General features: G+C 69.5%; 100 protein-coding genes and 5 pseudogenes (2 of these 105 running past the window's edge). 42 read left to right on the forward strand and 63 right to left on the reverse strand.

Annotated features, from left to right (window positions below; all coding sequences use genetic code 11):
- Positions 1-824 carry the 3' portion of an RNA polymerase subunit sigma-70 gene (locus BUS84_RS12600; RefSeq protein ID WP_074311573.1) on the forward strand. Its footprint begins 175 nt before the window's first position, so 824 of the gene's 999 nt are visible here — the last part of the coding sequence; its start codon lies beyond the left edge, outside the window; it ends in the stop codon at positions 822-824.
- 285 nt (positions 825-1,109) lie between these two features.
- Positions 1,110-1,565, forward strand: a complete 456-nt coding sequence (locus tag BUS84_RS39860) for a DUF6069 family protein (protein WP_244298499.1) — start codon at positions 1,110-1,112, stop codon at positions 1,563-1,565.
- Positions 1,566-1,672: 107 nt separating this feature from the next.
- Here BUS84_RS39860 and BUS84_RS12610 read toward each other — a convergent pair whose 3' ends face one another.
- Positions 1,673-2,656: an NAD(P)-dependent alcohol dehydrogenase gene (locus BUS84_RS12610; protein ID WP_074311576.1), complete on the reverse strand. Its 984-nt coding sequence runs from the start codon at positions 2,654-2,656 to the stop codon at positions 1,673-1,675.
- A gap of 111 nt (positions 2,657-2,767) precedes the next feature.
- Between BUS84_RS12610 and BUS84_RS12615 the strand changes: the two genes are divergently transcribed.
- The 3 genes from BUS84_RS12615 to BUS84_RS12625 all read left to right on the forward strand — a co-directional run bounded on the left by BUS84_RS12615 (position 2,768) and on the right by BUS84_RS12625 (position 5,208).
- Entirely contained in the window at positions 2,768-3,484 is a 717-nt protein-coding gene (locus BUS84_RS12615) for a TetR/AcrR family transcriptional regulator (protein WP_074311578.1), read from the forward strand.
- Between the two features lie 166 nt (positions 3,485-3,650).
- Positions 3,651-4,058, forward strand: a complete 408-nt coding sequence (locus tag BUS84_RS12620) for a YciI family protein (RefSeq protein WP_074311580.1) — start codon at positions 3,651-3,653, stop codon at positions 4,056-4,058.
- A gap of 4 nt (positions 4,059-4,062) precedes the next feature.
- Positions 4,063-5,208, forward strand: a complete 1,146-nt coding sequence (locus tag BUS84_RS12625; RefSeq protein WP_074311582.1) for an RNA polymerase sigma factor — start codon at positions 4,063-4,065, stop codon at positions 5,206-5,208.
- On the opposite strand, the gene BUS84_RS12630 is transcribed toward BUS84_RS12625, so the two are convergent.
- A complete protein-coding gene (locus BUS84_RS12630; RefSeq protein WP_074311584.1) occupies positions 5,186-6,181 on the reverse strand; it encodes an NADP-dependent oxidoreductase in 996 nt (331 codons plus the stop codon). The genes BUS84_RS12625 and BUS84_RS12630 overlap by 23 nt on opposite strands.
- A gap of 101 nt (positions 6,182-6,282) precedes the next feature.
- On the opposite strand from BUS84_RS12630, the gene BUS84_RS12635 reads away from it, so the two are divergent.
- Together BUS84_RS12635 and BUS84_RS12640 are read left to right on the forward strand one after the other, a co-directional pair.
- On the forward strand, positions 6,283-6,846 hold the full coding sequence (locus BUS84_RS12635) for a TetR/AcrR family transcriptional regulator (RefSeq protein ID WP_074312569.1): 564 nt from the start codon (positions 6,283-6,285) through the stop codon (positions 6,844-6,846).
- A 129-nt stretch (positions 6,847-6,975) separates the two neighbouring features.
- On the forward strand, positions 6,976-7,689 hold the full coding sequence (locus BUS84_RS12640; protein WP_074311586.1) for a hypothetical protein: 714 nt from the start codon (positions 6,976-6,978) through the stop codon (positions 7,687-7,689).
- A gap of 63 nt (positions 7,690-7,752) precedes the next feature.
- Here the strand turns inward: BUS84_RS12640 and BUS84_RS12645 are convergent, their stop codons facing one another.
- Complete coding sequence (locus BUS84_RS12645) at positions 7,753-8,172, reverse strand: OsmC family protein (protein WP_244298500.1); 420 nt, start codon at positions 8,170-8,172, stop codon at positions 7,753-7,755.
- An 86-nt stretch (positions 8,173-8,258) separates the two neighbouring features.
- Positions 8,259-8,618, reverse strand: a complete 360-nt coding sequence (locus BUS84_RS12650) for a VOC family protein (protein ID WP_244298501.1) — start codon at positions 8,616-8,618, stop codon at positions 8,259-8,261.
- Between the two features lie 231 nt (positions 8,619-8,849).
- Here BUS84_RS12650 and BUS84_RS12655 point away from each other — a divergent pair, with 231 nt between their 5' ends.
- The 3 genes from BUS84_RS12655 to BUS84_RS12665 all read left to right on the forward strand — a co-directional run bounded on the left by BUS84_RS12655 (position 8,850) and on the right by BUS84_RS12665 (position 12,312).
- On the forward strand, positions 8,850-9,239 hold the full coding sequence (locus BUS84_RS12655) for a hypothetical protein (protein ID WP_208869595.1): 390 nt from the start codon (positions 8,850-8,852) through the stop codon (positions 9,237-9,239).
- 84 nt (positions 9,240-9,323) lie between these two features.
- The gene (locus BUS84_RS12660) at positions 9,324-10,835 is read left to right on the forward strand and encodes a pyridoxal phosphate-dependent decarboxylase family protein (RefSeq protein WP_084757371.1); all 1,512 of its coding nucleotides are present in this window, start codon (positions 9,324-9,326) and stop codon (positions 10,833-10,835) included.
- A 313-nt stretch (positions 10,836-11,148) separates the two neighbouring features.
- A complete protein-coding gene (locus BUS84_RS12665) occupies positions 11,149-12,312 on the forward strand; it encodes an FUSC family protein (protein ID WP_244298502.1) in 1,164 nt (387 codons plus the stop codon).
- Between the two features lie 26 nt (positions 12,313-12,338).
- Here BUS84_RS12665 and BUS84_RS12670 read toward each other — a convergent pair whose 3' ends face one another.
- Complete coding sequence (locus BUS84_RS12670) at positions 12,339-12,971, reverse strand: TetR/AcrR family transcriptional regulator (protein WP_074311592.1); 633 nt, start codon at positions 12,969-12,971, stop codon at positions 12,339-12,341.
- Between the two features lie 138 nt (positions 12,972-13,109).
- Between BUS84_RS12670 and BUS84_RS12675 the strand changes: the two genes are divergently transcribed.
- The 5 genes from BUS84_RS12675 to mhpA are packed head-to-tail and all read left to right on the forward strand — an operon-like array spanning position 13,110 to position 18,946.
- Positions 13,110-14,243, forward strand: coding sequence for a VOC family protein (locus BUS84_RS12675; protein WP_074311594.1), 1,134 nt, complete (start codon positions 13,110-13,112; stop codon positions 14,241-14,243).
- Positions 14,240-15,178 (forward strand): fumarylacetoacetate hydrolase family protein, encoded by a 939-nt coding sequence (locus tag BUS84_RS12680; protein WP_074311596.1) that lies wholly within the window; start codon positions 14,240-14,242, stop codon positions 15,176-15,178. Before BUS84_RS12675 ends, BUS84_RS12680 begins: the two co-directional genes overlap by 4 nt.
- Entirely contained in the window at positions 15,175-17,058 is a 1,884-nt protein-coding gene (locus BUS84_RS12685; protein WP_074311598.1) for an acyl-CoA synthetase, read from the forward strand. The genes BUS84_RS12680 and BUS84_RS12685 overlap by 4 nt, the downstream gene beginning before the upstream one ends.
- Complete coding sequence (locus BUS84_RS12690) at positions 17,055-17,411, forward strand: DoxX family protein (protein WP_074311600.1); 357 nt, start codon at positions 17,055-17,057, stop codon at positions 17,409-17,411. The genes BUS84_RS12685 and BUS84_RS12690 overlap by 4 nt, the downstream gene beginning before the upstream one ends.
- Positions 17,408-18,946, forward strand: a complete 1,539-nt coding sequence (mhpA, locus tag BUS84_RS12695; RefSeq protein WP_074311602.1) for a bifunctional 3-(3-hydroxy-phenyl)propionate/3-hydroxycinnamic acid hydroxylase MhpA — start codon at positions 17,408-17,410, stop codon at positions 18,944-18,946. Before BUS84_RS12690 ends, mhpA begins: the two co-directional genes overlap by 4 nt.
- A gap of 230 nt (positions 18,947-19,176) precedes the next feature.
- Here the strand turns inward: mhpA and BUS84_RS12700 are convergent, their stop codons facing one another.
- The 3 genes from BUS84_RS12700 to BUS84_RS12710 form a co-directional block, all read right to left on the reverse strand.
- Positions 19,177-20,346 carry a hypothetical protein gene (locus BUS84_RS12700; protein WP_074311604.1) on the reverse strand — a complete coding sequence of 390 codons (1,170 nt, stop codon included), beginning with the start codon at positions 20,344-20,346 and terminating at the stop codon, positions 19,177-19,179.
- Positions 20,343-20,858, reverse strand: a complete 516-nt coding sequence (locus BUS84_RS12705) for a SigE family RNA polymerase sigma factor (RefSeq protein ID WP_074311606.1) — start codon at positions 20,856-20,858, stop codon at positions 20,343-20,345. The genes BUS84_RS12700 and BUS84_RS12705 overlap by 4 nt, the downstream gene beginning before the upstream one ends.
- A 97-nt stretch (positions 20,859-20,955) precedes the next feature.
- Positions 20,956-21,930 (reverse strand): GlxA family transcriptional regulator, encoded by a 975-nt coding sequence (locus BUS84_RS12710; RefSeq protein WP_244298503.1) that lies wholly within the window; start codon positions 21,928-21,930, stop codon positions 20,956-20,958.
- A 246-nt stretch (positions 21,931-22,176) separates the two neighbouring features.
- Between BUS84_RS12710 and BUS84_RS12715 the strand changes: the two genes are divergently transcribed.
- From BUS84_RS12715 to BUS84_RS12725, 3 genes are all read left to right on the forward strand, one after another.
- A complete protein-coding gene (locus BUS84_RS12715) occupies positions 22,177-23,052 on the forward strand; it encodes an HD domain-containing protein (RefSeq protein ID WP_244298504.1) in 876 nt (291 codons plus the stop codon).
- A 128-nt stretch (positions 23,053-23,180) separates the two neighbouring features.
- On the forward strand, positions 23,181-24,059 hold the full coding sequence (locus BUS84_RS12720) for an NADP-dependent oxidoreductase (protein ID WP_280175131.1): 879 nt from the start codon (positions 23,181-23,183) through the stop codon (positions 24,057-24,059).
- 149 nt (positions 24,060-24,208) lie between these two features.
- Positions 24,209-25,555, forward strand: coding sequence for a nucleotide disphospho-sugar-binding domain-containing protein (locus BUS84_RS12725; RefSeq protein WP_159451016.1), 1,347 nt, complete (start codon positions 24,209-24,211; stop codon positions 25,553-25,555).
- Here the strand turns inward: BUS84_RS12725 and BUS84_RS12730 are convergent.
- The 9 genes from BUS84_RS12730 to BUS84_RS39870 all read right to left on the reverse strand — a co-directional run bounded on the left by BUS84_RS12730 (position 25,489) and on the right by BUS84_RS39870 (position 31,756).
- Positions 25,489-27,075: an FAD-dependent monooxygenase gene (locus tag BUS84_RS12730; RefSeq protein WP_074311612.1), complete on the reverse strand. Its 1,587-nt coding sequence runs from the start codon at positions 27,073-27,075 to the stop codon at positions 25,489-25,491. The two genes, BUS84_RS12725 and BUS84_RS12730, sit on opposite strands and share 67 nt — an antisense overlap.
- Before the next feature lie 133 nt (positions 27,076-27,208).
- A complete protein-coding gene (locus tag BUS84_RS12735; protein ID WP_074311614.1) occupies positions 27,209-27,748 on the reverse strand; it encodes an SUKH-4 family immunity protein in 540 nt (179 codons plus the stop codon).
- Positions 27,745-28,287, reverse strand: a complete 543-nt coding sequence (locus BUS84_RS12740) for an SUKH-4 family immunity protein (RefSeq protein ID WP_074311616.1) — start codon at positions 28,285-28,287, stop codon at positions 27,745-27,747. The genes BUS84_RS12735 and BUS84_RS12740 overlap by 4 nt, the downstream gene beginning before the upstream one ends.
- A complete protein-coding gene (locus tag BUS84_RS12745) occupies positions 28,284-28,814 on the reverse strand; it encodes an endonuclease (RefSeq protein WP_074311618.1) in 531 nt (176 codons plus the stop codon). The genes BUS84_RS12740 and BUS84_RS12745 overlap by 4 nt, the downstream gene beginning before the upstream one ends.
- Positions 28,807-29,301 (reverse strand): WXG100-like domain-containing protein, encoded by a 495-nt coding sequence (locus BUS84_RS12750; RefSeq protein WP_074311620.1) that lies wholly within the window; start codon positions 29,299-29,301, stop codon positions 28,807-28,809. The genes BUS84_RS12745 and BUS84_RS12750 overlap by 8 nt, the downstream gene beginning before the upstream one ends.
- A 3-nt stretch (positions 29,302-29,304) precedes the next feature.
- Positions 29,305-29,628, reverse strand: coding sequence for a hypothetical protein (locus BUS84_RS12755; protein ID WP_074311622.1), 324 nt, complete (start codon positions 29,626-29,628; stop codon positions 29,305-29,307).
- The gene (locus BUS84_RS12760; RefSeq protein WP_074311624.1) at positions 29,625-30,047 is read right to left on the reverse strand and encodes a YbaB/EbfC family nucleoid-associated protein; all 423 of its coding nucleotides are present in this window, start codon (positions 30,045-30,047) and stop codon (positions 29,625-29,627) included. The genes BUS84_RS12755 and BUS84_RS12760 overlap by 4 nt, the downstream gene beginning before the upstream one ends.
- Before the next feature lie 164 nt (positions 30,048-30,211).
- Entirely contained in the window at positions 30,212-30,835 is a 624-nt protein-coding gene (locus BUS84_RS12765) for an HIT family protein (RefSeq protein WP_074311626.1), read from the reverse strand.
- Between the two features lie 201 nt (positions 30,836-31,036).
- Positions 31,037-31,756, reverse strand: a complete 720-nt coding sequence (locus tag BUS84_RS39870) for a hypothetical protein (RefSeq protein WP_244298505.1) — start codon at positions 31,754-31,756, stop codon at positions 31,037-31,039.
- Between BUS84_RS39870 and BUS84_RS12780 the strand changes: the two genes are divergently transcribed.
- The 3 genes from BUS84_RS12780 (at position 31,708) to argS (ending at position 35,262) form a co-directional block, all read left to right on the forward strand.
- Positions 31,708-32,250, forward strand: a complete 543-nt coding sequence (locus BUS84_RS12780) for a DUF4386 domain-containing protein (RefSeq protein WP_084757373.1) — start codon at positions 31,708-31,710, stop codon at positions 32,248-32,250. The genes BUS84_RS39870 and BUS84_RS12780 overlap by 49 nt on opposite strands.
- A 275-nt stretch (positions 32,251-32,525) precedes the next feature.
- Complete coding sequence (locus tag BUS84_RS12785) at positions 32,526-33,269, forward strand: protein kinase family protein (RefSeq protein WP_074312581.1); 744 nt, start codon at positions 32,526-32,528, stop codon at positions 33,267-33,269.
- A gap of 274 nt (positions 33,270-33,543) precedes the next feature.
- Entirely contained in the window at positions 33,544-35,262 is a 1,719-nt protein-coding gene (gene argS / locus BUS84_RS12790; protein ID WP_074311630.1) for an arginine--tRNA ligase, read from the forward strand.
- A 153-nt stretch (positions 35,263-35,415) separates the two neighbouring features.
- Here argS and BUS84_RS12795 read toward each other — a convergent pair whose 3' ends face one another.
- The 5 genes from BUS84_RS12795 to BUS84_RS12815 form a co-directional block, all read right to left on the reverse strand.
- A complete protein-coding gene (locus BUS84_RS12795) occupies positions 35,416-37,107 on the reverse strand; it encodes a family 43 glycosylhydrolase (protein WP_074311632.1) in 1,692 nt (563 codons plus the stop codon).
- A 100-nt stretch (positions 37,108-37,207) separates the two neighbouring features.
- Positions 37,208-38,212, reverse strand: a complete 1,005-nt coding sequence (locus BUS84_RS12800) for a substrate-binding domain-containing protein (protein WP_074311634.1) — start codon at positions 38,210-38,212, stop codon at positions 37,208-37,210.
- Positions 38,213-38,235: 23 nt separating this feature from the next.
- A complete protein-coding gene (locus tag BUS84_RS12805) occupies positions 38,236-39,300 on the reverse strand; it encodes an ABC transporter permease (RefSeq protein WP_084757374.1) in 1,065 nt (354 codons plus the stop codon).
- Positions 39,297-40,835, reverse strand: coding sequence for a sugar ABC transporter ATP-binding protein (locus BUS84_RS12810; protein ID WP_074311636.1), 1,539 nt, complete (start codon positions 40,833-40,835; stop codon positions 39,297-39,299). The genes BUS84_RS12805 and BUS84_RS12810 overlap by 4 nt, the downstream gene beginning before the upstream one ends.
- Positions 40,836-40,918: 83 nt before the next feature.
- The gene (locus BUS84_RS12815) at positions 40,919-44,170 is read right to left on the reverse strand and encodes a DUF2961 domain-containing protein (RefSeq protein WP_074311638.1); all 3,252 of its coding nucleotides are present in this window, start codon (positions 44,168-44,170) and stop codon (positions 40,919-40,921) included.
- A gap of 575 nt (positions 44,171-44,745) precedes the next feature.
- On the opposite strand from BUS84_RS12815, the gene BUS84_RS12820 reads away from it, so the two are divergent.
- Positions 44,746-45,744 (forward strand): LacI family DNA-binding transcriptional regulator, encoded by a 999-nt coding sequence (locus BUS84_RS12820; protein WP_074311640.1) that lies wholly within the window; start codon positions 44,746-44,748, stop codon positions 45,742-45,744.
- Between the two features lie 181 nt (positions 45,745-45,925).
- Here the strand turns inward: BUS84_RS12820 and BUS84_RS12825 are convergent, their stop codons facing one another.
- The 3 genes from BUS84_RS12825 to BUS84_RS38630 form a co-directional block, all read right to left on the reverse strand.
- Complete coding sequence (locus BUS84_RS12825; protein WP_074311642.1) at positions 45,926-47,560, reverse strand: fucose isomerase; 1,635 nt, start codon at positions 47,558-47,560, stop codon at positions 45,926-45,928.
- Positions 47,557-49,095 (reverse strand): FGGY-family carbohydrate kinase, encoded by a 1,539-nt coding sequence (locus tag BUS84_RS12830; protein WP_074311644.1) that lies wholly within the window; start codon positions 49,093-49,095, stop codon positions 47,557-47,559. The genes BUS84_RS12825 and BUS84_RS12830 overlap by 4 nt, the downstream gene beginning before the upstream one ends.
- Before the next feature lie 1,193 nt (positions 49,096-50,288).
- Entirely contained in the window at positions 50,289-50,501 is a 213-nt protein-coding gene (locus BUS84_RS38630; RefSeq protein WP_167627019.1) for a hypothetical protein, read from the reverse strand.
- On the opposite strand from BUS84_RS38630, the pseudogene BUS84_RS12840 reads away from it, so the two are divergent.
- A pseudogene (locus tag BUS84_RS12840) lies at positions 50,479-50,676 on the forward strand (hypothetical protein); the annotation flags it as partial. The gene BUS84_RS38630 and the pseudogene BUS84_RS12840 overlap by 23 nt on opposite strands.
- A 142-nt stretch (positions 50,677-50,818) precedes the next feature.
- Positions 50,819-51,148, forward strand: coding sequence for an exonuclease/endonuclease/phosphatase family protein (locus tag BUS84_RS12845; protein WP_159451017.1), 330 nt, complete (start codon positions 50,819-50,821; stop codon positions 51,146-51,148).
- A gap of 558 nt (positions 51,149-51,706) precedes the next feature.
- Here the strand turns inward: BUS84_RS12845 and BUS84_RS12855 are convergent.
- Positions 51,707-52,384 (reverse strand): winged helix-turn-helix transcriptional regulator, encoded by a 678-nt coding sequence (locus BUS84_RS12855; RefSeq protein ID WP_074311652.1) that lies wholly within the window; start codon positions 52,382-52,384, stop codon positions 51,707-51,709.
- A gap of 113 nt (positions 52,385-52,497) precedes the next feature.
- Here BUS84_RS12855 and BUS84_RS12860 point away from each other — a divergent pair, with 113 nt between their 5' ends.
- A complete protein-coding gene (locus BUS84_RS12860) occupies positions 52,498-53,337 on the forward strand; it encodes a class I SAM-dependent methyltransferase (RefSeq protein WP_074311654.1) in 840 nt (279 codons plus the stop codon).
- A gap of 267 nt (positions 53,338-53,604) precedes the next feature.
- Here the strand turns inward: BUS84_RS12860 and BUS84_RS12865 are convergent.
- A pseudogene (locus BUS84_RS12865) lies at positions 53,605-54,441 on the reverse strand (IS5 family transposase).
- Between the two features lie 371 nt (positions 54,442-54,812).
- Between BUS84_RS12865 and BUS84_RS12870 the strand changes: the two are divergent.
- The gene (locus BUS84_RS12870) at positions 54,813-56,486 is read left to right on the forward strand and encodes a M14 family zinc carboxypeptidase (RefSeq protein WP_208869599.1); all 1,674 of its coding nucleotides are present in this window, start codon (positions 54,813-54,815) and stop codon (positions 56,484-56,486) included.
- Between the two features lie 163 nt (positions 56,487-56,649).
- Here the strand turns inward: BUS84_RS12870 and BUS84_RS12875 are convergent, their stop codons facing one another.
- The 4 genes and pseudogenes from BUS84_RS12875 to BUS84_RS12890 form a co-directional block, all read right to left on the reverse strand.
- The gene (locus BUS84_RS12875; protein ID WP_143728346.1) at positions 56,650-57,027 is read right to left on the reverse strand and encodes an integrase core domain-containing protein; all 378 of its coding nucleotides are present in this window, start codon (positions 57,025-57,027) and stop codon (positions 56,650-56,652) included.
- 39 nt (positions 57,028-57,066) lie between these two features.
- Positions 57,067-57,477: an alpha/beta fold hydrolase gene (locus tag BUS84_RS12880; RefSeq protein ID WP_244298506.1), complete on the reverse strand. Its 411-nt coding sequence runs from the start codon at positions 57,475-57,477 to the stop codon at positions 57,067-57,069.
- Between the two features lie 325 nt (positions 57,478-57,802).
- Positions 57,803-59,113 (reverse strand): IS110 family RNA-guided transposase, encoded by a 1,311-nt coding sequence (locus BUS84_RS12885; protein ID WP_074307791.1) that lies wholly within the window; start codon positions 59,111-59,113, stop codon positions 57,803-57,805.
- A 217-nt stretch (positions 59,114-59,330) separates the two neighbouring features.
- A pseudogene (locus tag BUS84_RS12890) lies at positions 59,331-59,604 on the reverse strand (transposase); the annotation flags it as partial.
- Positions 59,605-59,732: 128 nt separating this feature from the next.
- Here BUS84_RS12890 and BUS84_RS12895 point away from each other — a divergent pair.
- Positions 59,733-60,377, forward strand: a complete 645-nt coding sequence (locus BUS84_RS12895) for a helix-turn-helix transcriptional regulator (protein ID WP_074311660.1) — start codon at positions 59,733-59,735, stop codon at positions 60,375-60,377.
- A gap of 37 nt (positions 60,378-60,414) precedes the next feature.
- On the opposite strand, the gene BUS84_RS12900 is transcribed toward BUS84_RS12895, so the two are convergent.
- From BUS84_RS12900 to BUS84_RS12915, 4 genes are all read right to left on the reverse strand, one after another.
- On the reverse strand, positions 60,415-61,668 hold the full coding sequence (locus BUS84_RS12900) for an NAD(P)/FAD-dependent oxidoreductase (protein ID WP_074311662.1): 1,254 nt from the start codon (positions 61,666-61,668) through the stop codon (positions 60,415-60,417).
- Positions 61,669-61,687: 19 nt separating this feature from the next.
- Positions 61,688-62,281 (reverse strand): GTP cyclohydrolase I FolE, encoded by a 594-nt coding sequence (folE, locus tag BUS84_RS12905; RefSeq protein ID WP_143728347.1) that lies wholly within the window; start codon positions 62,279-62,281, stop codon positions 61,688-61,690.
- A gap of 142 nt (positions 62,282-62,423) precedes the next feature.
- The gene (locus BUS84_RS12910) at positions 62,424-64,847 is read right to left on the reverse strand and encodes a hypothetical protein (RefSeq protein ID WP_074311664.1); all 2,424 of its coding nucleotides are present in this window, start codon (positions 64,845-64,847) and stop codon (positions 62,424-62,426) included.
- A 240-nt stretch (positions 64,848-65,087) separates the two neighbouring features.
- Entirely contained in the window at positions 65,088-65,432 is a 345-nt protein-coding gene (locus BUS84_RS12915; protein WP_074311666.1) for an MFS transporter, read from the reverse strand.
- Positions 65,433-65,476: 44 nt separating this feature from the next.
- On the opposite strand from BUS84_RS12915, the gene BUS84_RS12920 reads away from it, so the two are divergent.
- Positions 65,477-66,142 (forward strand): hypothetical protein, encoded by a 666-nt coding sequence (locus BUS84_RS12920; protein WP_244298507.1) that lies wholly within the window; start codon positions 65,477-65,479, stop codon positions 66,140-66,142.
- A gap of 217 nt (positions 66,143-66,359) precedes the next feature.
- Here BUS84_RS12920 and BUS84_RS12925 read toward each other — a convergent pair whose 3' ends face one another.
- Together BUS84_RS12925 and BUS84_RS12930 are read right to left on the reverse strand one after the other, a co-directional pair.
- The gene (locus tag BUS84_RS12925; RefSeq protein WP_074311668.1) at positions 66,360-66,656 is read right to left on the reverse strand and encodes a MoaD/ThiS family protein; all 297 of its coding nucleotides are present in this window, start codon (positions 66,654-66,656) and stop codon (positions 66,360-66,362) included.
- Positions 66,653-67,768 (reverse strand): WD40/YVTN/BNR-like repeat-containing protein, encoded by a 1,116-nt coding sequence (locus BUS84_RS12930; protein ID WP_074311670.1) that lies wholly within the window; start codon positions 67,766-67,768, stop codon positions 66,653-66,655. Before BUS84_RS12930 ends, BUS84_RS12925 begins: the two co-directional genes overlap by 4 nt.
- 441 nt (positions 67,769-68,209) lie before the next feature.
- Here BUS84_RS12930 and BUS84_RS12935 point away from each other — a divergent pair, with 441 nt between their 5' ends.
- The 4 genes from BUS84_RS12935 (at position 68,210) to BUS84_RS12950 (ending at position 73,861) form a co-directional block, all read left to right on the forward strand.
- The gene (locus BUS84_RS12935; protein WP_208869600.1) at positions 68,210-71,452 is read left to right on the forward strand and encodes a M36 family metallopeptidase; all 3,243 of its coding nucleotides are present in this window, start codon (positions 68,210-68,212) and stop codon (positions 71,450-71,452) included.
- Positions 71,453-71,591: 139 nt separating this feature from the next.
- Positions 71,592-71,846, forward strand: coding sequence for a hypothetical protein (locus tag BUS84_RS37485; protein WP_143728349.1), 255 nt, complete (start codon positions 71,592-71,594; stop codon positions 71,844-71,846).
- Positions 71,847-71,964: 118 nt separating this feature from the next.
- Positions 71,965-72,465: a hypothetical protein gene (locus tag BUS84_RS12945; RefSeq protein WP_074311677.1), complete on the forward strand. Its 501-nt coding sequence runs from the start codon at positions 71,965-71,967 to the stop codon at positions 72,463-72,465.
- Between the two features lie 379 nt (positions 72,466-72,844).
- A complete protein-coding gene (locus BUS84_RS12950) occupies positions 72,845-73,861 on the forward strand; it encodes a LysR family transcriptional regulator (RefSeq protein ID WP_074311679.1) in 1,017 nt (338 codons plus the stop codon).
- 50 nt (positions 73,862-73,911) lie between these two features.
- Here the strand turns inward: BUS84_RS12950 and BUS84_RS39875 are convergent.
- From BUS84_RS39875 to BUS84_RS12995, 9 genes and pseudogenes are all read right to left on the reverse strand, one after another.
- Positions 73,912-74,499: pseudogene (locus BUS84_RS39875) on the reverse strand (serine hydrolase); the annotation flags it as partial.
- A gap of 38 nt (positions 74,500-74,537) precedes the next feature.
- The gene (locus BUS84_RS12960) at positions 74,538-76,157 is read right to left on the reverse strand and encodes an N-acyl-D-amino-acid deacylase family protein (RefSeq protein ID WP_074311683.1); all 1,620 of its coding nucleotides are present in this window, start codon (positions 76,155-76,157) and stop codon (positions 74,538-74,540) included.
- Positions 76,157-76,921, reverse strand: a complete 765-nt coding sequence (locus BUS84_RS12965; RefSeq protein WP_074311685.1) for an amino acid ABC transporter ATP-binding protein — start codon at positions 76,919-76,921, stop codon at positions 76,157-76,159. Before BUS84_RS12965 ends, BUS84_RS12960 begins: the two co-directional genes overlap by 1 nt.
- A complete protein-coding gene (locus BUS84_RS12970) occupies positions 76,918-77,874 on the reverse strand; it encodes an amino acid ABC transporter permease (protein ID WP_244298508.1) in 957 nt (318 codons plus the stop codon). The genes BUS84_RS12965 and BUS84_RS12970 overlap by 4 nt, the downstream gene beginning before the upstream one ends.
- A gap of 8 nt (positions 77,875-77,882) precedes the next feature.
- Positions 77,883-78,770 carry an ABC transporter substrate-binding protein gene (locus tag BUS84_RS12975; RefSeq protein ID WP_074311687.1) on the reverse strand — a complete coding sequence of 296 codons (888 nt, stop codon included), beginning with the start codon at positions 78,768-78,770 and terminating at the stop codon, positions 77,883-77,885.
- A gap of 215 nt (positions 78,771-78,985) precedes the next feature.
- Positions 78,986-80,506, reverse strand: a pseudogene (locus BUS84_RS12980) (non-reducing end alpha-L-arabinofuranosidase family hydrolase).
- A 274-nt stretch (positions 80,507-80,780) separates the two neighbouring features.
- A complete protein-coding gene (locus BUS84_RS12985; protein ID WP_074311689.1) occupies positions 80,781-81,704 on the reverse strand; it encodes an ROK family protein in 924 nt (307 codons plus the stop codon).
- Positions 81,705-81,823: 119 nt separating this feature from the next.
- Positions 81,824-83,323 carry a Gfo/Idh/MocA family protein gene (locus BUS84_RS12990; RefSeq protein WP_074311691.1) on the reverse strand — a complete coding sequence of 500 codons (1,500 nt, stop codon included), beginning with the start codon at positions 83,321-83,323 and terminating at the stop codon, positions 81,824-81,826.
- Positions 83,324-83,551: 228 nt separating this feature from the next.
- Entirely contained in the window at positions 83,552-84,445 is an 894-nt protein-coding gene (locus BUS84_RS12995) for an SIS domain-containing protein (protein ID WP_074312589.1), read from the reverse strand.
- Between the two features lie 309 nt (positions 84,446-84,754).
- Between BUS84_RS12995 and BUS84_RS13000 the strand changes: the two genes are divergently transcribed.
- From BUS84_RS13000 to BUS84_RS13015, 4 genes are read left to right on the forward strand one after another with little or no spacing between them, the layout of a single operon-like run.
- Positions 84,755-85,987, forward strand: a complete 1,233-nt coding sequence (locus BUS84_RS13000; RefSeq protein ID WP_074312591.1) for an extracellular solute-binding protein — start codon at positions 84,755-84,757, stop codon at positions 85,985-85,987.
- Between the two features lie 37 nt (positions 85,988-86,024).
- Entirely contained in the window at positions 86,025-86,936 is a 912-nt protein-coding gene (locus tag BUS84_RS13005) for a carbohydrate ABC transporter permease (RefSeq protein ID WP_143728353.1), read from the forward strand.
- Between the two features lie 3 nt (positions 86,937-86,939).
- Positions 86,940-87,866, forward strand: a complete 927-nt coding sequence (locus BUS84_RS13010; protein WP_208869601.1) for a carbohydrate ABC transporter permease — start codon at positions 86,940-86,942, stop codon at positions 87,864-87,866.
- Entirely contained in the window at positions 87,863-88,687 is an 825-nt protein-coding gene (locus BUS84_RS13015) for a DeoR/GlpR family DNA-binding transcription regulator (RefSeq protein WP_074311695.1), read from the forward strand. The genes BUS84_RS13010 and BUS84_RS13015 overlap by 4 nt, the downstream gene beginning before the upstream one ends.
- Before the next feature lie 15 nt (positions 88,688-88,702).
- Here BUS84_RS13015 and BUS84_RS13020 read toward each other — a convergent pair whose 3' ends face one another.
- A complete protein-coding gene (locus tag BUS84_RS13020; protein ID WP_074311697.1) occupies positions 88,703-89,536 on the reverse strand; it encodes a class II fructose-bisphosphate aldolase in 834 nt (277 codons plus the stop codon).
- Positions 89,533-90,486 (reverse strand): hexose kinase, encoded by a 954-nt coding sequence (locus tag BUS84_RS13025; RefSeq protein ID WP_074311700.1) that lies wholly within the window; start codon positions 90,484-90,486, stop codon positions 89,533-89,535. The genes BUS84_RS13020 and BUS84_RS13025 overlap by 4 nt, the downstream gene beginning before the upstream one ends.
- A 313-nt stretch (positions 90,487-90,799) precedes the next feature.
- On the opposite strand from BUS84_RS13025, the gene BUS84_RS13030 reads away from it, so the two are divergent.
- On the forward strand, positions 90,800-92,512 hold the full coding sequence (locus BUS84_RS13030) for a DUF4091 domain-containing protein (RefSeq protein WP_074311702.1): 1,713 nt from the start codon (positions 90,800-90,802) through the stop codon (positions 92,510-92,512).
- A 285-nt stretch (positions 92,513-92,797) separates the two neighbouring features.
- On the forward strand, positions 92,798-96,250 hold the full coding sequence (locus tag BUS84_RS13035; protein ID WP_084757376.1) for an RICIN domain-containing protein: 3,453 nt from the start codon (positions 92,798-92,800) through the stop codon (positions 96,248-96,250).
- A 178-nt stretch (positions 96,251-96,428) separates the two neighbouring features.
- Here BUS84_RS13035 and BUS84_RS13040 read toward each other — a convergent pair whose 3' ends face one another.
- The 6 genes from BUS84_RS13040 to BUS84_RS13065 form a co-directional block, all read right to left on the reverse strand.
- Positions 96,429-96,821: a YybH family protein gene (locus BUS84_RS13040; RefSeq protein ID WP_074312595.1), complete on the reverse strand. Its 393-nt coding sequence runs from the start codon at positions 96,819-96,821 to the stop codon at positions 96,429-96,431.
- A gap of 214 nt (positions 96,822-97,035) precedes the next feature.
- Entirely contained in the window at positions 97,036-97,638 is a 603-nt protein-coding gene (locus tag BUS84_RS13045) for a hypothetical protein (protein ID WP_143728354.1), read from the reverse strand.
- Between the two features lie 125 nt (positions 97,639-97,763).
- Positions 97,764-98,939, reverse strand: a complete 1,176-nt coding sequence (locus BUS84_RS13050; RefSeq protein ID WP_084757377.1) for a sensor histidine kinase — start codon at positions 98,937-98,939, stop codon at positions 97,764-97,766.
- Positions 98,940-99,040: 101 nt separating this feature from the next.
- Positions 99,041-101,305, reverse strand: a complete 2,265-nt coding sequence (locus BUS84_RS13055) for an MMPL family transporter (RefSeq protein ID WP_084757378.1) — start codon at positions 101,303-101,305, stop codon at positions 99,041-99,043.
- Positions 101,302-102,099 (reverse strand): DedA family protein, encoded by a 798-nt coding sequence (locus BUS84_RS13060; protein WP_074311706.1) that lies wholly within the window; start codon positions 102,097-102,099, stop codon positions 101,302-101,304. The genes BUS84_RS13055 and BUS84_RS13060 overlap by 4 nt, the downstream gene beginning before the upstream one ends.
- 137 nt (positions 102,100-102,236) lie before the next feature.
- Complete coding sequence (locus tag BUS84_RS13065; RefSeq protein ID WP_074311708.1) at positions 102,237-102,446, reverse strand: heavy-metal-associated domain-containing protein; 210 nt, start codon at positions 102,444-102,446, stop codon at positions 102,237-102,239.
- A 148-nt stretch (positions 102,447-102,594) separates the two neighbouring features.
- On the opposite strand from BUS84_RS13065, the gene BUS84_RS13070 reads away from it, so the two are divergent.
- Positions 102,595-102,891, forward strand: coding sequence for a metal-sensitive transcriptional regulator (locus BUS84_RS13070; protein ID WP_074311710.1), 297 nt, complete (start codon positions 102,595-102,597; stop codon positions 102,889-102,891).
- 354 nt (positions 102,892-103,245) lie between these two features.
- On the opposite strand, the gene BUS84_RS13075 is transcribed toward BUS84_RS13070, so the two are convergent.
- The gene (locus BUS84_RS13075; protein WP_074312601.1) at positions 103,246-104,673 is read right to left on the reverse strand and encodes an MFS transporter; all 1,428 of its coding nucleotides are present in this window, start codon (positions 104,671-104,673) and stop codon (positions 103,246-103,248) included.
- 155 nt (positions 104,674-104,828) lie between these two features.
- On the opposite strand from BUS84_RS13075, the gene BUS84_RS37495 reads away from it, so the two are divergent.
- Positions 104,829-105,065 (forward strand): heavy-metal-associated domain-containing protein, encoded by a 237-nt coding sequence (locus BUS84_RS37495; RefSeq protein WP_244298509.1) that lies wholly within the window; start codon positions 104,829-104,831, stop codon positions 105,063-105,065.
- Between the two features lie 145 nt (positions 105,066-105,210).
- Here the strand turns inward: BUS84_RS37495 and BUS84_RS13085 are convergent, their stop codons facing one another.
- Positions 105,211-107,127 carry a heavy metal translocating P-type ATPase gene (locus tag BUS84_RS13085; RefSeq protein WP_425293431.1) on the reverse strand — a complete coding sequence of 639 codons (1,917 nt, stop codon included), beginning with the start codon at positions 107,125-107,127 and terminating at the stop codon, positions 105,211-105,213.
- A gap of 542 nt (positions 107,128-107,669) precedes the next feature.
- Between BUS84_RS13085 and BUS84_RS13090 the strand changes: the two genes are divergently transcribed.
- Positions 107,670-107,870: a hypothetical protein gene (locus tag BUS84_RS13090; RefSeq protein ID WP_074311719.1), complete on the forward strand. Its 201-nt coding sequence runs from the start codon at positions 107,670-107,672 to the stop codon at positions 107,868-107,870.
- A 173-nt stretch (positions 107,871-108,043) separates the two neighbouring features.
- Positions 108,044-108,913: a DUF4352 domain-containing protein gene (locus BUS84_RS13095; protein WP_074311721.1), complete on the forward strand. Its 870-nt coding sequence runs from the start codon at positions 108,044-108,046 to the stop codon at positions 108,911-108,913.
- 390 nt (positions 108,914-109,303) lie between these two features.
- Here BUS84_RS13095 and BUS84_RS13100 read toward each other — a convergent pair whose 3' ends face one another.
- From BUS84_RS13100 to BUS84_RS41235, 7 genes are all read right to left on the reverse strand, one after another.
- Positions 109,304-109,939 carry a DUF1028 domain-containing protein gene (locus tag BUS84_RS13100; RefSeq protein ID WP_074311723.1) on the reverse strand — a complete coding sequence of 212 codons (636 nt, stop codon included), beginning with the start codon at positions 109,937-109,939 and terminating at the stop codon, positions 109,304-109,306.
- Between the two features lie 100 nt (positions 109,940-110,039).
- Positions 110,040-110,969 (reverse strand): SDR family NAD(P)-dependent oxidoreductase, encoded by a 930-nt coding sequence (locus tag BUS84_RS13105; RefSeq protein WP_244298510.1) that lies wholly within the window; start codon positions 110,967-110,969, stop codon positions 110,040-110,042.
- A 387-nt stretch (positions 110,970-111,356) separates the two neighbouring features.
- The gene (locus BUS84_RS13110) at positions 111,357-111,890 is read right to left on the reverse strand and encodes a GNAT family N-acetyltransferase (protein ID WP_084757380.1); all 534 of its coding nucleotides are present in this window, start codon (positions 111,888-111,890) and stop codon (positions 111,357-111,359) included.
- 72 nt (positions 111,891-111,962) lie between these two features.
- Positions 111,963-112,559 carry an orotate phosphoribosyltransferase gene (locus BUS84_RS13115; protein ID WP_074312607.1) on the reverse strand — a complete coding sequence of 199 codons (597 nt, stop codon included), beginning with the start codon at positions 112,557-112,559 and terminating at the stop codon, positions 111,963-111,965.
- Positions 112,560-112,602: 43 nt separating this feature from the next.
- Complete coding sequence (locus BUS84_RS13120; protein ID WP_208869603.1) at positions 112,603-112,977, reverse strand: hypothetical protein; 375 nt, start codon at positions 112,975-112,977, stop codon at positions 112,603-112,605.
- A gap of 513 nt (positions 112,978-113,490) precedes the next feature.
- Complete coding sequence (locus tag BUS84_RS13125; protein WP_074312609.1) at positions 113,491-114,879, reverse strand: alkaline phosphatase PhoX; 1,389 nt, start codon at positions 114,877-114,879, stop codon at positions 113,491-113,493.
- Between the two features lie 320 nt (positions 114,880-115,199).
- On the reverse strand, positions 115,200-115,343 hold the end of the coding sequence (locus BUS84_RS41235; protein WP_425293432.1) for a transposase. It continues 180 nt past the right edge of the window; 144 of the gene's 324 nt are visible here — the last part of the coding sequence; its start codon lies off the right edge, out of view; the stop codon is at positions 115,200-115,202.

Consider the following 115,343-nt stretch of genomic DNA (forward strand, 5'->3'; position numbering starts at 1 on the left):
CCTGGCGGCGGCGGGACACCTTCGAGGGGCGGTCGACGTTCCGGGCCTGGCTGTACCGGATCGCCACCAACGCCTGCCTGGACCTGCTCGCCAAGCGCCGCCCGGAGCCCGCGACCGGCGGCGAGGTGCTGTGGCTGCAGCCCTACCCGGACCGGCTGCTCGACGAGCTGCCCGCGGGCGACGCGGACGAGCCGGAGACCGTCGCCGTCGCGCGGGAGACGATCGAGCTGGCGTACCTGGTCGCAGTCCAGCACCTCGCGCCGCGCCCGCGGGCCGTGCTGATCCTGCGGGACGTGCTCGGCTGGCCGGCGAAGGACGTCGCGGAGCTCCTCGGGGACTCCGTCAACTCGGTGAACAGCGCGCTGCAGCGGGCCCGCGCCGGCATGCGGGAGCACCTGCCTGCCGAGCGGCAGGACTGGACCGGCGGCGAGGAGGACGCCGATACGCGCGAGCTGGTGCGCCGCTTCACCGACGCCAGCGTGGCCACGGACATCGACAGGCTCGCCGCACTGCTGCGGGACGACGTGCGCTGCTCGATGCCGCCCACGCCGGGCCTGCACGTCGGCCGCGACACGGTGGTGAACGACTGGGTCGCGGACGGCTTCGAGGGCATGCAGGGTCTGCGCGCCGTCGTCACCTCCGTGAACCGGCAGCCCGCCGTCGCCTTCTACCTCTGGCGGGATCGGGAGGGCGCATACCTGCCGCTGACGATCGACGTCCTGCGCGTCACCGGCGGGGCGATCACCGAGATCGTCATCTTCCACGCCGACCAGTTCCCGCGGCTCGGGCTGCCGGAGAGCCTGCCGGCGGACGGCACGGAGTAGTCCGGTGCGGACGCTCGCGCTGCGCGTGTCGCGGTGGTCGCGGCCGAGTGGAGCGACGCGTTCGGCGTCGTCACCCGCGGGCGGGTGCAGCTGGAGCTGCGCGACGGCGAGCCCGGGCCGGTCCTCGGACGCGACGCCGGGTTCTGGCTCCGCGGCACCGGCGTCCGCGCCCTGCGGGACCCCGGCCGCCACACGGCGAGGGTGCGCATCGTCACCCCCAGGGCCAGGACCGTCACACGCCCGTCAACACACCCCTACGCCGGTCACCGAATGATGGAGGATGACATGAGCAGCATGAATGACACCGGGGCCGTCGCAGCCCCGGCATCGGGCCAGACCAGCCACAGCCGCCGACTCCGCGGGCTCGCCGGCACCGGCTTCGTTGCCACGCTCGCAGCGATGGTGGCCACCACCCTCGCCGCTGCGCTTGCCCGGGCCGTCGGCGTCGACTTCGAGGTCCCCGATGGTGGCGGGACGATCCCGTTGTCCGGGTTCGCCGTGGTGACCGGCTTCTTCTCGGTCGTGGGCATCGTCGTTGCCGTCGCTCTTCTTCGTTGGAGCGCCCGCCCCGCCGAGCGATTCGTGTGGACGGCAGTGTCGCTGAGCGCGATCTCGTTGGTCCCGCCCCTCCTCTCCGGGGCGAGCACCGCCACCACCACCGCCCTCCTCGCGCTACACCTCGTCCCTGCGACGGTGATGATCCCCACCCTGGCGCGGAGCCTCCGCACCCGGACCGATTGACGATCCCCGAAGCGGGGCAGGGAGCGCTGTTTGTGACGTGGGAGGTTGGGAAAGGCACAGAGACGGACCGATCCACGATCACACTCTCGCGCCTGTCGCGGGGCACCTCAGACGGTGATGACGACCTTCGCCCGCGCGTGCTCACCTTCGAGGTATCGCATGGCCTGCGGCACCTCGTGCAGCGGATAGGTCCGGTCGATGACCGGGGTGAGGCGGCCGGTTTCGGCGTGGGCGCGGAGCGTGTCGAGGTGCTGCCGGCCGGGTGCCGTCGTGAGGATGACGATGCGGTGTCGGACGAACGGTGCCAGCAGGCGCCCGCGCGCGATGAGCCCGATCGGTCCGACGAGGCTGCCTCCGCGGTACACGCCGCCGCCGGAGAGCACCAGCGTCCCGGTCGGGGTCAGAACCCGCCGGAGCGCGGTGAGTGAGCGGTTGCCGACCAGGTCGAACACGATGTCGTAGCGGCGGGTCTCCCGGGCGAAGTCGTCGCGGGTGTAGTCGACGACGTGGTCGGCGCCGAGGGAACGGACCAGATCGACATTGCGGGTGCTACACACGCCGGTCACGGTCGCGCCGAGCACCTTGGCCAGTTGGACCGCCAGAGTGCCGACGCCGCCGGAGGCGCCGTTGATGAGAACGCGGTGGCCGGGCTCGACCTGCCCGACGCCGCACAGACCCATGAGCGCGGTGGTGCCGGCCAGCGGCAGCGCGGCCGCCTGTTGCGGCGTCAGGTTCGCCGGCTTCGCCGCGACCAGGGTCTCGGGCACGCATACGTACTCTGCGAACGCGCCGTTGGCGTCGCCGAGGTCGCCGAACACGGCATCGCCCGTGCGCACCTGTCGAACGTGGGTGCCGACGGCCTCAACCCGGCCGGCGAAATCCCGGCCACGGATGCGCGCCCGGGGCGCTGACCGGCCGAACGCCAACCGCGCCATCCGTGGATCGCCACGCATGGCATGCCAGTCGTACGCGTTGAGCGCGGCGGCCTCCACCCGCACGAGCACTTCGTCGGCGGCAGGCACCGGCGCGTCCACGTCCGCGAGCGTGAGCGTCTCCGGCGGGCCGTATCGGTCTTGGACGATCGCCTTCATCTTTCTCCCCTCCCTGGTGTACGGCGTACACCTATGAAAGACGATAGGTGTACGCCGTACACCTGTCAAGAGGATTATGGTTCAAACGCACGCCGACCGATGAGGAGCGAGATGGCTGAGCAGGCTGAGACGCTGCGCCGGACGCCGCTGAGCAGGGACCGGATCCTGCGCGCCGCCGTCGCGCTCGCCGACGGGGCCGGGATCGAGTCCCTCAGCATGCGCAATCTCGCTCAGGATCTGGGCGTCGTGCCGATGGCCCTCTACAAGCACGTGGCCAACAAGGACGAACTGCTCGACGGCATGATCGACGTGGTCGTCGGCGAGATCCATCCGCCCGTGCCCGACGCCGACTGGAAGCGTGCGGTCCGCCAGCGCATCCTCTCGGCGCGGCAGGCGCTGCAGCGCCACCCGTGGGCGCCGCTCGCGATCGAGTCGCGGAACATGGCGACGCCGGCCATCCTGGCCTACCTCGACTCGATGATCGGGACGTTCCGGGCCGGCGGGTTCTCCGTCGATCTCGCCCACCACGTGATGCACGCGATGGGCAGCCGAATCCTGGGCTTCAGCCAGGAGCTGTTCGACGCCTCCCGGCGCGCCGGCCGCTCCGGCACGACCAACCCGGACCCACCGGCGGCCCTACCACCGGAGATCGCGGCCAGATTCCCGCACGTCGCGGAGATCGCCATGGCGGCGTCCCACGACGACGCGTCCGTTCTGGGGCAGGGCTGTGACGACCAGTTCGAGTTCGAGTTCGCGCTGGACCTGCTTCTGGACGGCATCGAACGGCTGCAAGAGCAGGGCTGGGCATCGCCACGCCGGCTCCGCTGAGACGTCAGCACGAGCAGCGACTGGTCGCCGCAGGGAGCTGACGGTTCGCCCAGGTTTGGCTGTGCGAGCAAGAATTTTCGGACGGCCATGTCGAGAACTGCCGACTGGTTCCGTCCCTGAGGTGAAGTGACCAAGATGGGTCGCACCAGCACCGAGGAGAAACACGATGGCCAAGTACCTGCTGCTCAAGCACTACCGCGGCGCTCCGGCTGCGGTCAACGACGTGCCGATGGCCCAGTGGAGCCCGGAGGAGATCTCGGCGCATGTGCAGTACATGAACGACTTCGCGGCCCGGCTGGAGAAGGCGGGCGAGTTCGTCGACGGTCAGGCGCTCGCCCCCGAGGGAGCGTGGGTCCGTTACGACGGTGAGGGGCGCCCGCCGGTCACCGACGGACCGTTCGCGGAGACCAAGGACCTCATCGCCGGCTGGATGATCATCGACGTCGACAACTACGAACGCGCCGTCGAGCTGGCCGGGGAGCTGTCGGCTGCCCCCGGTGCGGGCGGCAAGCCGATCCACGAGTGGCTCGAGCTGCGCCCGTTCCTGACCGAGCCGCCCACCATCACGGAGTGACCTGATGGACGAGGCACTGCTCCGGAGCCTCACGCCGAGCGTGCTCACCGTCCTCGTCCGCCGCGGAGCCGACTTCGCGGCGGGCGAGGACGCCGTGCAGGACGCGCTGGTCGAGGCGGTCCGGGTCTGGCCGGCCGATCCGCCGCGGGACCCGAAGGGCTGGCTGGTCACCGTGGCCTGGCGCAAGTTCCTCGACGCGACGCGGGCGGACGCCGCCCGCCGCCGGCGTGAGGACCTCGTCGACGAGGAGCCGGCGCCCGGGCCGGCGCCCGCGGTGGACGACACGCTCCAGCTCTACTTCCTGTGCGCCCACCCGTCGCTGACGCCGTCGTCCGCGGTCGCGCTCACGCTGCGCGCCGTCGGCGGGCTGACCACCCGCCAGATCGCCCAGGCCTACCTGGTGCCCGAGGCGACCATGGCGCAGCGCATCAGCCGGGCCAAGCGCACAGTCTCCGGCGTACGGTTCGACCAGCCCGGCGACGTCGCCACCGTGCTGCGCGTCCTCTATTTGGTCTTCAACGAGGGCTACTCCGGCGACGTCGACCTCGCCGCCGAAGCCATCCGGCTCACCCGGCAACTCGCGGCCGCGATCGACCACCCCGAGGTGGCGGGGCTGCTCGCCCTCATGCTGCTCCACCACGCCCGCCGGGCCACCCGGACCGCGCCCGACGGCAGCCTGGTGCCGCTCGCCGAACAGGACCGCGGCCGATGGGACACCAGGTCGATCGCCGAGGGCGTCGAGATCCTGCAGGCGGCCCTCGCCCGCGACCGGCTGGGCGAGTTCCAGGCCCAGGCCGCCATCGCGGCCCTGCACGCTGACGCACCCACCGCCGAGGAGACCGACTGGGTGCAGATCGTCGAGTGGTACGACGAGCTCGCACGCCTGACCGACAACCCGGTCGTCCGGCTCAACCGCGCAGTGGCCGTCGGCGAGGCCGACGGACCGCGCGCCGGTCTGGCGGCGCTCGCGGCGCTGAACGACGCGTTCCCCCGTCACACGGCGGTGGCGGCGTACCTCCACGAACGCGACGGCGATCTGGACAGGGCGGCACGGCTGTACGTCGAGGCGGCCAAGAAGGCCCCGAACCTTGCCGAGCGCGACCACCTGACGCGCCAGGCCGCCCGGCTCAACGCCCGCCGGTGTCGCTGACGGGCGCCTGCCTCCTGGGTTCATCGTCATGTGCCTGCCTGTCGTCGCTGACGATGAGGGCGATCTTGCCTCGACGGGAGCCTTCACCTGCGGCGGTGTGCGCGGCGGCAGCTTGGTCGAGGGGAAACACTGTCTCGATCGGCATCCGGAAGCGGCCCTCAACGAACAGTGCCGCTGCCTCGGCAAGGCCGTGGCGTCCGTCGGGTTCGCCCCCGAGCTGTCCCGTCGAGATGCGGACGCTGTGCCGGGCCGCGGCGAAGTCGGCGAGGGTCACCACCTTCGCGGGGGCGCCGGTGATCTCGATCAGTTCCGGAAGCGAGCCCGCCCCGGCGATGTCGAGTGCGCGGTCGACCTTGGTCACGCCGAGTGCGGCGATGCGGTGTTGAAGGCCCGGGCCGTACGTGGTCGGGGTCGCGCCCAGCTCGGTCATGAAGGCGTGGTTGTCGGACCGTCCGGTCCCGATGACGTGTGCGCCGCGTGCGGCGGCGAGTTGAACGGCGGCACTGCCGACACCGCCGGCGGCGCCGTCGATGACGATGCTCATTCCTTCGCGGAGGTCGAGGAGGTTGAGGGCCCGGGTGGCGGTTTCGATGCTTGATCCTGCGGCTCCGGCTTGTGCCCACGGCATCGCGGCGGGCTTGTGGGTCCAGAGCCGCAATACCGCGAATTCGGCGTGGGCGCCGCCGAGCCGGGCGACGTTCACGGTGCCGAACACTTCGTCGCCCGGGGCGACGGCCGTGACACCTGGACCGACCACGTCGACAACTCCGGCCGCGTCGACGCCCGGAATGTGCGGTAGCGACAGTCGCGTGCTCATCGGGGTGGTCCCGGACCGGAGGCCGAGATCAACGGGCGAGACTCCGCCTGCTCGCACCCGCACGCGGATCTCGCCGGCCCTGGGGGTTGGCGTGTCGGCGCTACCGACCTGGAGAACCTCGGGGCCGCCGAACTGGTGGAACTGAAGGGCGAACACTGCTTCCTTTCCGGGCCGGAGGATCCGGCTCCGCAGTACCGTAACGACTAAGCGGAGCAGGTGTTCCACATGCGGGCGAAGTGAGAAAGCAGGGGTACCGGATGTCTCGGATCGAGCGCTCAGACGCTCGGGCGAACCGTGAACGCGTCGTGACCGCGGCGCGCGGCGCGTTCGCCGAGGGTGGGCTCGAGGTACCCGTCCGGGAGGTGGCTCGCCGTTCGGGTGTTGGTATCGCGACTGTCTACCGGCATTTCCCGACGCGGGCGGACCTCGTCACGGCGGTGCTCTCCGAGCGGGTCGCTGTGTGCAGTGCCGAGATGCGCCAGGCGATGGCAGATCCTGATCCGTGGGGGGCGCTCTCCGGCACCATTCTGCGGTTCGCGGACCGGCAGATACAGGACCGCGGGCTCAACGAGGCGCTGCTCGGATCGCACGAAGCCGGACTCGCGTTCAGACGGGAGCGGAAAGAGCATTCAGCCGCCCTCGAAACGCTCGTCGGACGGGCACACGCTGCGGGAGTCCTCCGCGAAGGTGTCGCGGTCGAAGACGTCCGAGTCGGCCTTGTGGCGATCGCTTCCTTTCGGGCGCTGCCGCCTGAAAGGAGAGCTGTACTGATTCGAAGGCTGGGCAAACTACTGCTAGCGGGTCTCCGCGCTTCGAACTGATGCCGTGTGGCCTCCGGTACCGGTGCAGGCGGCTGACAGAGGTCGCACAGCCACCCCATCGCCATACGAGGGGGGCCCGACGCACTAACATTGCCGCGGTCCGGGACGGCTCTGCTGAAACGAGGCAAAATGCGTTGGCTGCGGCGGTTGCTGGGCGGTGGGCGGGTCCAGCTCGATCCGGGGCGGCAGCAGGCGCTGCTACGGGAGGTCCAGCACCGGTACGGCGCCCACGCGCAGATCCGGTTTCCCGAGCAGGTCGAGGCGGTCACCGGGATGCTGAACGGCGACGACGGCCTGGTGGTGGCAGCCCGGATCGTGAGCCAGGTCGCCGACGAGGCCCACGTGGACCTACAGGCCCAGGCCCACGAGTTTCACCGACGTACGGGCAGGCGGCTCCTGGTGCACCGCCGGAACTACCGGCCGCTGTGGTCGGAGGCCGGCCCGGCCCTGCGGTGGCCACTGTTCGCGTTGCCGTGCGGCTTCCACCCATACGCGCAGGTGGCCGCCGCCGTCGCGGTGGTCGGCAGCCGGGCGCCCCGGCTCCACCGGGTGACCGACCCGAACCCGCTCCTGACCCGCGTGTTCGAGGTGCTCGACCTCACCACCGCCGGCTGGGAGTACGGCCGGGTGCGGGTGGACACCGACGCCGCCGCCCTGGCCGATCGACTGATCTCGACCGCCGGGCAGGTCCTCGCAGCCATGGACGACCCGCCCCGGCTGCCACCTGCGGTCCGTGAGCTGATGCGCCGCAACAACACCCTCGGCGTGCACGATCCGACCGGCCCTCGGGCGGTAGGCGGGATCAATCTTGGCGCGACGATGCGGGAGCGTCTCCTGGTCTGAAGACGCCACGCCCGGACCGGCTGCCCGAGGGTTGGTCGAACGCCTCGCCGCCGCCCGGAGACCTCAGTCCCCGGTGGGCCCGGCAGTCTCGACGATCGAGACGGGAGTGCCCAGTTCGACGGTACGGGAGACGGTGCAGAGCCGTTCGTGCGACTGCTGCAGCGACCGGGGCAGCGCCTCGCGCGCCCTGTCGCCGTCCGCGCCCGCCGGAAACGTCACGGTGAACTCGACCCTCAGGTTCTGCATCCGGTTTCCTCCGGCCTCGTCCCGGATCTTGTCGCCGGTGACTTCGACGGAGAACTGGGTCGGCTCCGCGCGGCGGCTGGTGATGTGGTCCACGTCTATCGCGGTGCAACCACCGATGGCAGCCAGAAGCAGTTCCACCGGCGTAAAGCTGGCGCCCTCGCCCGCGCCCATCGACATCTCTCCGCCGCGGACGTTCCGCGCGACGTAGTTCCCCATGCTGGTCCGCTCGATCTCCACCGAGCGGAAGGTGTCATCACTCATGACAGGAAACTACCCAGGCCACCTGGCCCTTGAGCCACCGACCCGGCCGGCCCATCCTGGAATCAGACGTCGGCTTCGAGGGCGAAGGTGTTGCCGTCCGGATCCTGGAACCACGCGATACGTCCACCACCGGCCCGAGCGGTGATCCCCTTGGCGTCGTGCTCGAACTGGTCGTAGCGGGTGAACTCGACGCCGGACGAGGTGAGCTCGTCGACGATCTGGTCGATGTCGTCGACGTACCACGTCGCCAGTGTCGCCGAGGTCTTCCCGGCAGTGGCCGACTGGTACACGTTCAGCGCCGGCCCGCCACCTGAACCATAGACGCGGCTGCCGTCGGCGATGGTGGCGCTGGGGCCGGACCGCAGCACCTGTAGGCCCAGTTTGCCTTCGTAGAACGCGACCGCCTCTCGGATGTCGGACACGGCGATCGAAGTTCTGAGGTGGTACCTGTTCAAGGGCATGAACCACCTTCCCACGCGAGCAGTGGGCCTGCGGCCTTGACCTTGACGCTGCGTCAACCCTCCATGCTGCTGTCATGAGCATTCCGCCAACAACTGATCAGGTCGAGCGGCCCGCGATACACGTGCAGGGCCTGGAGAAGTCGTTCAAGCATTTGAAGGTGTCGGCTCCGGGAGATCGGGACGTCATAGCGGATGGTGGAGGCTGAGCGGGACGGGTGGATCCTGGTTGCGGCGCGCTGGCCCGATCGCATCATCGAGTGGATGCCCGGGAAAATCGCCCAGCTCGATGACCCGCAGGTCGTCCGGCTCTATCGGGTGCTGTCGGAGATCTTCGAGAGTGACGCAGACGACGACCCGCGCCTGGCGGAAGCCGCCGACATCATGGCCTGCCTGGCAGAGCAGGCATACGCCTCCGGCGAGATCAACCTTGGCGAGGAGGCTTACGACGATCTCCCGCATGACCTGCTGGACGCGCTTGCCGTCGAGTCCGACCCGCGGGTGGAGCGGCTGCTGGAGCTGATGCGCGAGCGTGGCTGGTCCGGTTGGAACCGAATGGAGCGGCTGGCGGAGCCGCCCGACTAACCTCCGGGCGGCGTTCCACACCTGGATGTCGACTACCGAGGCGGGCGCGGCAAGCGCGAACACCGGGACACTATCCTCCCGGCCATGACTTCGATCTCACCAGATCGGCGCGGTTTCGACTCCGCCCTGGACCCCTCGGCGGAGCAGATCCGGGACATGGTTGCCCACGCTGTCGACTGGGTCGCCGCCTACCACGACTCCGTCCGTGACCTGCCCATAGCCCCGCGAACCTCCGCCGCCGGGCTGAAGGATCTGCTCGCCGAGCCACTGCCCGTCGAGGGCCGGGACTTCGCCGACCTGCTCAGGGTCTTTCGTGAGGTGGTCGTACCCGGCACCCGGCACAACGGGCACCCCCGCTTCTTCGGGTATGTCTCGGCCCCGGGTACCGCCGTCGCCGCGGTGGCCGACTTACTCGCGTCGACGCTGAACGCGAACCTCACCGCGTGGCGTTCGGCACCGGCTCCCGCCGAGCTGGAACACGTGGTCATCGACTGGATCAAGGAGGCCCTCGGCTGCGACCCGGGCGCCGGTGGCCTGCTCACGAGTGGCGGCTCGATGGCCAACTTCACCGCCCTCGCCGCCGCCCGACACCGCCACTGCGGCGACACGGTCGCCACCCACGGCATGGCCGCCCACCCGGCGCCGCTGCGCGTCTACGCGTCCACCGAGACCCACCACTCGATCCACAAGGCCGCCGCGCTGCTCGGCATAGGGCGGACCAACGTCCGCGAGATCCAGGTGGACGCTCACTTCCGGATGGACGTCGACGCCCTCGTCCGCACCATCGAGGAAGACCGGATCGCCGGGGCGGAACCATTCTGCGTCGTGGCGAACGCGGGCACCGTCGTCACCGGCGCGGTCGACCCGCTCGCCGACATAGCGGCGGTCGCCCGGGGGTACGGGCTGTGGATGCACGTCGACGCTTGCTATGGCGGCTTCGCGCGGCTCGCCCCCTCGACCCGTCCGCTCTTCGACGGCTTGTCGGAGGCCGACTCGATCGCCCTCGACCCACACAAATGGCTCTACCTGCCCGCAGACTGCGGATGCCTCATCTACCGCGACCCCGAGGCGGCACGGCCCGCCTTCAGCTTGGACGCCGACTACACCAGGGTCATGCAGACCGAACCGGCCGAGGCCTTCGCCTTCTGGGACTACGGCCCGGACCTTTCTCGGCGTTTCCGGGCGCTCAAGGTCTGGATGACGCTGGCGCACGCCGGGTCGCGAGCGGTCGGCGACGCGATCGAGAGCAACATCGACTGCGCCCGTCACCTGGCCGAGCTCATCGACGGCAGCGACGACTTCGAGTTGCTCGCGCCGGTCGAACTCTCCATCTTCTGCTTCCGCTACCTGCCGCCGAGCGCACAAGCCGGCTCGCGGTCGCAGACCGATGAGGAGCAACTCGACCGCCTCAACGAACGAATCATGGCGGTACTGCAGCAAGGCGGCAGCTCGTACCTGTCGAACGCGACCATCAACGGTCGCTTCGCGCTGCGCGGCTGCGTGCTCAATTACCGCACCACCCGACACGACATGCAGATCCTGCTCGACGACGTACGCCGCGCTGCCGAGCAGGTGGCCGAGGAGACACACCCTTGACCGTCGGCGGTCGGCGTATACGGGCCTGATGGTGGCGCATGTGCGAGTCCGGCACGTGGGTGAGCGAGGTTCACGTGCGGTGGTGCCGCCTTCCTGGGTTCCGGAGGGGCGGCAGACGCCACCAGGGCCACCACAACAGACCTCCATCGAGGTCGACCGGGCGCTCGACGAGGAAGTGTGTTCGCGGGCGACCTAGCGCGCTGGAGGGCCTGGACGCGGAACTGGACGAGTGGCACCCTCGCCAGTTCCGCGGCAGAGCCGACCATGACCATGAGCAGGCGGTTTATGCCGGCCCGGTGGGGTAATTCTCGCCATGGCTGCTGACCGGAGGGATGTCTCCCGTCCCGACGCCGCTGCCGGCTTTGCCAGAGGTACGGCGGCGAAGGCTCGGCGTCGCGCTGGCGAGGCGGGACGGCTGAGGCTGCGGCTGTTCTCCGTCATCCTGCTCGTCGCCGCTCAGTGCGGGCTCGCTGCGGCCTTGTCCTGGGGTTTGGCGCACCACATTCTCGACCGCCCTTCGCCGATCTTCGCGCCGAGCGCGGCCGTCGGGACGATCGTCGCAGCCCTTGGGCAGCGCGCCCGACGCACCGCGGAACTGATGCTCGGCGTGGGGGTCGGCCTGGTGGTCAGTGACCTCCTGGTGCGGATCCTCGGCTTCGGGCTCTGGCAGATCGGCCTGGTGGTTGCGCTGGCCATCGCCGTCGCCCTGCTGGCGAGCGGGCACAGCGGAGCGCTGGTTGCCCAGGCCGGCGGCACGGCCGTGCTGATCGCCACGTTCGCCCAGGTCGAGCGGGGCCTCCAGTGGGCGCGGATCGTCGACGCCGCCGTGGGGGGCGTCATCGCCCTGGCGGTGGTCGCGCTCCTGCTACCCATCAATCCGATGCGCATCCTCGAGCGCGCCACCGCACCGGTCGCCGAAACCCTGCGCACGCAACTGCGGGAGGTGGCCCACGCACTGACGGAGGGTGATCGGGACCGGGCGATGCGCGCACTGGATCAGCTGAGTGCCATGGATCCCGACCTGGAACGCATGCACGAGGCCCTGGGCGGCGCGGAGGAGGTCACGGTGATTGCCCCGGCGCGCTGGCAACGCCGTCTCGATGTCGAGCACTACCAGGCCGGTATCCCGCACATCGATCGGGTGAGCCTTGAGGCCCGCGAGCTGGCCCGGTGGGCGGTGACCACGCTGGAGTACGACGAACCGGTGCCGGAGGAACTCCCGGCAGCCGTGGAGAGACTCGCCGAGGCGGTGCTCCTGCTCAGGCGGGAGGCGGGGGCAGGTCGACCCTTCGACCAGACGTACGAGGCGGTGTTGGACGGCGCGCGACTGGCCGGCCAGGCTTACCGCAACGGGCGTAAGCCGTACTCCGACGCCATGGTGATCCAGCTACGCACGATGGCCAGCGACCTGCTCCGCGCGACCGGCTACGAGCCGGAGACTGCGAACCGGATCGTGCGCGAGGCCAGCACGGTCTAGATCGTCCGACGGGCGATGCGCCCCTCTCAGAACCGGGGCAGCGGGCGCTGACAGATCTCGCGGGCGTCCTCTGGCGGAAGTCCGAGCATCCGCAGCACGTCCTCGGTGACCTGATCGGTGGCCGTGGCGTCGTCACGCTCAGGGTGGTCATGCAGCAGTTGCCCGAGGCACAGCGCGGCGCCGGCCACGGTCACCATCGCCAACTCCGGGTCGCGTACGCCGAACCGCCCCGCACGCACGCCGTCTTCGATGTCGCGACGGGCTCGCGGCGCCAGGCCCTTGGCCGAGCCGGCCAGGGCCAGGCCGGTGTTGAGCAGGACCTTGCTCAGCTCGGGTTGTCGGCGGTGAAGGCGTCCGGTCAGCCGGAAGCTCTGCGCGAACACGTGGGCAGGGTCGTCCAGGCCGACTGTCAGCTCGTCGAGCAGGGCGCCGTAGCGATCGAGGGCGTCCTCGACCGCCGCCCCGATGAGCTGCTCCCGGCTGTCGAAGTGGTTGTAGAACGACCCCATCCCCACGTCGGCGGCCTGGGTGAGTTCGAGGATCGGAACGTTCGGCTTGCCGGCGGCGATGAAGGTCTGGGCGGCGCGTACGAGCGCCGATCGGGTGTGCGCCTTCCGCCGTTCCAGCCGGTTGGGGGCGTGCCTGGTCTGCTGCGCCATGCCTGCGTGCTCCTCTCTCCCGCCTCGGCCTGCACCACCTTAACCCAGTCGGAACTCAGTGATGACGAAATCGTCATACGCCCTTGACTGCCGCTACTCTCGTAAGTGACGATTTCGTCAACTTGGAGGGAGCGGGACATGATCGAGCAACACGACCCGCACACCGGTCTGCACAGCGAGCAGGGCGCTCTGCCGGGCGAGCACCCGGGCAGGGCCCGCAACCCGGTAGTGAAGGTGCACGACCTCGCCTGGCTGGAGTTCGAAAAGCCCGATCTCGAACGCGCTGAGTTGTTCGGCTGGGCCTTCGGCTTCACGACGTCGTTGCGTACCGCCGACGAGCTGCACCTGAGGGGCACGGACCCGGGTTCGCCCTGCGTGCTCATCCGCCGGGGCCACCGGTCACGGTTCATCGGCCCCGCCTTCCAAGCCGCCGAGCCGGAGGACGTGCTGCGGCTCGCGGATGCGACCGGCACGGCGATCGCCCCGCTGCCGGAGAGCCTGGGCGGGTTGACGGTGGATCTGGTCGACCCGAGCGGGGCGCGGGTGCGCGTGGTCGCGGACACGCACGAGCTTCCCGCGCTGCCCACGGAGGCGCCCCTGGCATTCAACGTCGGGCACGACGTGACGCGAGTGAACGCCGTCCAGCGGCCACCGCGGCAGCCCGCCAAGGTGCAGCGCCTCGGTCACGTCGTGCTGCAGACGACCCGGTACTTGCAGACCCTCAACTGGTATCTCGAGCACCTTGGCCTGATCGTCAGCGACTTTCTCTACCACCAGGGGCAGCGCGAGCGCGGCCCGACCATGAGCTTCATCCGCTGCGACCGCGGCAGCACGCCCACCGACCATCACACGCTCGCGATGACCCTCGGCCCGGCCGACCGGTACGTGCACTCGGCCTTCCAGGTCCCGGACCTCGACTCACTGGCCGCCGGCGGGGAGTACCTGCTCGACCGGGGCTACCAGCGGTCCTGGGGCATCGGCCGGCACATTCAGGGCAGCCAGATCTTCGACTACTGGCGCGACCCGGAGGACTTCCTGGTCGAGCATTTCACCGACGGCGACCTGTTCGACTGCACGCTCGAGTCCGGCTGGGCTCCGATGAGCGCCTCTGGCCTCGCCCAGTGGGGTCCGCCCGCCACCAAGGACTTTCTCGGCATGAGACCCGGCCGGGAATCGCTTCGCGAGCTGCGCGCGGTCATCGGCGCGCTGCGCGAGAACAACGAATTCGACCTCCACCGCCTGCGCGGCCTGATGAAAGCGTTCACCTCATGAGCACCTCCGTCCTGCGCACCGCCGACGCCTGGTGGGTGCTCACCCCCACCGGCGCCGCCAGGGTGCACACCAGCGCCACCACCACCAGCGAGCTGCTGGCCGACCGACCGGCGATCCTCACGGCCGCGACGAGCAGCGACACCGTTCCCGTGGACGACCTTGCGCTGGTCTCCCCCGTGACGGCGCCCTGCCGCGTCGTCGCCCAGATGACCAACTTCGCCTCGCACGTCAAGGACACCAACGGCAACCCGGCCGCCGTCCCTCTGACGTTCTTCCGCAAGACCTCCGGCTCGATCAGCGGCCCGTTCGCCGACGTGGTCCGCCCCGCCCACGTGCGTCTGCTCGACTACGAGGTGGAGATCGGCCTGATCTTCGGCCGCGAGATGCCGGTCGGCACGACCGTCACCGACGACAACCTCGCCGACTACGTCGCGGGCCTGGTGGTCACCAACGACATCTCGGCACGCGACGTGCAGCTGCCCAAGACCCAGTTCTACGAGGGCAAGTCCTACCCGACCTTCACCCCGGTCGGCCCCGCGCTGGTGCTGCTCGACGCCGAGGAGCTCAAGCGGTTCATCGACCTCCGGCTGCAGCTGTGGGTCAACGGCGAGCTCCGGCAGGACATGACGGTCGGCGACATGATCTACCGCCCGGCCCAGGCGCTGCGGGCGCTGACCCGCTTCCAGCGTGTTGACCCCGGCGATCTGCTGCTGACCGGCACGCCGGTCGGGACGGCCCTGAGCGCACCGCCGAAGCCCGTCGAGATCCTCGCCTCACTGCTGCCGCCCGCGCTGAAGTGGAAGATGTTCTTCCAGGGACAGGCCCGCAACCCCAGGTACCTCAAGGACGGCGATGTCGTCGAGGCGACCGTCGCCACCGACGACGGCGCGATCGATCTGGGTCGGCAGCGCACGGTCGTGAGGTACGCCCGATGACTGGACCCCTGCTGTGGCCGGACTACGCCACACCCACCGACCTGGCCGCGATCGAGGCCGTGCCGCTGGAGGCGCGAGGGCTGCCCGAATCGACGTACGCGCTGCTGTCGCGGGCGGCGACGCTCTGGCCGGACCGCGCGGCCAGCACCGTCCTGCCGGACGCCGCCCGCTGGCGGGAGCCACTGCGCCGTACCTTCGCCGAACTCCTGGCCGACGTCCACCGGGTTGCGAACCTGTTCCACGACCTCGGGGTGCGGCGGAATGACGCCGTCGCCCTGATGTCGCCCAACTGCCCCGAGCTCATCACCGCGACGCTGGCCGCACAGCTCGCCGGGATCGCGGCGCCCCTGGGCGCCGGACTGTCGCGGCAGCACCTCGGCGAGCTTCTCCGCCGCTCCGGCGCCCGGGTGCTGGTCACGGCCGGGCCCGAGCTCGCGCCGGACATGTGGGACAGCGTGCCGGCGCTCGCCCGCAACGGCCTGCTCGACGCGATCCTCGTGCTGCGGCCCACCGGGGCGTCCGGCACGCCCCACCGGCTGCCGGCCGTCAGCGGTGTACGCGTCGGCTACCTCGGCGAGCTTGCCGCAGCGAAGGACCCGTCCGCCTTCGGCGGTGAGCTGCCCCGATCCGCCGACCTGGCCGCGATGTTCCACACCGGTGGCACCACTGGCGCGCCGAAGCTGGCCGCGCACACGCACACCAACGAGGTCACCGACGCGTGGATGCTGGCCGCCAGCTCCCTGTTCGACGAGCGAACCGTGGTCTTCGCCGCTCTCCCGCTGTTTCACGTGAACGCCCTCGTCGTCACCCTGCTGGCGCCCCTGTTCGAGGGACAGACCGTGGTGTGGGCCGGCCCATCGGGCTACCGCGACCCCGCACTGTTCGGCGAGTTCTGGAAGATCGTCGAGCACTACCGGATCGGCGCCATGAGCGCGGTGCCCACCGTGTACGCCGTACTGGCGCAGGTCCCGATCGACGCCGATATCAGCAGTCTGCGATTTCCGCTGGTGGGGGCCTCGCCGCTGCCCACCGCGGTCCGGGACACCTTTCAGGCCCGCACCGGGATAAGCCTGGTCGAGGGCTACGGCCTTACCGAGGCGACGTGCGCGAGCGCACGTACCTCCCCCGAGTCGTCGCGGCCGGGCTCGGTCGGACAGCGCCTGCCCTACCAGCGGGTGCGGGTGGTCGCCGCTGACGGCACGTGGGAAGACCGACCCGTCGGCGCGACCGGCGTGCTGGCGATCAGCGGCCCGACAGTCTTCCCCGGCTACGTCACAAACCGTGACGAGAACGGCCCCGTCCTCGACGGACTCGGCAAGCTCGTCGACGGCTGGCTGGACACCGGGGACCTCGCGCGCGTTGACGAGGACGGCTTCGTCTATCTCGCCGGCCGGGCCAAGGACCTCATCATCCGCGGCGGACACAACATCGACCCCGCCATCATCGAGGACACGCTCCTGGCCCACCCGCAGGTCACCGCGGCCAGCGCGGTCGGACGCCCCGACGTCCACGCCGGCGAGGTGCCCGTCGCCTACGTCACCCTCATGCCCGACGCCACCGTGTCGGAGAACGACCTGCGCGACTGGGCAAGCGACCGGGTGCCCGACCGCACGGCCGCGCCCAAGACCGTGACGGTCCTCGACGAGCTGCCCGTCACCGCCGTGGGCAAGCTGTACAAGCTCGCGCTACGGAAGGACGCTGCCCGTGCGGAACTCCGTGCCGCGCTCGACACCATCGCCGGAGTACGGGACATCGAGGCCGCGATCGCGGGCGGCTCCATCGTCGCCACTGTGAAAATTCATCCCTCTGCCCAGGAGGAGACCGTCAAGGCGGTCCTTGGCCGGTATGCCATTGAATGGCGATTGGTGGTTGTGTCATGACGCTCGCTGCGGCGATCCTCGCGGTGCTGCTCGCGCTGATCTTCTCTGCCCTGGGCACGGCCAAGATCCTGGCCCTGCAACCGATGCGTGCGCTGGCCGTGGAGGCCGGATTTTCCGTCGCGGCCTATCGCCGCATCGGCCTGCTGGAGGTCACCGCGGTGATCGGGCTGCTCATCGGCCTGTTCCAGCCGCTGATTGGCATTCTCGCTGGCGCCGGGCTGCTCTTTCTGCTCGGTGGAGCCCTGGTCGTGCACCTGCGCAAGGGAGACGGCCTTCGCAAGTACGCCCTGGCCGTCGTCTGCGGAATCCTGGTCGCCACGTACCTCGTTCTTCGGGTCCTGGCGGCACAATGAGCGTCGTTCCGGTAGTGGTCGTCGGCGCAGGCCCCACCGGGCTCACCACCGCGACGCTGCTCGCGCAGCACGGCGTCGAGTGCCTGATCCTCGATCGCTGGGAGTCGGCCTATCCCCTGCCTCGCGCCGTCGCCCTCGACGACGAGGTCCACCGCATTCTGGCGCGCCTCGGGCTCCTGGACGAGTTCGCCGCCATCGCCAGGCCGCACCGGGGCCTTCGACTCATCGACCGCAGGATGCGGGTGCTGGCCGAGTTCCAGCGCGACGTGGCGCCGGGCCGGCACGGCTACCCCCAGGGGAGCATGTTTGACCAGCCGGAGCTGGAGGAGATCCTCCGACGGAATCTCACGAGGTACGGCAGCGCCACCCTGCGCGGCAGCACCGAGGTCACGGCGCTGACCCAGGACGCACACGGTGTACGGCTCGACGTCACCGACACGGTCACCGGCGAGCACCAAGTCGTCCGCGCGGCGTACGTCCTCGGTTGCGACGGCGCCAACAGCCTGACGAGGGCCACGATCGGCGCCAGCATGCAGGACCTGGGGTTCACGCAACGTTGGCTCGTCGTGGATGTGGTCACCAAGGCCGAACTCGGCCAGTGGGAAGGCGTGCACCAGCTCTCCGACCCGGCCCGCGCCGGCACCTACATGCGGGTCGGAAAGACCCGCTACCGCTGGGAGTTCCGGCTGACGCCCGGTGAAACCGCGGACGACTTTCGCGACATGACCCGGCTGCATCCGCTGATCTCGCGATGGACGGGGAACATCCCCATCGGGAAACTGGAGATGGTCCGTGCGGCCGAATACATCTTTCGCGCGCAGATCGCCGACCACTGGCGCGACCGCCGGGTGTTCCTGCTCGGCGACGCCGCCCACCTCACCCCGCCGTTCATCGGCCAGGGAATGGGTGCCGGGCTGCGCGACGCGATGAACCTCGCCTGGAAACTCGCCAGCGTGCTCGACGGGTCCCTGCCCGAGACCGTGCTCGACACCTACCAGATCGAACGCAAGCACCACACCCGCGCCATGATCAGGCTGGCGAAGGTGATCGGCGCCGCGATGACGGCCGGCGGCAGAGTGGGCGACATCATCCGCCGCGCGGTGGCGCCACGGCTGCATCTTGTGCCTGGCCTCACGGCCCTGGCCACCGACAGTGAGACACCCGCGCTTCGCCGGTCCGCTCTGGTGCTGCGGCCACGTCTGCGCCGCACCCTCGCGGGTCGACTCTGCCCGAACGCCATCCTCGACGGTGAGCGCCGCCTCGACGACGTGGCCGCAGGGCGCTTCGCGATCGTCACGTCCACCGAGCCGCCCGCCACCCTGCAAACAGACATCGAGCAATGCGGAGCAGTGTTCGTCACTGCGCAGCCCGGAAGCGACCTACACCGATGGCTGAGAAGCGGCGGCGCCCACGCAGCCGTCGTCCGCCCGGACGGCACCGTCCTCAGTGCCGGCCACGACCTTTCCGCGCTCGTTGCCATCCTGTCCGGCCTCAAAGAAGGCCTCTCCCGCCCCACGACCAACGCCGGTGGGTAGCCGTCAGACATCAGCTCCACCTCACAGACCGGCCGGACCGGCCCCGGACGACGACCAGCCACCAGCGCCGCTTCGCGGTGACGAGCCGACCGATCCTGACCGCTCGGAGCTGCGAATATTCGCCCACCCCAGGCGGGACCAGACGTACTCGATTCCCGGCCGCCGCAGCCGACACCAGTCGTTCTCTCGGGGTGCCGGCGTCAGCGGCAGATGGACCGGGCCCGCGACCTTTAGCGGCGGCAGCGCCACACCAGCGGCCGGTACACCTGGTTCTCGTAGACGGCACCGACCACGGTCAGACCGTCGTCGCTGATCCCGTTGGCCGTGTACGTGCCCGCCTCGGTCGCCCGGACCTCGGGCCGGCCCGGCAACCGGCGGGACGTGCCGTCCGGGGCGACGACCAGCGGCGCACCGTCGGCGACCAGCAGGTCGCCGTTTCCGGCGATCCCGGCCGCCCCCGGGAACGGCAGCAGGCTCACCGCTCCGGTCGTGAGATTCCAACGTACCGGCAGCATCTGCGTGGCACCGCCCTCCTGGCGGCCGGGAACCATGCCGATCGCCCATTCGCCGTGCGCCGAGTCGACCGAGGCGCGCGGGTAGCCGTCGGGCACCGCCAGCGCCGCCCCGGTGCCCTGCGGCGTCCACCGGTAGGGCAGTTGGCCCATCGCGCCGACGACCGTGCCGTCCTCGGTGATCCCGGTCGCGACGGATCCGGGCTGGCCGACCAGCCGGTGCTCCTGCGGACGGTCCGCCGACCACAGCACGGCGTGGTGCGAGTCGCCGGCTCCCCTGGCGGTGCCGGCGATGTCCCCCCGACCGTTGATCGCGTGCACGAGGACCGCGTCGTAGCCGCGCGGGGTGGCCAGGAACCGCAGCTTCCCATTCCGGTAGACCCAGCCGGTGCCGTCGCCGTTGGTGCCGACCACGATGCCGCCGGCGTTGACCGCGGCCGCGTGCCGCGCGGCGGCCGGCAGGACGCCTGCCTGGCCGTCGGTCCACAGCACGACCCGACCGTCCTCCTGCCCGGTGCCGATGTCGCCGACGATGTACCGCCCGGTGGGATCGACGCCGTTCGCCACCGCGACCGGACCGCCGATCGGCTGCGGCAGCCACGACGCCTCGCAGGTGACCGGCGGGCGTGGGGCGGTCGACACGGTTCCGTCCGGTGACGCCGCGATGGCCGGCGTGGTCGGAGCCGGCCGGCTGGCGGCCCCGCTGAGCTGGACGGCGCCCACGGCGCCGAGCCCGGCCATCACCGTCACCGCAGCGATCCCGCCGACTCGGCGGCGCTGGCGGCGACGCCGGCCGTCGCGGACCGCGCGGCCCACGTCGACCCGCGGCTCGGGAACCGGCGCCGATTGCAGCAGTGCGGCGATCCGCTGGTCGTCCAACGTGGTCATCTCGGACCCCTCCCGGACATCTCGGTGACGTCGAGCACCTGGCGAACCGCCGCCAGCGCCCGAGCCGTCTGCGACTTCACGTTGCCTTCGGAGCAGCCCATCGCGGCGGCCGTGTCGGCCAGCGACAGGTCGCACAGGAACCGCAGGACCAGTACGGTGCGCTGGCCGCGGGGAAGGTGGGCGAGCGCGGCGACCAGGCTGTCCCGCTCGGCCACCTCGTCGTGCGGCGTGACCGGCGAACGCTCCGGCTCCGGCATCGACCCCAGCAGCCGGACCTTCGCCCAGCTCAACCGCTTCTCGTCGACGAGCTTGTGGACCAGCATCCGGTGCACGTACGCGTCGACGTTGTCGGCCCGGCTGACCCGGCGCCAGTTCACGTACAGCGCCGTGATCGTCTGCTGCACCACGTCGTCGGCCAGATGGGCGTCGCCGCACATCAGAAACGCGGTCCGATGCAGGCTCCGCAGTCGCGCGGAGACGTACTCCACGAACTCACGCTCGGCATCCACCATCCAGGCTCCCCTCCTCCGCACACCCGACGGGTCCGGACGACCGTCAGGTTGCGTCAACGCCGAAGTTCGGCGAGATGCCTGAACCGCAACCTGGGCTTTAGCCCGCGTTGGCGCGGCGGGCCGTGCTGAACCGGCGTTGGTAGGCGGCGGGGCTGATCGACATCTTCCTGGCGAAAACCCGTCGCATGCTTTCGTAGCTGGGGAACCCGGCGAGGCTCGCGGCCTGCGTCGCGGTGTGTCCCTGGTCGAGCAGCGCCCTGGCCAGGTCGAATCGGATGTTCTCCACGTAGCGGGCCGGTGTCGTGGACAGCTCGTCGTGAAAAAGCCGGGTGAGGTGCCGAGTGCTCACGTTGAGGTGTTTCGCTAGTTCACCGAGGGAGTGGTCCCCGCGGGGGTTCGCCGTCACCAGGTCGGTGATTGTGCGGAGAGCCGGCGAGCGGGGAGGCGGTCCTTGCAGCGGTGCCGAGAACTGGGACTGGCCGCCCGCACGCTGCATGTACACCACCAGGGCGCGTGCAACGTCGCGCGCCAGGTCGGGCCCGTGGTCCTCTTCGACGAGAGCGAGCGCCAGGTCGATACCGGCCGTCACCCCTGCCGACGTGTACGTGGTGCCATCGCGAACGTAGATCGCGTCGGGCTCGACGCGGCACGTCGGATACCGGGCGGCAAGCTCGTGCGCGACCTGCCAGTGCGTGGTCGCGCGCTTGCCGTCGAGGACTCCAGCGGCAGCGAGGACGAACGCCCCAGTGCAGACCGACGCGACCCGGCCGGCCACAGCCGCCGGTATCCGTGCGGCGTCCGCCAGATCGGCGGGAACACGGGCGCGCGGATAGAGGTCGGACCCGGCCACCAATAGCGTGTCGAAAGCCGGCTCCGAGGAGACGGCGCCCTCCACCGCGATCCGGACCCCGAGGTTCGACGTGACGTCCGCACCGGTCGGCGACAGCAGCACGATCCGGTAGTCGGCACCGAACCGGTTCGCCTCCTTGAACACCTCCGCGGGACCGGCGATGTCCAGCAACGTCACGCTGTCGTAGACGAAGATCGCGACGCGATGGGGGCCAGCGTGCACCACTCCCGTCCCTTCGGAGCCGGAACCGCGCCGTGAGCGACCGGAACCCCGCGGCACTGACCGCCCTTGGGCTACCGAAACAGGGGGCATGGACACCGTTTATTGGTAGCACGCCATTACCGGAAATGACGGGGATCCTCTTGCGCGGTAGCTCACATCACGACTATTGCAGGTGAACGAACTCTCCGTGATCTCCGGCTGATTACGTGCAAGGGTCTGTTCAAGAAACGCTTGGGGCCGTTTCAAATGCTGGTGTACGAAATCCTCGTGCCGCAACCGATGCCCGGTGCGTTGACGGACGACGGCAAGTGGGAGGCCAGGCGCTGGCCCCGGCGGCGGGACGTGGTGGAGCACACGACTGCGATGCCGTCCGGTCCGGATATGAGTGATTCCTGGCCGGACGAAGGCGGCGCCGTACGACGATCGGTGGGCAGCATGAAGGTCGGACAGGATTCGCACCCACTTCCCAGAAGGTCAGAGATCATGCCAGAGGTCATCGCGGGGTTGGAGATTCCTGAGACAGCGGCGGTCGCCGAAGCGACCAGGCGCATCCAGGAGATGACCAGCCCCCTCATCTACCACCACTCCCGGCGGGTCTTCTTTTTCGGCCTGATTCACGCTCAGAAGCTTGGCGTGGAACCGGACCCGGAGCTGCTCTATCTGGCGGCCATGTTCCACGACACCGGCCTCCGGAATCCCTTTTCCGCCGTCGAGCAGCGCTTCGAAGTCGATGGCGCGGACCACGCGCGCAAGTTCCTCCTGGACCGGGGTTTCTCGACGGCCGCCGCCGAGACCGTTTGGACGGCGATCGCGCTGCACACCACGCCGGGCGTCGCCGACCGGATGGCCCCGGAAATCGCGACCACGTACCTCGGTGTCCTGACCGACGTGATCGGCCTCGGCCTGGACGGACTGGACCGCGATCAGCTGGACGAGATCCTCGCCGTTCATCCACGAGGGGACTTCAAGAACGAGTTTCTGCGAGCCCAGGTCGACGGGATGAAGAACCGCCCCGAAACCACGAACGGCACCGTGAACTCCGACCTGCTCGAGCACTTCATCCCCGGCTTCCGGCGCGTGACGACGGTCGAGCGCATCGTTGGTTCGCCGTGGCCGAGCTGACCGGTCACCGGCGCTGAGCCCCCAACAACCACCCCGTACCGATCAGCATTATTGGAAAGGATTCGAGTATGCGAGCGATCACCGTGCGAGACCGCGACGCGGGTGTCAGCGGGCTCAGCCTGACCGACATGCCGTACCCCCACGCTGCGGAGAACGACGTCATCGTGCGCGTGCACGCCGCAGGCTTCACCCCCGGAGAGCTCGACTGGCCGGGAACGTGGACCGATCGCGCCGGTCGAGACCGGACACCCACCATCCCCGGGCACGAGCTGTCCGGAGTTGTGGTCGAGCTCGGCTACGGAACCACCGGCCTCACCGTGGGCCAGCGGGTGTTCGGACTGACCGACTGGGCCCGCAACGGATCCCTGGCCGAATACACCGCGGTGGAGGCTCGCAACCTCGCCCCCCTCGCGGCCGACATCGACCACACCGTGGCCGCCGCGCTGCCCATCTCCGGGCTGACCGCATGGCAGGGACTGTTCGACCATGCCCACCTCACCACCGGCCAGACCGTCCTCATTCACGGCGCCGCGGGCGGCGTGGGCTCGATCGCCGTTCAACTCGCGCGGGAGGTGGGCGCCCGCGTGATCGGCACCGGCCGAGCCGACGACCGTGACGTCGCGCTCAGCCTCGGCGCGCAGACCTTCCTCGACCTGGACGCCGACGACCTGCAGCAGGTCGGCGAGGTGGACGTGGTGTTCGACGTCATCGGCCGCGACATCCTCGAGCGATCGACCGAACTGGTGCGCCCGGGCGGCACCCTCGTCACCATCGCCGCGCCACCTACCGTGCAGCCCAGGGACGGGCGAGCCATCTTCTTCGTCGTCGAACCTGATCGCGCCCGGCTGGCCGACCTCGCCCAGCGCCTCCGGACCAGACGGCTCAACCCCATCGTCGGCGCCGTGCGGCCGCTTTCCGAAACGGCCTCCGCGTTCGCCCGCCGCCGCCGCACGTCCGGCAAGACGATCATTCAGGTCGCGGACGAACAAGGAACGCAGCACTCGTGATCAGTGTGCGGATGCCAGCGGCGTGCTGATCGCCGGCACGGCTGCCGCGGTCGTCGAGTTCGCCTGAGTTACCAGGTCTGCTACAACGTCGAAATGAGAAGACTCGGATGGCCAAGGTAATAGTTGGAGCGACTCCCTTTCAGGGACACGTGAGCCCGGTTCTCACGGTCGCGGCGGACCTGGTCAGGCGTGGTCACGAGGTGGTCGTGTACACCGGATCCCGGTTCGAGGAGCGCGCTCTGGCGATCGGAGCGCGATTCCAGGCCCTGCCGCCGGAGGCCGACCTCGACGACCGGACGTTGGACAGCCTCTTTCCGGTGCGGGCCACACTGCCACCAGGACCGGCCCAGTTGTCGTTCGACTTTGAGAACTTCTTCCTCGGCCATCTGCCCGCGCAGGTGCGGGATCTACGGGCGCTCCTGGCGAAGTTCCCCGCAGATGTGGTGCTCGGTGAGCTTGGGTTCTGGTCGATACCGGTGCTCAGCCTCTCCATGGCGCCGGAGGAACGCCCGACGCTCGTGACGCTGGGCTCTGTCCCCCTGCTGATCCAGAGCGAGGACACTCCCGCGTTCGGCGCCGGCATCCTGCCAACACCGGGCGAGGAGGCACGCGCCCGCAACCGAGCGATGAATGCTGAGGTGCGCCAGGTCTTCGCCGAGCTGCAGGGATTCGGCGAGGCGACGCTCGAGTCGCTGGGCGTGACGATGCCCGACTACCTCTTCGACGCGCCCTTCCGCCGTACGGACCACTACCTGCAGCTGACCGTGCCCAGCTTCGAGTACCCGCGCAGCGACCTGCCGGAGCACCTACAGTTCGTCGGTACGCTTCCTCCAGCCTCCGGCGGCGACCATGTGGAGCCGGCCTGGTGGCCCGAGCTGTCGGCCGGCCGACCGGTGGTGGTCGTCACCCAGGGCACCGTCGCCAACACCGATCTGAACGAACTCGTCATCCCCACGGTGCGCGCCCTCGCCGACCTCGACGTCCTCGTGGTGGCCGCCACCGTACGCGAGGACGGGCCGGACCTGGTGCGCCAGGCCCTGGCCGAAGTGCCGAACAACGTGCGGCTGGCCAGCTTCGTGCCGTTCGACCGGCTGCTGCCACACGCCGACGCGTTGGTCACCAACGGCGGCTACGGCGGGGTGCAGACCGCCCTGTACCACGGAGTGCCGCTCGTGGTCGCCAGTGCCAGCGAAGACAAGCCGGAGGTGGCCGCCCGCGTCGAGTGGAGCGGCACCGGTGTCAACCTGCGCACCGGCACGCCGGAGGTGACCGAGTTGCGCGCCGCGGTGCAGACGGTGCTGCACGACCCGGGCTACCACTCCCGGGCCGGGATCATGGCCAAGGAGATCAGCCAGTACAACCCGTTCGAAACGATCGCCGAAATCGTCGATCTGTCCGCCCGCCCGCGAGGGCGGCAAAAAGGGCGGAGTTACGGCCCGAGCCAGTGGTTCAGGTACGACAGCAGCCCGCTCGTGTCTCCGCCCCCGGACCGGTAGCCGATGTGCCCGTCCGGGCGGACCAGGTACAGGGCGGCGGCGCCGCTGGCGATGCCGAGTCGGCGCAGAGCCGGAGCGGCCACCGATCTCCCGACCGCTTCTGCGTCAGGTGCGTTGAGCCGGTGCACGGTCAGCGGGTACCGATCCAGCACCGCGGTGAAGGCGGGCGGCCAGGCCTCGGGCGGCCCGCACAGGAGCAGATGCCAGCCGGGCTCGGCCGTGAGCTGGTGCAGCGCCAGCCAGCCGGCGGGCTGTGGCGCATCAGGGAGTCGGTCCCCCGCCCGAGGTCCCTTGCGTGGGGCGCCGTGGCCCTGCGCCGACAGCGGGCTGCGCCGGTAGCCGATGCTCAACTCCGCCACCGCGCGGAAGGCGGTGGCACGCACGAACCTGGGCGCCATCACGAGGGGAATCAGCGTCGGCGCGATCCGCGTCCGGGCGAACCGGACGAGCGGACTGGTGCTCGTGGCGACGGTGAACGCCCGGTTGGTGAAGCGCAGCACCATCCGGCCGACCGGTGCGCGCTCCACCTCGTAGCTGTCCAGCAGCGCCGGGTCGCTGTTGCCGCGCAGGCTGGACGCGAGTTTCCAGCCGAGGTTGACCGCGTCCTGGATACCGGTGTTCATGCCCTGGGCGCCGGCCGGGCTGTGAATGTGCGCGGCGTCGCCGGCGAGGAACACCGGCCCGGCTCGGTAGCGGGCCGCGGCGCGGTGGTGAAGCCGGAAGTTTGTCATCCACACCGGGTCGCGCAGGCGTACGCTCGCGCCGCTGAAGGAGTCGGCGAGGCGCTGCACCTCGGGGAGGGTGACCGGGGCGTCCGGCGGGGTCGGATCGGCGGGCGGCCGCATGGCGATCAGCCGCCAGCTGGCCGGGCGGCCGAGCGGGAAGAGGAACAGCATCCCGTGCTCGGAGAGGAACACGTGCGCCGCACCGCCGGAGAGACCGTCGGCCTCCAGGTCGGCCAGGACGAAGGTCTGGGGGTACGAGCCGCCCTCGAAACCGATCCCCGCCAGGTGCCGGACGGTGCTGTGCGCGCCGTCGCAGCCCACCACGAACCGGGCCGCCACCCGCTCCTCACGGTTGTCCGTGTGTCGCAGCGTCGCCACCGCGCCGTCGCCGGTGCGGTCCAGCCCCACCAACTCGACGCCGCGCTCCACGCCAACCCCCGCAGCCGTCAGATGCACGCCCAGGAGCCGCTCGGTCTCGGACTGGGAAAGGAACAACAGATACGGAAAAGCGGTGTCCTCCATGCCCAGGTCGAACAACGGCACCGACCGCTCCCGGCCCCGCGCGTGCAGGCACATCCGCACCGCTGGATTGCCAGCCGCTACCAGGTCATCTGTCACACCGAGACCCTTGAGGACTTCGAGCGTACGAGGCTGGATCGCCAGCGCCCGGGACTCGTGAATCCGGTCGCGGGCACGGTCAACGAGACGAACCTGCACGCCGAAGGCCGCCAACTGGCGGGCCAGAGCCAGACCCGTCGGCCCCGCTCCGACAACCAACACCTCGACCGATGTCATCGGCTGAGGTTACGCCGGAAGCCGCGCCGAGGTTATGAGGCCACGTACGCAAAGGCGCGGGCGGCCGGGACCATCGGCGCCATGTGCACACGCTGAGCAATCGAGCAGGCGACGCGGCTCGCGGGCGACGAGGCTACTGGCGGGTGGACTCCAGCTGATCGAAGGCCATGCTCCACCAGGACTCCGGGTCGGCGAACGCGGACGAGTCGACGTTCATCAGGTCGGCGCGGATCGCGGCGGCGCGGGCTGCGCGGGCCCGGCCGCCCGGGTCGGTGGCGATGAGCTGCCCGAGCCGGTAGAGGAACTCGACGAACGCCGCGAACGTCGCGTTGACCGTCTCGAAGTTGGGCGTCTCCAGGTCCAACAGCACGACGGCTCCGGTCAGCGCGTCGAGGCAGAACAGCATCTGCGGGTCCTCGGGCGAGCTGCCGAGGACGATGTAGATGCGGGGGCCGGCGTCGCCGATCTCAATCTTCAGCTTGGAGAACAGCTCCAGGCCGGAGACGTTGACGTCGACCGTGAACAGGATCGGCACGTCGACCGGGATGGCCCCGAACGGCGGGAAGACCTCCGGCGTCAGCGGGCCTAGGACGTCGTCGAACCGGTCGAGCGGGAAGTAGATCATCCCGTCGGCGCCCCAGAGCGCGGTCAGCTCCTCATGTGTCGCGGTCAATCGTCCGTCTCCTCGTCCTCGTCGCCGGGGGCGGTCAGATCGTGCTCGTCGAGGAAGCCCCACCACTCGTCGTCGTCGAAGCCGACCTCGCCGTACCCGGCGCCGAAGACGTAGTAGGCGAGGAACGAGTCGAGGTCCGGCGTGACGTCGAGGAACAGCTCACGCATGAACCACTCGTCGGTGGTCTCCGCCGGGAAGTACCAGACCGCGCCGGTGTCGCGCCGAATCAGCAGCGGCTCGTCGTTCAGCGTGCCGAAGACAAGCCACTCGGCGGGTTCGTCGGCGACGCCGGTGAACTCGGGCATCTGCTCGATGTAGTACTGGATGTCGTCCAGGTCCGCGACCGCGGGCAGGTCGAACGCGCCGGCCAGGATGCCGTTGGCGGTTTCCAGCAGCTCCCGGACCGGCTGCGGCAGATCGGTCGGGATCGTGTCGGCCGGAGCGCCCTCGTTGATCTGGGCCCAGGCCAGCGTCGCGGGCTGGTCCGCCTCCAAGTCGGTACGCAGCTCCGCGATGAGCTCCCGCAGCTCCGGATTCAATCCACCACCTCTATTCGGATCGGTGTGCCATCGGGCAGTTTCTTGATTTGACGCCAGATCTGCCCGCCGACATCCCAGTTCGTTCTTCCGTGCAGGAGCTTCAGATTACTGACGTCGTCGGCGCCGCCGAGCTGCAGCTCCCACACATGGTCGGGCTGCTGATTACGGAGCCGGGCGGCGAGCTTGTTCGCCATCGCCTTGTCGTGAGGCCAGTACTTGTCGAAGATCTTCTGCCGGATGCGCTTCTTGTAGTCGGCCGTGATCTTCTTGTCCCGGGCGACAGGGTTCGCCTGCTTGAACAGCTTGCCCTCGTCGCTGAGCTTCTTCAGCGCGTTCATCTTCCGGTCGAACTGGCCGCGCGCGTGGAACGGCCTGCGCTGCACCTTGATGGTGACCTCGGGCAGGGCGTTGTTGCGCACCACCGGCTTGGCGGCGGCCTTCTTCACCGCCGCGCGGACGCCCTTACCAACCTTCGGCTTGGCCGCGTTGCCGCGTTGCTTCGAGCTCTTCGGCGCCCTACTAGGCATCGAGGAGTTCCTGGATCACCTGGTCGATCAGCAGGCCGACGATCTCCCGCGTGATCATCTGGAAGATCGGAATCTCGGCCAGCGACGCGCCGAACGTGACGACCGCGGTCGCGATCGCCTGCGCCACCTGGAACGCGAGGATCGCCAGTTGCACGATCACCTGGATCTTCAGCGCGAGCACGATCGCGGCGGCGATGATCAGTCCGGTGCCGATCAGCATCGCGGCCTGGGAGTAGTCCGGCAGCATGCCGGGACCGGTCTCCGGGTTGGACCACCACTTCTGGAACGCCTGCATCGACTCGCCATGGTGGTGCGACCAGACCGCCGCCGCGGCCGAGCCGGCCTCGCCGGAGGCCTCGGCGACCGTGCCGGAGAAGTCGAGCCAGGCCTGGGCCATCTCGAACAGCTTCTCCTCGTCGGCCTCGGGCCAGGTGTAGCCGATCCAGCCGAGTGCCGTGATCAGCTCACCCGGCAGCTGAAGTCCCATTCCTCACCCCAGCAGTCCCTGGATGCCCCGCAGCGCGTTCACGGAGGCTTCCTCGACCAGCTCGTAGTTGTCGGCCATCTGTGTCAGGTCGCTGCCGGCCGATCCGATCTCCTCGGCGGCCACGCCGATGCAGTCCAGGACCCAGGTGGAGGCCTCCGTGTACGCGATACCGATCAGCGAGCCGATGTCGTCGGCGCCCCACGGCTCGCCGTGCCCCTCCATCTGCGCCTCGAAGCTCTCCAGCCGCCCGATGAAGCGCTCGGCGGCGCCGATGACCTCGTCGCCGCCGGAACGCAGCAGCGCGGGTTCGACCTCGAAGCCGCTCATCGGGTGCCTCCCCGGGCTATCCGCTCCTGCGCGTCCGTGAGCGCCTGCAGGAACGCGCCGAGCCGCGGCACGGCCGTGTCACGAACCTGCTCCAGCTGCTCGGTGAGCTGCGAAAGGTCGCCGGACGCCGGTGCGGGGCCGGCGCCGCGCATGGAGTCGATCGCCGCGTTCACGGCCGCGATCACGTGGTCGCAGACCTCGGCCGAGCCGAGCCGCATCATCCGCGGGTCCAGCGTCAGCGACTCCAGCCGGCCATCAGCGCCAAACTCCGCACGGACCTGCCCCTCCGCGGACTCACCGATCCGGCGCAGGCGCGCGGCCTCCTCGTCCTCAGGAGCACTGTTGGTGGCGCGCAACGCGCCAACCGTCGCGTCCAGCATGCGAGCGAACTCCCCGCCCGCCGGTTCATTCATCGACATGCGCACTCCTCCGACGGCGTCCGGAACACCGGAGAGCGTAGTCAGACCGGGCAAATGGTCCCGCGAGGGGGACGCCACTGCGTACGGCGGGATCGGTGATGGAGGGGCACGGCCAGGCGGTGGCGACGGCCGTCACGGTGACATCCGGTCGTGGATCGGGCCGGTCAGGCGGCCGGTGCGCTGATGGGCGACCGGTGGCCTCCGTGGCACGCGACCAACGCGTCGGCCACGATTTGAGCGTCAGCTTCTGCGACGTCCGCTGGGTACTCCGGCAGCAGGTCGTCCCAGACGACCAGCCATGACCCATACAACTGGGCCTGCCCCTCGGGCCGAGCGAAGAACCAGACATGCAGATGGGCGCCACCATCTCCGATGCGGTAGACGTGGGCCCGCGAGATGTGCGGCAGTGCCTGCATGTGGCGGACGATGCGAGTGCTCAACAGCCCCAGTTCGGCGGCCAGTTCGTCAGGTAGATCCGCCATGTCGTAGTGGTCGCGCGGATACAGCATGAGCACCAGCGGAACGCCCACTCCTGAAATCCGGGCCAGCCGCCAGTGGTCGTTGAACCAGATCCCTTCGTCCCGGTCGCGGCAGGCGTTGCAGTCCGACGGATCCTCGCCGTGCCGCGCGGGCTCCGGGAGCACCGGCGGGCGCAACGGCGCTACGCGCAGTCCGTCCGGCTCGAACGGACTGATCTCCCATCCGGTCATGCGTGCCAACGGAAGCCGGCGCTCACCGTCCGCGACGGCGACGGCGTGGTCATAGAACTCGTCCGGTCGCAAGGCCATGTGGCGAAGCCTAGTACGACAGGATTACAAGATGATCAATAGCCCCGTGTGGCGGGCCGTGAGGCTGGCGCGTGTCCTGCCGTCATTGGCGGTAGGTCGTTGGCGAGGCCATGAACGGCACCGTCCACAGTCGGCACTGCACGCCTGTCCGCGCTGGTGCACGCGCAACACCCGCCACTCCGACGCCTGCTGCGGCGTGACCTATCGCGCGGCGCGCAACGCCGCCGCGATCTGGACGACATCCAGGTCGACGACGACCTCCTCGCCGTCCCAGACACCGCGCGAGGTGATCGCCAGGCCGATCAGAGCCAGCTCAGCGGCGTCGTCACGCAGGTCGTACTCTTCGCGACTCTCCTCGCCGACTCCGCCTGGTTCCTCGCGATCCCAGGCAGCGACCGCCGACTCAGCCACAGACCGAGGCAACCGCACGCCGACCCGACCGATCTGAGGATCAAGATGAGCCCCGATCGCCGCCAGCACGGCCCGGTCCTGCCGATATCTCACGAACTGTTCACGATCTACCACCCGCCGAGGGTACTCAGACCCAACCGAGTCACCGATGCGGTCACAGCACCAGTTGCCGCGAACCTCGCCTGTGTCAGGCAGGTCGAGGTACGCCAGCAGCCGCAGGAGCCCGCTCACGTGCGGGATGTCGTGCCACAGCGATACGACGCCCTCCGCATCTCGCTGCAGGAAGCTGGCCAGCTCTGCGAGATCGTCGCTGCTCTGCCCGCAGTCGATCTCCAGCTCCGGCCGCTGAACCATCCCGAATGCCGCACGAAGATCAACGTTCCAGTAGTGGTCGACGCCGAGCTGTGAGAGCTGGATCTGAGGACCGAATCGGCTCTCCGCGGCGTCCAACAGCATCGAGCATGCTCGGCGCAGATCCGCGATCCTCAGCACCGCATCAGCATCGGTCACGCCTCGTGATCCCTCGGGGTGACGTCACCCGACAGCTCCTCCTCGAAGCGGCTGTCATCACCGTCGGCATGGTCAGCGTCCTGTCGATCGTGACGTTGCGCCAGAACGGTGCGGGCCCGAGCACTGACGACGGCTCGCTCGCGGCGGTCGGGCAGTCGCTCGTGGCGATCCACGACTGGACGTTCCTGCTCGGTCCCAGCTTCATTCTGGGCATGAACACCCTGCTGTTGGCCTACCTGGTGTACCGGTCCCAGACGGTGCCACGGATCATCGCCGTGCTGGGCCTCATCGGAGGACCGCTCGTCACCACCTCCGCGGTTGCTGTGTTGTTCGGGCTCTACAGTCCGGTCGACCACGCGATCGCCGCGCTTCCCGTGTTCGCGTGGGAAGTCAGCCTCGCCGTCTACCTCATCGTCAAGGGATTCAGGCCCTCTCCCTTCACCGTCCGCGACATCAGCTCGGTAGCGGCACCCGCCACGCTGTCCCAGCCTTGAGAAGCAGCACCATCCGTGGCCGTCGGCTGCTCGACCGCGTGGTCAACGACAGCACCGGCTGGCGCAACCGCTGGACTCGGATGAACGCCTTCCCCTTCACCGCCCCCGACACGATCAGGGGACCGAGTGCAGGTTTCCAGACGCGCGCTCTACTGCCAGGTGGCGGTGTCGGGGTCGATGTTGTGGGCGCGTGCGCTGGCGTCGATGCTTTGACGGAACCACGTGGCTGACGATCGAAGAACGTGACGGCCACGTGCGAGCGTAGGTTCGCCAGCATGTCTGACCTGCCGCTCGCGTCCGCGTTCACGGTCTTCAGCGACCAGGACTCGGGATGCCTGTCCTACGGCGTCGAGGATGCCGGGCGCCGCTGGTTCATCAAGAAGGCCACCACGGTGCAGGCGCGACTCTCACTTATCCGGGCTGCCCAGTTTCACACCGCGGTCCAGCACCCGGCGATCATCCGCCCCGAGCAGGTTCTCAATGGCCCGGACGGGCCGGTGCTGGTCTACCCATGGCACGACGGCACGGTTCTCAACCACGCCACCAGGCACGGCTCCGACCGGGCCGCACTCACCCGGTTCCAACAGTTACCCCTTGCCGACGTCGAGGCGGCCGTCACCACGATCCTCGACGCGCACGTGGCCATCACGGCGACCGGCCACGTCGCAGTCGACTTGTATGACGGCTGCTTCCTCTACGACTTCGACAGTCGGCAGATGTGGCTGATCGACCTGGACGAGTATCGGCCCGGCCCCTTCATCCTCGATGCCGACCGCCTGCCCGGATCCCGCCGCTACATGGCCCCGGAAGAGTTCGTCCGTGGTGCCGTCATCGATCAGCGGACCACGGTATACGCCCTCGGCCGAGCCATCTGGCACCTGCTCGACTCTGTAGACGGCTGGCGAGGCTCCCCGACCCAGAGGCGGCTCGCGACCCACGCCACCCGGCCAGCACCCGGAGATCGACACCCCGATGTGATGAAGCTGGTCACCGCGTGGCGATCCACGCTCACGGCCTGAGACGGGCACCGGCCGGCCTGGGAAATGGCGTTGCGCGGCCCCCAGGCCGGCTGGTTAGGCTGCCGGGCATGACCAGCCCGCACGCGTTCCCGATGACGTCCCCTGACGTCCTGTTCGGCGCGCTGCGACGCCTGCGATCCAACGATCGCCTGCGCTGAGCCATTTTCTCTGCGACCGGCGGATCGAGCCGCCGGTCATCGCCGATCGTCCTCAATCCGCCGCATCCTCATCCGGTGATCCGCGAACGGCGGATCCGAGCGAGATCGGCGTACCCATGGATCTGGAGAAACTGCTGACCGACCGGCTGGCGCCGGCGTTCGCGACGGTGGCCGGCGAGCCGGTGGAACCGGTCGTGCGCCGCTCCCAGCGCGCGGACTTCCAATCCGACGCGGCGCTGGCACTGGCCCGGCGGCTCGGCCGGCCGCCGCGCGCCATCGCCACCGAGGTGCTGCAGCTGGCCGAGCTGGCCGACCTGTGCAGCGCGGCGGAGCTCTCCGGGCCGGGATTCCTCAACCTGACCGTCGCCGACGACGCCTTGGCCGGGCTGGTCTCCGCGCTGGCTACCGACCCTCGGCTGGGAGTGCCGTTGGCCGCCGCGCCGGAGACCGTGGTGGTCGACTACTCGGCACCGAACGTGGCGAAGGAGATGCACGTCGGGCACCTTCGTTCAACGGTGATCGGTGACGCGGCGGCCCGGCTGCTGGAGTGGTTGGGGCACCGGGTGCTGCGGGCCAACCACCTGGGCGACTGGGGTACGCCCTTCGGCATGCTGATCGAGCACCTGGCCGACCTGGGTGAGGCCGAGGCGGCGCAGGAGCTGTCCATGGGTGACCTGGACTCGTTCTACAAGGCGGCCCGGGTCAAGTTCGACGCCGACGAGGCGTTCCGCGAGCGGTCCCGGCTGCGGGTGGTGGCCTTGCAGGGCGGCGATCCGGCGACGCTGCGGCTGTGGCGGCTGCTGGTGGAGCAGTCCGAGCGCTACTTCCTGACCGTGTACGACCTGCTCGACGTGACCCTGACCGAGCGTGACTTCCACGGCGAGAGCAGTTACAACGACCTGCTCGCCCCGGTGGTCGAGGATTTGGACCGGCTTGGGTTGCTGCGGGAGAGCGACGGCGCGGCCTGCGTATTCCCGCCTGGCTCGATGGGCCGCGACGGCAAGCCGCTACCGCTGATCGTGCGCAAGTCCGATGGCGGGTACGGCTACCCGGCAACCGACCTGGCGGCGATCCGGCAGCGGACCGGCACGCTGGGCGCGACCCGGCTGCTCTACGTGGTCGGACTACCGCAGCGGCGGCACTTCGAGATGGTGTACGCCGCCGCCGCGCAGGCCGGCTGGCTGGTCCCGCCGGCCCGGGCCGAGCACGTCGGGTTCGGCTCGATCCTCGGCCCGGACGGGCGGATGCTGCGCAGCCGGGCCGGCGGTTCGGTGAAGCTGGTTGGGCTGCTGGAGGAGGCGATCGCCCGGGCCACCGCGCTGGCCCGGGAACGGAACCCGGAGTTGGGCGAGGCGGAGGCGGCCGAGGTGGGCCGGGCGGTCGGCATCGGCGCGCTCAAGTACGCCGACCTGTCCAGCGACCGTCACAAGGACTACGTGCTCGACTGGGAGCGGATCCTCTCGCTGGACGGCAACACCGCGCCCTACCTCCAGTACGCGTACTCCCGGGTCCGGTCAATCTTCCGGCGGGCCGGCGTGGCGGCCCGGCCGGAGGCGGGGATCTTGCTGGCCGAGTCGGCCGAGCGGGCACTCGCCTTCGAGCTGATCGGCTTCGGCAGAGTGGTCGACGAGGTGGCGGAGAATCTGGAGTTCCACCACCTGACCGGATACCTGTACCGGCTGGCCGCCGCGTTCAGCGCGTTCTACGAGCGGTGCCCGGTGCTGCGGGCCGACGGCCCGGTCCGGGAGAGCCGGCTGGTGCTCTCTGACGTGACCGCCCGGGTGCTCCGGCAGGGCCTCTACCTGCTCGGCATTCGGACCCCGGAACGGATGTGATCAGGTACGAGCACGTCAAGGTCGTCCTGCTACGGCTCCTGCTGTGAGTGGGCCCTCCGCCAGGCCGACGGGCTGGGGCGCGAGGGTGTTCGTCCTCGCGCCCCAGCCTGGTCCGTGAGTCCGCCGTCAAACAGCGGCAGGACAACCGGGCCGCTACCTCGAGCCGTTGAGGCCTGCCGCCAGCGCCTCGGCAAATGACGTGTCCGCTGCGGTCCCGCTCACCCCGAGCCGCCAGGTTCCCCCGGGAAGGTCACCGAGGGGCAACGACCGTCCGCCGGGCTGCCACAGCGGTTGCCATGCGATGGTTCCGCTGGGGCGGTGGAACCACCGGTTGTCCTCGTTCCAGGCCGAGTCGGCTCGGTAGGCGGCCACCAGCGTGGTCGTGTCGTCGGTGGCGAGGGTCCAAGGGGTGAAACCCGCGGCGTCGCCGTCCCTGTCCTGCTGGCCGGGGTCGCCGAGCTGCGGCAGGGCCGAGTCCAGACTCCAGGCGGCTTCCCAGACCGGCGCGGTGGTCGGGCCGGCCACGTGCCAGACGAAGCTGAGGTCCGTGGTGGCCGTATCGAACCGGAACCGCCAGTCGGCGGTCACCGGCTCGTTTCCGAGGGGGATGCCGGTGAGGCTCAGGTCGGTGCCGTCGGCGGAGACCGTCACGTCCCTGGCGGCGCCCGCCACGTCTGTCGGCCCGAAGGCTCCGACCGCGAGGTAGGGCGCCGTGGAGCGGGACGACGAGTCCGTGACGGGTCGATACTCGCCACGTCCGGCGGGATCGGCGTCATAGGAGACCAGCCGCGCCTGAGGTGCTGTCTGCACGACGGCACGGTAGTAGGGAGTGGTGACGACGCGGCCCTTCGTCACCACCGGCGTACGCCAATGCAGCGGTGCCAGCCAGAGTCCGCCCTGGCCCCAGCCGGCACCGGTGACGTACCAGTCGCCCGTGCCGGAGTCGTCCTTGACCACCTCGGCTGCGTGCGCGTCGATCTGCCCCGCCAACTGGTCGACGGTGAAGTGGAAGGGGTCGGCGCTGCGGTACACGCGGGTGTCCTGGTATCCGCTCTCACAGCACACGAAGAGATACCACGAGCCGTCGTGACGCACCACGAACGGCGACTCGGTCGGTCCGCCGAAGGTGCCGGTGGCCGGGTGTTCGAAGGCCGTCCGCCGCGAGCCCCAGTGCACCAGGTCGGTGCTGGTGCGGTAGGCGACGATGTGGTGGCCACCCGCCGGTGTGCTGTTGGCGGTGTAGTACATCACCCACTGGTTGCCGACCCGGGTGACCATCGGGTCCCGGCCGTCGAAGCCGTCGGCGAACAGCGGGTTCGCCGGGTGCCGGGTCCAGGTCTTCAGATCCTTCGACGTGGCCAGCTGCATCCGGTAGGCGGTGTGGTCCGCGGTGCCACCCGCGTAGTACATGTAGTACGTGCCACCGTGGAACAGGACGTACGGCGCCCAGATGTGGCTCTCGCCCGCGGCGGGGTCGGCCTCCAGCGCGAACGGCTGCTTCGTCCAGGGTCCGCCCGGAGACGGCGCCGTGGCGTGGCCGAAGAACCGCTCGTCGAGCGGGTTGGCGGGCTCGGCGTGGGTGATCGCGAAGATGTGCCACTCGCCGGTAAGTCGGTCGCGCACCATCGTGTGGTCGTTGTAGTACCAGCGCTCGTTCTCGCCGACGCTCGGGTCGTAGACGTGCACGAAGTCACCGGCGCCGACCACGGTCGACCGGTTCTCGTACGGCTGGTTGTCGATCGCGGGCGGGTCGGCCGCCCGAGCCGCGACCGGTGTCACGATCAGGCTCAGTGCGACCGCGAACAGCGTGGACAGCCGGCCAACGCGGGACGGTAGGCGGGGCATCGCATTCCTCCAGGGCTCGAGCGGGTTTCGGTGGCGGTCTCCCGGTCGTTCGGTGATGGGGCCCGCCAGCCTGCGCGGCGGGCCCGCACCTGAGGAACTGTTACTGCTTGCCGCCGAGCTCGGTGTAGGCCTGCGCGGCGTTCTCCTTGGTGATCTGCATGGTGCCGAGGGTGGTCGACTTCGGCACGTCCTTCGTGCAGTCGACCAGGATCTTCTTGGCCAGGTCGATCGCCTCGCGTCCGCCGGTCGCGTACTGGAACGTCGCCTGCAGGCGACCCTGCTCGACCGCCTTGATGCCGCCGGACGCGACGGGCAGAGCGTCGATCCCGGTGAACTTGATCGCCGTCTCCTTGCCGGCGGCCTTCGCCGCGAGGTAGGCACCCTCGGCCATCGGGTCGTTGTGCGCGTACACGGCGTCGATGTCCGGCTGGGCCTTGAGCATCGCGTCCATCACGCTCTGCCCCTTCTCCCGCAGCCACTCAGCGGTCTGGGTAGCAACGATCTCGATCTTCGGGTTGCTCGCGATGCCCTCTCGGAAGCCCTGGGCGCGCTCGGCGGCCGGGGTGGAGCCGGGCAGCCCGGAGATCTCGACGACCTTGCCGCCCTGCGGCAGCAGCGTCTTGGCGTAGTACTCGCCCGCCGCCTTGCCGATCGCCACGTTGTCGCCGCCGATGAACGCGGTGTACGCGTCACCCTCGACCTTGCGGTCGAGCACGATGACCGGGATGCCCTGGTCGTACGCCTTCTTCACCACGCCGGTGAGCGGCTTCGCCTCGTTGGGCGAAATGATCAGCAGGTTGATCCCCTGGGAGAGGAAGTTCTCCACGTCGGCGACCTGCTTGCTGTTGTCCTGCGCCGCGTCCGAGACGACGACCTGGAAACCGGGCACGGCCTTCGCGGCGGTGGTCACGTCATCGTTCATGACCTGCCGGTACGGCTCGGCGTTGTTGGCCTGCGACATACCGATCAGGAACTCCTTGCCGCTGCCACAGTTGGCCGAGGCGTCGGTGCCGCTGTCGCCGCCGTCCTTCTCGACGCTGCACCCCGCGGTGGCGGTAAGCACGGTCAGCGCGAGGATGGTGATGGCTCTTCGGGTGTAGCGCATGATTCCTCCAAGGTGGTGGTGGGTCAGGCGATGCGGGGACGGAGCCTCTGCAATGCGGCGGCAGCCACGATGACCAGGCCCTTGACGACCAGCTGCACGTTCGCGTCGATGTTGTTGAGGGCCAGGATGTTGTTCAGGATCCCGAGCAGCAGGGCGCCGGCGATCGTGCCGCCCATGGATCCACTGCCACCGGCGAGACTCGTCCCGCCGATGACCACGGCCGCGATCGCGTCCAATTCGTAGCCGGCGCCGTCGTTCGGGCTGCCCTGGTTGAGCTGACCGGCGTGGATGATCCCGGCCAGTGCGGCGAGCAGGCCGGAGATCGCGAAGACGGTGACCCGGACCCTGCGGACCGGCACGCCGGAGAGCCGGGCCGCCTTCTCGTTGCCGCCGATCGCGTAGACGTGCCGCGCGAAGGCGGTGCTGCGCAGCACCAGGAGCGCGCCGACGCCGATGGCGAGGAAGATCAGGGCCGGTACCGGCAGCACCCCGTTAATGGAGCCGCTCAGCAGCGAGAACGCCTCGGGAGCCTCCTGCGGCCCCTCGCCGTAGGCGATCGGGATGCCCAGGCCGCCGGACCACATCCGGGCGATGCCCCGAGCCGCTTGCAGGCCGGCCAGGGTGACGATGAAGGACTGGATCCCGAGCCGGGCGACGATCGCCCCCTGGGTGGCCCCGAACGCGGTGCCGATGAAGAGCACGATCAGGACCGTCGGCACGATCCCCAGGCCGCTGTCGACCATCAACGTGGCCGACCCGACCGCGGCGAGCCCGAGCACCGCCCCGACGGAGAGGTCGATGCCGCCGATCAGGATCACGAACGTCATCCCGACCGCGATGATGCCGATCTCCGAGACCGCCCGGACGATGTTGGCGAGGTTTCCGGAGCTGAGGAACACGTTCTCGCCGTTGCGGGACGGCGAGACGGCGATCGCGATCAGAAAGACGGCGACGAGCCCGAACAGGCTCTGGAACCGGAAGAAGTTGTCGACGATCGCGTGCCGGTCCTTCGGCAGTCGGATCGCCCGGCGGCGGGGTGGTGTCTCCGGCGGCGACGCGGCGACGGTGGTGGGGTTGGGCGAATTCATCGAGGCTCCTTGACGTCGTCCCCGTTGGCCGCGGCGAGGATGGCTTGTTGGGTGGCGGAGGCACGGGGCAGCACGGCCACGGTGCGACCACGGTGCAGGACGACCACCCGGTCACAGAGGCTCAGCAGCTCCGGCAGCTCCGACGAGGCGAGCAGGATCGCCATGCCGGTGTCGGCGAGCCTGTGCAGCAGGTGGTAGATCTCGGCCTTGGCGCCGATGTCCACTCCCCGGGTCGGCTCGTCGAGCAGGAGTAGTCGCGGTCGCATCAGCAGTTGCTTGGCGAACACGACCTTCTGCTGGTTGCCACCGGAGAGCGTCGCCACGGGGATCGCCGGTGACGCCGCCTTCACCGCCAGGGTGGTGAGCTGTTCGGCCACCGTCCGGCGCAGCAGCGGGCGGCGCACCAGCCCGAGCGTGGTCAGCGACGACAGCGCGGAGAGCACGACGTTGTCCGCCACGGAGTGCTCCAGCATCAGCCCCGCGCCGCGCCGGTCCTCGGGGACGAAGGCCACCCCGCGCGCCAGTGCCGCCCGGGGGCCACCCGGGCGGTACGGCCGGTCGTCGATCGTCACCTGGCCGGTGCGCCGACCGGAGCCGCCCGCGCCGAACAACGTCTCCAGCAGTTCGGTACGCCCGGCGCCCATCAACCCGGCGAGGCCGACGATCTCTCCGGAGCGCACGGTGAGGTCGACGCCGGCCGGCTCGGTCCGGCCGGGCACCGGCCGGCGGGGCGTCACGGCGAGCCCGCGTACGTCGAGTAGCACGTCCCCGGGTTCGTTGCGGCCCTCGCCAAAGAGCGCGTCGACCGACCGGCCGACCATGAGCTGGATGATCTCGTCCCGGGAGGCGACCCGCGGGTCGACGGTGCCGGCGACAGTGCCGTTGCGCAGCACGGTCACCCGGTCGGCGATGAGCTCGATCTCCGCCATCCGGTGCGAGATGTAGACGATGCCGACTCCGGCCCGGCGCAGCTCGGCGATCGTCGCGAAGAGCCGTTCGACCTCGGCGTCGGCCAGTGCCGCGGTCGGTTCGTCCATGATCAGGACTCGCGCGCGCAGCGACAGGGCTCGGCCGATCTCGACCAGCTGTTGCTCGCCGACGCGCAGCGAGCCCACGAGCCGGCGCGGGTCCAGGTCCGCGCCGAGCGTCCGCAGGTGTGCCTCGGCCTGCCGGCGCATCCTCCGGATGTCGACGGTGCCGAAGCGGGTGCGCGGCTCGCGCCCGAGGAACATGTTCTCCGCGATGGATAACCCGGCCACCAGGTCCAGCTCCTGGTGGATGGTCGCGATACCAGCGCGTTGGGCATCGGCCGGGCCGGCGAAACTCACCGGCTCCCCGTCCACCTCGATCGTGCCGTCGTGCTCGGTGATCACCCCGGAGAGCACGTTGATCAGTGTGGACTTGCCGGCCCCGTTCTCGCCGAGCAGCGCGTGCACCTCGCCGGCGGTCACGGTGAGGTCGATGTCGCGGCAGGCGTGCACGCCGCCGAACCGCTTGCCGATGCCGGTCATCCGGACCAGCGGCCGATCTGTCATACGGCACCTCGTGGCTCGTCTGCGGGATCTGGGGGTTGGACGGAGTCGGAGGCCCCTGGGCTGGGCCTCCGACTCCGACCGGGTCACGACGTTAGACGAGCCTCGATGTAGTCGAGGCCGGCCAGGTATCCGCTCGAAGCGGCGGCCTTGCCGGTCACCGTGAGGGTGAGCGTGTGCCGGCCCGCCGACAGCTCCCGCTGGCCGTAGTCCAGCGGGTCGCTGACGACCACGTCCGGCGAGTGGTACGCGTCGAACGCCTCGCCGATCCGGGTGCCGTCGATCGCGACCGTGTTGGTGCCGTAGTCCCGGGCCAGCGTCTGCACCAGGCTCAGCTGGTAGGTGCCGGCCGTGGGCACCTCGAACGCCACGGTCACGCTCCGGTTCGGCGCGTCCGGTCGGAACCACAGCTGCGCGCTACGCGACCAGCGGATGCCGCAGCAGTCGCCCTGCACCTCCGCCGGCGCATCGGTGGAGACCGCGGGCAGCAGCGATTCGGCTTCGATCCGCAGCGTGGCGCCGGTGGTGGCCGATGCCGGCGCCGAGTAGGCGCCCGCGTTGCCCGCGGCGTCCACCGCGCGTACCCGGTAGTGCCAGGTCTCGCGCAGGCCCAGACCGCTGTGCTCGAAGCTGGGTCGGGTCGTGGTGCCCACCCGGTTGTCCGGCCCGGGCGTGAATCCGGCCGTGCGGGAGGCGAACACCTCGTAGCTCGGCGCGTACACGTCGTCGCCGGCCGGCTGCCAGGTCAGCGCCACCGCGTTGGTGGTGCCGCTGGTGGCGGTGAGCCCGGCGACCTGGGTCGGCCGGGTCTGGTCGACGAAGGGGGTGACCTCGCTGAGCACCGCGTACCGGGCCGCGGACCAGGCCGGGGAGCCGGCGGTCGGCGTCAGCGTGACCGTCGCCGCCGATTTGCCCTTGGTGAGCGTGGGCGGAAGCCGGAACTCGTCCTCCAGCCAGCGGTGCGAACCGTTGGCCAGCGGCTGCGACCAGGTGCCGGCGTCGCGCCCGTCGACCTGCACGGCCACCGACTGGTACCCGGCGGACTGGTCCCCCACCCGGCGCAGCACCGCGCCGGTGTTGTCCGGGTCCAGGGCCACCCGGAACCGGACCGGCGTGGTGGAGGCGCGGGTGTCGTCGGTGACCGGCCGCGGTGCCGCGTCGTCGCCCTCGTAGGTCGCGGTGAGCACCGCACGCTCGCCGCCCGAGGAGTACGCGTGCGCCGACTCGCTGCCGGTGTCACCGACGTCGACGGTGTCGGTCCAGCGCTGCGCGACGGTGTCCTGCCCGTACCAGTAGGCGGTCGAGCCGTACCGGGCTGGATCCTGGTCGCCCGGGCCGTGTTCGATGCCGAACCGCAGGTCGGTGGAGAACGACACCGCCTCGGCGAGCATCAGTCGGAACGCGCCCGTGCAGTCGTACTGGCAGCCGTAGTCACTGACCTCGTGGGCTGGGTTGCCGTTGGTGGGCGCCGAGAACGTGCCGTGGTTGAAGTACCAGCCGCTCTCGTAGAAGTCCTCGGTGCCGGTGCCGTGGATGCTCGGGCTCTGCGCGCCGTCCACGTAGACCCGTTCGTCGCCCTCGAGGTAGTTGCGCTGGTTGCCCGCGGGGATGTGCCCCTCCATGGTGTGCGTGACGCCGACGAACTTTCCACGGCCAGCCGCGTCGAGGAAGAGGTGGTCGGCGCCGGGGGTGGTGTCGGCGCTCGCCGCGGTGGCCCGGAAGTAGCCGATGGTGCCGGTCGGGCGCAGCGCCGGGGCCCAGCGGGCGGAGGGTGCGGTGGTCACGGAGGCCACCGAAGACGTGATCGGCACGTTGGAGCCGTTGCGCAGCTCGATGCTGAACCGTGACCGGTAGGGCATCGGCCACCAGGCCGACAGCGTCGCGGTCCCGGGGTCGACGCCGAACATCAGCGACCGCACCGGGTGTAGTCCGAGGCCGGTGCCGAAGAACTCGCCGAGTGGCGCGTCGACGGTGGTCTTGCCGTCGAACGTGATGCGCAGCCGGCTGTCGCGCAGCACCGCGTCGGAGGCCGCGACGGCCGCCTTGCGGTCTGCGTCGGCCGGGTAGCTCATGGTGTTGCTGCCCTGCCAGGTCTGCGCGGTGATCCGGTAGCCGTGGGCGGCCTCGGCGTCGGTGTGGGACGGGCCGAGGTCGAGGGTGTCGGTCCGCTTGGCGGTGCCGGCGACCAGGCTGTCGACCCAGTAGGTGAACTCGTTGACGTCCACGTCCGACGAGACGAACTGGTTCCGGACGGTGATCGTGGACTTGCCGCCCGTGGCGCTGGCCGGCAGCTCGACGGTCTGGTCGAGCCAGGTGCCGAAGGGTACCGGGTCGTTGGCCGGCCACTCGGCGACCGGTACGCCGTCCACCACGATCTGCGCCCGCTGGTGCCCGATGTGCGGGTCCAGCCGGCGGGTCAGCCGCACCCCGGTGTTGGCCGGGTCGACGGCCACCCGGAACTCGCTGCCGCCGCCGGGCCCGTAGGCGCGGCCGTCGTCGGCGACCGGCGCCGGCGGTCCGACGAGTTGCGGCATCCGCAGTTGAAGTGCGTTGACAGCGCCGGGGCCGACGCCGCTGGCGAGGGTCACCGCGCCCTTGGCGGGGACGCTGAACTCCCGGTCGGCGGTCGTGGCGCCCGCCTCCGGGCGCTTCGGGTCACGGGTGCCGGCGGCCTTGAGCTGGTCGATGACGTCCAACGCGCGGTCCGACGGGTCGAAGGTGCGCACCCCGTCGGCGGTGGTGAACTTGCGGTAGGTGACGTGGTAGAAGATCGGGTTCTTCTCGGTGGTCACCCGCATCGAGCTGCGGTAGGTCATGGGCGCCTTGATGTAGACGCCGCCGGAGCTCTGCGCCGCGTTGGCGACCACCGGGTAGACGAAGGGCGCGCCGAGCTTGCCGTCCACCACGTCCTGGAGCGGAGCGTCGAGCACGGTCACACCGTCGAGGACCACCTTGATGGTGCCGGTGGCGGAGACATTGCCCTCGTCGCGGGTGAACCAGATCGAGTCGATCTCGCCGGCGCCGGTGGCCTCCGCGAGGACGCAGCCGTCGGCGCCGGTGCGCAGGCACGAGTACTGGCCAGAGAAGCCGTCGTCGTTGCCGCCGCTGCGGTCGAAGCTGGAGAACTGGTAGGCCCGCGGGCCGTCGGGGAGTTCGGCGAGCCGGTCGAGCCTGCGGTAGACGTCCCATCCGGTGGGACCGTTGTTGGCGGGGGTGGGGGCCGCGGATGCCGGCCCGGCTGGGCCGACCAGGGCGGTTCCGGCCAGCAGCGCGGCGGTGAACGCGGCGCGCAGCAGCCGGCGGGCGGAGGTGCGTGGTACCTGGGTGGTGGGTGTCATGAGCGCCTTCCACGTCGGTGGGTGGGGCGGGTTGCGAGGCGGTGGCAAGGAATCGATTTCTCGCTGCAACAGCGACAGGGTAGGCACGCCTCCACGCGGCGGTCAATCCTCCGTCGCCGCCGATCGGCAACGCTGTTGACAGCGACCCAGCCCGCTCTTATGGTCCTCGAGCAGAACTGAGCAAACGATTTCTCCGCTTGTATGAGCATGCCGCAGCCGTTGCGGCGGCTGGGAGGCTCTCCGTGCCCAGACTCGTCGTTCCCACCGGATTTCCCGGCGCGGGCAGGACCACCACCCGTGCGCTGCCGGCCCGTGACTGCGTGTACCGGAAGGGGCGTATTCTCGTGACGTTGAACGCCGAGGCGGTGGTAGGTCGGGGTGCTGCCCTGCGGCTCCCCGACCACGGTTGACCGCGGCGAGCCCTGTCGGCGACCACATCCGCGCCGGGCAGCGGCGCGAAACGCCGGTCACGGTTCCATCACTACCCACCCGTAGGATGCCGGTTTCCGGCACCGGAGCGCGCTGGACAACCATGCCGAAGCACACCATCAGGAGAGTCGAGCGAATGGAGGCGAATGGCGACGATCTATGACGTGGCGCGGCAGGCTCAGGTCTCGCCCGCCACGGTGTCGCGGGTGCTGAACGGGCGGACCACCGTCGATCCAGTGATGGCCGCGCGGGTGCAGCAGGCGATGCAGGACCTCGATTACCGCCCCAACGCCGTCGCCCGCAACCTGCGCCTGAGTCAGACCAGCCTCTGGGCGGTCATCATCTCCGACATCGGAAACCCCTTCTTCACCTCGATGGTGCGCGGGGTCGAAGACGTCGCGCAGGGCGCCGGCTACTCGGTGGTCCTGTGCAACAGCGACGAGGATCCGGAGAAGGAGTCCCGGTACATCGGCGCTGCCCTGGCCGAACGGATGGCGGGTGTCATCATCTCCACGTCGGGCCGACCGACCGTCATCAACCGGCTCGTCGAGGCGCGCATCCCGGTCGTGGCCATCGACCGTCAACTGCGCGGCGTCAACATCGACACCGTGCTCGTCGACAACGTGCACGGGGCCGAGCTGGCAACCACCCACCTGCTCGACAACGGCTACCAGCGGGTCGCCTGCATCACCGGTCCACGCCGGATCTCCACCGCCGCCCAGCGGCTCCGCGGCTACCAGCGCGCGTTGCGGTCGCACAACCGGGAGGCGACCGACAATCTGGTGCGGTACGCGGACTTCCGGGAAGAAGGTGGCTACCGGGCCATGGCCTCGCTGCTCGACAGCGACAACCCGCCCGACAGCGTCTTCGCGACGAACAACCTGATGACCGTCGGCGCCGTCGAATGCCTCGTCGACCGCGGTGTCAAGGTGCCGGCCGAGTTCGGAGTGGTCGGGTTCGACGACATACCCTGGGCCCACCTGGTCAGACCATCGCTGAGTACCGTCTCCCAGCCGACGTACGACCTGGGGCGGGCGGCCGCGGTGCTGCTCACCGAACGGATCGCTAACCCGACGCGACCGCCGTCGACCGTCACCCTCAGCACGGGCCTCCAGGTACGCGAGAGCTCCAGCCGCCCGAGGTGACCACCGCGGGTGGCCCGGCCACCCAAGGTGGACGACGGGGAGCCTGCCCCCGGTGCGTCGTCAGGCTCCCCCGTCCGCAATCCACCGGCTCCGGTCCCCGGCACCGGTCGCCAGGGTCGCGGCCGGTGCCGTCGCTCAGGTGACTCGCCCGCAGCCGGGCGGGATCGACCGGCGCGAGCCGTCAGAGGTTGACCTCACCGCACAGATGCACCCGGACGCCGAGGTCGGCGAACATGGCCGCCTTCACCCGCAGCGCCTTGTCGGCGGTCGCCGCATCCGGCGCGTAGGCGACGTTGACGTGGTTGGCCTTGTGCCGCGCCATCAGCTGGTCCCGGTCGACCCCGTGCAGAACGGCGTGCATGATCGGCCACTGCGGGGTGGTGGCGTCCAGCCGGCGCTGGGTCTCCTCGGCCGGCAGCTCGACGACGGTGCCGCGGCCCAGGTCCACGTGCAGCTCGCCGTCCATGATGAACACCCGGGACCAGACGATTTCCCCCGGCTTGGACACCCCGCTCAGGGTGCCCCCGCCCAGTGGGAAGAACATCGGCGGCTGGCGCATGCTGTACGACCTGTCGTAGCCACCGTTGTGCGACGCCGGCACCGAGCCGGAGATCTCGAAGACCCAGACGAAGTCGTCGCCGTACCGCTCGCCCCACCGGATGTCGTGCAGGGTCGTCGCCGGGTCGAGACCCATCGCCGTCCAGATCCGGTTGGTGACGAGCGAGTCGACCGCCACCCCCTCGTCGACCTCGTTGAAGTGCGGCAGTGGTGCCCCCGGGTACAGCTCACGGCTCCCGTCGCGGCTGAGCACCGGCGGCCGCTGGACGTTGTTCAGGAGGCCCTCGGCGAGGTCGCTGGCCGGAACGACGTCCTTCAGGCCCTGCTGGTACTGGATGCCCACCGCGTCCAGGCCGTAGTCGTCGGAGATGCGCAGGGCAGCGACGTACATCTTGAACTGGCTGAGCAGCTGCGCCTCGGTCAGCTCGATGGCCTCGTCGGTGCCCACGTGGAAGGTCATCCCGGCGTCGTCCAGCCACCGGCGGACCGCCCGGGCCTCCTCGTCGGAGACGCGTGCCATCTCGGCGACCAGCGCGCTCTGCGACAGCCGCTCCTTGTAGATGCCGAGCGGATTGATCAGCTCGTCGTCGAAGATCGCGTTGTACATCCCCATGCAGCCCTCGTCGAAGACACCGATGATGGCCTTCTCGGTCGCGAGCTGGCCGGCCAGCGACCGGCCCAGCGACACCTCCGGGTCGTCGGGCAGGCTGGGCAGGTCACGCACGTGGCTGGTGTCGTGGCGCAGCTCGCCGGTCTCGAGCCAGGTCCGCAGCCCGCCGATCGCCCACTCGTCGGTGAAGTCCCGGCTCCACAGCGCCGAGTGCGGAACGCCGGCCTTGGTGAGGCTCGCAGTGAGGTTGAGCAGGCCGACCAGGCCGGGGAACTCACCGCTCCAGTTCGCCACGATGAGGATCGGCCCCCGGTGGCTGCGCAGTCCGGCCAGGACGTGGTGGCTGTACTGCCAGACGGCCTCGACCACGATCAGTGGCGCGTCGGCGGGGATCCGCTTGAAGACCTCGATGCCCGCGCGCTGGCTGTCGATGAAGCCGTGTCCCTTGCCCGGATCGACGCCGTGCCCGCGCTCGACCTTCCAGCCGAGCGCGTTGACCGCCGCGGTGACGTCGGCCTCCAGCTGCTGCTGGGTGGGCCAGCAGGTGACGTTCGCGCTGAGCCGGAGATCGCCGCTGGCAACCGTGTGGACGGTGCCAGGTGCCGCCGTCGGCGGGTTGGCGGGCACGGGCAGCGTGTAACTGGTCATGGGGCGACTCCTTCGGTGCGTTGCTCTTCACTGGCGTCCGTCCGAGCGGCGGCCAGGAAACGGATCTGACGTGCAGCGAGCGCGTGGGCGACCCGCTTGGAACTCGTGTACAGCTCGCGGTACAGCCCGTACAGCTCGTCGTAGTCGGCCGCGAACTCGGCCCGTGGCTCACAGACCTCCGTGATGGGGTTCCAGGTTTCGATCGAGACGGTCCACCCTGTCTGCGCGGCCAGGAAGGCCGCGCCGTAGCTGGCGCCGATGGTCTGGGCGGGGATCACCTGGGCGCGTCCGGTGACGTCGGAGACGATCTGGGTCCAGAGCCGGCCCCGGGTGCCTCCGCCGACCGCGACGACGCGCCGGATGTCACCGCCGCTCGCCTCGATGGTCTCGATGTTGTGGCGTACGCCGAGGCCGGTCGCCTCGAGCGCGGCGCGGTAGAGGTCACCGCGGTCGTGCGAGATGGTGAGGCCGGCGAGCATGCCGCGGGCCTGCGGATCCAGGATCGGCGTACGTTCGCCGGCGAAGTACGGCAGCATGAGCAGCCCTCGGGCGCCCGGACCCGAGGCCTCGGCGAGGCGGAGCAGCTCGGGATAGTCCGGCGAGCCGAACAGCTCGCGCAGCCACGCGGTGATCGCTCCGGACGTCGCCAGGCCACCGGCGAGATTGCGGGTCCCGGGCAGGGCGCCGACGGTCCCCCACAGCGACGGGTCGGTGACCCGGGCCGCGACCGTGTGGACCAGGAACATCGTCGTGCCGTACATCAGCATGAGGTCGCCGACGCCCTGAGCGCCCACGCTGATCGCCTCCGACCAGGCGTCGATGGTCCCGGTGATCACGGGAACGCCCGGCGGCAGTCCGGTCACCACCGCCGCCTCCGCCGTCACCCGGCCGGCCACGTCGCCGGGCCAGCGCAGCGGAGGCAGGACCAGCCCGGGGGCGATCTCGGCGGCCCACGGGTGGTACCAGTCGTGGCCGTCGGTGTCGTACAGCGGCGTGCACTGGCTCGCCGAGTGGTGGTCCAGCACGTACTCGTTGGTGAGCTTGACGGCGAGCCACGAACTGGGCATGAAGAGCCGACGGGCGCGCCGGTAGAGGTCGGGCTCGTTCTCGGCGACCCAGGCCACCTTCGCGCCGGCCGCCTGACTGGAAAGGGCCGAGCCGCACCGACGCAGGATCTCGTCCGCGCCGAACCGCTCGTTGAGCCGGGCGATCTGATCGGTCGAGCGGGTGTCGACGCCGTACAGGATGGCCGGACGGAGCGGGACGTCCGCGGCGTCGGTGAGCAGTACGCACGGACCCATGCCGCTCACCCCGACCGCGACGACCTCGGCGTCACCGGGTGCCAGCAGCTCGCGGCTGAGTGAGACGAACTCCTGCCACCAGACGTCGGCGTCCATCTCGACCCAGCCCGGCCGTGGCCGGCTCACCTCGTGCGTCCGGGTGCAGGAGCGCAGGACGCGGCCGTCGGCGTCGACGAGCACGCCCTTGCTGCTGGATGTGCCGATGTCCACGCCCAGGACAGCCGCAACCTTCATGGCGCCACTGTTCCAGCAATCGATTTCCGAATCAAGGTCGATCGGCATACGTTTTCTCTCTCACCGCCGACATCCGGCCGGCCGTAGTCGACCCGCACCCTCGGGCCTGGGGAAGGGTGACGGAGCAGCGGAGCGGCCCCGCCGGTCAAGGGGATCCGCCGGTCTTCGACAGCGTCGAATCGTGCTGGCGGTGCGTCCGCCGCACGGCCCGCAGGCCAGCCTGCAACGACCGTCCCAATGGGAAATCGTTAACCAGTCAGCCGGTTGGCCCATGCCACGGTGGCGCCCGGGAGGTCCATCGACGAAGCGGGAGCAGGCGGGGCTGCGCGGGATCCTGCTACGGTCAGCCGTAGGATCGCTGGCACCCCGGCGAAGACGGTCGCCTCCCCCACCTGGAGTCCGATGTCCGAGCGCCGCCGACGTCCCCCGTACCGTCTTCTGCGGTCCGGTCCTGGTCGGATTCCTTGGTCGGTGCATGGCTGATCGTTCGTACCTACGTCTGCGCCGAGCCCTGGCCGTCGTGGGCCTGATCGCCGCCGCCGGGTTGCCGGCCGGATCGTCGGCGGCCGACACCACCGGATCCACGGTCCTACTGAGTCCTCCAGATGAACCTCTGCAACAGCGGCCGTGCCGGCTGCTACATAGGCCGATCGGTGAGCGAGGCCGCCGAGGTGATCCGTGTCGAGGTGCCCGACCTGGTCACCCTCAACGAGATCTGCCAGGACGACGTGACCGCGCTGGAGCGCGCGTTGGCGGACGTCCAGAGCGGCGGCACAGTCGTGTCCGCCTTCAAGGCTACCGGTGACCGCCCTACCGACGACGTCACCCAGTGCCGCAACGGCCAGCCGTACGGCGTCGGGCTGCTGGCCCACCTTCAGGCACCATACCCGGGTCACAGCGTGCACAGCGGGATCCACCCGACGCAGGATGTCGAGGACCACGAGGAACGCGCCTGGCTCTGCGTCCACGTCCCCAGCACGCTGCACGCCTGCACCACACACCTGGCGGCCACCAGCGCCGCCGTCGCGCTCGCCCAGTGCGGCCACCTGCTCGACACGGTCGTACCGGCGATTCGCAGGAGCACCGGATACGCGCCCACCGTGCTGAGCGGCAATCTCAACCTCCGCCACGGCGGCTCCCCCGACGTCCGGTCCTGCGTACCGCCCGGCTACCTGCGCATCGACGACGGCGCGTTACAACAAATCATGGGTAGGCCGCCCCTCCACCGCCGGGTCGCCGACGGCCGGCAACGCGCCGTCGACGTTGAAGGCCACCTCCCACACCCTCGCGGTCGGCGATCCGTTGACCGACCAGGCGACGTCGCGCTGCAACGCCGGGCCGGTCCACCGCGGCGCGACCGTCAGCAGCCAGTCCGCGGTGACCAGCGACCTCGCGGGGCCCGCCAAGATGTTCCTCGACCGCGCGCGGGTCGCCCTCAGCTCCGGACACGTCTTCGGCAGCGGCGGAGCCGGCTTCGTACGAGTCAACTTCGCCACCTCACCCGCGATCCTCACAGAAGCTGTATCCGGCGTAGCCGCGCCCGATTGTGGTGATCCGTGGGCGAGCGCGACCTTCCGATGATCTTTCACATGTCTAATCTGGAGCATCGAAGGGTCGCGCCTGTTCACCAGCGACACCACGCTGCGCTGGCAGCGCGGCGCCGAGCCGGACCTGGCCGGCTACGAGGTGGTGTGGCGGGAGACCACCGCTGACCCGCCGCATCGTGGTGACCGGCGACCTGAACGACCTACCAGACGCCGAGACCCTCACCGCGCTCCGCCATGCAGACCTCGCAGAGCAGGTCCACCAGGGCAGCACCGTCGCCGGGCCCAACCGCAACGGCACCCTGATCGACGACACGTTCGTCGACCTGTCCCCCACCATTTGGACCTACCGGCACCGCGCCAAGGCCGTCACCACCTACGCCCTCTACGACCAGATCTGGACCAGCCCGGACCTGACAGTCACTGCCGCGCACGTCATGCGCCGCACGCAGATCAGCGGCGACGGCTCCGACCACGACCCCGCATACATCGACCTCGACCTCGACTGACGCTGGCACCACGATCGTGCTGGCTGGCGAGGGCCCCAGGCAATTCTCGTTCCGCCTGCATTCGAGGTTGCCCGTCATCGTCGAACTCTTCGACGACCCCGCCGTAGCCCGATGGACGCCGCTGGCCTACCCGCTCGACCGGACAGCCGCGCGAAACAACCTCGACCAAGCCCGCACCCGCCGCGCCGAAGGCCACGGCCGCAACGCAAGGGTCGCCTACGCCGTCGGCGCAGCCCAACGCCGGCAAGGAATGATCTGGCGCGCCGTCCGACTGACGACCGCGTAGGTCTACCAGCAGCTCCGCATGCAGCAAGTGATCCTGCGCACCGATCCCGGCAACCCCGCCAGCGCCGCCGTTGCCCGCGCTACCGCCGCACCACGATCACGATCGCCTACCGGTTGTCGACCCTGCGCGACGCCGACCAGATCGCGGTGGTCGACCACGGACGCATCATGGAATCGGGTACGCACCAGGGCCTGCTCGACCGCAACGGCCGGTACGCCGTCCTCGCCGTCTGACAGCGCGTCCCCGTGGCCGAGAACGGACGCTGCCTCGCGTCACGCCGGCCGTGGCACCGACGCGAGCGGGGACAGGGAGAACCAGTGGGGCACCGCCCTGCGCAACGCCTCCGGACCCTGCAGCTCGACCGTGCCGCCACGCAGGGCGTCGGCCCATGTCGAGTAGCCGCGCCAGATGTCGATCATCGCGCGCAGGCTGGCGCGGACGTCAACCGCGAGCGGGAAACCGGGGTCCGCGTCGCACACGTCCGCCTCGGTCGGCGTGATCACCAACCACCAGTCGCGCTGCCTCGTCGGCACGTCCGTGAACCGGAACTTAACCATCGTTCGTCCGTCCGGCACCAGCGTGTGGTCGACGTGCCGGTGCATGTCCCAAAGCAACAGTTTCGGGTCGAGGTCCTCGTCGCCGAGCTCACCGACCCAGCGGACACCCCACACCCCGAGCGCCTCGACGATCGGGCGTAGTTCCCAGCCTGCGGCCGTAAGGACGTACCGCACCTCTGCGCCGTCGGCCTCCCGGCGCACGATGCCGGCGACGGCCAGCTCGTGCAGCCGCCGGGACAGCAGCGCCGGCGAGAGCCGGGGCAGTCCACGCCGGAGCTCGTTGAAGCGCTCGCTGCCACTGGTCAGCTCGCGGACGATCAGCATCGTCCACCGTCCGTCGAGCAGCTCCATCGCCTTGGCGACAGGGCAGAACTGGTGATACGACGACCCCATGACCGAAGGTTAACGCCGGAGGCCGACGAGTCCAGTACAGAACGTGTACTAGGCGCGTCGCGCGGCCGTCTCTAGCGTCACTGGCAGGAGCAGTGACATGGGAGGGGACAGCCATGACGACATCGACCGACGCGGCGGCAGCCGACGAGGCCCTCAAGGCCCGGCACCGCACCATGTGGGCCTTGGGCAACTACCCCGCCGTGGCGTCCGAGGTCATCCCCGAGCTGGGTCGGATCCTGGTCGCGGCGTGCGAGATCCGACCCGGTGACCGGGTGCTTGACGTCGCCGCGGGATCGGGGAACGCGGCGCTACCGGCCGCCCTGGCCGGCGCGCGGGTCACGGCCAGCGACCTGACCCCGGAGCTGCTGGAGGTGGGCCGGCGGCTGGCTGACGATCACGGCGCGGAGCTGGATTGGCGGCAGGCGGACGCCGAGGCGCTGCCGTTCGCCGACGGCGAGTTCGACAAGGTGATGTCCTGCGTCGGCGTCATGTTCGCCCCGCACCATCAGGCCAGCGCGGACCAACTGGTCCGGGTCTGCCGCGCGGGTGGCACCATCGGCCTGCTCAGCTGGACGCCGAACGGGTTCGTCGGACAGCTGCTCGCCACGGTGAAGCCTTATGTGGCGCCGCCGCCACCCGGGGCGCAGCCCGCGCCGCTGTGGGGCGACGAGAAACACGTCCGCGCCCTACTCGGTGACCGGGTGACCGACGTCGTCGCGCGCCGGCAGTCGCTGCGGGTCGACGGGTTCGCCACCCCGGAGGCGTTCCGTGACTTCTTCAAGGCCAACTACGGCCCCACCGTCGCGGCGTACCGCGGCATCGCCGACGACCAGGAACGGACCGCCGCGCTCGACCGCGACCTCGCCGAGCTCGCGCGCCGCAACGACCGCGGCGAAGGGGCGACCGTCCTGGAGTGGGAGTACCTGCTCCTCACCGCCCGCAGGGCCGGCTGACCGGCCACGGGGAGGCGAAGTCGGGGCCGGACTGCGCTTGCGCCGCCGCCTTGATCACGGTGCCCAGCAGCTCACCATCCTGATCGAGGCAGCCGCAGGCGGCCGGCAACCTAGGCGCGACCCGCTCCGGGCGACTGAGCTCGGTCAAGATCGGCCGTCGCCGACGATCTACAGCCGCTACGCCCCGCAGACCACCCAGGGTCACTGCCATGGCCGACAGGCCGAAGAGCTCATCTAAGAGCGTGTTTGAGAGGGCGTTGATCAGGTCTAGGTGAAGGTGCGGCGGGCTTGACGGCGGGCGGGCCGGCCGCGGGTGATCCGGCGGGTCATGCCGGCGATGGCAGCCCAGCGGATGATGGCCTCGGAGACCTCGGGGTGGCGTTCGTAGTCGCGGGCCAGGCGGCGGCAGGCGGTGAGCCAGGCCAGGGTGCGTTCCACGACCCAACGGCGGGAGATCACGCTGAACCCGCGTTGGTCGGCGGGCTTGCGGACGATCTCCAGCGTGGTGCGGAGGATGTCGCGGGCCCAGTCGACGAGTCGGCCGGCGAAGCCCTAGTCGGCGAAGACGTGCCGGATCGGGGTAGCCATGTAGGCGCTGAGCAGCGCGGTCTTGGCGCCGTCGCGGTCCTGCCAACTCGCGGCCAACACTGTCACGGTGAGCAGCAGGCCGGCGGTGTCGGTGACGATGAACCGCTTCCGTCCGTTGATCTTCTTGCCGGCGTCGTAGCCGCGGCTGTCCCGGCCGACGGTGTCGGCGCCCTTCACGCTCTGGGAGTCGATGATCCCCGCCGACGGTTCGGGGTCACGACCCTGCTGCACTCGGGCCTTGATCCGCAACGCGGCCAGGAGTTTCTCGGTCACGCCGGCGTCTTCCCACCGGGCGAAGTACCAGTACACCGTCTGCCACGGCGGCAGATCCGCAGGTAGATACCGCCACGGGCACCCAGACCGGACGACGTACAGGATCGCGTTGACGATCTCCCGCCGAGGGTGCTTCTCCCTGCGGCCGTCCGTGTTCGGCTCCGGAAGCAGCGGCTCGATCAGCGCCCACTGAGCATCAGTCAGGCCCGAGGGGTAACCACGACGAGCAGACACCCGAGCCACCCTGCCCGGTCAAGATCCTCGGTGTCATGACGACACACCGTCCACACCGGACCATCTCAAACACGCTCTTAGAGGCGGGGACCCCGCAGTACGACGCCGGTGCGTCGATCACCGGTTTCGCCGCGCGGCATTGACGGAAACCGCATTGAATCGGATGATCTTTACGGTGACGTCCTACGGCGGTTCCCTCCATTCGGAGTTCCGCCGTCCGTCTACTGCGGTGACGGATTGCCCAGGTGAGCCTGCACGACCGACAGGAGTGCCCGTTGAAGTCGATCATTTCCGCCGCCCGCCACTCGAGAACGGCCGCCATCACCTTGTCGAGTTCTCGATGGCCAAGACGGGTGGGTGCCCTCGGCATGGCGGTCGCCATGTCCGTCAGCCTGGCGACGGCCGCCGCCGCGGCCCCCGATCCAAAGCCGAGCGCTGTCGTGAACGGGCTGGCCATCGCGAAGGTCAAGGCCACCACCAACGCCGAACGTCAGAAACTGATGGACCTTGGTCTGGATGTGATCGACTTCACCGGCACACATGCCGAGGTGCTGCTGCACGGCGCGGCTGACCGCGCGCAACTCGCCGGCGGAAACTGGCAGGTGGAGGTATCCGACGCGACGGACCAACTCGCCGACATGACGGCCAAGCGCGTGGTCGAGGCGCAGCGGGAAGCAGCGCGGCAGGCGAACCCCACGATCGCCTCCGGCCTGCCGAGCGGCCGCGTGTCGTACCGGACGCTGGACGAGGCCGAACGTGAGATGCGAGAGCTCGAGCGCCGCTACCCCGACAAGGTGAAGGTGTTCGAGCTTTCCCGGAAGTCCCTGCTGGGGCACGCGATCCTGGGCATGGAGATCAGCAGCGACGTGCAGACCGACTCCGGTGAGCCGGTCTTCCTGACGACCGGCCTGCATCACGCTCGCGAGTGGCCGACGCTGGAATTCACCATGGAGTTCGCCCGGGACGTCCTGCAGAGCTACGCCACGGACAGCCACATCAAGAAGCTCGTCGACTCCTCTCGGTTGATCATCGTGCCAGCGGTGAACCCGGACGGCTACACGATGTCGCGGGAGCTCATCAACGAGATGAAGCGCAAGAACTGTCGGGTCGCGGCCGGTGAGGTGCCGACTTGGGAGCAGTGCGCGGCCGCGGACAGCCGGCAACTCGGCGTGGACCTGAACCGCAACTACGGAGCGTTCTGGGGCGGTCCGGGATCGAGCGCCTCCCCGACCGCCGAGAACCACCACGGCGCGGCCCCCTACTCGGAGCCGGAGATCGCGGCCATGACCGACCTGCTGAACAGCCACCAGGTCGTGGTGGCGGTGAACAACCACACGCCGGATGCCCGGTTGCTGCGCGCCCCGTCGTCACCGCTGGAGCCCGTACCGGCCGAGGTAGCCCTCTACGACGGACTGGCGCAGCAACTCGGCGCGGCCCTGGGCGGCTGGCCGACCGGTCCCTGGCCCGACGTCTACTACGTCGCCAGCGGCGTGGCGGAGCAGGAGGGCCTGTACGCGAACGGCACCCTCGGCTTCACGCCGGAGCTGACGCCGGGACACAGCGGCCTCGAACGGTTCCACCCGCAGTACCAGTACGTCATCGACCAGTACCGCGGAACCGGGTTCTACGCGGGGTCGAGCATCCGCGACGCGCTCCTCATCGCCTGGGATGCCGCCAACGATCCGCGTACGCACTCCATCCTCACCGGGTCGGCCCCGCGGGGCATCGAGCTCACCATCAGCAAGGACGTCTCGGTTGACTCCTCGCCGGTCGAACGCGACGGCGAGATGGTCGTGCTGCCGTCCGACCTGCACATCGAGAGCACGATGCGGGTGCCCGACAACGGGCGGTTCGAGTGGCATGTCCTGCCGTCCCTGCGGCAGAGCCAGCAAAGCTCCACCCTGCTGCAGGAGAGCTGGGTGGTGTCGTGCCGGAACCCCAAGGGCAAGATCCACCGTTCGGTCAGGGTCACGATCGGCCGCGGCGAGACTAAGGCCATCGACATGAGCGGCTGCCCGGCCGGGCCGAAGAAGCCGATCGGCACCGAGCGCTGACGTCGACGTAGGCGTCGCCTGGCGGGGCAACCCGCCAGGCGACGCTCTCCCGGAAGCGGCTCCCTGCACGATCTCGCCAGTTATGCGGGCAAGCTCGACATCGCCTGTACCCCTCCTCAACCCGCCGGAGCTGCGTGCTGTGGGGCTCGTAAAGCCGGTTCGGCTACGCTGCCTGCGAATACTCGTTGATCAGCCCGCCGAGGATCGGGCGCCGTTGGATCCTGGCGGCGGTCAAGTCAGTAACTCCCGACGGCGGGTTGGGCGGCTGCTGGCCGAGTGATTGATGTGGGCGGTGGCTGTTGTAGTGGGTCGTGTACCTGGCGAGGTGGCCGTCGCCGACGATGAGGATCCGGTCGGTGCACTCCCGGCGTACGGTGCCAACCCATCGTTCGGCGAAGGCGTTCGCCCGGGGTGCCTGAGGTGGGGTTTTGATCACGTCGATGCCTTCGGGGGTGAACACCGCGTCGAAGATGTTCGTGAACTTCTTGTCGTGGTCGCGCAGCAGGAACCGCAGCCGCGCCGCGCGTTGGTCGAGGTCCATCAGTAGATTCCGTGCTTGCTGGGCCAGTTGGATGGGCGGTCACCCCAACCATGTGGACTTGGCGGGTGGCGATCTCGACGAAGACAGGATCTGGGTCAGTGCGCCGCCGGTGTCGTTGGCGAGCACGGTGACGTCGGTCAGGTCAAGCGCGTCGAGGAACTCCGCCATCAGCTTGGCGACCCCGGGAGGCGTCAGGTCGGCGTCTGCCGGCATGGGCACCTGGTGCGCGCCGAGCGGCCAATTCGGCGCGATGCAGCGAAAGCCCGCGTCCGCGATGGCCGGCACGACCTTGCGCCAGAGGTTGGCGTTGACCAGCAGACCATGCACGAACACGACGGTCGGGCCTGAGCCACGCTCGGTGTAGGCGACCCGGCCGCTGGGCAGGGCCACGGTCTTGCCGGTGCCAAGAGCTGTGTCGGGCATGCCGACCTCCTCGGGGATCGATGTCACCTCGGGGCGAGGTCCGGTTCAGCGGCCATGCCGGCGGGCCGGGCTGACAACGGCGATCCGGTCGGCGTGGGCGCGGATCGTCGTACGCCCCCGCGCCGGCGACGGACCGCCCGGTCGACGGTTCGGCCGCAGCCCTGGACGCCGGTGAGGGCGAGGTCGGGAAGTCATAGGGGCCAGAGGCAGCACAAGTGCCAGGGCCGTCAGCAATGACCCATGGCAACCAGTCATCGCCATCGCGATGCTGACTCGAAAATCGGTGAGTGAGTGGGCAGGCGGCAGCACCCGGCGGAGCGCAGCGGAGCCGGGTCGGGTTGACGGCTTCTGGTTAGGCGATGGCTGGTTGCGGTAGGGGCTGGAGATCGACTTTCTGGCCGGTGAGCTGTTCGAGCTGACGGATGAGATCACGTTGACGGCGCTGCTTGCGGATCCTCGACTCGTGGAAGCCGGGGCCCAGGTCCTGGTAGCGAGCGTCGGGGTCGGTCAGCAGGTGCCAGACGATGGTCAGTACCGAGTTGCCGACTGCGACGACTGCCCGTTTCTTGCCTCTTCGGCGGGCCAGGCGACGGTAGCGGTCGCCGAGGAACGTGCTGGTGCGGGACAGCCCAGCGACGACCTCGCCCAGGGTGGCGGCCAGCCAGGGGTTGCCCTTGCCGGTGGAGTTGGCCTTCTTGCGGCCGGCGGACTGGGCGTCGATGGGGCTGAACTTCGCCCAGGACACCAGGTGCGCGGCGGTGGGGAAGACGGTGATGTTCACGCCGATCTCGGCGATGATCTCCTGGGCGGACTGCACGCCGATGCCGGTGACCTCATCGAGCTTCTCCACCACCGCCGCGAAAGGGGCGATCAACTCCTCGATCCGGGCGTCCAGGTTGGCGATGTCGGCAGCGAGGGCATCGATGCGGCGCAGCATGGTGGCGCAGATGAACGCGTGGTGGTCGTCGAAGTGGCCGGTCAGCGCCTCGCGTAGTTGGGGGATCTTGCGGCGCATCGATCCGTGGGCCATCTCGGCCAGGACTTTCGGGTCCCGCTGCCCGTCGATCATCGCCTGCATCATCTGCCGACCGGACACCCCGTGCAGGTCGCTGATGACGGAGTCCAGCTTGATCTGCGCGTCTTCGAGGGTCTTCTCCAGGCGTTGCTTCTCCCTGGTCTGCTCGCGTACCAGACTGCGCCGGTAGCGGGTGACATCCCGTAGTTGCCGGATCGGCTTGGGGTGCACCAGGCTGGGCCGGCACATCCCGCGTTCCACGACCTTGGCCAGCCACACCGCATCGAGCCGATCGGTCTTCGGCCGACCGGGCACGTTCTTGACATGTTTGGCGTTGAGCAGCCAGCACTCGAAGCCTTCCGCCTCGAGCAGGTAGAACACCGGCTTCCAGTAGTCCGACGTGGCCTCCATCGCGACCAGCTCGACCCGCTCGACCCGCAGCCAGTCCGCTAACTCCAGCAACGCCGGTGTCACCGTCATGTACTCGCGGATCTCCTGCACACGTCGATCCGGCCTGGTGTCATGCGGCACGCGCACACACGCCACCAGCCCCGCCTTGCCGATGTCGATCGCGCAGACCCGCGCCACGACCTGGACCGGTTCTTCAGTGATCTCCTCCACGTGCACCACCCCTTCGTTCCCGGGCATCCACTAGGCGGTCGCCCGCGGAAGCATTGAGGGGAAGGACAGAGGCGGACTCGCGTGCTCGAAGCAACAATGCAGGGCCCCTATGATCACGCTTCCAGCGTCAGACTCCTATGCGGCTTCAAGGTGCCAAGCATCAACGACGTCGGCGGGCGACCACCCCAAATTTTCACGCACGGCACGGGCGTCACGACAGAGACATCGGAGACTCCTATGGAGGTCAAGGGGCGGGGGCGGCGAAGTCGGCGCGTAGGGCGGTGTAGAGGTCGCGGACGATGTAGCGCTTCAGGCAGCGCAGGATCTCCTGCTTGCTGCCTTCTGTAGTGCGGCGGTGCAGGTAGGCGCGGGTTCTCGGGTCGTAGCGCATGCGGCAGAGCGCGATGGTGTGCAGGGCGTGGTTGGCGCCGCGGTCGCCTCCTCGGTGCAGGCGGAGGCGGCGCACCCGTCCCGTCCGAGCTGGCGGAGATGGGTGCTGCGCCGCAGAGGTGGGCAACCACGGGCGAGAGCGGTCGATGGCTTCATTGCTAAAGCCTGCCTCGATCTTGCCAACGCTCAATGCAACGGTGCCGTCGTGCCCGCGTCGAGAAATTTCTACAAAATCTGCTGGTGATAAACTTCCGGCGTGGCATCGGCCTCCTGGCAGGCGGTGACGGCGCTGGTCGACCAGGTCCGACGGGCGCTGTATGACTACGTCCGCAGCCAGGACCACCCGGTGACGCGGGACGAGGCCGCCGAGGCACAGGGCATCTCGCGCAACCTGGCGGCGTTTCACCTCGACAAGCTGGTCGCCGCCAAGGTGCTGCAGGCCCGGTACGAGGCGCCGACCGACCAGCCACGCGGCCGTGGCAGGACGCCGAAGGTGTACGAGGCGGCGCCGGGCTGCATCTCACTGACCATCCCGGAGCGCCGCTACGACCTGATCGGCGAGATCCTGGCCCAAGCCGTCGCCGACGATCCGACCGACGCGAGGTCGACGGCCTTACGCCTGGCGGAGCAGCGGGGCGCGACCATCGGTCGTCAGGCCGGCGGTGGCGGCCCTGTGGCAGCGCTCCTGGACGAACTCGGCTTCGAACCGGTCGACGACGACGAGCTGATCTGGCTGCGGAACTGCCCCTTCCACCAACTCGCCGTCCAGCAGACCGAGCTGGTGTGCGGCCTGAACCAGGCCTTCATCGCCGGCCTCCTCGACGGGCTCGGCCGAACGCAGCTCCGCGCGCGGCTGGCCCCCAGTCCCGGGGGCTGCTGCGTGCAGATCCATCCGGCCTGACCCGCCGCCGCCGCGCCCCGCTCGCCGCCGCGTGTGCTCAGGCCAGCAGATCGCCGAGTGGCACCCGTGGGTCGGCGAGCTTGGCCAGGTCGACGGCCCTGCCACCATGTCCGGCGCGCACCAGCGCCTGAATCTGGTCGGTCACGTCCCACACGTTTGCGTTCATCCCGGCCAGAACCCGGCCGTCGGAGACCCAGAACGCCATGAATTCCGGTGCCCTGCCATCCGCCACGGCCGGGGCGCCGCGGACCACCACCCGGTCGTAACCGTCCGGGGCCACCCACCCCGAATACTCCATCCCCAGGTCGTACTGGTCGGAGAAGAAGTACGGCAACCGGGCGTACTCGACCTGCTGGCCCAGCATGGACCGCGCCGCGGCCGGGCCGCCGTTGAGCGCGTTCGCCCAGTGCTCCACGCGGATGTGCCGGTCCAGCAGTGGGTGGTAGGCGCTGGCCACGTCACCCGCGGCGTAGATGTGCGGGTCGGAGGCGAGCAGCTGGGCGTCGGTGACGATGCCGTTGTCCACTTTCAAGCCTGCTGCCTCGGCCAACTGCGCGTCGGGCTGGATACCCACGCCGACGACGACGGTGTCGGCGGCCAGTTCGGTGCCGTCGGTCAGCAGGACAGACGACACCCGCCCGACACCGCGCAGCTGTCGAATCCCGGCGCCGAACTGGAAGGTGACGCCGTGGCTGCGGTGCAGGTTGGCGAACACCTGGGCGACCTCATCGCCGAGGACCCGCTGTAACGGCAGGTCGGCGACTTCCACCACGGTCACGGTGGCGCCGTGCTGGCGGGCGGCAGCAGCGATCTCCAGACCGATCCAGCCCGCACCAACCACCACGAGCCGGGCTTGATCGGTGAGGGCTTCGGCGATCCGGTCGGACTGCGCCAACGTGCGCAGATACATCACGCCGTCCAGGTCGGCACCGGGAACATCCAGGCGGCGGGGCGTCGAGCCGGTGGTCAGCAGCAGCTTGTCGTATCCGAGCCGCTCGCCGTCGTCGAGGACGACGTGGCGGGCGGCGCGGTCGATGGCGGTGACCCGGGTCGCGGTGCGCAGGTCGACGTCGTTCGCGTCGTACCAGCCGGCGTCGTGCACGTACACGTCGCGCCGTGGTGTGGTCCCCAGCAGCAGACCCTTGGACAGCGGCGGCCGCTCGTAGGGCCGTTCGGGCTCCGCACCGAGCAGGATCACCCGGCCGTCGAAGCCCTCCTCGCGCAGTGTTTGGGCGGCTTTGGCGCCGGCGAGGCCGGCTCCGACGATGACGAACGTGGGGCTACTGTCCATGCCGCTCTCCGATTTGGGGTCAATGGGCTCCGGTGAGGGAGAAGAACTCGGCCCTGCAGCGGGCGTCGTCACGCAGGGTTCCGAGCAGGGTGGAGGTCACGGTGGTGGCACCCGCTGCGCGTACGCCGCGCAAAGTCATGCACATGTGCTCCGCCTCGATGACGACACCGACGCCTTTGGGCGCCAGTTCGAGGGCCAGCCAGTCCGCCACCTGCTTGGTCAGCCGTTCCTGCACCTGCGGGCGGTGTGCGAACAGCTCCACCACGCGGGCGAGTTTGGACAGCCCGAGGATCCGCTCGCCCGGCAGGTAGCCGACGTGCGCGACACCGACGAACGGGAGCAGGTGGTGTTCGCACACCGACCGGATCGGGATGGACCGGGCCAGCACGAGTTCGTCGTAGCCCTCGTCGTTGGGGAAGGTGGTCAGGTCGAACGGGCGCGCGGTGAGCAGCTCGGCGTACGCCCGAGCCATCCGCCGCGGCGTCGCGCGCAGGCTCTCGGAGTCCAGGTCGATGCCGAGTGCGGCGAGGAACTGGGCGGCGGCCTGTTCGGCGGTGACGAGGTCGCGCGCTGGTCGCTGGTCCACGCGGCGTGGGGCGGGTGCGATGGTCACGTCCGCGGCTCCCGAGGTCGGTGTGCAGGTTCCACGGCGCGTCCTTCATCTTCGACAATGGTCGGCGCCGGTATCCGTCATCCTGTGCTCTCGGGCCCGGAATTTCAATAGCGGGCGCTGGTGAAATTCGGGGGTCGCGTGCTCACGGTCTTGCCGATCGCCGGCGTAGCTCGCGCAGGATCATGACCGATGATCCGTAAGAGGGGTCGTCGGCGTAGCCGGAGTGTCCGTGGCTGGCCGGGTACGAGGTGTCCCCTGCCGTCCTGGCGAACATCGGGTCGATCATTCGCCGGTCGACGTCCTGGTTGTCGCCAACCCGGCTGTCGGCAGCCCACTGGTCGGCGCTGATCTCGACCGCCTCGACGTCGCGCAGAACCCACCCGCCGATCGGGTCGCTGGGTCGGTAGAGATTGCGCCACGGCCAGCGCGAGCGGGCGCCGTCGGTGATGTCCAGCGGTTTGCCCAGCAGCAAGGCGCCGGTACGGCGCAACGCGGCAGGTCCGAAGTAGGCGGGGAAGAAGCGTGCGTAGAGCCGCCGCAGCGGGCTGCCGTAGGTGAGCAGGGCGACTCGTGAGCTTTCCACGTAGGTCAGTTGCATGACCATGGCCGCCCCGATGACTGTGCCTTGGGAATGACACGACAGCAGGACCTGACCGCCACAGGTGCAGCCGAGGTAGTTGATGCGCTGGATCAGGTCGGGGATCGCCCGCTCGGCGTAGCAGGGCGGCGCGAGTGGATGCGTGGCCCGTGGCCAGAACGTCCCTAGGTCCCACAGAACGCCGACGGTCCGCCGGAACCTTGGGTTGCGGTACGCCTGGCGCCCGACGTAGAGAAGGCCGGCCGCGAGGCCGCCGACGAGCAGGTCGCCGATGTTGACCGCCCAGCGGGCGTGTGTGTAAACCCAGGTCTGATCGACCAGATAGCCGACTACGCCGGCCGCGGTCAGGGCGGCGAGCAGGACGGCGAACGCGCCGGCCATCCGTCCACCCACATCGCTGACACTCGCGCGGGACCAGGCGGCAGCAATCCGGCGGGCCCGCCGCAGCTTCTCCGCATGCTCGAGAAGATCAGGAGCATCGAGGGCCTCCGCGATCCCGGCCGTGGGATAGGCCGGGACGACCTGCTCCCGCAGCACCCTGTCGGTGTTGCGGCGCAGCAGCCACAGCCCGACACCTGCCAGCAGGGAAGCCGCCGCGGCCAACGGAACGGCGAGCGCCGTACCCCAGAAGAACGGCAGCGGGACGACAAACGCGTCCCGTGACAGGTCGCTCGGCGCGGGCTTGCCCAGAACATGTGCCACCGCCAGGACGAATCCGGCGGCGAAGGCGCCGGCGAGTGCCACCGCCATCATCATCAGCACCGGCGCCGCGAGACCGAACCACGCCAACGACCGTTCGGCCCCTGATCTCGCTCGCCTGGTTCGGGTGAGATGTACGAGCAGGAGGACCAGCATGCCTACCAGCAGGACAGCCTGAACCGCCACGAGCACTTGTACCGTCTGCGCGAGCCACGGCAGCGGCGAACGCGTATCGCCGAGCACGGGCGCCGCCGAGTTGACGTCGGGCTGCCAGACCACCACCGCCCCGAGGACGCTCACGGCCACGGCCACCCACGGCAACAGGGTGTAGAGGTCGCGCCCGCCACGGTGTTCACCGCCGTCGCCCGGCTGGGGACGATCATGGGGCAGGCAGACCAGCACCATGGTCAGGCCGAGCAGGCACAGCGCCAAACCCAGCAGGACAACGGCCGCCCCGGACCAGACCGAAGCCACGGCCGGCCCGGACTGAACAGCGCTAAGACCCTGGCCGTTACCGACAAGAGGCGCGAGCAGGAAGACGCCGACCAGCGCGAAGCCGGCTGCCACGTGGGCGGCTCGCAGCCGACGCACCTGGCTCGCGCCGTTCCACATCCGGCGGTCCTCCAGCGGCGTCCTGTCCTGCTCCTCCGGGTCCGCAGGCGGCACGGTCGCCGTTTCCAGTTCCCGCCACGTCTTGTTCGCCAACCACCACAACAAACCGACCACGGCCAGTGGCAGCGCGGCGGTCACGGCGATGCGCCGTCCGGGCAGGTCAAGCCAGGACCAGGACAGGAAGCTCAACCACGAGACCCGGTCCGTGCAGTCGCGCGAGAACCGCACACACTGCCACCCGAATAAGTCCATGGAAACCAGGACGACAGCCAGGACGAGCGTGAGCGTTATCGACAGCGCGAACAGCCGCTGCACCGCCTCTGCCGTGCGTCGGGAGAGTCTGCGCTCGTCATCGGCGTACGGCAAAGCGAAGAACGCGACATTGACCAACAGAAACGGCGTCAGCAGCAGCCAGAGGGCCCGTTGCCCGCTGCCCGCGGTCAAAGCGCCCCACGAGTACGCCTCAAGCCGCTCATCCGCCGTATCGGTGGAGGTCTGCTCCGCCTCCCACTGTCGGCGATAGAAGCCCGCCTCGGCATCCCCCGCCACGCGCGCGGCGTGCGGATGCGCCAGCATGCGCTCCGGCGGAGTACCGGACACGCCGTGAACCCGCAGCTCGGTCCAGCCTCCGCCGTCCTGGTTCACGTAGCCGCCCACGCTCCACCTCCGGCGCTACCGCAACTCTGAGTGCCTCCCCACCACGAACGCTGGAGGCCGCAGTTACCCAACCGACACCCATCATGCCGGAAAGTAACGCAGCGGGTCACTGCCTGGGGACGGGAGCCGGCGGCGCCGGCCGCCGAAGGACGCCCCGCCAGCCCCCACTCCTGACCACCCATGCGCTGACCCGAACTCCTCGCCCCCCCCCCCCCCCCCCCAGAGGGACGATCCGGTGGATCACCCGTGCAGAACCGCGGCTCGGGCAGCCGGTCGCACGGTAACGAGGAACAGGACCAGCGCAGCGGCCTGGATGCCGGCCACGGTGACGATCACCGCCGCGATCGAGTAGTCGTAGAGGGCGCCGATGAGCAACCCACCGACCAGGGTCGCCACACCCAACCCGGTCGCGAAGATGCCGTAAGCGGTGCCCCGCCGAACGGCGGGCACGATGTCGGCGATGGCCGCACGCATCGTGGATTCCTGGATGCCGAGCACGGCGCCCCAGTCCAGGACACCGGCGATCGCGGTCGCCGCAGTGGTGGTGGAGGCCGCCAGCGGGATCAGGGCGCTCAGGACGGGCACGGCGGCCAGGACCCGGACACGCCGACGGGCAACTGCTGATCGACGTGGCCGGCGGGCTGCACTACGACGGCAACAGCCAGGGTGGCATCAACGGCGGCGCGCTCACCGCCATCGCCCAGGACTGGACCCGGTCGGTGCTCGGCGTACCGGCGATGAACTACTCCACGCTGCTGCAACGCAGCGTGGACTTCGCCCCCTTCCAGACGATCATGGACGAGCACTACCCGGACAAGGTCGACCAGCAGCTGATTCTCGCGCTGCTGCAGATGTTGTGGGACCGGTCCGAGGCCAACGGATACGCCCAGCACATGACCGACCGGCCGTTGCCGGGCACCCCGGCGCACCAGGTGCTGATGCACGTGGCCTTCGCCGACCAGCAGGTCTCGCCCGCCGCGGCCGAGGTCCAGGCGCGCACCATCGGGGCCCGCCTGCACACCCCCGCGCTCGCCGACGGCTGGTCACTCGACGTGAAGCCGTACTGGGGTATCAAACCGATCCGGGCGTATCCGTACACCGGCTCGGCGATCGTGATCTGGAACAGCGGTGCGGCGTACGCGCCGCCGCCGACGAACCTCGCCCCTGCCGGACCTGAGTACGGCGACGATCCGCACGAGTTCCCGCGCGCCCAGCCCGGAGCGCAGGAGCAGAAGGCGACGTTCCTGCTCACCGGAAAGATCATCGACGTCTGCGCGGGAGGGCCCTGCCCCTGACGCGGTGACCGGTCGCGCCGGGCAGGCGCGGCCGGCCACCCTCCCGCCGTAGGTTCGGGGGGTGCGTCAGGGGCGTCGGTACAGCAGTCGCGGTTGCCCTCGCGCGGCCTGGCCGTCAGCGGGGGCGGCCTCTTCCGGCCTTCCGCGAGGACCCGCTGTCGCGGCTCACTGGCACGTTTCCCGTCCGGTCGAGGGATGAGGGACCGCGATGGTCGGGCTATCCACCGGCCATTGCGCCAAGGATGATGAACGGTTCCTTACCGGCGATCACCTCCTCGGGTAGTGGTTCGTCCGGCGAGTCGTTGGACAGGTCCTGCTCGCAGGCGTAGAACCGAACGAACGCGCGGCGCTTGCCGCTGTGACGGTCGCGGATCGTGCCGAGCAGCATCGGGTATCGCGCCTCAAGGGTGTCTAGGATCAGGCGCTGCGTCGCCGGCCCGGGCACCTCGAGACGTACCTCGCCGCTGACGTGAGCCAGGTTCTTCAGGTGGGCCGGGAGGACGACCCGGATCACGGCAGTGCCTGGACTTCCACGGAGAGCACGGCCGGCAGGTCCCGTACGATCGGCGCCCAGCTGTCGCCGCCGTCCGCCGAGTGGTAGACCTGACCACCGGTGGTGCCGAAGTAGATTCCGCATGGGTCGAGCGTGTCGACCGCCATCGCGTCGCGGTACACGTTGACGTAGCAGTCGGACTGCGGGAGGCCCGTGGTCAACGGCTCCCAGTCGTCGCCGCCGGTGCGGCTGCGGTAGACGCGCAGCTTGCCCTCCGGCGGGTAGTGCTCGGAGTCGCTCTTGATCGGCACGACGTAGACGGTTTCCGGCTCGTGCGCGTGCACGGCGATCGGGAATCCGAAGTCCGACGGCAGGTCGCCGCTGACCTCACGCCAGTTCGCACCGGCGTCGTCGCTGCGCATGACGTCCCAGTGCTTCTGCATGAACAGCGTGTCGGGACGGGACGGGTGCTGGGTGATGTGGTGAACGCAGTGGCCGACCTCGGCGTCCTGGTCGGGAATCTCGCCCGAGCGCAGGCCCTTGTTGATCGGCAGCCAGCTCGCGCCGGCGTCATCGCTGCGGAACGCGCCCGCCGCCGAGATGGCGACGTAGATCCGGTCCTTGTGCACCGGGTCCAGGATGATCGTGTGCAGGCACATCCCGCCGGCGCCGGGCTGCCACGTCGGCCCGGTCGGATGGGTACGAAGCGCAATCAGCTCCTTCCACTTCAGGCCGCCGTCAGTGGACACGTAGAGAGCGGCGTCCTCCGCACCCGCGTACACCATGTCGGGGTCATCGCGTGACGGCTCGAGGTGCCAGATGCGCTTGAACTCCCATGGGCGCGGGGTGCCGTCGTACCACAGGTGCTCGCCGACCTCGCCCGCGTAGGCGAAGTCGTTGCCGACCGGCGTCCAGCTCCTGCCGCCGTCGTCGGACCGCTGGATCAACTGCCCGAACCAGCCGCCGGACTGCGACGCGTAAAGCCGGTTCGGGTCGGCCGGTGAACCGGTGAGGTGGTAGATCTCCCAGCCGCCGAAATGCGGACCGTCGACCGTCCAATCGTCGCGTCTGCCGTCGGACGTCAATGTGAACGCGCCCTTGCGCGTGCCTACCAGCACCCGTACGCCGCTCATGGCTTCATCCTTCCGCTCTTGTCGGCGGTACGGCGGGTCAGACCGTCCGTTGCCGCCTGCACTGATCGGTCTCCGTCAGTCGTACTCTCCGGGTATGACGAATCGGCGACCGGCGGCGCCGACATGCTGGAGTTGGACGTGCACTCGACCGCCGACGACGTTGGGTCCCTGCAGTTCACGCCCCCCACACGCAGCACCAGGCATGTCGCCCTTTCTGATTGCCCCCCGCCGACCGGAGCACCCAGGCGGCCATGTTCGTGTCGATAGCGGCTACCGCTACAGCAGGCCACGATTCACTCCTCCAAAGTGACAGGTGTCGGATAGCCAGTACCGATGGATTTCGGACAGCGGCGCGGGTGGGGCGTCCTTAGCATCGACCGCGGTGCGGGTCTCGCCGTGAGGCCTTCGGGGAGGGCACTCACCACAGTGGGGGGATGGCCCATGAGCGGCCGAAAACACAGATCACTCATCGCGCCTTCGGTGGCGCTTGGTCTCGCACTGGCGTTCGTGCCCGCGGAGGCGATCGCTGCGCCCGCGCGGGATCCGCTCAGCGTGGGCGCTTCGGCGTCCGTGCGGCTTGATCCGGCCACCGGTCACCCCCGGATGATCTTCAAATCGGGGGACTACCTCACCGGACCGTCGAAGAGCCCACCGGAGCAGATCGTCCTCGGCTACATCCGGCACAACCGTGCGCGATTCGGCCTGAGCGCGGCGCAGGTCGCGCAGCTGAAGGTGACCTCGTCCTACCTGACCAACCACAACGGCGTGCGCCAGGTGACGGTGGGGCAGTTGATCGACGGCATTCGCGTCGTCGGCGCGCTGCTGACCGCGACCGTCGACAAGCAGGGCAGGCTCGTGCTCATCGGCGGGTGGCTCGCCGCGAGCGCGGCGGCCGGCGACGTCAAGATTACGGCCCGGCAGGCGCTCGACCGCGCCGCGGCCGCCCAGGGCGCCAAGGCGAAGGAGCCTGTCAAGGGCGCCGACAACAAGAACAAGGGTCGCCAGACCTTCCCTAACTCGTACGCGCAGCGGCTGGCCAAACCGCACGACGTCTCGGCCGAGTTGGTCTGGTTCGCGCCCGACCACACCTCACCGCTGCGCCCAGCGTGGCTGACGGACGTCGAGGCTTCCGGCGCCTCGTGGACCGAGTCGCTGGTCGACGCGGCCACCGCTCAGGTGTTGCGGGAGCAGAGCCGCTACCAGCACAGCGGGCCAGAGGGAACGGTCTTCACCACGCAGCACCCGGACGCGACCGGGGCGATCCGCCAGGTCACGCCGTTCACCGGGATCGACGGTTCCTGGGTCGCCGACCGCCTGACGCAGGGCAACAACGTCAACGCCTACCGCGACGAGGACGGCGACAACAACGCCTCGGACACCGGCAACGACGCGATGCGTCCGCAGACGCCCGCCAGTGGCGACCCGAATCACCAGCACTTCAACTACCCGTTCACGGACGCGTGGCGGACGAACGCGGCGGCGACGCAGGCCAATCTCGACGCCGACCTCGATGCAATCACGACCCAGCTCTTCTACTACAACAACGTCATGCACGACTACCTCTACGGCCTCGGCTTCGACGAGGCGTCGGGCAACTTCCAGGTCGACAACTTCGGCCGCGGCGGCAGCGGCAACGACCCCGTCCTCGCCGAGGCGCAGGACGGCTGGGACTTCGGCTGCATGACCGACCCGCCGAACCCGGTCGCGATCCGCTGCCTGAACAACGCCAACTTCGGCACGCCGGGTGACGGCAGCAGCCCCCGGATGCAGATGTTCATGTGGCAGCCGGGACGGCCGTGGCGGGACGGGTCGCTCGACGGCGACGTCATCGCCCACGAGTACGGGCACGGCGTCTCCAACCGCCTGGTCGGCGGCGGCAGCCTCGGCGGCGGCCCGCAGACCGGCGCGCTCGGCGAGGGCTGGAGTGACACGATCTCGTTTCTCAAGTGGAACGACAACACCGTCGGCGAATACGTCACCAACAACACCGCCACCGGCATTCGGTCGCAGGCGTACGACACGTCGACGGAGACGTGGGCGACCTTCGACCCGGCGCGGGGCGTGCACCGCAACGGTGAGATCTGGGCCGCGACGATGTTCGACATCCGCGAGGCCAAGGGCATCGGTTACACCCAGCAGATCGTGATCGACGGCATGAAGAACACGGTGTCCTCGCCGACCTACCTCGACGCGCGTGACGGTATTCTCGCCGCCGACATGACCAACACGGGCGGCGCAAACCAGTGCCTGCTGTGGCGGGTCTTCGCCGGTCGCGGCATGGGCGCGAACGCGTCTTCCAGCGCGGACCAGACAACCGAGACGGCCGACTCGACCGTCCCGGCGCAGTGCATGCCCACCGCCGACGCCGGCGGCCCCTACAGCACGCCCGAAGGAACCGACGTCCTGCTGAGCGCGGCGGGTTCGACCAAGGGCACCGACCCGTCGGCGGGCACGCTGACGACGTTCGAGTGGGACCTCGACAACGACGGGCAGTACGACGACGCCACCGGGCAGTCCGTCCCGTTCACCCGGGTCGGCCAGGACGGCGTCTTCACCGTCGGCATCCGGGTCACCGACAGCGCCGGCAACGCCGACACGGACACCGCGATGGTGACGGTCACCAACGTCGCCCCGTCGGTGACGCTGAACCCGATCGCGGCGACGCCGGAGAACAGCGGCATCACATTCTCCGGCAAGATCAGCGATCCGGGCTGGCTGGACCCGTTGACAGCGACGGTCAACTGGGACGACGGCACCGGCCCACAGCCGGTTGTGGGCACGCTGGAGAACACCCGGCCGGACGCGACGCTGACCTTCTCGGTCCCGCACATCTACGGCGACAATGGGGTGTACGCGATCGAGGTCTGCGGCAGCGACGACGACACGACCACGTGCGCCACGGTGAACGCCACGATCACGAACGTCGACCCGACGGCCGTGATCTCGTCCGACGGCCAGACGACCTACAACGGCCAGCAGGCGTTCATCACCCACGCCGGTGAGCCGATCGACGTCACCGGCTCGTCGGCGGACCCGGGCAGCGACGACCTGACGCTGACCTGGACCTGGGGCGACGGGGCTTCGGAGACCCTGACGTCGCTGGTGAACCCACCCGCGACCGACCCGGCCAAGAGTCCGTCGATCCAGCCCCGGGCCGTAACGGCGATGAAGTCGCACGTCTACGGCGACGCCTGCCTCTACACGCTGACGTTCGCCACCGCCGACGACGACGGCGGGTCGAGTGAGGCGACGGCCACGGTGATCATCGCCGGCAACGCAGACCGGGCGCGCAGCCAGGGCTACTGGAAGGTCCAGTACGACGCCAAGCCACCGAACATATTCACCCAGACGCAGCTGACCTGCTATCTGGCTATCGTGTCGTTCATGAGCTCCGTCTACGGCCCGCTCACGGTGCAGCAGGCGCACGACATCTTCAGCCGCACCTCCAGTGACCCGCGAGCGCTGATGTCCAAGCAACTGCTCGCCGCATGGTTGAACTTCGCCAACGGGTCCTATGACCTGGACACGCCGGTCGACACCGACGGTGACGGCGTCGCCAACAGCACGTTCGGCGCCGCGGTCGCGGCGGCGGAGGCGGTCTACAACAACCCCGCCGCCACCAAGGCGCACCTCCTGCAGCAGCAGAAGATCCTCGAGCGCTTCAACCTGCGCGATGGCGGCTGATCCACGCCTCGCCGGGCTGGCCGGGCTCGCCGTCCTCGCACTCCTGATGGGGTGCGGGGGCGGCGAGCCCTCCGCCGTGCCACCGGCGCCGTCGGTCACGCCGCAGGCCACACATACGACAGAGGAGGGCCGGCCGCGCATGCTGACGGAGGCCGACGACGGCGCGCTGGTGACCCTCGCCGTGGGTCAGACCGCGGCCCTGCGCGTGACCGGCCCGGAGGGCGCGCCGGAGCCCGAGGTGAGCTCCGACGCCGTCCTGCTGATCCGCCTCTTGAACGTGACCGGCAGCGGGGCGCGGGAATGGGAAATCCGGGCCGTACGCCCCGGGGAGAGCCGCCTGTCGGTGCCCCGTGCAGAAGGGGCGCCTGTCGTCATCACCCTGCAGGTGCGCTGACGCTCATCACGGGCCCGGCTTCTCTTGGAGCGGGCACATGTCGTCTGCCCGAGGAGCTTCGCCATCGGCGCCTGCTCTTGATCTTGGTTGTCCGACCCGTGCGGCAGGATGCGCTGCCATGACGAACCACCTCGACCCCGCGCACCCGCAGCCGGCCGGAAAGCTGGTGTACGGTCACGCGCGGCTGCACGACTGCCTCGCCTTCGCCGACGCCGACACCGCCGCCGAGGAGGCCCGCGAAATCGCGACGATCGCCTCCGCTGCCACCTGGGGCGAGGCCCGCCGTGTCGCTACCCGCTACACCTGGAACCCGGTCGGCCCGGAGTACCACGACCCCGACGAGGGGCCGGCGGACGACGAGCCGTTCGACATCACCGAGGTGGGCGGGGTGAAGGACGGCGACTGGCCGCCGATGGTGACGACGCGGGCATTGACGCTGCTGCCAAAGGACCTGCAGGCGGCGTTCAGCGACCCGACCGAGACCGCGCTGAACGGGTACTACCTGGAAATCCCACTGCGGCACGAGTCCGACCTGGTAGCGCAGCTGCGGGAGCACGGCTTCGAGATCAGCCGCGACGACGACCTCATCAACCTGCTCGACGGCCGCAGCTTCCAGTAGGTCGGGCGGGAGGGGCTCGCTCGCCTGCCTCGGCCGCTATCGCCTGCCATTGACTCGTCCGCCGCGTCTGGCGGCCCTCACCGTTGCCGCTTGCCGAGGGTCGGCAGGCCGCCAGAGACGGTCCGAACAGGTCCATCCGGGTTGCTCCGACCAGGCCGCGGCAGCGCCTCAGGGACCCGCCGACCGGCGAGGTCGGAGGCGCGGAGGCTGACCACGGCTCGGTCTGTCGGCCGCCAGCTCCGCATGCCGGCCCCCTTCTGCTTGTCGTCGGTCATCAGAGGGGGATCCCGACAGCTCACCGCCGTGGCAGGTGCGAGAGGGTGGTCACGCGGCGGCGGGCCACCCGTGCCGCCCGGGGAACGAGGAAGGCGGTCCGCGCATGTTCAACACCGCGCGCCTGCAGGTCGTGCTGGAGATCGCCCGGCACGGGACCATCGTCGCCGCGGCCGAGCAGCTCCGGCTCAGCCCGTCCGCCGTCTCCCATCAGCTCGCCACGCTCGAACAGGAGGCGGGGGTGGCGCTGGTGGACCGGGGGCCGCGCAGCCTGCGGCTCACCGTGGCGGGCCAGCGCCTGGCCGACTACGCGCAGCAGATCATCGATCTGATGTCGGCCGCCCGCGACGAGCTGTCCGCCCACGGCGAAGGCCGGCGGGGTCTGCTGCGGATCGGCTTCTTCGCCACCGCCGGCACGGAGCTGCTGCCGCGCGCTCTGTCCAGCTTCACCGCCGACCACCCTCAGGTCGAATTGGCGTTGATCCTTGGGCAGCCGTCCGACCTGCTCCCCCGCCTCAACCAGGGCGAGCTCGACCTGGTGGTGGTGTTCGACCATCCGCTGAGTCCCACTCCGGACGTCTCCTTCGCGAAGGTCTGCCCGCTGATGGTTGATCCGCAACTGGTGGTGCTTCCGGCCGGCCACCCGCTCGCCGGGCGGCGGCTGCGGCTCACCGACCTGGCCGACGAGCCGTGGATCACCACGCTCGGTGTGCAGGGCGAGGTCTCGGTGTTGGAGTTGGCGGCGCGCGCCGAGGGATTCCAGCCCCGGATCCGCTGCCGCAGCGATCACTACGAGGTGGTGCTGGGCCTGGTCCGGGCCGGTGTCGGCGTCGCGTTGGTGCCGTCGCTGGGTCTGCGCGACTCCGGCGAGGTGGCGGTCCAGCCGCTCGACCACGCCAACCTGCACCGGGAGATCGGGGTGGCGCTGCGCCCCGGCAACCCGAACCCGGTGGTCGGCAGCTTCGTGGACCGGCTGACCGACGCCGCGGCGGGGCTCAGTCAGGAGCTGGCGGAGCGGTGGCCGCGGGTGCCGGCGAGCCGGTCGACGGCCGTGCCCCACCGCCGCAGCTCCCCCACCGCGGCCCGCTCCGCGCCGGGCGGGAACGCCGCGACCACGGCGTAGACGACGGTGTGCCGGCCGACGACGATGCCGGCGTCGGCGCGTACGCCGGTGTCGGTGCCGGTCTTGTTCAGCACCTGCGCACCGGCGGCCGACCAGGGGTCGTGGCGGATGGTGTCGGCGACGAGCGTGTGGTCGGTGTTCCGGGCGAGCCACCCGCGCAGCAGTCCGGACGCCCGTTGGCCCTGCCAGGACCCGGTCGCCACGTCCGCGAGGAAGGCGCAGAGGTCGTGGGCGGTGCCGGTCGCGAACGTCGGTGGTACGTCCGGGCCGCGGGCGGCCCGGATCCGGTCGTGCACCGTGGTGTCCCTCAGGCCGCTGCGGAGGGCCAACTCCTGGACGGCGTCGAGCGTCACCAGCCGCAGCAGGGCGTTGGTGGCCGCGTTGTCGCTCACCGCGGCGACCGCGGTGGTGAGGTCGGCGACGGTCCACCGTCGCGGCGAGAGCAGGCCGAGCACGCCGGTTCCGCCGAGCGCCCGGTCGTCGTCGAGCAGGTCGACCGGCTGGTCGGGGGCGAGGGTCCCGTCGGCGAGGCGGCGGGCCACCTCACCGAGTAGCAGCAGCTTGCCGACGCTGGCGAGGGGCAGGACGAGGTCCGGGTCGAGCGAGAGGATCCGCCGGTCGTCCAGCCGTCGCACCATCGCACCGACGCGCGTGGGGGCGGCCGGGGCGTCGGCGGTCACGTCCACCCTCGGGTGGCGGGTTCGCGGTCCGCTACGGCCAGCACCCGACCCGGTCGGGCGTCGGTGACCCGGTCGCCGTCCACGACGACCCGGCCGTCGACCACGACGTAGCGGACTCCGCGTGGCGGCGCGAGCGGGTCGTCGTAGGTCGCGCCGTCGGCTGCCCGTGCGGGGTCGAGGACCACGAGGTCCGCCGCGTACCCGTCGGCGAGCAGACCCCGCTCGGCCAGGCCGAAGCGGCGGGCGGGCATCCCGGTCATCTTGTGCACGGCCTCGGTCAGGCTCAGCAGGCCCACGTCACGGACGTAGTGGCCGAGCACCCGGGCGAAGCTGCCCGCCCAGCGCGGGTGGGGCCGCCCCGGTTTGGGCACACCGTCGGAGCAGAGCATCGCCAGCGGGCTGGCGAGCACCCGCCGCACGTCGTCCTCCCGCATCGAGTGGCTGAGGATGGTCACGTTGCCGGCCTCGGCCGCGAGCAGGTCGCAGACGCAGTCGACGGGGTCGACGCCGCGGGCGGCGGCGACGTCGGCGATGGTGTGCCCCTCGACGTCCGGGCTGGTCGGGGCGGACGCAACCCTGATCAGGTCCCAGCCGCCGTTGCCGACGGTGTTCTCCCAGCCGGGCAGCCCGGAGGCCAGGTCGGCGCGGATGCGGTCCCGGACCGTCGCCTCGCGGACGGCGGCGAGCATCGCCGGCACGCCGTCGGCGATGACCCAGGGCGGGAGCAGGGCGTGCAGGGCGGTGCTGCCGGCGGTGTACGGGTAGACGTCGCAGAGGACGTCCAGCCCTTCGGCCCGTGCCCGTTCGAGTCGGGCCAGGGTGCGGACCGTGGCGCCCCAGGAGTGTCGCCCGGCCGTCTTGTGGTGCGAGACCTGCAACGCCGCCCCGGCCGCGATGGCGATCTCGATCGCCTCCTCGAGCGCCGACTCGACCTGCGACATCTCGTCGCGCAGGTGCGTCACGTACGGCTTGCCGTGCGCGGCGGCCACCCGGGCGAGCGCGATGACCTCGTCGGTGCCGGCGTTGACCCCCGGTGAGTAGATCAGGCCGGTGGAGAGTCCGGCCGCGCCGGCGGTGAGCGCCTCGTGGAGCAGCGTGCACATGCGCCGGAGTTCGTCGGCGGTGGCCCGCCGCTGCGCGAAGCCGACGACCGCGGCGCGGAGCGTGCCGTGGCCCACCAGGGCGGCGAGGTGGTTGCGCCGGGCCACGCCCTGGGCGGCGGCGAACTCCGCGAAGGACGGGTACGTCGCCGCCGGCGGGCCGAACGTCGCGGCGACCAGGTCCCGCACCGTCGCGGCGTGCCTCGCCGGGACGGGAAAGGGACTGATCCCGCAGTTGCCGCAGATCTCGGTGGTGACGCCCTGGCGCAGGGGCGCGAGCCGCAGCGTCTCGCGCTGCTCGTCGTCGCCGGCGAGCAGGTCGGAGTGGGTGTGCACGTCGATGAAGCCCGGGGTGACGACCAGGCCGCGGGCGTTCACCACCATGGCCGCGGCACTGCGGCTGCCCGGGGGCAGCAGCTGCAAGCGGCCGTCCCGCACCCCCACGTCGGCGCTGCGGGCGGGCGAGCCGCTACCGTCGATGACGTCCCCGCCGGTGACCAGCAGGTCCAGCTCCATCACAGCACCTTGGACAGGAACGCGCGGGTCCGTTCATGCGCCGGCGCGGCGAGAACCTCGCGCGGCGGGCCCTCCTCGATGATGAGGCCGTCGTCCATGAAAACCAGGTGGTCGCCGACCTCGCGGGCGAACCCCATCTCGTGGGTCACCACGATCATCGTCATTCCGCTCGCCGCCAGGTCCTTCATCACCTCCAACACCTCGCCGACCAGTTCGGGATCGAGCGCCGAGGTCGGCTCGTCGAAGAGCATCAGCTTCGGCGACATCGCCAGGGACCGGGCGATGGCCACCCGCTGCTGCTGCCCGCCGGAGAGCTGCGCCGGGTAGTGGTGCGCCCGGTCGGCGAGCCCGACCCGGTCGAGCAGCTCACCAGCGCGCTTGCGGGCGTCGGCCACCCGGACGCCCTTCACGGCGACCAGGCCCTCCATCACGTTCTGCAGCGCGGTGCGGTGTGGGAAGAGGTGGAACCGCTGGAACACCATGCCGATCGACTCGCGCTGCCGGCGCAGCCGGGCGTCCGGCAGCGGTCGCAGCCGCCCGCCGCGCTCCTCGTACCCGATCAGCTCGCCGTCGACGTGGATCCGGCCCGCCTGCGGCTCCTCGAGATGGTTGAGGCAGCGCAGCAGGGTGGACTTGCCGGAGCCGGAGGGGCCGACCACGCAGACCACCTGGCCGCGCTCGATGACCAGGTCGATACCGCGCAGCACCTCGAGGCGGCCGAAGCTCTTGCGGACCTGCCGGCACCGCACCATCGGGGCGGTCATCGCGCGCTCCCGGTGAACCGCAGGTTGCGGCCGATGCGTCCGCGCAGCGTGCCGGGGACGGTGGTCCCGAAGCCCCGGCTGAACCGGCGTTCCAGGAAGTACTGGCCGACGCTGGCGACGGTGGTGAGGACCAGGTACCAGATGGACGCGACGATCAGCAGGGCGATCACCTCGAAGTTGGTCAGGTAGAGCCGCTGGGCGACGGTGAGCAGGTCGGCACCGGCGATCACCGAGACCAGCGAGGTGGTCTTGAGCATCGAGATGAACTGGTTGCCGGTGGGCGGAACGATGATCCGCATCGCCTGCGGCAGCACCACCCGTCTCATGATCTTCGCGCGGGACATGCCGAGGGCCGCGGCGGCCTCCTGCTGGCCGGGATCGACGGCGCGGAGTCCCGCCCGGACGATCTCACTCATGTAGGCGCCCTCGTTGATGCTGAGCCCGAGCAGCGCCGCGACGAAGCCCGTGACGAGGGCGTTCGTCTCCCACGTGACCAGCTTCGGGCCGCCGAACGGCACGCCGAGACCCACCTCCGGGAAGATCAGCGCGATGTTGAACCAGAAGATCAGCTGCACCAGCAGTGGCGTGCCCCGGAAGAACCAGACATAGGCCGTGGCTCCGGTGCGCAGGATCCGGCTGTCGGAGACCTGCATCAGGGCCACCACCACGCCGAGGACCACGCCGATCAGCATCGACGCGACCGTGAGCTGGATGGTGACCCACAGCCCGTCCAGGATGACCCGGTCGAACTGGTAGTCGACGACGATGTCCCAGTGCAGGTTGGGGTTGACGGCGATGGACCAGCCCAGCCAGACCAGGACGAAGGCGACCACCCCGGCGGCCAGCCACCGCCCCGGTCGGACGGGGTGGCTGATCCGGTTGGCCTGCGGCGTGTCCGGCCCCGCGGGCGCCGGCTCCGCGGCGCGTACCCGCTCGTCAGCCGTACGATCCACGGGCGCGCTCACTTCTGGTCGTTGACGGTGGCCGCCTGGATGGCGCTGCCCGTCACGCCCCACTTCTCCAGAAGCTTCGTGTACTCGCCGCTGTCGATCAGCTCCTGGAGCGCCCGCTGCACCGCGTCGCGCAACTGGCTGTCCTTCTTGTCGATCGCGATGCCCCACGGTCCCGCCTCGTACTGGGCCTCAAGCACCTCGTACTTGCCGCTCTCCTGGGCGAGCATCTTGGCGACCGGGTAGTCGACGATGGTGGCGACGGCCCGGCCGGCGTCGATCTGGAGCAGGCCGGTGGGGGCGTCCTCGCTCTGCGAGATCGTCATCTTCTTGGCGCACGTGGCGTTCTGCCCCTCGCCGATGGCGAGGTTGGAGCTGCCCTTGGCCAGAACGACGGCTCGGCCGCACAGGTCGGGGAGGTCCTTGACACCGGCGGGGTTGCCCTTGGCCACCATGATCGAGCCACCGGCCTGGAAGTAGTCGACGAAGTCGACCGCCTTGCGCCGCTCCTCGGTGTCGCTCATCGAGGACATCGCCAGATCCCAGCGGTCGGCCTGCAGGCCGGGGATGAGACCGGGGAAGCTCGCGTTGGTCATTTCCAGCTTGAGGCCGAGCCGCCCGGCGATGGCCGCGGCCAGTTCCGGGTCGACGCCAATCAGATCCTGCGTGCCCTTCTTGTACATCTCCATCGGTGGGTAGCCCTCGGCGGTGGCGACCCGGAGGGCACCCTTCGCCTTGATGGTGGCGGGCACGAGGTCGGCGGCCTTCGCGTCGGCGGCGACGGAGGCGCCCCCGCCGGGCTGCGAGGTCTGCCCGCTCGACGAGCGGCCACAACCCGTTGCCGCGATCGAGATGGTGACGAGACCGATGACGACGCGGAGCGCACGCTTCCTGAGCACGGCAAACCTCCTGGCTGGGCGACTGGCGGGACCCTATCCGGGATCAGCCAGCATGAACAGCCTGAGTGCTCTGCATGGTATGCGTCGAAAAACTTGGTGCTGGCTCAGCCCTCCAGGTCCCGCCTCGCCCCTCTGCGTGGCCCTGGGGCGGGCTCGGCCTTGCACCGAGCCCGCCCACTCGTCAGGAACAGCCGAGCCGGACCTGTGTCAGGTCATCAGCGCTGCAGTGTCAGCAGACCAGGACGGTACGGCAGGAGGCCGTAGTCGCCGCCGGAGCTGGGGGCACGTCCCTGGTAGAGCAACCGCAGGTTGCAGGGATCAACGGTCATGGTCTGATCGGCGTTGCCGCGAATCAGTTCGCCGTGGCTGATGTCGTTGGTCCAGGTGGCGCCACTGTTGGCCTTGCCGGCGAAGGGATTGCTCTCGGTCGTGGCCTGCGGTGTCCACGAACCGCCCAGACTGGTGGCCGTGAACGAGCGGAAGTAGCGACCCTGCGGACCGATCGCCTCGACGAGCATGAGGTATCGGTTCTCGCCCTGGAGCTTGTAGACCTGAACGGCTTCGAACAGGTTGTTCGTCGTGTCACTCATGATCACCGTCGACGTCGAGCCGAAACTGCCCGGGAAATTCCCGATGGGCATACTGGCCCGGTAGATCTTGCCGTTGTCCCCGGCGAAGAACAGGTACATGTTCGTGCTGTCGCCGATGAGCGCCTGGTCGATGGGTCCCGTACCGGAGCCGGAGATGCTTCCGGAGAAGAGCACCTGCTCCGACGACCAGCCATTCGGATTGGTGGGGTCGCTCGACGTCCGGTAGGAGAAGGCGGTCCCACCCCACTGATAGGCGAGCACCCAGATGTTCCTCGGCGCGAAGTAGAACAGCGAGGGCGCGACAGCGGAGAAGGACATGGTGTTCTGGCTGGCCGAGGCCATGTCGGACCAGTTCGTGAAGAGGCCGAAGTTCATCGAACCCCACCTCGTGCCGGTGTCGTGCGTCGTCGCATAGACCAGATGCCTGCCGTTGTAGGGAGCGTAGGTGAAGTCCTTGAGCGAGACCCATCCCGACTTCGGGTTCGCCAGCGAGCCCGTCGATGTCCAGCGGTACGTCGACGGCAGAGCGCACGTGCCGGGCGGCGGCGTGGTGGGGTTACCCCCGCCGTCGACGCGGACGAGTTGCCACTGCTGGTTGCTGCCGTTCCAGTCGTCGTACTGAACGATGTTTCCGCCGTCGGCCGTCGAGGCGCCCTGCACCTCCACCACCTTGTTGCTGTTCCGGTTGATCAACCGGACGTAGCCGCCGTCGGAGTCGGCCAACCGGAACTGCTGGTTGGTCCCGTTGCCGTCGCTTCACTGCACGATGCTTGCACCGTTGGCGGTCGAGAAGCTGTAGACGTCCAACACCTTGCCGGAGTGCCGGGACTTCAGCCGGTAGTAGCCACCGCCGGAGTCCACGAACTGCCACTGCTGCTGGTTGCCGTTGTTGCGCGCCCACTGGGTGATCCGCGCACCGTCGTTGGTCGCCAGGTTGTACACGTCCAACGCCTTGCCACTGTTGCGATTCACCAGCACGTACCACGCGCTCGTGTCGACCGTCGCCGCGGCGGCGGGTGTCGACGACACCGCCGCCGCCGCGGCACCACCGACCACCAGGGCCACGCCAGTGGCGACGACCCGTAGCAACCACCCGCGCCGCCGCGACGGCGGCGCGATTGATGGTGACCTACCAAAGGCAGACATTATCCTCCTCCAACGACCAAGAGCCGAGCGGTCCACCCGAAGATGGGTGCACCGCGACGCGTGGCCGGGCGTAGGCGTAGGAAGTGTCAGCGCTAACAAGACGTCTACATGGCCCCTGGCGCACGCCTGATTCGAGCTCGACGCAGCGGGCTTGCCCGGTAAGCCACAGGTGCCGTCGTCCTCAGCCATCGACTGTGAGCGATAACACGCCGTTCGTCAAGTCGCAATGCATCGATTGGAATCAACAGGCCGGACTGCGGCATGATCCGCTAGGTCACGACGCTTTCAGGCAGTCGAGCGCGAGTAGGGCGGCGCCGAGGCTGCCGGCCCCATCGCCGAGCGCGGCCCGCGCCAGCCGCGGTTCCCGTTGAAACGTGAGTCGCGCGCGCAGCGCCGCCCGGAGCGGATCGATCAACCCGGCTCGGGCCTCGGCGAGCCCGCCGCCGATCACCATCACCTCGGCGTCGTAGAGCGCCTGTCCGGCGAGGAGCCCGTCGGCGAGCGCGTCGACCGTGTCGCGCCACACCTGCCCGGCCAGTTCCTCCCCGGCGGCGGCCCGCGCGGCGACGTCAGCCGCGGTAGCCGGCGTGCCGGCCAGTTCCGTGTAACGCCGGCCGACCGCAGCCGCCGAAGCGACCGCCTCCAGACAGCCGAGCTGGCCGCAGCCGCAGCGCGGCCCACCGGGACGTACCACGATGTGACCCAGTTCGCCGGCGGCGCCGTGCGCGCCCGCGTAAGCCGACCCGGCGACCACGTGAGCGGCGGCGATGCCGGTGCCGATCGCGACGAAGAGCACGTGCCGGCTACCCCGCCCGGCGCCGAGCCGGGCCTCCGCCACGCCGCCCACCCGCACGTCGTGCCCGAGCGCCACAGGCAGCCCGAGCCGCGCGACCGCCAGGTCCCGCAACGGTACGTCCCGGAAGCCGACGTTCGCCGACCAGACCGCCACGCCGGCCACCTCGTCGATCACCCCGGGCACCGCGATGCCTACCGCCACCGGAGTCAACCCATCGGCGCGGGCCCTGCCAGCGAGCCCCTCGGCGACGGACAGGACGGTCTCCACGACCGCCGCCGGACCCCGATCAGCGCCGGTGGCGTGCCGTTCGGTGTGCTGGCTGGTCCCATCCGCCCGGACCAGCGCGGCCTTGATGCCAGTACCGCCCACATCCAACGCGACGACCACCGCGCCTGAGCTCACCGCTTCCCCTCGCCACACTCGCACCTGAGCCTGCTGGTCCGCTCGCTGCGCTCGGGCACCGGGGCCGGGCAACATCGTTCGTGCCCGACCCCGGGACCGTTCAGCTCAGCCCGCGCCTACTACCGGCGCGGCCGGCCGTTGCCGTCCAGCCACGGGTCCTCCGGGCGCGGCCGGTCGAACGTGGGGCGTGCCTGCGTCCAGTGCCCGCGGGTGAAGTCGGGCACCTTGACCGACTTGAAACCCTTGCCCTTCAGCGATTCGTGGCTGAGCGGGATCACCGAGCACCACGCCGCCGAGTCGTAGACGTCGATGTCCGGGGTCATGCCCAGGCGCATCAACTGGACCATCCTGAAGATGGAGATGAAGTCGCCACCGCCGTGCCCACCGTACTGGCTGGCCAGGTCCTGCAGGGCCGGCCAGATCCAGTGGTCGTGCTGGTTCATGATCGTGCTGAAGGCACTGCCGGTCCGCCACGCGTGGTTCGTGTGACCGAGCGACTCCAGGTAGATCCGGGCGTTGTCCAGTTCCAGCGAACCCCGGGTGCCGGTGAGCGTCGTCTCCCGGCTGTACGGGTGGGGCGAGTTCACATCGTGCTCGACCCGGATGAACCGGTCGTTGACGGTCTTGATGAAGACCTGCTTGCGGTCCCCGGAGATGTAGGGATCGTCGTCCCAGGACGGGTGGTCCGCGCCGACCCGCGGGTCCTCCTCGCGGAACAGGGCCAGCGCCTTGGGCCGCGAGGCGACCGCGACGAGTTCGTCGAAGCGGTCTCCGCGGTTGATGTCCAGGCAGGCCGAGACCGGCCCGAGCCCGTGCATCGGGTAGTGGGCGGCGTTCATCCGGGTCTGCCAGCGCCGCCGCCAGTGCTCCGGGTAGTAGGCACCCCCGAAGGTGTACGGCCAGCGGAGGTCGTGGACGTAGCCACCGGAGGCGTGCTGCAACTCGCCGAAGAGCCCCGCCTTGGCCATGTTGAACATCTGCATCTCGGGGCGGAAGTAGTTCACGTTCTCCAGCAGCATGCAGTGCTTGCCGGTGCGCTCGGAGGTGCGGACCAGGTCCCAGATCTCGTCCAGGTGCGGCGCGATCGGCAGCTCGATGGCAACGTGCTTGCCGTGCTCCATGGCCGCCTTGGCCATCGGGTGGTGCCACTCCCACGGCGTGGCGACATAGATCAGGTCGATATCGTCACGGCGGACGAGCTGCTCGAAGTCCTCCTCGCCGTTGGAGTAGCCGACCGGCTCCTTGTCCTGGAAGCCCTGGGCCATGATCCGGCTGATGGTCTCCGCGACATGGTCGGGCCGGATGTCGCAGACCGCGGTGACCGTGGAGACGGCGGCCCACCGCATGGCCTGGTCCCCGCCGCGGTTGCCAAGGCCGATGATGCCGACCCGCACCTCGTCGAAGCCCTCAAACGGCACGTTGGCCATGGACTTCTCTTTGCCCTTGATCCGGGCAGGTTCGGCCGCGGGCGCCGCACTGGCCGCCGCGCCCGGAAGTAGGGCACCGCCCAGTCCGGCCGCGGCGCCCAGCGCGCCCACGCCCTTCAGGACGTTACGACGCGACGGGTGGGACCCGGCCGCCGCGGTGGACTCGCTCGGGGTGGCTTCGTTGGGACTCACGTGGATCAGCTCCTCTGCGGGAATGTGACGTGTCACGCGAAATTTCAAGCAGTATTGGTCACTCCACTTGCGAGCGCAATGGTCAATCGGAGATCTTCTGCTTGAAGGTGATCGTTTGGCGCACGATCCTGGCACGATTGCTTACTCCTGCTGGCCGACGTGGGCGCCAGCCAGCGCCGGACCACCTGGCCCGGTTACCTCCGGCACGCTGGCCCGGGTTTCGAGCGGTCAGCCGTCGAGGATGACCGACCGGGACAGGTTGCGCGGCTGGTCGGGGTCGAGCCCTGCCGCCCGGGCTCGCAGCAGGCACAGCTGGTGGACGCGGACCAGATCGGCGAGCGGATCCACTTCGGACCACTCGAAGTGGCCGCCGGTGGCCCGGACCTGATCCGCCAGGCCGACGGGAACCTCTCCGAACGCCCAGACGACCCGGCCGGGCGCGGTGATGCTGAGCGGACCGTGCCGGTATTCCATGGCGGGGTAGGACTCGGTCCACAGTTGGGTCGTCTCGCGCAGCTTCAGAGCCGCCTCGTGCGCGAGCCCGACCGTCCAGCCGCGTCCGAGGAAGGTGATCTGATCGGCCGTCACGGCCGGGCTCGTCGCGTCGGCGCCACGATCGAGAATCTGCCGAGCCTGTTCGGCGACCGGACGTAGGTCGTGACCGAGGGCCGCCCGCAACAGCGCGAGGGTGGTCGTCGCGAAGCGGGTCTGCACGACCGAACGCTCGTCGACGTCGCCGAGCACGACCGGACGGGCCAGGCTCACCGCCGGGGACGTTGCGTCGGCGGTGATGACGGTGGTCGGCGCGCCGTCGAGGCGCTGCTTGAGGACGTCGAGCACCTCGGTGGTGGTGCCCGAGCGGGTGATGCAGAGCACCCGGTCGTAGCCACGGCCGAGTTGGTGTTCACTGGCCGGCCACGCGTCGGTGATGCCCTCGCCGGCGCTCTCGCGCAGGGCCGCGTAGGCCTCGGCGACGAACAGCGACGTCCCACATCCGAGCACCGCGACTCGCTCGCCAGGCTGCGGAAGGTCCATCGCCACGGAGGGCAGCACGTCCAGGACACGGAGCCAATCATCCGGCTGGGTCTTGATCTCGGCCGCCAGGAAGGTTCCTTCACTCATCGGTGCCTCGTCCTCATGGTTCACGCGAGCGGGTTTGGAGAGCCTCCAGAATGGAACGCACTGATCGAACCTGTCAAGAAGGTCGCAGAACCGGTCAGGAACATGCACTGCGGCCGGGAGAGACCACCCCCGTGCTGAGCTGCGGTTACATCGAAAGGCCTTGACGCTGCTCAGAGCAGCACCGCAGAATCCCTCCAAGCAACGGCATGATCGTGAAGGGTTCCGACGAGAACCAGTCATGAACGATCAGAGCCAGGCAGGATTCCGATCACGACTGTGGCGATGTCCCTTGCGCCGGTGGAGGCGGAGATGAAGAGGTTCGTGCGTTCGTTGGCAGCCGTAGCGGTTGCCGGCCTGACGCTGACAGGTTGCGGCTTCGGCGGCGACGACGGGCAGAGTGAGGGCGGCAGCACGCTGTCGTTCCTGGTGCCCAGCTACAGCGACGGGACCAAGGCGCTCTGGGAGGGCATCATCGCCGATTTTGAGGCGGCCCACTCGGACATCAACGTGGAGCTGGAGATCCAGTCCTGGGACAACATCAACGATGTTGTCCGTACCAAGGTCCAGTCGAACGCGGCACCGGACATCCTCAACATCGACGCCTTCTCGGGGTTCGCGGCGGACGACCTGCTGTACTCCGCGGACGAAGTGGTCTCGGCAAGCACCGTGGCGGACTTCCAGCAGTCCTTCGCGGACAACGCATCGATCGACGGCACCATGTACGGCCTGCCACTGATCGCCTCGGCCCGCACCATGTTCTACAACACCGAACTGTTCGAACGGGCCGGCATCGCGGCGCCGCCGAAGACGTGGGACCAGTTGCTCGACGCGGCGAAGAAGGTGGCCGGTCTCGGCGACGGCGTCTACGGCTACGGCATGCCGCTGGGCAGCGAGGAGGCCCAGGCGGAGACCTCAATCTGGACCTTCGGCAACGGCGGATCGTGGACCAACGGGTCGACCATCGCGGCCAACACACCCGCGAACCTCGAAGCCGTCACGTTCATGAAGCGGATGATCGACGAGAAGGCCACCCAGCCCGACCCCGGGGCGTCCGACCGGACCCCCATGCTGGACGTGTTCATCCAGGGCAAGATCGGCATGGTGGTGGCGCTCCCGCCCACCGTCGGGCAGATCGCGGAGAAGAACCCGAACCTCAAGTACGCGAGCGCGCCGATTCCCACCAAGGACGGTCAGCCGATGACCCTCGGGGTCGCCGACCACCTGATGGCGTTCAAGAACAAGGGTGACAAGCAGGAAGCGCTCAAGACCTTCCTGGACTACGTGTTCAGCGCGCCGGTCTACACGAAGTTCGTCGACACCGAGGGCTTCCTGCCCACCACCAAGTCCGGTGCAGCAGCGCTGGCGGGCAAGAAGGAGATCGCGAGCTTCCTCGAGGTCCTGCCGAACGCCCGGTTCTACCCCAGCACGAACCCGCAATGGGCGACGACCCAGGGCGCGATGCAGAGCCTGATGGGACAGATCGGGCAGGGCAAGGCGCCCGGGGCGGTGCTGGATGAGATCCAGGCCAAGGCCAACGGCTAGAGCCTGCGCGGTCAACCAAATGATGAACAACCAACTCATGGAAGTGCCGGCACCCGCGATCTCGGCGCGTCGTCAGGCACGCCGGGACCTGGTGGCGGCACTTCCATGGCTGTTGCCGGCGCTGACGTTGATCGTCACCATCGTCCTGTTCCCGGCCGGGTATCTGGTCTGGACCTCGACCCGGGACGTGTCGCCGGTCGGGGTGGACCGCGGCTCGGCCGGGTTCGACAATTACGTGACGCTGTTCGACTCCCCCGCGTTGGGCAGGGTGCTGCTCAACACCGCGATCTGGGTGGTCGGCGTCGTCGTGGTGACGCTGCTCGTCTCCATGGCGCTCGCGCAGTTCCTCGACAAGGCCTTCCCCGGACGCCGGCTGGTTCGACTCGCGGTCATCGTCCCGTGGGCGGCCAGTGTCGTGATGACGTCCACCGTCTTCTACTACGGACTCGATCCCTTCTACGGCGTCATGAACCAGTTCCTGGTCGACCTCGGGATTCTGGATACCGGGTTCGGCTTCACCCGACAGCCGGTGCCGGCCTTCCTGGTGGCCATGGGAGTGGCGGTGTTCGTCTCCCTGCCGTTCACCACGTACACGATCCTCGCCGGGCTGCAGATGGTGCCGCGCGAGGTGCTGGAGGCCGCAGCGGTGGACGGCGCCGGATCGGTGCGGACCTACTGGAGCGTGATCTTCCCGGTCCTGCGGCCGGCGATCGCCGTCGCCGTGCTGATCAACATCATCAACGTCTTCAACTCGCTGCCCATCCTCCGCACGCTGACCGGCAGCATTCCCGGGTACGACGCGGACACCACCACAACGTTGATCTTCAAATACATCCAGCAGGACCGCCAGGTCGAGACGGCGAGCGCACTGAGTGTCGTGAACTTCGTCATCGTCCTCGCGGTCATCGGCATCTACCTCCGGATTGTCCGGCCGATGAGGGACGAGTGAGCCTTGGCGACGACGGCAACGAGATCTCAGGGCGATGAGCGCGCCAAGAAATCAGTGCGGGCCAGCGGAGTCAACGGTCGCACCCGGAGCCGTCGCGGGCAGCGCCACGGCGGCCGCCGGTGGTTGATGACATTGGCCGGCGCGGTGGTGGCGTTGTTCTTCCTGGCGCCCTACCTGGTGATGTTGATCGGATCGTTCAAGCGGCACTCGGAGATCCTGCGCATTCCGGCCACATACCTGCCGACCGAATGGGTGCCATCGAACTACGCGTCGATGTGGTCCACGCCGGAGACGCCGCTCCCCTACAACCTGGTCTCCACCATTGTCATTTCGGCGTGCGGGACACTGCTGGTCCTGGTGGTGGCCATGCCCGCCGCCTATTACACGGCCAAGCACCGCTTTCCCGGACGGCTGGCGTTCCTGCTCCTGGTGCTGGTGACCCAGATGCTCCAGCCGACCGTACTCGCGGCGGGACTGTTCCGGCAGTTCCTCGCGATCGGCATCGACGACACCTGGCTCGCTATGATCCTCGTCAACGGCGCGTTCAACCTCAGCTTCGCGGTGTGGATCATGCACAGCTTCTTCGCCGGGGTGCCCAGGGAGATAGACGAGGCGGCAATGATCGACGGTGCCAGCAAACTGCAGACGCTGCGGCGGGTAACCCTGCCGGTGGTGTGGCCGGGCATCGTCACCGCGATCATCTTCACGTTCGTCGCGTGCTGGAACGAGTTCGCGGCCAGCCTCGTCATCTTGACCACGGCGGAGAACCAGCCGCTGACCGTCGCCATCACAAAATTCGTCGGTCAGTACGATTCGGCGTGGCAATACGTCTTCGGAGTCTCTATCGTCGGCATCGTGCCCGTGATCATTCTCTTCGCGTTGGTTGAAAAGCGCCTGGTGGCAGGTCTCACGGCGGGGGCCATCAAGTGAGCACGGTCGAGGCCGCCACCGACCGGGCGGACGGCCGCGACCGCCCCCAGCGCCTGCAGGCGCTGCTCGACATCCTGGGCGCGCGCGGCAGGCTGTCCGTCGCCGAGGCGGCCAGCGCCCTGCAGGTCTCCGAGGCGACGGTCCGCCGGGACTTCACCACCCTGGCGGAGCAACAGTTGGCGGCTCGGACGCACGGCGGCGTCGTGGCCACGTCCGTCTCGTACGACCTGCCGGTCCGCTACCGGGACCGGGGCGACAACGGCGTCAAGGAGCGCATCGCCGCGATCGCCTGCGAACTCGTCGAACTGGGCGACGTGGTCGCGTTCAACGGTGGCACCACCACGTCCGCGACGGCCCGACGCGTCGCCGCGCGGGTCGACCTCGCCCAGGCCGTTCAGCGGCCGGCCGTGACGGTGGTGACGAACGCGCTCAACATCGCCACGGAGATGGTGCTGCGACGCCACGTCCGTACCGTCATCCTCGGCGGTGTGGCACTGCCCCAGTCGTACGAGCTGACCGGGCCGCTGGCCACGATGGTCCTGAATGAGCTGTGGCTCGACGTGCTGATCCTCGGGGTCGACGCGTTCTCCCCCGACGGCGGCACGTCCTGTCACGACGAGGGCGAGGCCGGCATCGACGCGACGATGGTCCGGCGGTCCCGTCGGGTCGTCGTCGTGGCCGGCTCGGAGAAGCTGGGCCGGCACTCCTTTGCCCGGATCTGCGACGTCAGCGCGGTGGACACCCTGGTGACCGACGACGGCGCGGACGCGAAGGTCGTCGCCGACCTGCGCGCCGCCGGGGTCAACGTGCTGCTGGCCTGAGGCCGACCCCCGCCGTCACGGGGCGAGCAGGGTGACCAGATGGGCGACCTGCCCGGCCACCGCATCCCTGCCCGGACCGAGATACTTGCGCGGGTCGACCAGGTCCTCGTCGGCGGCGAGCGCACGCCGGACCGCACCCGTGAGGGCCGCGTTGAGATGCGTCGCGATGTTGATCTTCGACATCCCGTGCGCGACCGCCGACCGCAGACCCGCCTCGGAGACCCCGGACGAGCCATGCAGGACCAGCGGCACCGGCACCTTCGCCGCGATCGCGGCGATCAGTTCGTCGTCGAGGACCGCGTCACGGGTCAGCATCGCGTGCGAGGAGCCGACCGCGACCGCGAGCGCGTCGACGCCGGTGGCGGCGACGAAGGCGGCCGCGTCGTCCGGATCGGTCCGTACGCCGGGCTTGTGCGCGCCGTCCTTGCCGCCGATCTCACCGAGCTCGGCTTCGACCCAGACCCCGCGCGAATGACACCAGGCGGCGAGTTCCGCGGTCAGGGCGACGTTCTTCTCGTACGAGTACCCGGAAGCGTCGACCATCACCGAGGGCACGCCGAGTTCGACCGCCTGCTCGATCAGTTCACGCTCGGTGGCGTGATCCAAATGTACGCAGACCGGCACGGACGCTTCCGCCGCGATCCGGAGACAGGCCAGCGCCAGCGGGGCCAGGCTGCCGTGGTAGCGGGCCGTATTCTCCGACAGCTGCAGCACGACAGGGCGTACCGCGCGTTCGGCGCCGGCCACGATGCCCTCGGCATGCTCAAGCTGGATGACGTTGAACGCGCCGACCGCGCGGCGGTCCCGCGCTGCCGGGATGACGAGTTCCGCCATCGAAGCCAGAGTCATACTTCCTCCACTTTCACCTGATCACGCCAGAGCCGGTAGGCACGGACGTCCACCTCACCGGCGACCGGACGCAGCACCGCCGCCGCCGACAGCGCCACCGCGTCGACGAGCAGGCCGCGCCAGTCGACGGCGTCCAGCGACCCGGCGGCCGCGAGTTGCCGGGCGACGGCCGCGCAGGCCGCGTCCCCGGCGCCGGTCGGGTTCCCCTGGATCCGCTCCGGCGGCGCGGCCAGCATGACCCGATCCGGTCGCACCACAGCCATCCCCTCGGCGCCCAGGGTCAGCACGACGGCGGGGACCCGGCCGGCGGGGGGCAGCAGCCGGCGGGCCGCCCGCACCGCCTCGGCCGGCGTCGAGGGCCGGTGACCGACCAGCTCGGCCAGCTCGTCCGCGTTCGGCATCAGCACCGCCCCGCCAGCGGCCGCCGCCGCCTGCAGAGCCGGGCCGCTGACGTCCACGACGGCCGGCACTCCGGCGGCCACCGCCGCGTCGACCAGGCGGGCCGGAAGCCCCGGGTCCACGCCGGGCGGCAGGCTGCCGGAGACGACCAGCGCGTCGGCACCGGCCAGGAGCTCGCTCACGTGCCGGGTCAGGGCGTCGGCGGCGGCCGGCGGGTCCACCGGTGCATAGCCGGGCTCCCACAGCGACGTCGTCACTCCGCTGGTCTCCTGCACGACCAGCGTGCGCCGGACGTCCGGCAGTACGTCGAGCAGGTCGGCCCGCACGCCGGCCCGGTCGAGAGCGGCCTGCAGGGCCACGCCCCCCGGACCGCCGCACATGCCGGTGACGATGACCCGCTCCCCCAGTTCGTGAAGCACCCGGCCGACGTTGACGGCCTTGCCGCCGGGGCGTTCGCTGACGGTCCGCACCCGCTGCACCCGGCCCCGGTGCAGTTCCCCCAGCCCATAGGTCACGTCGAGCGCCGGGTTCGGCGCGACGGCGAGAATCACGTTTCCCGCTCGGTCATCGTGACTCCTCGTCGGGGTTTGGTGCCGGCAGTTCAGCATGGAATTTCATGCTCGATATTACCAAAAAGTTGTCGCTATCGCGCACCCCCTCCGCCCGGTCAGCTCGGGTTACCGCCCGACCAGCCGAGCGCGCGTCCAAAGTGTCTTCTTGCCTCGCGGCGGACGCTGACCAATACTGATCGCTATCAGTCGGATCTCGGCAATATCGCTCACAGGAGTTGATCACGTGCCTCCTTCCGCACCGTCGCACACCACCCGTCCACCGACCACAGTGCTCCGATCACGCCGTCTGAGCGTGGGGCTGGCGGCCGTCGCGCTCCTGGTCGGATCCGTCGCCACACCCACTCCGGCCAGCGCGCGGCCACCCACGGACGCCCTCAAGATCTGGGTGCCGACCGGCGACTTCGCGTCCTCGTCGTTCGAGCGCGTCGCGCAGGTCGCCCCGGAGCCGGTGCCAACCGGCAACGATCGACAACTGTCCTTGGCGACCGTCCGGGGCGGACACGCCTCCGCCCAACTCGCCGTGGCCAGCGTCCAGGACCTCGAAGAACTCCAGGTTCAGGTTGGACCGCTGAAGCCGATCGGCAAGGGCGGCGCGATCTCGAAGGCGGTCCAGGTCCGCTATCCCGCCTACATTCCCGACGACCGGGGCGGGATGATCGCCGACCCGTTGCGCGAGGTCGACCGGGTGGACGTGCCCGCCGGCCAGGCGCAGCCGGTCTGGTTCACCCTCGCCGTACCACCGGACGCCCGCCCCGGCACCTATCACACCCGGGTCACCGTGACCGCCCACAAGGTCAAGGCGGTCGAGTACGACCTGACGGTGAACATCGCCGACGTGACCCTGCCGCCGGTCGCCGAGCGGGACTTCCACCTGAATCTCTGGTTCCAGCCGGACACCGTCGCCGAGCAGGCCGGTCTCGAACTATGGTCCGACCAGCACTTCAAGGCCATCCGGCCCTACCTGGAGGACCTGGCCTCGCGCGGCCAGCGCGTCATCAACTCCGCGATCGCCGAGGACCCGTGGCCGGTGCTGTGGCCGGACGGCCGGTGGCGGTCGCAGACCTACGTGCCGTACCACTCGGCCGTCGACTGGTTCCACGACGGCGAGCAGTGGTCCTTCGACTTCGCCAACTGGGACCGTCTGGTCGAGGAGGGGATGCGGGCCGGCGTCGGCCCGTACATCCACGCCTTCGGGCTGCTGATGTTCCGTGGCTACCAGCACGTCGTCTACACCGACACCCGGACCGGTCAGCGGGTGGACCAGGAGGTCTCACTCGGTGGCGCGGAGTGGAAGGACGCCTGGTCGGCGTTCCTCGTCGCGTTCGAGGACCACGTACGGGACCGGGGCTGGCTGGACCGGACCTACCTCGCCTTCGACGAGCGGCCCGCGAGCGAAATGCAGGTGGCCATCGACCTGGTCCGGGAGGTCGCACCGGTCTTCGTCGACCAGATCGCGATCGCCGGATCCGCGAGCACCGACGCGTTCGCGCAGGACCTGTCGCTCAACTACTCCGACGTTGACGACTGGTCGCAGGAGATGATCGACCGACGTCGGGCGGAGGGCAAGAAAACCACCTTCTACACCTGGTCCAACCCGGCCTACCCGAACACGGTGACCCCGGCCGCACCCCTCGGCGCACGCGTGCTGTCCTGGCTCAGCGCACAACGCAACCTCGACGGCTACCTGCGTTGGGCGTACAACTCGTGGCCGCAGGACCCGTACACCGACGGGTCCTACCGCTACCGCCAGGGCGACGAGTACCTCGTCTACCCGGGCAAGGACGGACCGGTGTCGAGCATCCGGTGGGAGCTGTTCCGCGACGGTCAGGAAGACTTCGCCCTGCTCGACCAGCTAGCCGACCGCGGTGGCCAGGACCACCCGGTGCGGGTGGCGGCGCTGGCCGGTGTCGAACCCGCGTCCGCCCCCGGGCCGGCCGCCTACCAGGCGCTGCTCGACGCCCGAGCGGCGGTCGTCGAGGCATTGGCGGGCTACCCGACCGACTGACCGCCGGCCGCCACCGGCACGGCCGGCGGCGTGCCGCGCACGCCGTGTCACGTGACCTGCGGCGGGCACCGCATGCCCGCAGGGCTACCGCCGCCGTTCAGATCCAGTGACCACCTGGAACTGCCCCGACGAACGTCCAATCCGACCTCCGGCATGCCGCGGTGACGTGGTCCAGCGTCACCCGGCATGCCCGTCCCGATGACAGGTAGGGAAATGATCAGGTTTAATTGACAACGGCGTTCGTTGACACTGGCCGCAGCAACGGCGACAGCAGTCGCGGCAGCCTTGCTGAGCAGCCCGCCTGCCGCCTCGGCAGCTGCAGGCAGCCTGGGCGACATCTCCGGATTCACCGCCGAGGGCGACTCCTACACCTTCCGCTCCGGAACTGCGGCGCTGCGGGTGAACTTCGAGGACGACGACCTGATCCGCGTATGGCTTGCGCCGGACGGGACGTTCACCGACCCGGCCAACGACGATCCCAGCGACCCCTCAGCGCCCGACGCCGACGTCGTCGTCAAGCGGGACTACGGTGCGGTCGGGTCCACGCACACCGACACGGGCGACGCCTACGTCCTCAAGGCCGATCAGGCCACGCTGACGGTGACCAAGCACCCTCTCACCCTGCGCCTCGCGGACGAGACCGGCCGCACGCTGTGGGCGGAGACAGCGCCGCTGTCCTGGTCGTCAGCGGGTACGACGCAGACCCTGGCTCAGGGATCGAAGGAGCAGTTCTTCGGCGGAGGGATGCAGAACGGGCGGTTCAGCCACCGGGACACCACCATCGGCATCTCCCGGGACTACAACTGGAACGAGGGCGGCAACCCGAATGCCGCACCGTTCTATCTGTCCAGCAACGGTTACGGGGTGCTACGGAACACTTTCGCCTCTGGTGACTACAGCTTCGCCAGTCCGGTGCGCACCACCCACGAGGAGCAGCGGTTCGACGCCTACTACTTCGTGGGAGACGCCCGCGAGGTCATCGACGGCTACACCGAGCTGACCGGGCGCCCGGCGATGCTGCCGATGTACGCCCTGGAACTCGGCGACGCGGACTGCTACCTGCACAACGCCAATCGTGGAGAGCGCGAGACACTCCGTGACGCTACCTCGATCGCGCAGGGCTACACCGACCACGAAATGCCCCTGGGTTGGATGCTGGTCAACGACGGCTACGGCTGCGGGTACGAGGACCTTCCCGAGACTGGCGACATGCTCGCGGGCCACGGGTCCGAGCTGGGCCTGTGGACCGAGTCGGATCTGACCAACCAGACATACGAGGTTCAGAGCGGGGTCAGGGTCCGCAAGACCGACGTGGCGTGGGTCGGGCCCGGGTACCGCTTCGCGCTTGATGCCTGCGAGAAGTCGCGCGACGGCGTCGAGCAGAACAGCAGTGACCGCGCCACCGTCCTGACCATCGAAGGCTGGGCCGGCACGCAGCGGTGCGGTGTCACCTGGAGCGGGGACCAGTCCGGCTCCTGGGACTACATCCGCTGGCAGATTCCCACCTATGCCGGCGCCACCCTGTCCGGACAGCATGCGGCGACCGGCGACGTCGACGGCATCTTCGGCGGCAGCGCGGAGACATACGTGCGGGACCTGCAGTGGAAGATGCTTCTGCCGGGCACCTACGCCATGAGCGGTTGGGCGGCCAGCGACAAGCAGCCGTGGCGGTACGGGCAGCCGTACACCGACATCAACCGCAAATACCTCCAGTTGCACGAGCGCCTGCTCCCGTACTTCTACACGCACACGGCCAACGCCAACCGGACCGGGCTCGGGGCGACCCGCCCTCTCTATCTGAACTACCCGGACGACCCCAACACGTGGGGCGACAAGGTCAAGTACCAGTTCCTCGCCGGAGACGACCTCCTCGTCGCCCCGATCTACTCGGACACCTCCTTGCGCGACGGCATCTACCTGCCCGAAGGCAACTGGGTCGACTACTGGAGCGGACGCGTCTACAGCGGCAAGCAGACCCTGAACGGGTACAAGGCGCCACTGGACACACTGCCCCTGTTCGTACGGGCCGGCGCCATCGTGCCCATGTTCCCCACCGGTACGCTCGACTGGACGCAGGGCAAGAAGGCCGGGCAGTTGGACCTGGACATCTACCCCCAGGGCACGTCCAGCTTCCTGAACTACGAAGACGACGGACGGTCCCAGGCGTACCGCACCGGCGCTGCCGCCACCCAGCGGTTCGACGTCACCGCCCCGGACCGGGGAAGCGGCCCGGTAGAGGTGCGCATCGGGTCGCTCACCGGCTCGTACGAGGGCATGCCGAGCGCCCGCGACTACCGGCTGACTGTCCACACCGACGCTACCCCGGGCAACGTCACGGTCGACAAACGCAAGCTGGCACGTCAGGCTTCCGTCGCCGCGTTGGACGCGGCCGGCTCTGGCTACTTCTTCGACACCGCCACCGGCATCCTCCACATCGCTACCGGGTCCTTGTCCACCAAAACCGCCGCCACGGTGCTCATCACCGGTGCCGGAGCCGTCGGCGGCTCGCACCCGCAAGACCGCAACGTCTCGCTCGACGTGGTCGCACCGCAGGTCGCGGCGGCAAACGAGCCCGCCACGGTGACGGCGGCGTTCACGAACAACACCGGTAAGCCGGTGCGGGTAACCTCCCTGGCCCTGACCGCGCCGGAAGGATGGAAGGTGACCCCGGTCGGCACCTCCAAGGAAGGACACCCCAAGGACCGGGAGACGTTCACCGCCAGGTTCACGGTGACGCCACCGGCGAACGTCGAACCCGGCACCCGCGAGCTATCCGCGATCGCGGTCTACCGGCCTCGCGACACCTCATACACCATCAGCGACCGGACCGAGACGACACTCGCCTACGGCAGTCTGAGCGCGGCATTCAACAACGTCGCCGTTACTGCCTCGACGGACCCGGCCCCGGGCGACATCGACGGTGGCGGCTCCAGCTTCCTGGCCGAGCGCCTCGCAGAGAAGGGCGTGGTACCAGGAGCGCAGGTGTCCGCGAACGGGTTCGAGTTCACCTGGCCGTCCTCCCAGCCCGGCACCGTTGACAACGTCGCCTCCGGCGGCGAGACCATCCGCGTCTCCGGCAGCGGCAACGCGCTGGCCTTCCTCGGTACCGGCACCAGCGGCTCCGCAGGGGGCAGCGCCACCGTGCACTACTCCGACGGCTCGACGGCGACCGGCACGCTCGGCTTCCCGAACTGGTGCTGTCTGGCGACGGACACCTACGGAGCCAAGATCGCGGTGACGACCAACGGGAAGAACACCCCGACGGGACCGGCCTACCCGACCACGGCGTACCGGCTCTACACCGCGACACTGCGCGTCGATTCGGCCAAGGAGGTGGTCGCGGTCACCCTGCCCTCCAACGCCGCGGTGCACGTCTTCGCGGTGGCGGTCGGGACCGAGGAGATCGTGCCACCGCCGATCGCGGACGGCCAGTACGCGCTGACCAACGTCGGTTCCCAGCTCGCCCTGGAGGCGCCCGGGACCAGCGACGCGCAGCTCCTCACCGCCGCTCCGTCGAGCAGCGCCAGCCAGAAGTGGTTGCTGGCCCGGCTCGACGACGGCAGCTACACCGTCAAGAACGCCAGCAGCGGCAAGTGCATGGACGTGTTTTCGAGCAGTACGGCCGGTGAAGCCGTCGTGGGGCAGTACACCTGCACCGGCACGCCGAACCAACGCTGGGCGGTCAGCGGCGCAGCTGATCAGTTGACGCTCACGGCAAACACAGCGGGCTGTCTCTGACCTCCAACGCTGATGGCAAGGTCGTGCAGGCCGCCGGAACCGGTGCGGCCCAGCAGCGGTGGAAGGCCACCGCGAACTGAGCGCAATCCCCGAGCCAGTGCCGCCCACCGACGACCGTCGGTGGGCGGCACCGCGTTCGAAGCCATAGGCGGAGCTGCATCGGCGCGGGTTGCTCGGGTCAGGATCCGTTCGGAGGGTTGGCCGGCTGCTGTCCCGGCCAGAACGGCCACTCCTCGAACGACCGGCAACGTCCGTCGTCGGCGAATCGCATGATCCACAGGTCCCGGTACTCCTGGTCGACCGGGCCGCCGTAGCGGACCTCCTGGCGCGACACCGCGGTGTCGCCGTCGACCGCGATGATCTGCCTGGTCATCTGGAACACCTCGTCGGGACCTTTGCGCTGCGCTTCCCACATCCGGGCGATGGCCGGCAGGCCGACGACGGGCGTCCAGTACGGCCCCTGCTGGTAGCTCGCATCCTCGGTGAAGAGCGTGACCAGAGCGTCCGTACCCGGCGTCCGCCAAACTCGCTCGTAGGCGGCGAGCCAATCGTCGACGTGCTTCCTGTTCATGGACATCACCTTGCCATCCGGCGGGCGGCAGGCGGCGGAAACCGGCCAGCCGCGGGTCACGGACTCGTCGACCAGGGGCGGCGATCCAGGCCGCCATCGGTCCGGGCGGCCTGCGGGCGTCAGCCCGGGGCACCGCGCACGGGTCAGCACTCAAACGTCTTGGCGACTCCTCGGCCGCTGATTGTTGCCCTCACCGGCAGGCCCAGGGCGTCGTTCAGCCTGTGCGGTTCGGGTCGGTGAAGGCATCCCAGTCGTCAGCGTTCATGGGGAACGGCCCCCAGTGCGGCAGGTAGAAGGCTCGCCGCGATGGGTCGGCCACCGTGAATGGCTTGAACTCCGGGTCCGCGATCACCCGGTATACGAACTCGGCCGTCGACATGTCGAATCGGTGCCACGGCTCGATAGCTTCCCACCGTGCGACCACAAGCCACCGGTCGGGCTCCACAGAGCGGTCCACCAGCCAGTAGTACTCTCCCTCAGTCTGATCGCTGCCCCACTGAATCAGCCCCGACCCCTTGTCGGGCTCGTACATCTCGTAGGGCGCCCACAACCGCGCGGACTCATTCCCGCCTGCCCACTGCCGACAAGAGGCCCACATCCCAAGCAGCGGCTGCGCGTGATCGTCGGTCGGCCGCAGAAGGTCAAGGTAGGCGTAGAACGAGCCGGGTACGAACCGCCGGCACAGCTCCTTGAAGTCCGTCGGCAGCGCCACGCCCAGCTCGGCCTCTACCTGATCCCAGCCGGCGCCATTCTCAGACTTGTGGCGCCATCCGGTCACGTCGATGATCCGGTCGATCCACGTCGGTTGGTCATTCACGGCCGGCAAAGTAACAGCACAGGCGGACATCTCCTCGCCTGGTCGTCACCCGCCCCGTCCGGGCTGGCAGCGTTGAACCCGTCGGCCCAGCCCTTCACAAAGCAGGGTGGAGTCTTCGGCGCGGGCTATGCGCCTGGCAGCTCAACCCGGATCGTCGTCGGGCCGCCGGGTGGGCTATGCAGGTCAAACTGTCCGTCCAGTGCGGTGACCCTGCGGGCGAGCCCCTGCAGGCCGCTGCCGTGCAGGTCGGCGCCGCCGGTACCGTCGTCGCGTATGCACATCTCGATTCTTGCGTCCCGCGTCTCGATCTCGATGGTGATCAGGGTGGCTCGGGCGTGTTTGATGGTGTTGGTGATCGCTTCGCAGGCGACGAAGTAGAGCACGGTTTCGATCGGTCGGGCAGGCCGGACGGGCACGTCGTAGCTGATTTTGACGGGCGTCGCCGATCGTTGCGCCACCATCCCCAGCACCTCGTCCAGGGTGGTGTGGTCGAGTGCGGAGGGGTAAACCCGCCAGGCAACGTCCCGCAGCTGGTCGATGGCCCGTTGAACGTCCTCGTGCGCCTGCACGAGAAGTGCGCGCGCCTTGTCGGGGTCGCGGCTGCGGCGCGCCCGCCCGAGCAGCATGCCGAGTGCGACGAGGTGTTGCTGTAGCCCGTCGTGAAGGTCGCGTTCGATGCGCTGGCGTTCGGCGTCGACTGCGGCGAGGACACCGGCTCGGCTGACGGTCAGTTCGCTGATCCGCTGTTGCAGCGCCTCGCGGGTGTTGGATTCGAGCAGGCTGCGGGCCAGCCACCGATCCAGCGTGGCGACGCTGGCTGTCGCTTGCAGGTTCACCAGCAGCAGGGCCGCCCCGATGAGCCCCTGCAGCAGGAAATTGGCTGTGGTCATGGTGCCCGCCACGAAGGAGCGCACCACGATGGCGGCGAGTACGGCGCCGAGCACGAGCAGGCCGGCGGTGAGCAGGCCGAGCGCCGCCGGCAGCAGGCGGGCGGCAAGGTAGCCGAGCACGCGTGGTCCGCTCGCCCGGACCGGTGGCGGGGGTGGTTTCGAGGCGATGACCGCCAGGCGGTGCCGCTCCCAGTCGGTGATCCGTTGGGCGTACCGGACGGTGGCGGTGCCGATGCGGCGGCGGGCCGCCGGCGCCGGCGAGACCGCGACCACGACGAGCCCGGCAAGGAGCAGGAACAGCACCTCGGCCGCAGCGGTGAGGACGCCGACCGCCACGCCCCCCACCGGCCGGCTCCACCGGGCCACGGCGCCGATCCACGACAGCCGACCGTGCGCGGCGCACTCTGCCATCAGGCCGTCCCTCCATAGCTCATGACGTCTCGGATCCATGTCGTCTCGGATCGGTGGCGGCCGGTCACGAGCACCCCGTGCCCGGCCGCCACCCAACCTAGCTACCGGTCCGCGGTAGCCATGATGACCTGCGTGTCGGCGTCAGTGTCAGGCCGTGTGACATCGGTCCTGCGACGGGGTGCGAGGAATCGCGGGGCCCACCAGTTCGCTTCGCCGAGCAGTCGCATGAGGGACGGCAGGACGACCGCGCGGATGACGGTGGCGTCGATCAAGATCGCGGCGGCGAGCCCCACGCCGAGTTGTTTGAACTCGACGATCGACAGGGTGGCGAAGATGCAGAACACGGCGACCATGATGATCGCGGCGCTGCTGACCGTGGACGCTGACGAGACGATGCCCTGCTCGATCGCCTGCGGGGTTGGTACGCCCCGCTGGACCGCCTCGCGGATGCGGCTCACGACGAACACGTGGTAGTCCATCGAGAGCCCGAACAGGATGACGAACAGCATCAACGGTAGCCAGGACACGACCGCGCCGTTGGAGGTGAACCCGAGCACGTCCTCCGCCCAGGTGTGCTGGAACACCAGCACCAGCAGTCCGTACGAGGCAGCCACGGAGATCGTGTTGAGCAGGATCGAGGTCAACGCCACCACCACCGACCGGAACGTGACGAGCATGATCAAGAACGTCATGGCGAGTACGAATGCGACAACCGGTGGCAGCGCCGCCGCCATGCGGTCGCGGAAGTCGGCATCGCTGGCGGTACGGCCGGCCACCGCCCACTCCGTGTCCGCCACGGTGCCGACCGTCTGCGGCAGCAACTCGGTGCGCAGCCGGCGCAGTGACTGCGTCGCCACGTGGCTGTCGCTGGCGTCGGCTACGCGGACGGTGACCAGGAAGACGGTGCCGTCGGCGGACCTGCGCACGGTCGGGGGGCGGTCCTGGGCGAACTGGCTGTCTCCCTTGATCCGGGTGGAGAGCTGGGCGAGTTCTCGCTCTACCGCCGGTCCGCCGGCGGCGTTGGTGCGGATCGCAATGACGTGGCTGGTGCCGAGGTCGTTGCTCGGGAACGCCTGCGCCAGGCGGTCGTAGGTGCGCAGGATCGGGATCGAGCGGGGCAGGTCGGTGGAGGTCGGCTTTTTGAGGTTCATGACCAGTGCCGGGATGGCGACGATGAGCAGCACTCCGACAGAGATCATGAACGTCGCCAGCGGCGCGCGCAGCGCTAGCCGCAGGACCGCCGCCCAGAGGCGGCTGCGGTCCGCCCTCTGGATTCGCCGGCCGAGGAAGGGCACTCGTGGCCGGTCCACCCACCGCCCGAGGACGACCAGGATCGCGGGTAGGACCGTGAGGGATCCAACCATCGCCACCCCGACGACCAGGATCGAGCCGGTCGCCATCGAGCTGAACGTGTTGTCGCCGACCAGGAACAAACTGGCCATGGCGACCATGACGGCGACGCCGGAGACCAGTACCGCGTGCCCCGAGGTGCCGGCCGCGATCTCGACCGCGCTGCGATGGTCGCGCCCGCGTGCTCGTTCCTCCCGCTCGCGACGTAGGTAGAACAGCGAGTAGTCGACGCCGACCGCCATGCCGATCAGCAGGATGACGCTGCTGACCATTTCCCCGGCCGGGAAGATGTGCGAGGCGAACTGTGCCAGCCCCATCGCGCCGGCCGCGGCCGACAACGCCAGCACGACGGGCACTCCGGCGGCGATCAACGCGCCGAAGCTGAACAGCAGGATCACCAGCGCCACCGGCACGCTGGTCAGCTCAGCCTTGACGAAATCCGCCGCCAGCGTCTCGGTCAGCGCCTTCGCCAGGGATCCCGATCCCACCTGTTCCACCCACAGGTCGGGATACCGCTGCTGCGCCTGCGTGGTGGCCTCCAGCAGCGGTCCGACCCGCGCGTCAGCATCGTTCGCCGAACCGGTCATCTCCACCTCGACCAGCACCGCCTTACGATTGGGGGAGGTGACTGGGTCAGCGACCTTCGCCACCTCGGGCAGGACGCGCATGCGGGCAGACAGGTCGATCGCCACCGCCTGCGCACGTTGGAGATCGAGATCGCCGGTCCGCGCCGTGATCAGGACGCTCTCCGCTGCCGGGGAATCCGGGAACGCTGCGGCCTGCTCGATACGGTCTGCGCGGGCCAACTCCCCGTGCAGGCTGTCCTGCGTGGTGGCCTTCACCGTGCCGACCAGGCTGCCACCGACCACGCTGGCCACCACGAAACACAGCCAGGCCGTGATCGCGAGCCAGGGATGGTTGGAACTCCACCGGCCGACCCGCGTGGTGAAGGGCGCACGGACGGGATACCGCCGGCGGCGCCCCGCCGGTGCGGGGCCCTCAACACCCGGCGTCATCGGCCATCCTCCGACCGGCGCGAGGTTCCGTACACGCTGCCGCGTACGGCTTGGGTCCGGTTATCGGGGTGCCCGTACGGCTCGACAGGTGCGCCCGACCCGCATGGCTCGGGCTCGTTCGGTGCCGCTTCGTTGTCCCTCGCCGATCGCCCCCGGCGCATCCTGCTCAGGCGCGAAACGACGAAGTAACCCATGGCGAGCGCGCAGACTGCGATGACGACGTTCTGGAACGTCCCGACGTACGACTCGACGGAATGCCAGTTTTCCCCGAGCAGGTAGCCGGCCATCACGAACACGGTGTTCCAGATCAGACTGCCCAACGTGGTGTAGAGCAGGAACGTGGCGATCGGCATTCGCTCCACACCGGCCGGGATGGAGATGAGGCTGCGGAAGATCGGGATCATGCGCCCGAAGAAGACCGTCTTCACCCCGTGCCGGACGAACCACGCCTCCGTCTTGTCGATGTCGCTCAGCTTGATCAACGGCAGCCGCGCCGCGATCGCGCGGACCCGGTCCCGCCCGAGCGCGACGCCGACGTAGTACAGCGCCACCGCGCCCGCCACCGAACCGATTGTGGTCCAGACGATCGCGGCGAACAGGTTGATCTTTCCCTGACTGGCGGTGAACCCGGCCAGCGGCAGGATCAGCTCACTCGGGATCGGCGGGAACAGATTCTCCAGCGCAACCGCCACGCCGGCACCGGGCGCACCGAGCCGCTCCACCAGGTCGGTCACCAACCCGACCAGGCCGCCCGACGGCGCATCAGACTGCTGGGCCATCAGGCCGGCGTGCATCGACGTATCCCACAAATGGATCATGCCGACGACGTTATGGACTCACCGCAGCCCGGACCATGAGGCCGACCGCCGGCTTCGGAAGGCCAACCTCAACAGTCGGGTGCGGAAAACCGCACCCCTCCATCGAAAGACTGTCAGACGTCGACGAGGTCGTAGCCGGCCTCGTCGACCGCGGCCCGGACGGCCGCGGGGTCCAGCGGCGCAGCACTGGTGACAGTGACCCGCCCGGAGCCGAGGTCGACCTGGACGTCGTTGACACCGGCGATGCTGCTGATCTCGGTGCTGACCGAGTTCACGCAGTGTCCGCAGGTCATGCCCTGCACCTGGTAGGTGGCGGTGGTCATCGGAATGCTCCTCTCAACACCCTCATCAGGCCCCGGAGGTATCAGCGCCAGAGGTCGTGGCAGGGATCGCCTGTCCAGGGATACCTTGAGGGGGTATGTAACTCACCGCACCGTAGCATACCCCCGAGGGGTACGCTATCCTGGTGCGATGACCACACCCACTCCGATCCGCGGGTACACCGCCAGCAAGGACCAACTGCTCGCGCGGCTGCGGCGCGTCGAGGGGCAGGTCCGGGGCGTCGAGAAGATGGTCGACGACGACCGGTACTGCATCGACGTGCTCACCCAGATCTCCGCGATCCAGGCCGCCCTGGACAAGGTCGCCCTGGGGCTGCTCGACGGCCACGCCCGGCACTGCATGCACGAGGGGGCCGCCGAGGGCCGCGCCGACGAGATGGCCACCGAGATGATGGCCGCTGTCGGCCGCCTCATGAAGCGCGGCTGACCCTCCCGGCAATCGGCAGGTCGGCCAACCCCACGTGGCCCGCCCTGGCGACGCCCAGCCGCTGGACCGGAGTGCGGACTTCGCGCCGTCTCGCCAGGCTGCGGCAGCCCACGTGGGCGCCACCATTACGTCCACCGGCCGCGTCACCCTGGCAGGCACCCGTGACGACGAGATGCCGGCCGATCATGCATCGGCCGGCATTACTGCGCCCGATGTCGTGACGCGTGCCAGATCGGCGTCTGTTGTCAGGTCTCGTCACGCGACCGCTGCCGCGCCAGTCACGGTGGCCTCCAGATCGTCATGATGATCCTCCCCGGTCCGTGTCGTCTGTCATGTCGAGTCCGAACGGCTCGGTCAGCCGACCTGGGCGTTCTCGGGTTCGGTGACAGCCTGCCGACCAGTGGCGCGCGTCCGAAGACTGCTCGCGGCGATGACGGCCCCGACGGCGGCGATGACACCGGCGCCGGTGAACGCCGCCGAGTACCCGTCGGTCAGAGCCGGCAGGTCACCGAGCCGGTCCGCGCCGTACGAGGCGGCCACCGCCGTCATCGCGGCCAGACCCAGCGCCGAGCCCACCTGGTAGCTGGTGTTGACGATCCCGGATGCGAGCCCACCCTCCTCAGGTGGAGCACTGGAGATGGCCGTGCCCAGCGAGGGGATGAACGCTAGCGACATACCCAACGCGGCCACGAGCGAGGCCGGCAGGACGTCCACCACGTAGCTGCCGTCCGGCCGCACGAGAGCCAGCCATCCGAGTCCGGCGGCCAGTACCGCCAGGCCCGCAACCACCATCGGCTTCGGGCCGAACCGGTTGATGGCCCGCGGGGCCAGAGTCACCATCCCGACCATGATGAGGATGGTCATCGGAAGTAACGCGGCGCCGCTGGGGAAGGCGTTGTAGCCGAGGACCTGCTGCAGGTAGAGGTTGAGGTAGAACCACATCGGAATCCATGCCGCGCCGAGCAGAAGCTGGGCGACATTGGCCGCGGCGAGGTTCGGGGTACGGAAGATCGATAGCCGCATCAGCGGCTCCCGGCGGGCAGCCTGGATGGCCACGAACGCCACCAACGCGGCGGCCGCACCGGCGAGTGTCAGCCAGGTCTGGATGGAGTTCCATCCGACTTCCGGAGCCCGGACGACCGCGTAGACCGCCGCGGCGAGACCGGCGGTGACGGTAAGCGCCCCGGCGACGTCGAGGGAACCGCGGCGGGCGCCGCCGGCGGGCATCAGCGCCGGGGTGGCGAGTACCACGATCAGGGCGATGGGGATGTTGATGTAGAACACCCACGGCCAGCTGAGGTACTCGGTGATGACACCGCCGAGGAAGACGCCGGCGGTGCCGCCCGCCGGCGCCGCCGCGCCATAGAGCGCGAGGGCCGTGGTGAGTTCTCGCGGCTGGGCCCCGAAGAGCATCATCAGCAGCGTCAGCGCGGACGGTGCGATCAGGGCGGCGCCGACGCCCTGTGTGGCGCGGGCGGCCAACTCCACCGCGACGGTGTCGGCCAGGCCGGCGGCTGCCGATCCGGTGAGCAGGATCAGCCACCCGGCGGTGAACACGCGCCGCGCGCCGAACAGGTCCGACAGCCGACCGCCCAGCAGCAGCAGTCCTCCGAACGCCACGACGTAGGCGTTGAACACCCACGAGAGATTCTCCGGCGAGAAGCCGAGGTCGTCCTGCATCTGCGGGAGGGCCACCCCGATGATCGAGGTGTCCATGATGACCATGAACTGAGCGAGCGCGATGAGCCCGAGGCCCCACCAGCGCTTGGATCCGTGTGACATCTCCACCACTCCTTTTATGCCCCTAGGGGGTATGGGTAAGTGAACGAATGTGTACCCCCAGGGGGTATGAGTTGTCAAGCGACGTCCAGCCCCGACTCGTGCTTGCCCTCCTCGCAGCCGGCGTCCCCCTCCGTACCATTCATGGGGATTCATCGATGTTCAACGGGCCGGGTCCACGCTCGACAGGCAGCCGGCGCTGCATGTGCACCAGCGAATCGAGCTGTAGTTGCGCCACTGCCGACGTGAACCGGGCGGTCAGCACCGTCGAGGGCGTGACGGGCGCGGCGATCGACGTGGCCTGTGGCACGGTCGCGGTCACCAGCGATGCCGCGTTGGCAATCACCAACGTCCACGCGGCAGTCGAGAAGGCCGGCTACGACCTGGTGCGCTGACTGCAGGGCTGGCGTGCCCGCTTGCAACGGGCGGGCGCGCCGAGGATGTGGGGCGGGCTAAGCGGGCGGGCAGAGGACAACCAGCCGGTAGTCGTGCAGATGTGGTGGCGGCCTTGGCCGGCCGCCACCACATCCTTGTCCGGGGCTACCGGGTCAAGCGCACCCGCCGCAGCATTTGAGCATTGAGTGCCACCACGATCGTGGAGACCGACATCAGCACCGCACCAACAGCCGGGCTGAGGCTGATCCCCGCCCAGGCGAGGACGCCAGCGGCGAGCGGGATCGCCACGACGTTGTAGCCGGCAGCCCAGGCCAGGTTCTGGATCATCTTTCGGTACGACGCCCTGGACAGGCGGATCACAGCGGTCACGCCGCGCGGGTCGGACGAGGCGAGGATGACTCCGGCGGACTCGATCGCCACATCCGTTCCAGCACCGATGGCGAGTCCGACGTCGGCGCGGGCCAGTGCGGGCGCGTCATTGACGCCATCCCCCACCATCGCGACGGTCAGCCCCCGGGCCTGCAGGTCGGCGACCGCCCGGTCCTTGTCGGCGGGCAGCACCTCGGCGAAGACCTCGTCGACGCCGGGGCGGAACCCCAGGTCTGCGGCGACGGCCTCGGCGACCGGCCGAGCGTCGCCGGTGATCATCACGATCTTCCGTACGCCCTGCTCCCGCAGCTGCGCGATGGCCTCCCGTGCCTCAGGACGGATCTCGTCCTCCAGGGCGAACGCCCCGACCGCCTCCGCGCGCCCGCCGTCGGGTAGCCGGACCAGGTGGAGCACCGCCGCCCCGCGCGCCGACCAGACCTGTTCGACCCTGACCAATTCGTCCGGCACGCGCGCCCCCAACTCGCGAAGCAGGGCCGGACCGCCGACGGCATAGGTCGTGCCATCCACCACGGCCTGCACACCCCGACCGGTCAGCGACCGGAAATCACGGGCGATCGCGCGCATTCCCCGGTCCTGGGCCACGGCCACCAGCGCCTTCGCGAGGGGGTGCTCACTATCCGTCTCGACCGCGCCGGCGATGCGCAACACCTCATCCTCTGTGGTGCCGGCGGCAGCCGCTGTGGCAGTGACGGTGTGTGCGCCCTTGGTCAGTGTGCCCGTCTTGTCGAACAGCACCGCATCGACTGTGCGCATCCGCTCCAGGGCGAGGCGATCCTTGACCAGGATGCCCGCCCTCGCCGATACCGCGGTCGACAGCGCGATCACCAGTGGGATGGCCAACCCGAGGGCGTGCGGGCAGGCGATCACGAGCACCGTGACCGTGCGGACGACCGACTCGTCGAGGTCGCCCAGCGCCCACCAGACCCCGAAGGTGACCAGCGCGGCGGCGGTCGCGACGTAGAAGAGCATCGCCGCGAACCGGTCGGCGAGCACCTGGGCCCGGCCGGCTGACGCCTGCGCCTGGGCGACGAGCCGCCCGATGCCGGCCAGCGCCGTATCGTCGCCGACGGCGTCCACCCGCAGACGCAGAGCCGAGTCCGTTGCCACGGTGCCGGCCACCACCCGGTCTCCCACGCCACGTGAGACCGGTCGGGACTCCCCCGTGATCATCGACTCGTCCAACTCGGCGGCGCCCTCGACGATTCGGCCGTCTGCCGGCACCCGAGCGCCGGAACGGACGAGGACCAGATCACCGACCCGCAGTTGGCTCACCGGCACGGGGTGCAGCTCACCGCTGTCGTCGATCCGCTCGGCGTCGTCGGGCAGCAGCGCCGCCAGCGCGGCAAGCGCGCCCTGCGCCTGGCCGATCGCCTTCATCTCCTGCCAGTGACCCAGCAGCATGATGGTCACCAGAGCGGCGAGCTCCCACCAGAAGTCCAGGTCGAACAGCTTCAGGCTGGTGGCCAGTGATGCCGTGTAGGCGACGGCGATCGCCATCGTGATCAGCAGCATCATCCCCGGGGCCCGGTCCCGGATCTCGCGGACACCGCCGACCAGGAACGGCCATCCGCCGTAGAAGAAGACCACCGAGCCGAGGACCGGGCCGACCAGGCTCATGCCAGGGAAGTCCAGGGTGTAACCGAACCAGTTCATCACCATGTGACTGGTCACGACGATCGGCAGCGTCAGGGCGAGGCTCAGCCAGAACTTGCGCCGGAACTGCTCTGGGTCGTGGCCGGCGTGCTTGTCATGCCCTCCGTGCCCCGCGTGGCCGTGGTGAGCTGCGTGGTGGTGGCTATCGTGTCCGCCGGCATCCTCGCTCGGTAGCCGGGTCTGCGTCCCGGTCGAGTAGGTCGGGTCGTTTCTGTGGTGTGGCACGCGGGGCTGTGGGGCGCCTGGGGCCGGACCGTGGCGGGGATCCGTCGTCCGGGCGTGGCCCTCGTGGGAGTACTCACGCGGCGTTACGTGCACGTCCGTCGCGTTCTCGTGCCCGCTGTGTTCGTGTCTCATACCGTCCACCTCCACCCAGCACCATATACCCCCTAGGGGTATACCGAAACTACCCCTACCCCTGAGGGGTACGAAGCGGGTTCGCGGAGCGACCGCCGCTGCTGGACGGGCAACTGACGCGGCCAACGCTGGCGGATCAGAAGTGGGCGGGGCTGCCGTCAGTGCTGTCGGGGACAGCTGCTCTACATGGGAAGGAGCACCCGTTGGCGATCGTCCAACGCCGGGAGCTCGCGCCGCTGCTGTCCCCACCCAGGTTGCCGCGCCACGGCATCGTCGTGCACCCCTGGCCGCAGCCGCTGCCGGCGAGTTGGATCGGGCAGTTGGACCGACCCGAGCCGCAGCGCTACACGCACGTGCAATCAACGGTGGTGGCTCAGATCGAAGTGGACACCGCTTTCGAGTGAAGCGGGTGGCTCAACGGCTATCGGCGGCAATCTGATCTAGGTGTTTCCCCAGCTGACCGGCGTCTGCGTCAGGACAGCAGGATGATTGCACTGTGCAACTACTGTGAGACTGTTGCCGCTATTGCGCTCAGTATGGGGCAGCGCGACACCAAGCCTGGGAGACCTTCACACCAATGACGACCCCCTACGACCCTGCCCAAAATCAGCCGCCCGCCGGCCAGCAGCCGATGCCGCCGACCGCGCAGTTCCCGCAGGTGCCCGCCGGCCAGTTCCCTCCGCCCGCCGGGCAGTACCCTCCGCCCGCCGGCCAGTTCCCTGCTCAGCCCGGCCAGGTCCCGCCGCCGCCCGGCGGCTGGCACGACGTCGCGCCGGCGCCCGCCGCCCGCAAGCGCCCCGCCTGGCTGGTCCCGACCCTCATCGGCGTCGGCGCCATGGTGGTGCTGTGCTGTGGCATCGGCGCCGTCGGCGCCATGTTCGGCGACTCGAAGCCGGCGAGCGTGTCGGCGAGCGAGCCCCCGGCGGTGGCCAAGCCTGCGGACGCGACGACCACGGCGCCCACCACGACCGCCCCCGCCACGACCGCTGCCGCTCCGGCACCGGCGAAGACCACCGCAGCCCCGGCACCGGCGAAGCCGGAGACCTTCGGCATCGGCGACAAGGTCCGCGGCGGTGACTTCGAGTTCACCGTCAAGAGCGAGAAGTGTGGGATCTCCCAGGTCGGCTCCCAGTTCCTGAACACCAAGGCACAGGGCACCTTCTGCAAGGTCAGCGTGACCGTCAAGAACGTCACCAAGAGCGCGCATACCTTCCACGCCGACGGGACTCTCACCGCACAGGACGCCAGCGGCCGGGAGTACGAGGCCGACGGGGAGGCCGGGATCTACGGCAACAGCGATGGGCAGGGGTTTCTCGACGAGATCAACCCAGGCAACTCGGTGACCGCGAACGTCTACTTCGACGTGCCGAAGGGCACCAAGCTGAAGACGATCACGTTCGACGCCGGCCTGTTCACCCTCGCCGAGGACGCCGTCGTCACCCTGTGACAGTGACGATGTAGGAGCGGGTCACCCGGCCGGCCTGATTCACCCTCTGACTGGCGATACTGCCTTCCGGCAGAGTCGTCGGTTTGTCCGGGTGACCTGTTCCTGCACTCACCGGCCCGACGTTCGCAGGGGCACGCGCGACCTGCTGACGCTGCCGTCGTTCTACCGCTCGTGGGGGTCCAAGAGTCACTGTCCGGTCACCAGCGAAAAGCTATCCGATGCCTGTTCACAGGGCGTCGTGGGTTGCCATCGTTGCTGGCCGGTTGACGACTTCTGGCGGCGTCTTGTGCCCCGTCTGAGCCCCGTCTGTGCCCCGAGTGCCTGTCGGGCGGCCTCGCCCATCGGGTCGTCACGGGTGGGCAGCCCCTGGATGGTTGGCAGCACTTCCTCCTAGAAGACACCGTGCAACCGGCGCAGTTCAAGTGCCGGATGCTCGGCGTCGTCGACCCGCACGTCCCAGAGCGGGTACGGCTGGTCGCCGATCACCGTCACGGTCGCCGACCGTGCGCCGTCCCGGTCACCACCGGTCTCCTCGCCGGCGCCGACGGCCAGCACGAGCCGCTCGGCCAGGTCGAGTTCCCGGCTGCCCTCGAACACCCGGACGATCTCCGCGAGGGTCTCCGGGCCCACCAGGCGGTTGCCCTGCACCGCGTAACCCGGCCCGGTGCGGTGCCCCGCCCAGTCCCGCGTACAGGAGCCGGTGAAGGCGTCAGACCGACCCTGACGGTCGACCATGCCGACCTGCCGCACCTCGCGACCCGGGTCCCAGGCCAGCAGCTCGGTCAGGACGTCCTGCGGCGAGCGGCCCTCGCCGAGCAGCGGCAGGCCATCGTAGGCCAGGAACGGGTTGGGGGTGGCCTGGGTTGCCACCGCACCACCGCCGGCGTGAACGTGTGCGACGAGCTTGCCGACCGCGGGTCTGGCCGTCAGGGCTCCCACCCCGAGCTGACCGGTACGCGGACACCGCGCGGCGATCGAGAAGGTCACGATCGGCAGGTACCCGGACGAACCCCGGACATGCCACATCCCCGCCTCGCATGCTGCCGCCTTCCGGATCGTTATTGCTCGCGGTCGGGCCTGTGCTGCATCAGGTCAGCGGGCCTGTCCTGCGGCGTCATACTGCCGGTCAGCCCGGGGTCGGTCGACCCCTGCGTGCTTGCGCGACGCCCAGCCACTCGCCGAGCCGACGGCGGACCCGGCTGCGGCGATATCCCCCTTGCACCGCCCCGATCGGTGGTGGATCGAACAGCGATCCCAACCCGGGTGCCGCTGTGGCCGGCTTGGTCAAGAACGTCGCGCTCCACCGGGCGACCAACGACTCGGTGGCACGCGGTGACATTCGATGGGCGAACAGCGCCAGGTGTGAGACCACACCGGTTGTTAACTGCCTGCGCGGGCGGCGGGCGCATGCGAGGATCTTGGCGGCGAGACGCTCAGGTGCGTACGCGGGCGGGATAGCTCGTAGTTGGCGGCCCGAGTGGTTGGCGGCCCGCTCGAAGAACGGCGTGTCGACCGGCCCGGGTAAGACGAGACAGACCCGTATCCGAGGATGGCGGGCGACCGCCTGCTGAAGGTTCAGGGCCAGCCCTCTGATGGCGAACTTGGTCATGGAGTAGAGCGGGACCAGTGGGTTCGGGAACACAGACAGCAACGACCCGAGGAGCACGAGGGTCCCGTTGCCCTGCGCCTGAAATGTAGCTAGCGCGGCGCGGGCGCACAGCGCGCTGCCGAATACGTTCGTGTCGACCAGCCGACGAATCTCGTCCACCGATTCGGAGCCCAGCGGCCCGGCAATGCCGACGGCCGCCGCTTCGACCCAGACGTCTATCTGCCCGAACCGCTGCACCGCCAGCCGGGTCAACCGCTCGACGGCCACTGGGTCTGCAATGTCGGTCGGCACAACCAGCACCTGCCCGCCTCGTGCCCGGCAGTCGTGTTCCACCTCCGCGAGCGCGTCTGGGCTGCGCGAGGCGAGTACCAACCTGGCCCCGTCGGCAGCGAACGCCAACGCCGTCGCGCGGCCAATTCCGCTCGACGCCCCCGTGATCAGCACCACGGCGTCACGGAGCGTTCTACGCCTGACCATCACACCTCCCGCAACGCAGCACACAACGAGATAAACGTTCTACCCACGGGTGTGACCATCACTCCCAGGGCGCATCACGCTGCCTGCCGAACTGCGGCAAGCCGCCGGGAAGGCCGAGAGACGGGTTGATCATCGCCGGCTGACGGCCGGGCTTTCGACGCCGCAAGAAGTTGGGCAATAAGGCCTTGGGGCACGCAACGAATGACGTCAGCTCAACTGCTTGCCGCCTGCCCGCCCGGCAAGCGGAAGCGACCGATGCTGGCACCTTCGGAGCCGGTCGCTGTCACCGCTGCTGTCGAAAGCTAGTGGCTCGACTCGCGGCGCGAGCGCTTCGGACCGCCGCGCTCCAAAAGGACGTCAGAGGGGCTGCACGCTGCTGACCGGCACGAAGCCGCGGGCCCGATAGTTCGCCAGCGCGTGAGGGTGATCCCAACTTGAGGTACGCAACCAGGCGCGCCGCGTCCGCCCTCCGAGCTCTACACCGTTCTGCGGCCCCAGCAGGTTCCATGCGGCATGCGTCAACAGTGACAAGGAGTAACCGCCGTACCCATGTCCTATGTACTCTGGCCTGAGACCGAAGGTGTCCAGTTCCACCTCCGGCCCTGAATGCCAGCGCAGACAGCCCCAACCGGCCAGCTTGTCGTTCACATGGATCCACCAGTGCTGCAACGCCGGATCGCTGAGCCAATCGACCCAGTTTTGTCTTGACCATGCCAGGCTCGACCATCGATGCGCCAACGCAATGCGATCGTGTACCTCCTGCAACTGCGACAAGCTGTCCCCGGCCGGGTCCTTGACCGGCACCAGGGCCAGCCCCTCGACAGCCCTCGCCCACCGCAGCTGACCAGGACTCGTCATCTGCAGGCACGTGATCAACTTCTCGGAGTGCACGCCCTATCGTCTCCCAGGGGACGGATCGCAGCTGCGCCTGGCATCGATCAGAAAGGGCCTGGATGCTCGGGTTCAGCCGCAGGAGAGGATGGGCTGCTCCAACGGCACGCCCACCGTGCAGAGCCGACATTCTTGAGGTTCCCATAATGTGTTAGGCCATGAAGCCAGCGTTGTCAGTGGCACGGAGGCCAGGGATTGCTGCCGTAGAGCCGTTTCGCCCAGCTGCAGCAGTGCAGCGATCACGACCGGTTCGGCACCACTCGCCCGCACCGCAGCGGCCGTCGAACACACGGCGGATCCGGCGTTTATGACGTCATCCACGATTGCCACGCGCCTGCCGCTGATGAGGGCGGAGAATGCCTGAGGCAGCCGGTAGCGGGCGGAGTACAGCTGGCCAGGCGCATATGCGACCCGCTCGGCGTAGGCAAACGGCAGGGCTAGCCGCTCAGCGACTCGATAAGCGAGCAATGCACCACCGACAAGTGGACCCACCACTGCCTCGACGTTGTAGGCGGTGAGCGAATCGGAAAGCGCCAGCACGAGCGGCTCGAGGGCTGCGGGCCGCCACAGCATGGCGTCAAGGTCGAGCAGGAGATGCCCGTGATGGCCTGATTCCAACAAGAAATGACCGTCGCGAGCGGCAAGCAGCTCCCGCAGCGTGTCGTCCATGAGGGCAATGGTGTCACGCACAGCGAACCCACCCTGGTCGCCTTTACCGCATGGCGCGCCTGCGATAGTCCACGGCGACGGCAATCAGCAGCGGACCCCAGGCGAGCAGGGGAACGTAGTACCGCAAGATGTCCCAGCCCGGCCGATCGTGCACGACAGCGTCCTGCACCGCTGTCGGACTCCACCCCCGGTCGACGAAATGGAACGCCTGGTTCAGCACGAAGTAGACGCAGATGACCACGAGCAGTAGGCCGCCAGTGATCGCCAGCCGGGTCACCGCGCCAGGCGCAAGTGGTCTGCCGCCCAGCCACCGAGGAAGACGCTGACCCCACTGATGCACGAGCCCGAGCGTCAGCACGGCCAGGGCCATGGACAACACGGACAGGAAGATCAGATACCAGCCGACCGTGCTGCCCATAGCTGCCGTCACCCGCCAGATGGCCGACGGAAGAACACACAGCGGCACAGCGTAGGCGGCGGCAACCGCCCAACGAGACGGGCGGACGGGGGTGGGACTCACGGCTCCCTCCAATCATCGACTGCCCATCACCCTTCCCTGAGCGCCCGCGACCGGACTCCCCCCGCAGAACCAACTGCCTCGCTCGCTCGGGGGACCGTCAACCCCGAGCGTGGCGCTCGCCGCGCGGCAGAGCGGGACGCGCCGATGACGTCGCGATGGGGATGCGCCGCATGCAACCCGCGCAGGCCCTTGGCCGCCGCATCCCCACCACGGCCGGCGGCGACTCACGCTACGGCGCGGCGGTGCGACGACCGCCGCGCCCCGGCTGGCTACCGACGACCACCTCACCCGTCAACGGTTTGTCGTTCTTCGGCGGCCCTCCGGCTTTCCGCGTTTTCCTTGTCTAGCGGTACGTGCGGTCGCCGTGTCGGCTCTCGCTGAGGAAGAGAGCACCGCACGGTGGCTGCGGCGTCAGCCCTGGCGACGGTTCCAGGGGCCGGTGACGGCGTATGTGATGCCCGGGTTGTAGACGTTGAAGAACATGGTCCGGCCGTCGGCGGAGAACGTCGCGCCGGCCAGCTCGCCGTACTGCGGGTCCTCGGCGGTGCCGACGTTGACCCGGTTCTGGGCAAAGACGAACACCTCGCCGTCGGCGGTCGTACCGAGGATGTGCTGGTCCCCGATTCCGTCCTCGCACATCATCAGGCCCCCGTACGGGGACATGCAGATGTTGTCCGGCGCATCGAACTCTGGGTTCTCCAGTGCCGGCGTGGGGCGGGTGAAGATGGTTTCGAGGCGCAATGTGTTGGCTCGGGGGTTATACCGCCAAACCTGCCCGTCGTGGTCGCGGGCCGAGCCCAGCTCACGCCGGGCGAACGACGAGACGAAGTAGGCGCAGTGGTCCTTCTCCCCCCACCAGGCGCCCTCGATCTTGTACCCACCAGTGATCGGCTTGCGGTAGTCCTGCGCACGGACCGACTCCGTCGTCGCCAGGGGGTCCGGCACGTCGAGCCACTCGATGCCGGAGAAGGACATGCCCGCCTCGGTCACCACGGACAGGTCCGGCAGGTCCGGGACGTGCAGAGCCTGCAGCACACCGCCTGCCCGCAGGCTCCCGTGACCGCCGAGCGGCCGGTTCGGCAGGAAGCGGTAGAAGCTTCCCAGCGGCGCCACGAACGCGTCCTCGGTCTCGTAGACGATGCCGGTGTGCGGGTCGACCGCGACTGCCTCGTGCTGGAACCGACCCATTGCGGTCAGCGGTGCCGGGTCGGTGTTGCGAGCATCGTCGTACGGGTCAACCTCGAAGATGAACCCGTGGTCCTTTGTGTACCCGCGGGTCCCCGCCTTGTCTTCGGTCTCCTCGCAGGTCAGCCAGGTGCGCCACGGGGTTTGGCCGCCGGAGCAGTTGATGGCTGTGCCGCCCAGGCTGACGTGCTCGGAGATTGCGCGTCTTGATGCTCTGACGATGATCGTGCTGGTCCCGCCCCCGGCGGCCGGGTCGTACGTACGTTCCGGCGGAGCCACGACCCTGATCGTCGCGGTCGGGGAGCACTCATGGTTGCGGACCAGGCGGGTGCCGCGCGCCTTGTCGGCGAAGGCACCCATACCGTCGAACCGGCTCGGCACGATGCCGCCGTCCGGCCGGACGGCGCCTTCACGGGACAGCACCGTGTAGCGGAACCCCACCGGCAGGTCGAGCATGCCGGCCGGGTCAGGCACGAGCGGACCGTACCCGACATCCGGGCCGGACACCCCCAGCGCGGGTGCCGCGGTGAACAGGGCGTCGACCGAACCGGCCACGGTCACGGCGAGACCGGCTGCGGCTGAGCGGGACAGGAACTGGCGGCGAGACAAAGACACGGACATACCTCCTGGACGTCGCGGCCCGTTGCGGCCCGGGCGGATATCGACCCGAACCGCTCGATCCACTAGGTCACATCCCGGCTCACCCGTCAAGGCATCGACCGAATTGATCGCCGTGCCGATACGGGATCCCGGTCCCAGTCCGGCGCCGCCAGACAGGCGTCCCACGCCCCCTCCGCAGCCATCGCATCGAAGAACCTGCCTGCGTTCACCGAAGCGAGCCGGCGGTACGACCAGGTCGGCGGCACCGCATGCCCTCGAGGCAGGCACGACGCTGTGCTACCGGCTGGCCGCAAACAAACGTGAGGTGGACGCTCCTATGCCGCGTCAAGTGATCGTGGTGGGGTTTCGAGGCGTCGGTAGAGCTCTCGGGCGACGTAGCGCTTGAGGCAGCGTTTGATTTCTCGGTCGGTTTTGCCTTGGGTCCGGCGGCGGTCGGCGTAGGCGCGGGTGCGGTCGTC

The sequence above is a fragment of the Micromonospora cremea genome, from assembly GCF_900143515.1.
In the GTDB taxonomy this organism is placed as follows: domain Bacteria; phylum Actinomycetota; class Actinomycetes; order Mycobacteriales; family Micromonosporaceae; genus Micromonospora; species Micromonospora cremea.

Bases quoted from the DNA above. Each gene is read 5' to 3' on its own strand.
- mhpA (WP_074311602.1), top strand. From the start codon at position 17,408: ATGAGCGTCGTTCCGGTAGTGGTCGTCGGCGCAGGCCCCACCGGGCTC.
- BUS84_RS12900 (WP_074311662.1), bottom strand. From the start codon at position 61,668: ATGGACAGTAGCCCCACGTTCGTCATCGTCGGAGCCGGCCTCGCCGGC.
- BUS84_RS12825 (WP_074311642.1), bottom strand. From the start codon at position 47,560: ATGACCAGTTACACGCTGCCCGTGCCCGCCAACCCGCCGACGGCGGCA.
- BUS84_RS12830 (WP_074311644.1), bottom strand. From the start codon at position 49,095: ATGAAGGTTGCGGCTGTCCTGGGCGTGGACATCGGCACATCCAGCAGC.
- BUS84_RS13005 (WP_143728353.1), top strand. From the start codon at position 86,025: ATGGAAGTGCCGGCACCCGCGATCTCGGCGCGTCGTCAGGCACGCCGG.
- BUS84_RS39860 (WP_244298499.1), top strand. From the start codon at position 1,110: ATGAGCAGCATGAATGACACCGGGGCCGTCGCAGCCCCGGCATCGGGC.
- BUS84_RS12700 (WP_074311604.1), bottom strand. From the start codon at position 20,346: ATGACCACGTTGGACGACCAGCGGATCGCCGCACTGCTGCAATCGGCG.
- BUS84_RS13060 (WP_074311706.1), bottom strand. From the start codon at position 102,099: ATGCACGCCGGCCTGATGGCCCAGCAGTCTGATGCGCCGTCGGGCGGC.
- BUS84_RS12945 (WP_074311677.1), top strand. From the start codon at position 71,965: ATGACGAACCACCTCGACCCCGCGCACCCGCAGCCGGCCGGAAAGCTG.
- BUS84_RS12635 (WP_074312569.1), top strand. From the start codon at position 6,283: ATGTCTCGGATCGAGCGCTCAGACGCTCGGGCGAACCGTGAACGCGTC.
- BUS84_RS12655 (WP_208869595.1), top strand. From the start codon at position 8,850: ATGGTGGAGGCTGAGCGGGACGGGTGGATCCTGGTTGCGGCGCGCTGG.
- BUS84_RS12930 (WP_074311670.1), bottom strand. From the start codon at position 67,768: ATGAGCGGCGTACGGGTGCTGGTAGGCACGCGCAAGGGCGCGTTCACA.
- BUS84_RS12965 (WP_074311685.1), bottom strand. From the start codon at position 76,921: ATGACCGCCCCGATGGTGCGGTGCCGGCAGGTCCGCAAGAGCTTCGGC.
- BUS84_RS12675 (WP_074311594.1), top strand. From the start codon at position 13,110: ATGATCGAGCAACACGACCCGCACACCGGTCTGCACAGCGAGCAGGGC.
- BUS84_RS12640 (WP_074311586.1), top strand. From the start codon at position 6,976: ATGCGTTGGCTGCGGCGGTTGCTGGGCGGTGGGCGGGTCCAGCTCGAT.
- BUS84_RS13120 (WP_208869603.1), bottom strand. From the start codon at position 112,977: ATGGGCAGCACGGTCGGCTGGTATCTGATCTTCCTGTCCGTGTTGTCC.
- BUS84_RS12765 (WP_074311626.1), bottom strand. From the start codon at position 30,835: ATGGCCTTGCGACCGGACGAGTTCTATGACCACGCCGTCGCCGTCGCG.
- BUS84_RS12805 (WP_084757374.1), bottom strand. From the start codon at position 39,300: ATGAATTCGCCCAACCCCACCACCGTCGCCGCGTCGCCGCCGGAGACA.
- BUS84_RS12760 (WP_074311624.1), bottom strand. From the start codon at position 30,047: ATGTCGATGAATGAACCGGCGGGCGGGGAGTTCGCTCGCATGCTGGAC.
- BUS84_RS13040 (WP_074312595.1), bottom strand. From the start codon at position 96,821: ATGAACAGGAAGCACGTCGACGATTGGCTCGCCGCCTACGAGCGAGTT.
- BUS84_RS13100 (WP_074311723.1), bottom strand. From the start codon at position 109,939: ATGTGGCATGTCCGGGGTTCGTCCGGGTACCTGCCGATCGTGACCTTC.
- BUS84_RS12685 (WP_074311598.1), top strand. From the start codon at position 15,175: ATGACTGGACCCCTGCTGTGGCCGGACTACGCCACACCCACCGACCTG.
- BUS84_RS12610 (WP_074311576.1), bottom strand. From the start codon at position 2,656: ATGAAGGCGATCGTCCAAGACCGATACGGCCCGCCGGAGACGCTCACG.
- BUS84_RS12815 (WP_074311638.1), bottom strand. From the start codon at position 44,170: ATGACACCCACCACCCAGGTACCACGCACCTCCGCCCGCCGGCTGCTG.
- BUS84_RS12625 (WP_074311582.1), top strand. From the start codon at position 4,063: ATGGACGAGGCACTGCTCCGGAGCCTCACGCCGAGCGTGCTCACCGTC.
- BUS84_RS12665 (WP_244298502.1), top strand. From the start codon at position 11,149: ATGGCTGCTGACCGGAGGGATGTCTCCCGTCCCGACGCCGCTGCCGGC.
- BUS84_RS12810 (WP_074311636.1), bottom strand. From the start codon at position 40,835: ATGACAGATCGGCCGCTGGTCCGGATGACCGGCATCGGCAAGCGGTTC.
- BUS84_RS12995 (WP_074312589.1), bottom strand. From the start codon at position 84,445: ATGAGTGAAGGAACCTTCCTGGCGGCCGAGATCAAGACCCAGCCGGAT.
- BUS84_RS12820 (WP_074311640.1), top strand. From the start codon at position 44,746: ATGGCGACGATCTATGACGTGGCGCGGCAGGCTCAGGTCTCGCCCGCC.
- BUS84_RS13065 (WP_074311708.1), bottom strand. From the start codon at position 102,446: ATGACCACCGCCACCTACCAGGTGCAGGGCATGACCTGCGGACACTGC.
- BUS84_RS12750 (WP_074311620.1), bottom strand. From the start codon at position 29,301: ATGGGACTTCAGCTGCCGGGTGAGCTGATCACGGCACTCGGCTGGATC.
- BUS84_RS12745 (WP_074311618.1), bottom strand. From the start codon at position 28,814: ATGCCTAGTAGGGCGCCGAAGAGCTCGAAGCAACGCGGCAACGCGGCC.
- BUS84_RS37495 (WP_244298509.1), top strand. From the start codon at position 104,829: ATGTTCAACGGGCCGGGTCCACGCTCGACAGGCAGCCGGCGCTGCATG.
- BUS84_RS13055 (WP_084757378.1), bottom strand. From the start codon at position 101,305: ATGACGCCGGGTGTTGAGGGCCCCGCACCGGCGGGGCGCCGCCGGCGG.
- BUS84_RS13095 (WP_074311721.1), top strand. From the start codon at position 108,044: ATGACGACCCCCTACGACCCTGCCCAAAATCAGCCGCCCGCCGGCCAG.
- BUS84_RS12875 (WP_143728346.1), bottom strand. From the start codon at position 57,027: ATGGACCTCGACCAACGCGCGGCGCGGCTGCGGTTCCTGCTGCGCGAC.
- BUS84_RS12950 (WP_074311679.1), top strand. From the start codon at position 72,845: ATGTTCAACACCGCGCGCCTGCAGGTCGTGCTGGAGATCGCCCGGCAC.
- BUS84_RS12670 (WP_074311592.1), bottom strand. From the start codon at position 12,971: ATGGCGCAGCAGACCAGGCACGCCCCCAACCGGCTGGAACGGCGGAAG.
- BUS84_RS12715 (WP_244298504.1), top strand. From the start codon at position 22,177: ATGCTGGTGTACGAAATCCTCGTGCCGCAACCGATGCCCGGTGCGTTG.
- BUS84_RS12935 (WP_208869600.1), top strand. From the start codon at position 68,210: ATGAGCGGCCGAAAACACAGATCACTCATCGCGCCTTCGGTGGCGCTT.
- BUS84_RS12860 (WP_074311654.1), top strand. From the start codon at position 52,498: ATGACGACATCGACCGACGCGGCGGCAGCCGACGAGGCCCTCAAGGCC.
- BUS84_RS12785 (WP_074312581.1), top strand. From the start codon at position 32,526: ATGTCTGACCTGCCGCTCGCGTCCGCGTTCACGGTCTTCAGCGACCAG.
- BUS84_RS12780 (WP_084757373.1), top strand. From the start codon at position 31,708: ATGCTCGGCGCAGATCCGCGATCCTCAGCACCGCATCAGCATCGGTCA.
- BUS84_RS12620 (WP_074311580.1), top strand. From the start codon at position 3,651: ATGGCCAAGTACCTGCTGCTCAAGCACTACCGCGGCGCTCCGGCTGCG.
- BUS84_RS37485 (WP_143728349.1), top strand. From the start codon at position 71,592: ATGCTGACGGAGGCCGACGACGGCGCGCTGGTGACCCTCGCCGTGGGT.
- BUS84_RS12660 (WP_084757371.1), top strand. From the start codon at position 9,324: ATGACTTCGATCTCACCAGATCGGCGCGGTTTCGACTCCGCCCTGGAC.
- argS (WP_074311630.1), top strand. From the start codon at position 33,544: ATGGATCTGGAGAAACTGCTGACCGACCGGCTGGCGCCGGCGTTCGCG.
- BUS84_RS12680 (WP_074311596.1), top strand. From the start codon at position 14,240: ATGAGCACCTCCGTCCTGCGCACCGCCGACGCCTGGTGGGTGCTCACC.
- BUS84_RS13115 (WP_074312607.1), bottom strand. From the start codon at position 112,559: ATGGACGACACGCTGCGGGAGCTGCTTGCCGCTCGCGACGGTCATTTC.
- BUS84_RS12730 (WP_074311612.1), bottom strand. From the start codon at position 27,075: ATGACATCGGTCGAGGTGTTGGTTGTCGGAGCGGGGCCGACGGGTCTG.
- BUS84_RS12960 (WP_074311683.1), bottom strand. From the start codon at position 76,157: ATGGAGCTGGACCTGCTGGTCACCGGCGGGGACGTCATCGACGGTAGC.
- BUS84_RS12720 (WP_280175131.1), top strand. From the start codon at position 23,181: ATGCCGTACCCCCACGCTGCGGAGAACGACGTCATCGTGCGCGTGCAC.
- BUS84_RS12755 (WP_074311622.1), bottom strand. From the start codon at position 29,628: ATGAGCGGCTTCGAGGTCGAACCCGCGCTGCTGCGTTCCGGCGGCGAC.
- BUS84_RS12795 (WP_074311632.1), bottom strand. From the start codon at position 37,107: ATGCCCCGCCTACCGTCCCGCGTTGGCCGGCTGTCCACGCTGTTCGCG.
- BUS84_RS12800 (WP_074311634.1), bottom strand. From the start codon at position 38,212: ATGCGCTACACCCGAAGAGCCATCACCATCCTCGCGCTGACCGTGCTT.
- BUS84_RS12705 (WP_074311606.1), bottom strand. From the start codon at position 20,858: ATGGTGGATGCCGAGCGTGAGTTCGTGGAGTACGTCTCCGCGCGACTG.
- BUS84_RS13000 (WP_074312591.1), top strand. From the start codon at position 84,755: ATGAAGAGGTTCGTGCGTTCGTTGGCAGCCGTAGCGGTTGCCGGCCTG.
- BUS84_RS12690 (WP_074311600.1), top strand. From the start codon at position 17,055: ATGACGCTCGCTGCGGCGATCCTCGCGGTGCTGCTCGCGCTGATCTTC.
- BUS84_RS13050 (WP_084757377.1), bottom strand. From the start codon at position 98,939: ATGGCAGAGTGCGCCGCGCACGGTCGGCTGTCGTGGATCGGCGCCGTG.
- BUS84_RS12615 (WP_074311578.1), top strand. From the start codon at position 2,768: ATGGCTGAGCAGGCTGAGACGCTGCGCCGGACGCCGCTGAGCAGGGAC.
- BUS84_RS13070 (WP_074311710.1), top strand. From the start codon at position 102,595: ATGACCACACCCACTCCGATCCGCGGGTACACCGCCAGCAAGGACCAA.
- BUS84_RS12870 (WP_208869599.1), top strand. From the start codon at position 54,813: ATGTCCGTCAGCCTGGCGACGGCCGCCGCCGCGGCCCCCGATCCAAAG.
- BUS84_RS12855 (WP_074311652.1), bottom strand. From the start codon at position 52,384: ATGGGGTCGTCGTATCACCAGTTCTGCCCTGTCGCCAAGGCGATGGAG.
- BUS84_RS13020 (WP_074311697.1), bottom strand. From the start codon at position 89,536: ATGACTCTGGCTTCGATGGCGGAACTCGTCATCCCGGCAGCGCGGGAC.
- BUS84_RS13075 (WP_074312601.1), bottom strand. From the start codon at position 104,673: ATGTCACACGGATCCAAGCGCTGGTGGGGCCTCGGGCTCATCGCGCTC.
- BUS84_RS12885 (WP_074307791.1), bottom strand. From the start codon at position 59,113: ATGCCCGGGAACGAAGGGGTGGTGCACGTGGAGGAGATCACTGAAGAA.